At 48.2% G+C, this 115,343-nt stretch carries 93 protein-coding genes and 2 pseudogenes (2 of these 95 running past the window's edge); 20 read left to right on the top strand and 75 right to left on the bottom strand.

Annotated elements, in window-relative coordinates; all coding sequences use genetic code 11:
* Both DQG23_RS03975 and DQG23_RS03970 read right to left on the bottom strand, forming a co-directional pair.
* Positions 1 to 26, bottom strand: partial view of a response regulator gene (locus tag DQG23_RS03975; protein ID WP_113029471.1) — the beginning only. The gene continues 1,486 nt to the left of window position 1, outside the view; only the first 26 of its 1,512 coding nucleotides appear in the window; its start codon is at positions 24 to 26; its stop codon lies off the left edge, out of view.
* Positions 14 to 1,795 (bottom strand): sensor histidine kinase, encoded by a 1,782-nt coding sequence (locus DQG23_RS03970; protein ID WP_158560285.1) that lies wholly within the window; start codon positions 1,793 to 1,795, stop codon positions 14 to 16. Before DQG23_RS03970 ends, DQG23_RS03975 begins: the two co-directional genes overlap by 13 nt.
* 349 nt (positions 1,796 to 2,144) lie before the next feature.
* Between DQG23_RS03970 and DQG23_RS03965 the strand changes: the two genes are divergently transcribed.
* Positions 2,145 to 2,534: a YmaF family protein gene (locus DQG23_RS03965; protein WP_113029469.1), complete on the top strand. Its 390-nt coding sequence runs from the start codon at positions 2,145 to 2,147 to the stop codon at positions 2,532 to 2,534.
* A gap of 185 nt (positions 2,535 to 2,719) precedes the next feature.
* Here the strand turns inward: DQG23_RS03965 and DQG23_RS03960 are convergent, their stop codons facing one another.
* The 3 genes from DQG23_RS03960 to DQG23_RS03950 form a co-directional block, all read right to left on the bottom strand.
* Positions 2,720 to 3,751: a Cfr family 23S rRNA (adenine(2503)-C(8))-methyltransferase gene (locus DQG23_RS03960; protein WP_113029468.1), complete on the bottom strand. Its 1,032-nt coding sequence runs from the start codon at positions 3,749 to 3,751 to the stop codon at positions 2,720 to 2,722.
* 781 nt (positions 3,752 to 4,532) lie between these two features.
* Positions 4,533 to 4,862 (bottom strand): hypothetical protein, encoded by a 330-nt coding sequence (locus DQG23_RS03955; protein WP_113029467.1) that lies wholly within the window; start codon positions 4,860 to 4,862, stop codon positions 4,533 to 4,535.
* Positions 4,863 to 5,100: 238 nt separating this feature from the next.
* Positions 5,101 to 6,096 carry a phosphotransferase enzyme family protein gene (locus DQG23_RS03950; RefSeq protein WP_113029466.1) on the bottom strand — a complete coding sequence of 332 codons (996 nt, stop codon included), beginning with the start codon at positions 6,094 to 6,096 and terminating at the stop codon, positions 5,101 to 5,103.
* Positions 6,097 to 6,394: 298 nt separating this feature from the next.
* Between DQG23_RS03950 and DQG23_RS03945 the strand changes: the two genes are divergently transcribed.
* Both DQG23_RS03945 and DQG23_RS03940 read left to right on the top strand, forming a co-directional pair.
* The gene (locus DQG23_RS03945) at positions 6,395 to 7,018 is read left to right on the top strand and encodes a TetR/AcrR family transcriptional regulator (RefSeq protein WP_113029465.1); all 624 of its coding nucleotides are present in this window, start codon (positions 6,395 to 6,397) and stop codon (positions 7,016 to 7,018) included.
* 27 nt (positions 7,019 to 7,045) lie between these two features.
* A complete protein-coding gene (locus DQG23_RS03940; RefSeq protein WP_113029464.1) occupies positions 7,046 to 9,373 on the top strand; it encodes an MMPL family transporter in 2,328 nt (775 codons plus the stop codon).
* 210 nt (positions 9,374 to 9,583) lie between these two features.
* On the opposite strand, the gene DQG23_RS03935 is transcribed toward DQG23_RS03940, so the two are convergent.
* Both DQG23_RS03935 and DQG23_RS03930 read right to left on the bottom strand, forming a co-directional pair.
* The gene (locus DQG23_RS03935) at positions 9,584 to 10,180 is read right to left on the bottom strand and encodes a GNAT family N-acetyltransferase (RefSeq protein ID WP_113029463.1); all 597 of its coding nucleotides are present in this window, start codon (positions 10,178 to 10,180) and stop codon (positions 9,584 to 9,586) included.
* A gap of 370 nt (positions 10,181 to 10,550) precedes the next feature.
* A complete protein-coding gene (locus DQG23_RS03930; RefSeq protein ID WP_113029462.1) occupies positions 10,551 to 11,411 on the bottom strand; it encodes a sugar phosphate isomerase/epimerase family protein in 861 nt (286 codons plus the stop codon).
* Between the two features lie 161 nt (positions 11,412 to 11,572).
* Here DQG23_RS03930 and DQG23_RS03925 point away from each other — a divergent pair.
* The 3 genes and pseudogenes from DQG23_RS03925 to DQG23_RS03915 form a co-directional block, all read left to right on the top strand.
* Positions 11,573 to 11,713 (top strand): annotated as a pseudogene (locus tag DQG23_RS03925) (transposase); the annotation flags it as partial.
* 209 nt (positions 11,714 to 11,922) lie between these two features.
* Complete coding sequence (locus tag DQG23_RS03920) at positions 11,923 to 12,204, top strand: ArsR/SmtB family transcription factor (protein ID WP_113029460.1); 282 nt, start codon at positions 11,923 to 11,925, stop codon at positions 12,202 to 12,204.
* A gap of 69 nt (positions 12,205 to 12,273) precedes the next feature.
* Positions 12,274 to 13,476, top strand: a complete 1,203-nt coding sequence (locus tag DQG23_RS03915; RefSeq protein ID WP_113029459.1) for an MFS transporter — start codon at positions 12,274 to 12,276, stop codon at positions 13,474 to 13,476.
* Between the two features lie 248 nt (positions 13,477 to 13,724).
* Here DQG23_RS03915 and DQG23_RS03910 read toward each other — a convergent pair whose 3' ends face one another.
* On the bottom strand, positions 13,725 to 14,399 hold the full coding sequence (locus tag DQG23_RS03910) for an NAD(P)H-dependent oxidoreductase (protein WP_202865854.1): 675 nt from the start codon (positions 14,397 to 14,399) through the stop codon (positions 13,725 to 13,727).
* Here DQG23_RS03910 and pdxR (DQG23_RS03905) point away from each other — a divergent pair.
* The gene (gene pdxR / locus DQG23_RS03905) at positions 14,391 to 15,887 is read left to right on the top strand and encodes a MocR-like pyridoxine biosynthesis transcription factor PdxR (RefSeq protein ID WP_158560284.1); all 1,497 of its coding nucleotides are present in this window, start codon (positions 14,391 to 14,393) and stop codon (positions 15,885 to 15,887) included. The two genes, DQG23_RS03910 and pdxR (DQG23_RS03905), sit on opposite strands and share 9 nt — an antisense overlap.
* A gap of 279 nt (positions 15,888 to 16,166) precedes the next feature.
* On the opposite strand, the gene DQG23_RS03900 is transcribed toward pdxR (DQG23_RS03905), so the two are convergent.
* The 26 genes from DQG23_RS03900 to DQG23_RS03775 form a co-directional block, all read right to left on the bottom strand.
* Positions 16,167 to 18,122, bottom strand: coding sequence for a GTP-binding protein (locus tag DQG23_RS03900; protein ID WP_113029456.1), 1,956 nt, complete (start codon positions 18,120 to 18,122; stop codon positions 16,167 to 16,169).
* 132 nt (positions 18,123 to 18,254) lie between these two features.
* Positions 18,255 to 19,583 carry an SMI1/KNR4 family protein gene (locus DQG23_RS03895; protein ID WP_113029455.1) on the bottom strand — a complete coding sequence of 443 codons (1,329 nt, stop codon included), beginning with the start codon at positions 19,581 to 19,583 and terminating at the stop codon, positions 18,255 to 18,257.
* A gap of 18 nt (positions 19,584 to 19,601) precedes the next feature.
* Positions 19,602 to 20,144 (bottom strand): endonuclease V, encoded by a 543-nt coding sequence (locus DQG23_RS03890; protein WP_337589384.1) that lies wholly within the window; start codon positions 20,142 to 20,144, stop codon positions 19,602 to 19,604.
* A gap of 34 nt (positions 20,145 to 20,178) precedes the next feature.
* Positions 20,179 to 20,805 carry a hypothetical protein gene (locus tag DQG23_RS03885; protein ID WP_113029453.1) on the bottom strand — a complete coding sequence of 209 codons (627 nt, stop codon included), beginning with the start codon at positions 20,803 to 20,805 and terminating at the stop codon, positions 20,179 to 20,181.
* Between the two features lie 358 nt (positions 20,806 to 21,163).
* Complete coding sequence (locus tag DQG23_RS03880) at positions 21,164 to 22,252, bottom strand: ABC transporter substrate-binding protein (protein WP_113029452.1); 1,089 nt, start codon at positions 22,250 to 22,252, stop codon at positions 21,164 to 21,166.
* Between the two features lie 105 nt (positions 22,253 to 22,357).
* A complete protein-coding gene (locus tag DQG23_RS03875) occupies positions 22,358 to 23,962 on the bottom strand; it encodes an AraC family transcriptional regulator (protein WP_113029451.1) in 1,605 nt (534 codons plus the stop codon).
* A gap of 379 nt (positions 23,963 to 24,341) precedes the next feature.
* Positions 24,342 to 25,343 (bottom strand): ABC transporter substrate-binding protein, encoded by a 1,002-nt coding sequence (locus DQG23_RS03870; protein WP_113029450.1) that lies wholly within the window; start codon positions 25,341 to 25,343, stop codon positions 24,342 to 24,344.
* Positions 25,344 to 25,433: 90 nt separating this feature from the next.
* A complete protein-coding gene (locus DQG23_RS03865) occupies positions 25,434 to 26,738 on the bottom strand; it encodes an NtaA/DmoA family FMN-dependent monooxygenase (RefSeq protein ID WP_113029449.1) in 1,305 nt (434 codons plus the stop codon).
* Positions 26,739 to 26,990: 252 nt separating this feature from the next.
* Positions 26,991 to 27,803, bottom strand: coding sequence for a helix-turn-helix domain-containing protein (locus DQG23_RS03860; RefSeq protein ID WP_113029448.1), 813 nt, complete (start codon positions 27,801 to 27,803; stop codon positions 26,991 to 26,993).
* A gap of 293 nt (positions 27,804 to 28,096) precedes the next feature.
* Positions 28,097 to 29,305 carry an SGNH/GDSL hydrolase family protein gene (locus DQG23_RS03855; RefSeq protein ID WP_113029447.1) on the bottom strand — a complete coding sequence of 403 codons (1,209 nt, stop codon included), beginning with the start codon at positions 29,303 to 29,305 and terminating at the stop codon, positions 28,097 to 28,099.
* A gap of 17 nt (positions 29,306 to 29,322) precedes the next feature.
* A complete protein-coding gene (locus DQG23_RS03850; RefSeq protein WP_113029446.1) occupies positions 29,323 to 31,539 on the bottom strand; it encodes an FAD-dependent oxidoreductase in 2,217 nt (738 codons plus the stop codon).
* A 264-nt stretch (positions 31,540 to 31,803) separates the two neighbouring features.
* On the bottom strand, positions 31,804 to 33,426 hold the full coding sequence (locus DQG23_RS03845; protein ID WP_113029445.1) for a response regulator: 1,623 nt from the start codon (positions 33,424 to 33,426) through the stop codon (positions 31,804 to 31,806).
* Complete coding sequence (locus DQG23_RS03840; RefSeq protein ID WP_238177726.1) at positions 33,426 to 35,123, bottom strand: sensor histidine kinase; 1,698 nt, start codon at positions 35,121 to 35,123, stop codon at positions 33,426 to 33,428. The genes DQG23_RS03845 and DQG23_RS03840 overlap by 1 nt, the downstream gene beginning before the upstream one ends.
* A gap of 125 nt (positions 35,124 to 35,248) precedes the next feature.
* Positions 35,249 to 36,889 carry an extracellular solute-binding protein gene (locus DQG23_RS03835; protein WP_238177725.1) on the bottom strand — a complete coding sequence of 547 codons (1,641 nt, stop codon included), beginning with the start codon at positions 36,887 to 36,889 and terminating at the stop codon, positions 35,249 to 35,251.
* A 19-nt stretch (positions 36,890 to 36,908) separates the two neighbouring features.
* Positions 36,909 to 37,778: a carbohydrate ABC transporter permease gene (locus tag DQG23_RS03830; protein WP_113029442.1), complete on the bottom strand. Its 870-nt coding sequence runs from the start codon at positions 37,776 to 37,778 to the stop codon at positions 36,909 to 36,911.
* Between the two features lie 13 nt (positions 37,779 to 37,791).
* Entirely contained in the window at positions 37,792 to 38,739 is a 948-nt protein-coding gene (locus DQG23_RS03825; protein ID WP_113029441.1) for an ABC transporter permease, read from the bottom strand.
* Between the two features lie 270 nt (positions 38,740 to 39,009).
* Positions 39,010 to 41,265, bottom strand: a complete 2,256-nt coding sequence (locus DQG23_RS03820; protein WP_113029581.1) for an ATP-binding cassette domain-containing protein — start codon at positions 41,263 to 41,265, stop codon at positions 39,010 to 39,012.
* 306 nt (positions 41,266 to 41,571) lie between these two features.
* Complete coding sequence (locus tag DQG23_RS03815; protein ID WP_113029440.1) at positions 41,572 to 41,964, bottom strand: SRPBCC family protein; 393 nt, start codon at positions 41,962 to 41,964, stop codon at positions 41,572 to 41,574.
* Positions 41,961 to 42,296, bottom strand: coding sequence for an ArsR/SmtB family transcription factor (locus DQG23_RS03810; RefSeq protein WP_113029439.1), 336 nt, complete (start codon positions 42,294 to 42,296; stop codon positions 41,961 to 41,963). Before DQG23_RS03810 ends, DQG23_RS03815 begins: the two co-directional genes overlap by 4 nt.
* A 478-nt stretch (positions 42,297 to 42,774) precedes the next feature.
* Positions 42,775 to 43,650 (bottom strand): glycosyltransferase family 2 protein, encoded by an 876-nt coding sequence (locus tag DQG23_RS03805; protein ID WP_238177743.1) that lies wholly within the window; start codon positions 43,648 to 43,650, stop codon positions 42,775 to 42,777.
* 191 nt (positions 43,651 to 43,841) lie between these two features.
* A complete protein-coding gene (locus DQG23_RS03800) occupies positions 43,842 to 44,651 on the bottom strand; it encodes an NmrA family NAD(P)-binding protein (RefSeq protein ID WP_113029437.1) in 810 nt (269 codons plus the stop codon).
* 59 nt (positions 44,652 to 44,710) lie between these two features.
* Positions 44,711 to 45,163, bottom strand: coding sequence for a MarR family winged helix-turn-helix transcriptional regulator (locus tag DQG23_RS03795; RefSeq protein ID WP_113029436.1), 453 nt, complete (start codon positions 45,161 to 45,163; stop codon positions 44,711 to 44,713).
* A 158-nt stretch (positions 45,164 to 45,321) separates the two neighbouring features.
* Positions 45,322 to 45,768: a GNAT family N-acetyltransferase gene (locus DQG23_RS03790; RefSeq protein ID WP_113029435.1), complete on the bottom strand. Its 447-nt coding sequence runs from the start codon at positions 45,766 to 45,768 to the stop codon at positions 45,322 to 45,324.
* A gap of 173 nt (positions 45,769 to 45,941) precedes the next feature.
* Positions 45,942 to 46,364, bottom strand: a complete 423-nt coding sequence (locus tag DQG23_RS03785; protein WP_113029434.1) for a VOC family protein — start codon at positions 46,362 to 46,364, stop codon at positions 45,942 to 45,944.
* 249 nt (positions 46,365 to 46,613) lie between these two features.
* Entirely contained in the window at positions 46,614 to 47,597 is a 984-nt protein-coding gene (locus DQG23_RS03780; protein WP_158560283.1) for an alpha/beta hydrolase family protein, read from the bottom strand.
* Between the two features lie 191 nt (positions 47,598 to 47,788).
* Positions 47,789 to 49,069 (bottom strand): amidase, encoded by a 1,281-nt coding sequence (locus tag DQG23_RS03775; RefSeq protein ID WP_158560282.1) that lies wholly within the window; start codon positions 49,067 to 49,069, stop codon positions 47,789 to 47,791.
* A gap of 329 nt (positions 49,070 to 49,398) precedes the next feature.
* On the opposite strand from DQG23_RS03775, the gene pdxR (DQG23_RS03770) reads away from it, so the two are divergent.
* Positions 49,399 to 50,829, top strand: a complete 1,431-nt coding sequence (pdxR, locus tag DQG23_RS03770; protein ID WP_113029431.1) for a MocR-like pyridoxine biosynthesis transcription factor PdxR — start codon at positions 49,399 to 49,401, stop codon at positions 50,827 to 50,829.
* Positions 50,830 to 51,016: 187 nt separating this feature from the next.
* Here the strand turns inward: pdxR (DQG23_RS03770) and DQG23_RS03765 are convergent, their stop codons facing one another.
* From DQG23_RS03765 to DQG23_RS03615, 30 genes and pseudogenes are all read right to left on the bottom strand, one after another.
* Positions 51,017 to 52,246, bottom strand: coding sequence for a benzoate/H(+) symporter BenE family transporter (locus DQG23_RS03765; RefSeq protein WP_113029430.1), 1,230 nt, complete (start codon positions 52,244 to 52,246; stop codon positions 51,017 to 51,019).
* An 82-nt stretch (positions 52,247 to 52,328) separates the two neighbouring features.
* Positions 52,329 to 52,871, bottom strand: a complete 543-nt coding sequence (locus DQG23_RS03760; RefSeq protein WP_113029429.1) for a pyridoxamine 5'-phosphate oxidase family protein — start codon at positions 52,869 to 52,871, stop codon at positions 52,329 to 52,331.
* A gap of 271 nt (positions 52,872 to 53,142) precedes the next feature.
* Positions 53,143 to 54,297 carry an MFS transporter gene (locus tag DQG23_RS03755; RefSeq protein ID WP_113029428.1) on the bottom strand — a complete coding sequence of 385 codons (1,155 nt, stop codon included), beginning with the start codon at positions 54,295 to 54,297 and terminating at the stop codon, positions 53,143 to 53,145.
* Positions 54,298 to 54,585: 288 nt separating this feature from the next.
* The gene (locus tag DQG23_RS43685) at positions 54,586 to 54,906 is read right to left on the bottom strand and encodes a hypothetical protein (RefSeq protein ID WP_158560281.1); all 321 of its coding nucleotides are present in this window, start codon (positions 54,904 to 54,906) and stop codon (positions 54,586 to 54,588) included.
* Positions 54,907 to 55,415: 509 nt separating this feature from the next.
* Complete coding sequence (locus tag DQG23_RS03740) at positions 55,416 to 56,081, bottom strand: MBL fold metallo-hydrolase (RefSeq protein ID WP_113029425.1); 666 nt, start codon at positions 56,079 to 56,081, stop codon at positions 55,416 to 55,418.
* 188 nt (positions 56,082 to 56,269) lie between these two features.
* A pseudogene (locus tag DQG23_RS03735) lies at positions 56,270 to 57,030 on the bottom strand (SDR family NAD(P)-dependent oxidoreductase).
* A 23-nt stretch (positions 57,031 to 57,053) separates the two neighbouring features.
* On the bottom strand, positions 57,054 to 57,533 hold the full coding sequence (locus DQG23_RS03730; RefSeq protein ID WP_113029424.1) for a MarR family winged helix-turn-helix transcriptional regulator: 480 nt from the start codon (positions 57,531 to 57,533) through the stop codon (positions 57,054 to 57,056).
* 175 nt (positions 57,534 to 57,708) lie between these two features.
* Positions 57,709 to 61,014: an SGNH/GDSL hydrolase family protein gene (locus DQG23_RS03725; RefSeq protein WP_113029423.1), complete on the bottom strand. Its 3,306-nt coding sequence runs from the start codon at positions 61,012 to 61,014 to the stop codon at positions 57,709 to 57,711.
* A 119-nt stretch (positions 61,015 to 61,133) separates the two neighbouring features.
* A complete protein-coding gene (locus DQG23_RS03720) occupies positions 61,134 to 62,531 on the bottom strand; it encodes an arylsulfatase (protein WP_113029422.1) in 1,398 nt (465 codons plus the stop codon).
* A gap of 33 nt (positions 62,532 to 62,564) precedes the next feature.
* Positions 62,565 to 64,376, bottom strand: coding sequence for an alpha-glucuronidase family glycosyl hydrolase (locus tag DQG23_RS03715; protein WP_113029421.1), 1,812 nt, complete (start codon positions 64,374 to 64,376; stop codon positions 62,565 to 62,567).
* 36 nt (positions 64,377 to 64,412) lie between these two features.
* Complete coding sequence (locus DQG23_RS03710; RefSeq protein WP_158560280.1) at positions 64,413 to 67,478, bottom strand: immunoglobulin-like domain-containing protein; 3,066 nt, start codon at positions 67,476 to 67,478, stop codon at positions 64,413 to 64,415.
* A gap of 84 nt (positions 67,479 to 67,562) precedes the next feature.
* The gene (locus tag DQG23_RS03705; protein ID WP_113029419.1) at positions 67,563 to 68,300 is read right to left on the bottom strand and encodes a phytanoyl-CoA dioxygenase family protein; all 738 of its coding nucleotides are present in this window, start codon (positions 68,298 to 68,300) and stop codon (positions 67,563 to 67,565) included.
* Between the two features lie 25 nt (positions 68,301 to 68,325).
* Positions 68,326 to 70,314 carry a glycoside hydrolase family protein gene (locus DQG23_RS03700; RefSeq protein WP_113029418.1) on the bottom strand — a complete coding sequence of 663 codons (1,989 nt, stop codon included), beginning with the start codon at positions 70,312 to 70,314 and terminating at the stop codon, positions 68,326 to 68,328.
* Positions 70,311 to 71,891, bottom strand: coding sequence for an extracellular solute-binding protein (locus DQG23_RS03695; protein WP_113029417.1), 1,581 nt, complete (start codon positions 71,889 to 71,891; stop codon positions 70,311 to 70,313). Before DQG23_RS03695 ends, DQG23_RS03700 begins: the two co-directional genes overlap by 4 nt.
* Before the next feature lie 19 nt (positions 71,892 to 71,910).
* Positions 71,911 to 72,855, bottom strand: a complete 945-nt coding sequence (locus DQG23_RS03690; RefSeq protein ID WP_113029416.1) for a carbohydrate ABC transporter permease — start codon at positions 72,853 to 72,855, stop codon at positions 71,911 to 71,913.
* Positions 72,849 to 73,745, bottom strand: a complete 897-nt coding sequence (locus tag DQG23_RS03685) for an ABC transporter permease (protein ID WP_238177724.1) — start codon at positions 73,743 to 73,745, stop codon at positions 72,849 to 72,851. Before DQG23_RS03685 ends, DQG23_RS03690 begins: the two co-directional genes overlap by 7 nt.
* Before the next feature lie 151 nt (positions 73,746 to 73,896).
* The gene (locus DQG23_RS03680) at positions 73,897 to 75,513 is read right to left on the bottom strand and encodes a response regulator (protein WP_113029415.1); all 1,617 of its coding nucleotides are present in this window, start codon (positions 75,511 to 75,513) and stop codon (positions 73,897 to 73,899) included.
* On the bottom strand, positions 75,510 to 78,317 hold the full coding sequence (locus DQG23_RS03675) for a sensor histidine kinase (RefSeq protein WP_113029414.1): 2,808 nt from the start codon (positions 78,315 to 78,317) through the stop codon (positions 75,510 to 75,512). The genes DQG23_RS03680 and DQG23_RS03675 overlap by 4 nt, the downstream gene beginning before the upstream one ends.
* Before the next feature lie 148 nt (positions 78,318 to 78,465).
* Complete coding sequence (locus DQG23_RS03670; RefSeq protein WP_113029413.1) at positions 78,466 to 80,517, bottom strand: hypothetical protein; 2,052 nt, start codon at positions 80,515 to 80,517, stop codon at positions 78,466 to 78,468.
* An 86-nt stretch (positions 80,518 to 80,603) separates the two neighbouring features.
* Positions 80,604 to 83,708 (bottom strand): glycosyl hydrolase, encoded by a 3,105-nt coding sequence (locus DQG23_RS03665; protein ID WP_238177723.1) that lies wholly within the window; start codon positions 83,706 to 83,708, stop codon positions 80,604 to 80,606.
* Positions 83,709 to 84,023: 315 nt separating this feature from the next.
* Positions 84,024 to 84,446 carry a VOC family protein gene (locus DQG23_RS03660; protein ID WP_158560279.1) on the bottom strand — a complete coding sequence of 141 codons (423 nt, stop codon included), beginning with the start codon at positions 84,444 to 84,446 and terminating at the stop codon, positions 84,024 to 84,026.
* A gap of 121 nt (positions 84,447 to 84,567) precedes the next feature.
* Entirely contained in the window at positions 84,568 to 86,178 is a 1,611-nt protein-coding gene (locus DQG23_RS03655; RefSeq protein ID WP_113029411.1) for a P-loop domain-containing protein, read from the bottom strand.
* 724 nt (positions 86,179 to 86,902) lie between these two features.
* Positions 86,903 to 88,087 carry an aminotransferase class I/II-fold pyridoxal phosphate-dependent enzyme gene (locus DQG23_RS03650; RefSeq protein WP_113029410.1) on the bottom strand — a complete coding sequence of 395 codons (1,185 nt, stop codon included), beginning with the start codon at positions 88,085 to 88,087 and terminating at the stop codon, positions 86,903 to 86,905.
* Positions 88,080 to 89,018, bottom strand: coding sequence for a D-alanine--D-alanine ligase (locus DQG23_RS03645; RefSeq protein ID WP_113029409.1), 939 nt, complete (start codon positions 89,016 to 89,018; stop codon positions 88,080 to 88,082). The genes DQG23_RS03650 and DQG23_RS03645 overlap by 8 nt, the downstream gene beginning before the upstream one ends.
* A gap of 108 nt (positions 89,019 to 89,126) precedes the next feature.
* The gene (locus tag DQG23_RS03640; protein WP_113029408.1) at positions 89,127 to 90,611 is read right to left on the bottom strand and encodes an aminotransferase-like domain-containing protein; all 1,485 of its coding nucleotides are present in this window, start codon (positions 90,609 to 90,611) and stop codon (positions 89,127 to 89,129) included.
* 191 nt (positions 90,612 to 90,802) lie between these two features.
* Positions 90,803 to 91,780: a YpdA family putative bacillithiol disulfide reductase gene (locus tag DQG23_RS03635; protein WP_113029407.1), complete on the bottom strand. Its 978-nt coding sequence runs from the start codon at positions 91,778 to 91,780 to the stop codon at positions 90,803 to 90,805.
* 279 nt (positions 91,781 to 92,059) lie between these two features.
* Positions 92,060 to 92,776 (bottom strand): ATP-binding cassette domain-containing protein, encoded by a 717-nt coding sequence (locus DQG23_RS03630; protein WP_113029406.1) that lies wholly within the window; start codon positions 92,774 to 92,776, stop codon positions 92,060 to 92,062.
* Positions 92,777 to 92,804: 28 nt separating this feature from the next.
* Entirely contained in the window at positions 92,805 to 94,130 is a 1,326-nt protein-coding gene (locus DQG23_RS03625) for a hypothetical protein (RefSeq protein ID WP_113029405.1), read from the bottom strand.
* Positions 94,131 to 94,144: 14 nt separating this feature from the next.
* Positions 94,145 to 94,918: a hypothetical protein gene (locus DQG23_RS03620; protein ID WP_113029404.1), complete on the bottom strand. Its 774-nt coding sequence runs from the start codon at positions 94,916 to 94,918 to the stop codon at positions 94,145 to 94,147.
* 89 nt (positions 94,919 to 95,007) lie between these two features.
* Positions 95,008 to 95,379: a GntR family transcriptional regulator gene (locus tag DQG23_RS03615; RefSeq protein ID WP_113029403.1), complete on the bottom strand. Its 372-nt coding sequence runs from the start codon at positions 95,377 to 95,379 to the stop codon at positions 95,008 to 95,010.
* Positions 95,380 to 95,587: 208 nt separating this feature from the next.
* On the opposite strand from DQG23_RS03615, the gene DQG23_RS03610 reads away from it, so the two are divergent.
* From DQG23_RS03610 to DQG23_RS03595, 4 genes are read left to right on the top strand one after another with little or no spacing between them, the layout of a single operon-like run.
* Positions 95,588 to 96,157 carry a sigma-70 family RNA polymerase sigma factor gene (locus DQG23_RS03610; protein WP_113029402.1) on the top strand — a complete coding sequence of 190 codons (570 nt, stop codon included), beginning with the start codon at positions 95,588 to 95,590 and terminating at the stop codon, positions 96,155 to 96,157.
* Positions 96,114 to 97,286, top strand: coding sequence for a hypothetical protein (locus DQG23_RS03605; RefSeq protein WP_113029401.1), 1,173 nt, complete (start codon positions 96,114 to 96,116; stop codon positions 97,284 to 97,286). Before DQG23_RS03610 ends, DQG23_RS03605 begins: the two co-directional genes overlap by 44 nt.
* Positions 97,283 to 98,278, top strand: a complete 996-nt coding sequence (locus tag DQG23_RS03600) for an ABC transporter ATP-binding protein (RefSeq protein WP_113029400.1) — start codon at positions 97,283 to 97,285, stop codon at positions 98,276 to 98,278. Before DQG23_RS03605 ends, DQG23_RS03600 begins: the two co-directional genes overlap by 4 nt.
* Positions 98,275 to 99,120, top strand: a complete 846-nt coding sequence (locus DQG23_RS03595) for an ABC transporter permease (RefSeq protein WP_113029399.1) — start codon at positions 98,275 to 98,277, stop codon at positions 99,118 to 99,120. The genes DQG23_RS03600 and DQG23_RS03595 overlap by 4 nt, the downstream gene beginning before the upstream one ends.
* 93 nt (positions 99,121 to 99,213) lie before the next feature.
* Here DQG23_RS03595 and DQG23_RS03590 read toward each other — a convergent pair whose 3' ends face one another.
* The gene (locus DQG23_RS03590; protein ID WP_146762242.1) at positions 99,214 to 99,651 is read right to left on the bottom strand and encodes a VOC family protein; all 438 of its coding nucleotides are present in this window, start codon (positions 99,649 to 99,651) and stop codon (positions 99,214 to 99,216) included.
* 228 nt (positions 99,652 to 99,879) lie between these two features.
* Here DQG23_RS03590 and DQG23_RS03585 point away from each other — a divergent pair, with 228 nt between their 5' ends.
* The 6 genes from DQG23_RS03585 to DQG23_RS03560 all read left to right on the top strand — a co-directional run bounded on the left by DQG23_RS03585 (position 99,880) and on the right by DQG23_RS03560 (position 105,478).
* Entirely contained in the window at positions 99,880 to 101,403 is a 1,524-nt protein-coding gene (locus tag DQG23_RS03585) for an AraC family transcriptional regulator (RefSeq protein ID WP_113029397.1), read from the top strand.
* A gap of 120 nt (positions 101,404 to 101,523) precedes the next feature.
* Positions 101,524 to 101,799: a hypothetical protein gene (locus DQG23_RS03580; RefSeq protein ID WP_113029396.1), complete on the top strand. Its 276-nt coding sequence runs from the start codon at positions 101,524 to 101,526 to the stop codon at positions 101,797 to 101,799.
* Complete coding sequence (locus DQG23_RS03575; RefSeq protein WP_113029395.1) at positions 101,771 to 102,808, top strand: FecCD family ABC transporter permease; 1,038 nt, start codon at positions 101,771 to 101,773, stop codon at positions 102,806 to 102,808. The genes DQG23_RS03580 and DQG23_RS03575 overlap by 29 nt, the downstream gene beginning before the upstream one ends.
* Complete coding sequence (locus DQG23_RS03570) at positions 102,808 to 103,833, top strand: FecCD family ABC transporter permease (protein ID WP_113029394.1); 1,026 nt, start codon at positions 102,808 to 102,810, stop codon at positions 103,831 to 103,833. The genes DQG23_RS03575 and DQG23_RS03570 overlap by 1 nt, the downstream gene beginning before the upstream one ends.
* Positions 103,834 to 103,897: 64 nt before the next feature.
* Entirely contained in the window at positions 103,898 to 104,887 is a 990-nt protein-coding gene (locus tag DQG23_RS03565; protein ID WP_113029393.1) for an ABC transporter substrate-binding protein, read from the top strand.
* Positions 104,888 to 104,932: 45 nt separating this feature from the next.
* Entirely contained in the window at positions 104,933 to 105,478 is a 546-nt protein-coding gene (locus DQG23_RS03560) for a nitroreductase family protein (protein ID WP_113029392.1), read from the top strand.
* A gap of 142 nt (positions 105,479 to 105,620) precedes the next feature.
* On the opposite strand, the gene DQG23_RS03555 is transcribed toward DQG23_RS03560, so the two are convergent.
* The 6 genes from DQG23_RS03555 to DQG23_RS03525 form a co-directional block, all read right to left on the bottom strand.
* The gene (locus tag DQG23_RS03555) at positions 105,621 to 106,547 is read right to left on the bottom strand and encodes a dihydrodipicolinate synthase family protein (protein ID WP_113029391.1); all 927 of its coding nucleotides are present in this window, start codon (positions 106,545 to 106,547) and stop codon (positions 105,621 to 105,623) included.
* Between the two features lie 266 nt (positions 106,548 to 106,813).
* Positions 106,814 to 107,377 carry a GNAT family N-acetyltransferase gene (locus DQG23_RS03550; RefSeq protein ID WP_113029390.1) on the bottom strand — a complete coding sequence of 188 codons (564 nt, stop codon included), beginning with the start codon at positions 107,375 to 107,377 and terminating at the stop codon, positions 106,814 to 106,816.
* 31 nt (positions 107,378 to 107,408) lie between these two features.
* A complete protein-coding gene (gene pgsA, locus DQG23_RS03545; protein ID WP_113029389.1) occupies positions 107,409 to 107,996 on the bottom strand; it encodes a CDP-diacylglycerol--glycerol-3-phosphate 3-phosphatidyltransferase in 588 nt (195 codons plus the stop codon).
* A gap of 27 nt (positions 107,997 to 108,023) precedes the next feature.
* Positions 108,024 to 108,650 carry a GNAT family N-acetyltransferase gene (locus DQG23_RS03540; RefSeq protein WP_113029388.1) on the bottom strand — a complete coding sequence of 209 codons (627 nt, stop codon included), beginning with the start codon at positions 108,648 to 108,650 and terminating at the stop codon, positions 108,024 to 108,026.
* Positions 108,651 to 108,670: 20 nt separating this feature from the next.
* On the bottom strand, positions 108,671 to 109,159 hold the full coding sequence (locus tag DQG23_RS03535) for a GNAT family N-acetyltransferase (RefSeq protein ID WP_113029387.1): 489 nt from the start codon (positions 109,157 to 109,159) through the stop codon (positions 108,671 to 108,673).
* Positions 109,160 to 109,603: 444 nt separating this feature from the next.
* The gene (locus tag DQG23_RS03525; protein ID WP_113029386.1) at positions 109,604 to 110,482 is read right to left on the bottom strand and encodes an alpha/beta fold hydrolase; all 879 of its coding nucleotides are present in this window, start codon (positions 110,480 to 110,482) and stop codon (positions 109,604 to 109,606) included.
* 156 nt (positions 110,483 to 110,638) lie between these two features.
* Between DQG23_RS03525 and DQG23_RS03520 the strand changes: the two genes are divergently transcribed.
* Complete coding sequence (locus DQG23_RS03520; protein WP_113029385.1) at positions 110,639 to 111,355, top strand: MerR family DNA-binding transcriptional regulator; 717 nt, start codon at positions 110,639 to 110,641, stop codon at positions 111,353 to 111,355.
* A gap of 35 nt (positions 111,356 to 111,390) precedes the next feature.
* On the opposite strand, the gene DQG23_RS03515 is transcribed toward DQG23_RS03520, so the two are convergent.
* Together DQG23_RS03515 and DQG23_RS03510 are read right to left on the bottom strand one after the other, a co-directional pair.
* Positions 111,391 to 112,239: an isochorismatase family protein gene (locus DQG23_RS03515; RefSeq protein WP_113029384.1), complete on the bottom strand. Its 849-nt coding sequence runs from the start codon at positions 112,237 to 112,239 to the stop codon at positions 111,391 to 111,393.
* Positions 112,240 to 112,374: 135 nt separating this feature from the next.
* On the bottom strand, positions 112,375 to 112,767 hold the full coding sequence (locus DQG23_RS03510) for a VOC family protein (RefSeq protein ID WP_113029383.1): 393 nt from the start codon (positions 112,765 to 112,767) through the stop codon (positions 112,375 to 112,377).
* A gap of 217 nt (positions 112,768 to 112,984) precedes the next feature.
* Here DQG23_RS03510 and DQG23_RS03505 point away from each other — a divergent pair, with 217 nt between their 5' ends.
* Positions 112,985 to 113,989: an ABC transporter substrate-binding protein gene (locus DQG23_RS03505; protein ID WP_113029382.1), complete on the top strand. Its 1,005-nt coding sequence runs from the start codon at positions 112,985 to 112,987 to the stop codon at positions 113,987 to 113,989.
* A gap of 269 nt (positions 113,990 to 114,258) precedes the next feature.
* On the opposite strand, the gene DQG23_RS03500 is transcribed toward DQG23_RS03505, so the two are convergent.
* Both DQG23_RS03500 and DQG23_RS03495 read right to left on the bottom strand, forming a co-directional pair.
* The gene (locus tag DQG23_RS03500) at positions 114,259 to 114,471 is read right to left on the bottom strand and encodes a DUF3006 domain-containing protein (protein WP_113029381.1); all 213 of its coding nucleotides are present in this window, start codon (positions 114,469 to 114,471) and stop codon (positions 114,259 to 114,261) included.
* A gap of 22 nt (positions 114,472 to 114,493) precedes the next feature.
* A protein-coding gene (locus tag DQG23_RS03495; RefSeq protein WP_113029380.1) for a ComEC/Rec2 family competence protein crosses the window boundary here: on the bottom strand, positions 114,494 to 115,343 show its 3' portion. It continues 197 nt past the right edge of the window; only the last 850 of its 1,047 coding nucleotides appear in the window; its start codon lies beyond the right edge, outside the window; it ends in the stop codon at positions 114,494 to 114,496.

The raw sequence follows: 115,343 nt of genomic DNA, 5'->3' as shown, positions 1-115,343 counted from the left end.
TCTTCCACGATGATCAGCTTCCACATCGGCCTTCCTCTCCTTCCGATTTATAGGGTGTGGCCAACAGGATCGGAAAGGTGACACGAACGAGCGCCCCTTCCTTCTGTTCAACCAGCTCAAGCTCCGCTTCTTTTTTGAACAGCAGCTGCAGGCGTTCGCGGACGTTGGTCAAGCCGATCCCTTTGCGAATCCGTCTTTGCTTCTTCCGTTCCGCTTCTTTCACGCCTTGCCCGTTATCCTTGACTTCCATGACCAGCTTGTTTCCCTCTTGGTAAACGCTTACTTGAATGACGCCTTGCTTCTCCATCCGCGGGAACCCGTGCACAATGCAGTTGTCGACCAGAGGCTGCAGGCTTAGCTTAGGCACGAGAGCATAACGGAGATGTTCTTCGAACTTGTAAAACACGACGAACCGGTCGTCATAGCGGAACTTTTGAATCCTCACGTAAGCCTCTACCAAATCGATCTCGTCTTGCAAGCGGATGAGATCGGCCTCGTCGGTTAAACTCGATTCGAGCAGTTTGCCAAGCTGCTTGCATATATCGGCCGCCGTCGCGTCTTCCTTGTCGATGGCATGCCACTTAAGCGTATTCAGCGTATTAAGCAGGAAATGGGGATTCATCTGGCTGATCAGCATCTGGAAGCGAACGGATTCACGCTGCCTCTCCTCCCGTTTTAGCCGATCGACCATCAGGTGCATATCGGTCACCATGCGGTTGAACGAGCGAGCCAAGCCCGAAAGCTCACCGCGGTAGGCTTGCTCCGGAAGAAACGTTTTCATCTCCGCCCTCACCACGCCTTCCATCTTGTTTTTGAGCAGTTTGAGCGGCCGCGTAACGGAGGAGGAAATGAGCAAGGTCAACAGGATGAATACGGACGTCAAAATCAGGAAGGTAATAAATATCCGCTGCTCCAGCAGCTTCAAATCGCCAAAATAGATCCGAAGCGGAAAGGCGCTGACAATCTGCCAACGTTCCGGCAGCAGCCAAGTCGAGCCGTACAGCATCGTGTTCGACTCTTCCACCCAATAAGCGGGGTTGGAAGACGTTGGCGTAAATTTCTTCACGATGTCGTTCTTAATACCGCCGGTCGGCTCGGTTTGCACCAGTGATTTTCCGGATTCGTCCAGGATGTAATAGGTTTGCAGCACCGGGAAATTTTTGGCCGAATCTTTAAGCCAGGTCTCATAGTCAAAACTGATGCGCAGCACACCGATCAGAGCTTCCCCATCGCGAATCGTCCCGATAAAAGTAAGCAGCTTGCTGCTCCAAGTGACGCTGGCCGGCAAATCATTCGGCACGCCGGGAACCCACCGATAACTCTCGCCCTTCTCATTTAGAGCCGCAAGCGCTTTCGCATTCCAGCTCCGGTCCAAAGGTCCACCGCCCGCTTCTGCCGAACTCGCTTGGAAATCGTTCAAATCGGCTACGGAATAGTGCAAATATCGGCTTTGCGGCATCGCGCGGCTGCGGCTCCGGTCGATCACCTCTTGTATCGACTCGATCTGTTTATCGGTGTCGCGGCGGATATCTCGCAGGGCATCGACCAGCTCCCGGCTCCTTTCCAGCTCGATCCATTGCAGAAAAGCGATGTTTTTCATCTCGCTGAAGCCCGTTTTCATCAGGTCCAGCTGTTGGCCGCTTTGCTCTTGTATCTTGTCTACGATCAGCCGCTCCGTGGAGCGGTAGTAGTAAAGCTGCAGCAGCAGCAGAGGAATCAGCACGAAAAGGACGAAACTAAAGAAAAACCGGTTTTTGATTTTTTGCGGCAGCAGCTTGCCGATCCATACCCCCATGCCATTCCCTCCCGTTGTGTCGCCAAGACAGTCCAAGCCCATATTAGCATCATCTTAAAGGAACTTATTCGCCTTGCCTATGAGCAATATTATCGAAAATTGGAACAATATTGTCTTTGTAACTCAAGTCAAACGGATTGTTATCATAGTTTCTCGGTTAGTTCATATTCACATTGGGTCTAGAGAAACAGTTCAGGGACTAACCATATTTGAGCTTGAGCGGTCTAATCTTTCTGAACAGTAAAAAGAATGTTTCCCTCACTAAAAAAATAGGCAAAAGCCGTTTCGTGACAATCCAGATTCCACGTAGACTAAACCTAGATTATCTCCTTAGCGAAAGGAGCAGCATATGAAAATTCCTGTTACCGGATTTGTGCTGGAATCCGGAGATGAAGACGGCCATCATTCCCATCAGTTGTTTATCACATCGTGGAACGGCAAGCCGGTCCATGTTCATGCCTTTTCGGGGGTAACTTCAGTCAACGACGGTCATTCTCATGATTACTCAAGCTGGACGGCTCCCGCTCCAACCGGCGTTCCTCACGTACACGGGTATCGTGCCGTTACATCGATGGATCAGGGGCACACCCATCTTATTCAAGGAACGACCGGGCCTGTAATTGCCCTTCCCGGAGGCGGTCACTACCATATGTTTGAGGGATATACGACAATAAACGGCAGAAATCCTCATTCACACGCCTATAGGGGACAAACGAGCAACGAAGTAAGCCAGCGGTAAAAACAGAGTCCCCAAAAAGGACATAGGCAGCTTCGCCTATGTCCTTCTTCTGCGGCTTTTCAGCCATTATAAAAGTGACTATTTTCATTCGTTTTTGATGAGATCACAAACCTTTTTTTACGCCCCACTTAAAGTGCTAAATTAGCAAAAAAATAAGCTTCCAGTACCACTTTAGGTTGCATCCGTTATTCGGTACGGTACAGCTGGCCGCATGCCGCGTCTATGTCCGATCCGAATTGCGTTCGGATCGTGAAGTTGATCCCTTTGGACTTCAAGATCCGAACAAACGCTTCGATCCGATTCGGATCGGATGTCCGGTAGCTTTCCGGCGTTACTTCAGTCGAATTATACGGAATCAGGTTAACGTGATATAGATGTTCCCCGGGTCCCCTTCCCCGCAACAGCTTGGCTACCGCTTCCGCATGCGCCGCCGAGTCGTTGACCCCGCGAAGAAGAATATATGCGATATACACCTTTCTCCCTGTATGCCGGATATGGTGATCCAATGCATGGAGCACGTCGCGAATTGGAAACCGCTCGTTGATCGGCATCAGCTCGCTTCGCTGATCGTCGAACGGCGAATGCAGCGAGAAGGTTAGATTCACCTGCGGGAATTCCCTTGTCAGCCTCTCGATTCCCGGCAGCAGACCGATTGTGGAAATCGTAATTCGCCGATGTCCTAAACCGAAAAGAATGGGATCGGTCAATATCCTCAGCGCATCAAAAAGATACGGATTAGCAAACGCCTCCCCCATCCCCATAAAAGCGACGCTGTCCAAGGAATGGCCTCTCAAAAGGAAGTACAGTAGCTGGTCGGTAATTTCATCGGCGGTCAAATTCCGTTTCAAGCCGATCGTACCGGTGGCGCAAAATTTGCACCCGAACCCGCAGCCGCATTGTGTGGAAATGCAGTACGATTTCCATCCCCGTTCATATGTGAGCCGCACGGCTTCAACGCGCTCGCTGCCCGCGACGGCAAACAGCACCTTGTTGACCTGGCTCGACGAGAGTTCCTTGACTGGCATGATGCTGCAGACATGCGGGCCAAGCGTCCGAGACAACTCGTCACGCAAAAATTTGGGCAGCATAGTCATCCGCTCGTATTCATTGATCTTTTTCTTAAATATTGCATCCGTAATTTGCGCATATCGATAGGCAGGCTGTTTGATGTCGGACACCATTCGCCGAATCGTTTCATATTTCAAAGTTGGTTTCATATCTTCTCCTTACTGCCGGAGAAAACGCATAAAAGCAGCCGTTAGCCGGCGCCTTCACGCGTCATTAACCAACTGCAACAAGATGCGTTCGCAGTAGGATCGCTACGTGCATCTGTCGATAGATCGGTAAATCTCCGGCAACCGTTTCGTTTTTGTGTGAACCGCTTCAACCGACAAGAACCGGTTCACTCCATCATCTACAACCTCAATCATCATCGCGTTCATCCTCCTGGAAACGGTTGGTATGTTCGTTCACATTCTACATGTTTAATCCAAACTTGCAGCAGACGGTTTAAATAAAAAGAGCCGCAAGAAAGTTACCTTTCTTACAGCTCCAAAAAATATGGCAGGTCCACCCTCATGCAGAGAATGAATCATAATATATTTTTTGAGTGAAAAGAATAAGGTAACTTTCTTGCCGATAAAGAATAAAACAATAGCTGCTCTATTCTTTAACTGAGGGCAAGAATGATTACATTATTCTCTTCAACTCCTATCGTTAAGTGTCAGCGAAATTTTAACACAGCCCTTTATTCATTGCAATACCATTCAGTAAAGGTTAATGATGTTAACAACCCATAAGCGATAGTCTGGTTATCCCTTGCTGTCAGTCTATCGAGCCAGTTCTCCCTCCGTTTCAAATGCTAAAACAAATGTTCTACAACACTGCCATTATGTAGAAAAGTCTTCCGCTCGATGCTCGTTGCCCTGAAGATATGTACGAGATGGAGCAAAAGTTCCCATTGGCAGGGCATCGAAGATTATTCGAATTGCTTCAATTTCAGCTTCCGCTTACCGTCAATGCTCCAATGGCCAGCATGAATTCTTTGGTCCAGCGTTTATGTTCTAAATACGTTTGGTGATTCGAGGCATCGTAGGATTCCCGTAAATAACCCATATAAGGAAATGCGAAAAGCTTGGCGATCTCGTCCAGTACTTCCTCGGTTATATCCTCGTCTTCCAGCATAACGATCAGCATTTCCGCGGCGATACCGTTAAAATGGGAATAGAAGAACCGTTCTGCTTCAGGAGACTCAAGGCTGAATCGGACAAATCCCTCGCGTATCCTATCGTAAGCAGTTACAACGATGCCTTCTTCCCAGATCGGCACAATATCCGGATAAGGAATTGTTTCCCATGAATTGAAAATATAATAAGGTACGCGATAATCAGTTAATACAGGGTGAATGCCCCTCCTCCTTTATCAAAAATATGGATGACGGCATCTGGCAAATTTAATTGTCGTAACAGTTGTCCGGCGGTTTCCTTAGTGTAACGGTTCATCGTTCAGCAATCGCCCTTTCATTTTCATGACGCGTATTGTGAATACTTGTAATTTTTTGACTTCCCTAGTTAGCTAGGCCTACTTGATTGATTTTATAAAAAACCGTTCCGCCTTTAAGCAAAGATTTACAAAGTTCAATCAGACTCGGTATATGTTCACGTATCCACATGTGCTTTTCTTTTCTACTTACCAGAAATGCGTAATATTCGCTTATATTCAAAAACATCAAGTCCTCTAACTGGGCGATGTCTATTTTTCCGGAAATAATGGAACTGTAGCCGGATAGCAGATCATCCCGTAATTCTCTTTTAGTAAATAAGGCACCCATAGCGACATCCATTGCGTAATATCCAAATCCCGATAATCCAAAGTCTATGAATGATATTCCCCTTGATGTTCGAATTAAGTTGCTATAGTGAATGTCGGCATGAATGAATCCCCATGTCTCGAAACTTTTGCTCAACCCTTTCATTCGACCGGTTACCAGCGAAAATGCATGTTCAAGAATTTGAAATTCCTCGGCGGTGATAATACGCATTTTTTCGCCTGCTCGCAATTTGGTTAATATGTTGTCAACCCACTCAATCCCATATTCGGGTCTAATAAAACTTGAGCCATGTTTAAAATTCCGCGAAAACTGATGTAAATATGCAATAGACTTCCCCAAGGTACTAACCATTTCTTCACTGGTGAAATCACTCTTGGACATGGTTTCCCCGTAAATCCATTTCAAGACGGAACAATGCACTTCTTCGCTTTCAATGACAATGCTAGTTACTAGTTCACCGTTCATATTCGGAACAGGGATTTGAACAGGTAATTCGGAATGAGACGACCATGCTGACAAATATTCTAGTTCCGCTTGAATCGCCTCACGCCTGTTTTGTACACCCTGCATATTTATTGTTATTGGTTTGTGCATTCGCAACAAGTAAGTTACTTCAGATCCCTTTTCCGTTACCTTGTAAGTCATGTTTTCGTTATGACGAATAAATTCCACAATAGGGTCGATAAATGGATATTTCAGTATAACTTCCTTAAAACACTTCGTATAATCCATGGAATGGAATGTCACTCCTTAACATCATTAACTATCCACTCGTTCGTAGATCAGTCTTCTTAATACGAATAACCGGTCCCCATTAACAACCTAATATTACCACGAAAAAGTAAGACAGTAACTTAGTTTCAATAATTTTACTATTGATTGTTCTTTATGGATTTTCCTTTAACGAACGTTCACACATTGTCCAAAACAATGCCCAATGCGCAATATTGCTCATTGGGCAATTTGGTGCTACATTAAATTCATACATGATAAGAAATCCGGTCCGCCGGGCGGAGGTGAAGGATACAAAATGAACAAATCTAGCTTGCGCGAAATCAAAAAAGAAGCGACGGCGCACGCCTTGGCGGAAGCGGCCTTCCAACTGGCGCTGGAACGCGGAATGGACGGCTTCGTCGTGGAAGATGTCGTGCAGCGTGCCGGCTATTCCCGCCGCACGTTCGCCAACTACTTCTCCTGCAAGGAAGAAGCCGTAGCCACGGCGACAGTGCCGTATCACGATGTCGGCGAGTTTTACGAGCTTCTGAACCGGATGCCCGACTCCACTTCACCCATCGACGCGATGTACCAGTTCGTGAAAATGCAGCTGGCGGAAGAATCGCTCCGAAGAATGAAGCAGCTCTTTACACTATCCAAAAGCTACCCAGGCCTGGAGCCTTATACATTGACCGCAGTTCATCTCTTGCAGCGTGAAGCCCAGAATCTCTTGACTGAGTTGTTCCGGGAATCGCATTCTCGCGAATACACTTACCTGTTGGTCGGCTCGGTGTGCTCAATGATCGTGCCCCTGCTCGATGGATCGTTACTCGTTCGGCTCCCTGGAGAAGCGCCGGATGAAGAAACCGGAGCCCAATCGTTCGACGACTTTTTTGATACGGCGTTCGGCTACTTGCGGAACGGTTTTTTACTCGATTAATTACACTAAAGGAGAGACTGTAACAGCATGTCCAAACTACTGTATCGAATCGGCAAAGCCGCCTACGGCAAACCGTGGGCTTTCATCTCGGTCTGGATTCTGATTATCGGCATCGTTGTCGCCATGCTCGGCGTGAACGGCATGAGTGTAAGCTCCGAGATGAAGATCGAAGGCACGGAATCACAGAAGGTGCTCGACAAGCTGGAAAAGGAGCTGCCGGAAGCATCCGGCGGACAAGCTAGCGTACTCTTCACCGCACCTCAAGGCGAGCGTCTAGACACGCCGGAACGCATCGCTACGATCGCCGAGGCGGTTAACAAGGTTTACCAGCTTGACTATATCATTAATCCCGCGGAACTTGCTGCCGCCGCTGGAGCGGACCAGAGCAAGGAGCAAGCTGCGCAAGGAGGGCAGCAAGCCGGTGCAGCCCAAGGCGCAAATGCGAGTACGGCTAACGCCGGGAATCTGCCTCCTTACATGCCGCTGATGATCAACGGCATGCCTGTGACCGGCGTGCTGATTGCAACCGACGGCAGCATTGCGCTTTTTCAATTCCAATTTACCGTACAGCAAAACTCGCTGCCTCAGGGCGTGACGGATACGGTCGTGAAAGCCGTCACGGAAACGGTGAACGGCAGCGGCGTAACCGCGCTTCCAAGCGACTCGCTGAAAGCGATGGAAGTACCGATTGGCATCAACGAAGTGTTCGGGCTTCTCATCGCGGCCGTCGTCCTCATCATGACGCTTGGCTCTCTGGTCGCGGCAGGTTTGCCAATCATCACCGCATTGTTCGGCGTCGGGATCGGCGTCGGAGGCGCATTCGCTCTCTCCACTTTCGTGACGATGACATCGTTCACGCCTGTTCTGGCCTTGATGATCGGGCTGGCGGTTGGCATCGATTACGCGCTCTTTATCGTAAACCGGCAGCGCCGTCTAATTTTCGACCAGGGATTGACGGCGCGCGAAGCCGCGGGCCGGGCGGTAGGAACGGCGGGAAGCGCCGTATTTTTTGCCGGTCTGACGGTTATCATCGCCTTGTGCGGCTTGCTAGTCATCGGCATTTCTTTCTTGAGCATGATGGCACTGGTTGCCTCAGTCACTGTGCTTCTTAGCGTATTGATCGCTCTTACGCTTCTTCCGGCACTACTTGGACTGCTTGGCGAGCGCATCTGCTCCGTCAAGGCTCGCGAGAAGCTCCGCTCCAAAGCAGCAGCCAAAGAACATGGCATTGCGGACGCCTGGGTGAAAGGCATCGTAAAATTACGCTGGCCGGTCATTGTTGCGGTTATCGCCATTCTTGGCGTAGCGGCGATTCCGGCAGCCAAGATGGAAATGGGCATCCCTTCTGGCGCAAGCGCGAATTTGGATTCGTCCGCCCGTCAGAGCTACGATGCCATCTCCGCCGGTTTCGGGGAAGGCTTCAACGGCCCGCTGCTCATCGTAGCCGAGCCGAATGATTCCGCCGGGGTCATCGCGCCGGAGACGTTAGGCGGCATTGTACAGGAAATTCAAAAGAACGAGAACGTATCCGTCGTAACGCCTGTTGGTATGAACGCGAACGGCAACATCGCCATTCTTACCCTCATTCCGAAAACGGGCCCGACTGACGCCGCTACTAAGGATCTCGTCCACGAACTCCGCGCGAACGATTCGGCCATTGCTAAGAATTATGGCGTCACCCTTGGCGTAACGGGTTTCACCGCGATCAATATCGACATGTCCAGCAGACTTGCGGAGGTATTCCCGACCTACATCGGCGTCATCGTGGTGCTGTCGCTGATCATCCTGCTGCTCGTCTTTCGTTCCATTCTCGTTCCGATCAAAGCGACGGTCGGTTTCCTGCTTAGCGTACTCGCTACGTTCGGCATCACGACCGCCGTGTTTCAATGGGGGTGGGCGAGCAGCCTGTTCGGCGTAGATACCGGCGGACCGCTCATGAGCTTCATCCCGATCCTCGTTACTGGCATCCTGTACGGACTCGCAATGGACTACCAGGTTTTCCTCGTTTCGTCCATGCGGGAATCCTACGTACACGGGCATCGCGGCAGAAGCAGCGTCATTCATGGCTACGACCAAGCCAGCCGAGTTGTCGTCGCGGCCGCGGTTATTATGGTCGCCGTCTTCGCGGGTTTCGTCATGACCCACGACATCATGATCAAACAAATTGGCTTCGCACTGGCGTTGGGCATTCTTATCGACGCGTTTTTCGTCCGCATGGCGCTCGTACCGGCTGTCATGGCTCTCTTCGGCGACAAAGCCTGGTGGCTGCCGAAGTGGCTCGACCGCCTGCTGCCGAACCTCGACGTTGAAGGAGACAAATTGATTGCCGAACTGCAGGCCAAGGAAACAAAGTAAGGTGGAATGGTAGACGCCATCCTACAGCATAATAAAGATAAATACTTTCCTGGATTAGTTTTAAAACTTACTGACATTCTCTTAATGTCATTAACCACAAGGAAAATTTTATAGCAATATAGGGTTGTCTGCATCCGGACAACCCTTTCTTCTTATATAATCCACAAAAAAACCTCTTTCTTCGTCTTTACTAATGCGTACAAATGAAATTTATATATTTTCTTCAATATATCTAACATTTGAAACATCCCAATACTTTTTATAAACACGGTTTTTTTTCCCGTCAAAGTTTAGCTGGTACATTCGGAAAGTAACAAGAATATCTTTAGGCTGCCACTGTTCTTCATACGAATAACAGTAAGACATTCCAATGTTTATCATTACACCGCCGCTTCTCGGATTGTTTCTGTCATGCGTCGCAGTAATATACGGTATACCATCTTTTTTCAACTGTTCGACCACTGCTTTACTGGCTTCTGTAACTATCCCCTTATGCCAAAATTCCTTTCTCAAACCATAGCCAAAATCGTAATTGTCACCATCGCTAACATGGACATAGCCTATTGGGATATTATCGGATTTTAGACAAACAGCATATCTATATCCGTTCGGCTTTCTGTACGATTCGGCATATTTTTCTTTAAAAAATGCCGCTGTTTCTTCTAATGATTTCAAAGGATTCCACGGCAAATAGGTATTTACCTCAATGTCGTTGTAAATAGCAAACAAGGCTTCCATATCGTTTTCATTGAATTTACGGAGTATCAAACGTTTTGTTTCCAATGTGGGGGTATTTTCTAAATTCATATTTTTGTTGTTTCTCCTAATCTATTCGATAAGTTATTTTCGTTACCTTATGCATTCTCGGTTAGAATTCTATCGCTTTGCGGGTTTCCCCGTCATATACCGATAGACTGCCGCCGTGATAAAAATCGTGCTGTCCAGAGGAGGGCGCATTTTCAATATCGGCGGATTGTAGATCATTAAGACAGTTCGCCAAGTCGGAAACAGATTTGCTCATATCGAGCCACACTTTGTTTCGTATTGCCATTTTAGATGCATGTCAATCCTAACCATATAGCGGAACAAAACAAAACGTCGGCAGCCGTGGAGATCTTGGCTGCCGACGTTTGTTGAACTGATGTTGCCCCCGATCGAGACGAAGCCACCTGAGGGGTCACTGCAAATCGCTGAGCAGTCGTTTCAAATATGCCAGATCGGCTTGCGCGAACCATTCGCGATCGCCTTGCCGAGGCGCTTCGATACAGATCGGACCCTCGTATCCGGCTTGCTTCAGCAGCTTCAAATAATGACGGTGGTTAATTTCTCCGTCGGCCAGCCCGATCGCGCTGCGACTGCCGTCGCCCAGTCCGATCGAATTTTTCAGATGAACATAGTAAAGACGATCGCCAAGCAGGTCGATGCTCTCTTTCAAGTCCGGCACCTTTTTGAAATACACGGCATTGCCGAAATCCAGATTGGCGCCGACTGCCGGCTTATCGATCATATCGATCAACTTTTTCGTTGGCGCAGGCAAATCGTGAATATAGTTCATATGGGTTTCGAAGGCGAAGCGGAAGCCAAGCTCGGCAGCCAAGTCGCCCAGAACCTTAAAGCCTTCCACCGCATACAGCCATTGTTCGTCGGTCGCAGCCGCCGAACCGTGCTTATCGTATTCGCTGCCGCCGAACGATTTGTCGACTAAAAATCCGGCCATCGTGTTGTTGACCGTCAGCTTGAACCGCTCAGAGGCCAGGCGATAGAAATGGACGGTTTGGGCGATTTCCTTTTCTCTCGCCTGCGCGTCGGAAACGGTCAAGTTAGGTCCCGGCGAGCCGAAAATAACCTGTTTTAAGCCGGAACGGGACACCGCAGCGGCGATCTGGTCCAAATAAGCTTCTGGTTCTTCATTGATACCATTGCGCACTCTGCGGAATTCGATGCCGTCGTATCCCCACTCCACCGCTTTATGGCACATTTCGTCAATCGTTTGACCTTGCTCGCAATAGTTCACATGCATAATGATCGGTATCGTCATTGATTTCTATTTCCTTTCTGCAAATGGTGTAACGAGCCGCCCGGATATCGGTCACGAGGGACATGTCCAATCTGGTAATTCCAGTCTCCACCAAGTATAGTGCCCTACTGCTGTTATGACAAGTATATACGTAACATCGCATCTTATGAAATGAACAATGGCTTTACAAAGAACGCCATCTCGTGGAATGTTTATTCAACAAGCTCAAACATTATCGCAGGCTGGCTACTCGTTACGATAAGCTGACCTGTACATTTGCGGCCTTTTTATCACTGGCCTTTATTTTGTTATGGCTAGATTAGGTTTGAAGACACGCTCTAGCAAGAGTTCTTCCTATTGCTTACCCTGCTTAGTTATCTGCCCCCCTGCTTCTGCTGAGATAGTTGCTGCAACCGAGACATGAGTTAGCCCAAATGCAAATTCCATGTTTACTTTCGAGCATCGCTATGGTAAGGTATGTTTAATTTCGATACATATAGAAATAACAAAGACAGTAGAGGATGAGGTAGCTATGGTCGAAGATAATGCGGAAGTACGGCAAGCCGTTAAAGTTTACAAGGCGCTCGGGGAACCGACACGGCTCAAAATTGCTATGATGCTTACCGAAGAAAAAAATCTTTGCTGTTCCGACATCGGAAGCAAGCTGGAGTCTGTTGCCGGCTCGACGCTGTCTCATCATTTGAAGCAATTGACGGATTGCGGACTGCTGAATCTTCGCAAAGACGGAACCTACATTTACTACAGCGTAAATCGCGAGCTTGCTCAAAAGTACGCGCCGTATTTGCTGGAATAATTTTTTGTTTCTATTTCTATATTTCTAGAAATATAAAATCTTTGAGGTGGAGAGAGGAGCATTTCGAATATGTCAAATGCTTGGAAAATTTATATGCTGGCCGTCGTCAGTTTTTTGGTCGGAACGTCAGAGTTTATTATCGCCGGCATTTTGGATAAAGTTGCGGGTGACATCGGGGTAACCGTTTCTGCGGCAGGTCAGCTAATTACCGTCTTTTCGCTGGCTTATGCTTTTGGCACTCCAGTCCTTATGGCGATTACGTCCCGTCTGGAACGCCGGAAGCTGCTTATTTATTCGTTAGCCGTATTCGTGCTTGGGAATGCGGTCGCGGTTCTGCTGCCGGGTTTCGAGTTTCTGATCGCGTCACGGATCGTCCTCGCGCTTAGTACCGGTGTCTTTGTCGTGACGGCTCTGACCGTCGCATCCAAACTCGCGCCTCCCGACAAGAAAGGAAGCGCAATTGCCACACTCGTCATGGGCTTCAGCACCTCACTCATCGTCGGCGTCCCTCTTGGAAGGGTTATTGCCTCCGTTTATAATTGGAAGTTGATTTTCGGCGGCATCGGTGTACTCGCCCTGTTCGCCATCCTGGCGGTGTCACTTGTGATTCCGAAGACGGGCAGCGAAGAACCGGTTCCGCTTCGTAAGCAGCTGGCGTTGCTGAAGGAATCGAGGATCGTCGTGGCGCTTGCGATCACCTTCTTCTGGATCGCCGGTTATTCCATCGCGTACACGTATATTTCACCTTTTCTCCTTACCGTTACGGGCATGAGCGAAAAAGGCGTGAGTATCGGTCTGTTTGCATTCGGTATCGCCAGCTTGATCGGCTCCAAACTCGGCGGTTACGGCACGGATAAATGGGGCGTCCCCCGTACTTTGATCGGAGGCATGCTGATGCACGCCGCTGCCTTAGTCCTACTCTCGCTGGCGGCGCATTCTCCGGCGGCCGTATTCCCGATTCTTATGCTGTGGGCGTTCTCCGCCTGGTCATCGGGACCGACGCAGCAATATTACTTGCTGTCCCTCGCTCCGGAAGCTTCCGGCATTATGCTTAGCCTGAACACTTCCGTTCTGCAGCTTGCCATGGCCGCGGGGGCGGGCATCGGCGGCGTCGTTGCCGAGCAAGCGTCCCTTACGTCAATCAGCTGGATCGGGGCTGCGGGAGTCGCAATAGCCGCAGCTACTGCCGCCGTTTCTCTCGGCTTGACCCGCTCGCGTTCGCGCTCGCTGCGGAAGCCCCAAGAAAAAAGCTTGCGAAAAGCCGGAGCTTGACTGTCGGCAGGCATCTCGTTTTAGCCGTTCCCCATACGGACTGCACATTCCAAAATCTAGGTATGTTAAGAACTTCATCCCATTCTCGCCGCGGCATATTGGACTTATAAAACATCACTTGCTCCGCGGCGATGTTTTAACTGAAAAAACCTTAAATTTACTATGATCGTATAATATATAATAGAAACTCAAGAATGAAATAGGAAGAGAATGATAAAATAATAGCGGAAACGTTGTCCTTCCAGCCTTCATCTAAAGATGTACAGCGCCAAACGTTCCGCTTCCCACAGCCACTTTTCTCGCTGTGCATTCGTGCTCCCCGCGACGACGCGAAACACTTTGCGGCGAATCTCTTGAACCCCGCAGTATGCCAACACGCAGCTCCTCCATATCGTATCCAGCGGGTCTTTGAACGCGGATAGTTCACGCACCTCGGGCGTATTCGACGTGTTAACGACTAGCGCCGACCGGATATGGAGAAGCCCCTCGGGGATTCCGCTCCCATCGTCGCCGGTGTTGAACCGGTAAGCGACACCTTCGCATATTATTTTATCGATCCAGCCCTTGAGCATCGCCGGAGGCTGGCCCCACCAGTTCGGGTGGATGATAACCAGCCCTTCCGTGGCGGCAAGTTCGGCGCGATGCTGTCGTACAAGCGGGTCCAGCAAATCCCTTTCGTCTCCATACAGCACGGGATCGAACGTTTCTTCATAGAGGTCATGAAAACTGACGATATGTCCTTGAGCTTCCAGCCCTTCCCGGATACGCAGGGCGATTGCATGATTGAAGCTGTTCTTGTTCGGGTGAGCCAGTACGAGCATAATATTCACCGTTATACCCTCTTCCTTTTTCGTTTGAAAATGACTTGCAGCCGTTTGGCAATCCCCTATTTGATCACGATGCGAGGTGACGACGTGACGCATGAGCTTCTCCTGACTCTCGAATACGAATCGGCGGTTCCGTTATTCAGACAGCTGTACGAACGGCTAAGACATGCGATTATACATGGTTTGCTTAAGGAAGGGGAAGCACTCCCTCCTTCACGAACGCTTTGCGCCGCCCTCGGCATTTCGAGGACTGTCGTACTGGAGGCTTACGGCCAACTGCAGGCCGAAGGCTTCGTAGATGCTCGAAGAGGCTCGAGGACGTATGTTACTTATAAGCGCGACCAGGTCCGGCACGAGTCTGAACCGTTAACGCCTATGGGGCTCGAATGTAACGAACGCGTCGCTTCCCTGCTCGCTCAAGATGACGCTCCATTATGGATCGGAGAAAATCGCAAGAAGAAGGCGCCGCAGCTGGGCGTAATCGATTTCAAGCATGGCGTTCCCGCATATGACGCTTTTCCAATCAAGACCTGGAGCCGCTGCTTGGTTGCGGCTAGCGGCAGCGCCGGACCCGATATGCTGGGTTACGCCCCTGCGGAAGGCTCTCCGGCACTGAGGGCCGAAATCGCACGAATGCTGAGGCATTCTCGCTCGCTTCACGCGGAGCCGGAACAAATCGTCGTTACGACGGGCGCCACGCAGGCGCTCGATATCCTTTCGAGGGTATTGCTTGGCCCTGGCGCTCAGGTGTTTTTGGAAGATCCGTCCCATCCCGTTCTCCGAAAACTGTTCGCCTTCGCAATGGCCGACGTGGTTTCCGTCCCAGTCGATCGCGGAGGTCTGAGGGTCGACCGGATGGACGCTTACGCCGGCGGGAAGGACGCGGGGACAAAGCTCGTTTATGTAACGCCTTCCCATCAATTCCCGCTCGGCGTTACCATGTCCTTGGAGCGGCGGCTGCAGCTTTTGGATTGGGCCAACCGGCACGGCGCATTCATTGTGGAGGACGATTACGACAGCGAATTCCTCTACGAGGGGCACAAACTGTCGTCATTGGCCGGCTTGCTTCATAGCCGCAACGTTATCTACGTTGGCAGCTTCAGCAAAATATTGTATCCCGCCTTGCGGATTGGCTACGCGGTGCTTCAAGACGACAAGCTGAAGTCGGCGTTCCTCGCCGTCAAATGGATAAGCGACCGGCTGACGCCGACACTGGAGCAGGAGACACTCGCGCTCTTCATGCAAAGCGGCGGATACGCCAGACATATCAAAGCGATGAACGCCTTGTACGCCGAGCGTCGCGCTTGCCTGGTCGAATGTCTGCGTGCTTCATTCGGCAGCCGGATCGTACTTCACGGCTCGGAAGCTGGCCTGCATTTGACGGTCGAACTGGAAAGCGATATGAGCGAACGCGATATTGCCCGTCTTGCGCTCGCCGAAGGTGTCATCGTCTACCCTGCAGCGGATTACTTTATGCTGGAGAATCCGGTCAAGCCGTCATTCATACTAGGCTACGCGGCGTTAACACCATATCAGATCAGAAAGGGTGTTGCCGTTCTACACCGAATTGTAAACGGCCGGTAGCCGTATGTTTAGTTGGTGTCACCGATATGCCAGAGCCAACTAGGTGAGCATCAGGTCCGAAGATCGCGTCCCTTCTTCCCTTGCATTGTAGCCCTAGCTTGGGCAAGGTTGAATAACCAATTACTTGCGATTTTTACATACCGCTTTGGGAAACTTGGTATACAAAAGGGAAAACCGCAGGCGGAGACAGTCCCTGCGGTTTTCCCTTCAGTTAAAAGTGAAATAGTCTAAACAAAATGACCGGGTTCAGCAAACAAATTTGCATTCTAATCGGTCCGCTTAAAGAAGGTGCATCTTGGCTTCCGCCTCGTCCCAGGGCACGGAATAACCAGCTCCCTTGGCGCAGAAAATGGAGGAGGAGGTATAGAGAGGGTCCGATTCCTTCAAATAGCCGATTCGTTCGATCACTTCATCGGCATTATGACACCGGTCGTAGCCGCTGAACATACACCGGATGCTGCCTCGTCCATGTGTGAAGGAAGCGAGCTCGGAGCTGTAGTTCATAAAGGTCGACACGGGTACCCTTCCCGTAATGACCGCGTGGTTATCCTTCGTTTGCGGCGGCTCGAACGTACCTGTGGCACGCCGAATATCGGACATCACCCTCCCCATCTCGTTTATTCCCACCTTGATTTTGAAATCGTAGTAGGGTTCGAGCAGCAAGTTGTTCGCTTTCTCCAGCCCCTGACGCAGTGCGCGAAATGCGGCCTCGCGGAAGTCGCCTCCATGCGTATGTTCGTTATGCGCCCCGCCTCTCAGTAACGTGATCTTCATGTCCGTGACCGGCTTGCCTGATAACAGCCCGTGATGCTCCCGCTCATAGAGATGCGCCCGAATCAGATTTTGATAGTTATAACCTAGGTCATCCGGATGACATACGCTGGCGAATTGGATTCCGCTGCCCCGTTCCCCAGGTTCAAGCAGAAGGTGTACTTCCGCATAATGCCTGAGCGGTTCGAAGTGTCCATACCCCGTTACGGCGGACTGGATCGTTTCTTTATATAAAATTTCCGGCTTGCTGAAAGAGATATCGAAACCGAATCGCTCTTTCACTACATGTACAAGCACTTCCAACTGGATCAGGCCCATGACGCGAATGTGAATCTCCTGCAGGCTCTCTTCCCAAAAGACGTTTAACGTCGGGTCCTCCGCATTCAGCATCCGGAACTTTCCGAGCACTTGCTGCACATGAAGCGAATCGTCGAATTGAACTTTCGCTTGCAGTGTCGGTTCCGACTCGTAAGACAACTTATCTGCGTAAAGCCCCAAGCCTTGTCCGACCTCGGCAGAAGACAAACCCGCAACCGCAAACAAATCGCCGGCTGATACTTGCTCCACCGGCTGCGTTCTGAAGCCGTTAAACAATAAGATCCGCGTAATCTTCTCTTCGTATCGAATCCCGCCATTCTCATAGCCGAGCTGCTCACGGACCTTCAGACAACCGCTCAGCGCTTTGATGAACGTAAGCCTGACTCCGTTTGCATCGTGACGAATTTTATATATTCGGCCCCCAAAAGGAGCAGTCTCGTCATAAGTCATAGTTGTCAGCAGGTGCAGTTGATCCAAAAATTGTATAATGCCCGTATCCTGCAGCGCAGACCCGCAGGCGCACGGAAAAAGACGGCTCTCTCGCACCATTTCCATAAAGGCGTGCCGCCAGAAGCTTTGATCATCCTTTCCCTCCAGGAACGCTTCAAGCAAAGACTCGTCCCGCTCAGCCATTACCTCCCGCAACGCTTCACTGACAATGCCGTCAACAAAGCTTTCCGTGATGGAACAGACATCCCCGGTCAAATGCCGGCGTATGTCCGCTTCGGTTCGGACTGCATCGGCGCCGATCCGATCGGTCTTATTGATGAAGAAAAACGTCGGAACCCGATGTTTGCGCAGCAACTGCCAGACAGTCTCGGTATGGCCTTGAACACCTTCAACGGCGCTGACAATCACAATGGCGTAATCTAATACTTGAATCGCACGCTCCATCTCCGCTGAAAAATCAACGTGCCCGGGCGTATCAATCAAATAGAAAACGTCGCCTTTATAGTCCATAACCGCCTGATCGGCGAACACCGTTATGCCCCTTTCCCGCTCGATGTCGTGGCTGTCCAGGAAGGCATCTTTATGATCCACCCGCCCCCTCGAACGGATGCTGTTCGTATGGTATAGCAACTGTTCCGCAAATGTCGTCTTGCCCGCATCCACATGGGCCAACAAACCGATCGTTAGCCGCTTCATATTCCCACTTCCTCAGCTTGTCGTCTAAATTCTCTTCTTACATTAAAGCACAAGAGTCGGGAACATGAACTATCGACGATAAAATCTAGCTGCTTGTCCAGCGAATAAATATCATTGTAGTAAGAAAAGCCATTATTCTTTGTCAAAATAATCTTCCGGCAAATGTAATTCTTTCAAACAACCTATAAATTTATCCCTGAAATTTTCATTGTTTTTATAATCCGGCCATGCGGCTTTATAATAAGGCAATAACTTCTCATGAGGGATCAACCCCCAATATAAAATCGTGTTTTTCATCACAATTTCATCGCCGCCTAATAACATCCGTTCAATGATTTCCCAACTTTCCGATTTGTCATTGCAGTTGCGTGCGGCATAGATTGCGGCAGCTTGCATACTCGAGTCGGTGTGGCACAAAAAAGGCTCAAAGTTTTGGACGGTAATCGCGTCGGAGGATTCCAGCACATACCCCACATGACGTAGTGTTTCCGGGTCCCGTACCTTGTCAAGACTTTGCAAGATCGCTTTAATAAATTCCGTTAGATCATAAGATTTGCCGTACCAGTTCAGAATCATTAAAGCTTGTAAAAAATCCTCATTTCTATTTGAAAGAAGCAGCTCCATAAGATAGTCTCTTCCCGCATCAAATGAAGTCTTGCAAATTAGCTGAATGGCAGTAGTGCGATCGGATTGTCTTTGATCGGCAACGCTTTTTAAAAAATCAATGGCCGGCTGCGTGATTTTCTTAAACTTGAACATTCCGGCAAGCCCATCCGATTTGATTTTTTCGTTTGAGGCGTCTTGATAAACCTGTATCAACGCATTTTCATCGCCCGGCATTCTGCTGCCAAACCATGCGATATCATAATCCAGAATTATTTCGTCCAACCAGCGCTCATACCAGTCCAGAAAATTATCTTCATAAACAAAGAAAAAGGGATGATCCTGATAAAAATCTGAAGTGTACACGATTTTCCCCTTAAAATCCCCTTCAAGTACGAGATACATATCGTATTCGCACCCTTGTGTGCCGATACACAACATGCCGCCCAGCACCTTTTCACGGGTTGCGTCGTATTCCAGGTCGGAAATGTCCTCATCACTGATCAAGGGTTCGATAAGAGGGTTCCATTCCTCTTTTGACATTCCCGGGTACAGAACGCATTTTGTAGCGAGCGCATTCGTACCGGTATAGGAAGCCGCCTTTTCAAGCGGATAGATGCCGTAAAACGGACCGGCGCCTCCATTTCCGACTTTCGTTAAAAACTGGGCATATGGCTCCGGAAGCGTTACCTGATATTTTACTTGCCAGTCCGCAAGTTCTTTTGTTGTAAGCTTATCGTAAACCGTGTATTTATGTGAGGATGATCCAAACACCAAAAAAGCCGAATCTTTGCGCATTGCTTTTTCGAGTTTGTTATTTATTCGATCAAGCTGTGATTCTTTCTTCCAAAACATCATATTGAATCCCCCTTTCGCCTATAGCCGGGTTTCCTTCGTTTGCTTATCCAGCAATTTCAGCAAATGCGGAAATCGGAATTCTCCGTACATACTCTGTATGTGACCGGCTGCGACTGACAGCTCCATGCCGGCAGAGGTTATAAACAAAGGTTTGGTGCTTTTGCCTCGGTAAAGTTTTTTGACAAAAGCTTCGTTGTCGTGAAAGGAGCTTTTTGCAACACCGATCACCGGTATTTTCTCAGAAAATTCAGTGTAAACGTAATGTCCGAGCCCGGGCTTTTTCTCATTATCTAAGTACACATAACCGTCCACAACAATGGTATGTATTTGGTTTATATCGGTAGGTTTCAACAGTTCCCGTATGCACGGAAGCTCTCGTTTATAGAAAAAACCCGTTTCGTATTCGAGAGGGTTTTCCGTATAAGACGTAATGATTTCGAGTGGTTTCGAATCTCCCCAGCCTTGAAATATAACCCCCACCGATTTCGCTTTATCTTCCTCATAATACACATCGACAGCGATGATCATGGTTAGCGATTCCTTTCTTAAGGCGCAATCAATCTATAGATTGCCATTATATCACATAGTTTTTCCGTTAGTTGAACGAAGATCGATAAAGCAAACCTGAATTATTAATTGATGTGTACAGTTCATCAGGTAGTTTATTTTTTAATGATTGATCTATTAAGACGGCATGAAACTTTCTTAGGTTATCTTCGAATTTAAGATTTGTTAAGTTGTAATTTTCGTTTGGCCATGTTTCATTAACGTCAAAAAAAGCTTTGGTATCTTCCTCTATGGCTATACCACCGACGCTAAACTTTAATTCTCTATAAAGTGAGATCAATAAAGAGATAAATTCATCTAATTCATCATGTCTTACTCCTGGTTGATTCCATTCTGGGGCATCAGTTGTATCTCCGAAAAAACAAATAGAATAAGATAATAAGCCCGAACTAATTTTCTCGACCAAAAGTAGAGCTCTCCGTTTTCGGGTTGTGTGGACAGTTAGGTTTATTGTTATCTGATGTATCTTTACACTGTGAGGATCATCTTCGTCATAAAGATAACCCTCGTAAAATTGCTGAATATAATCTGAAGGGCAATGAAATTCTATTTTGACGTTACCTTCTTTCATCTTGGAGATAACTGTTTCAAGCTTGGTTGGTTCTTTAATTATGAAGCTAAGTTCTAAAAATGGGCCCCCTTGTAACCAACTCATCAGTAATCACCTCATAAATAGTTACTTCATAGGTATAATTCTTGTTAAAGTTTATTTTTTCCTCCAAGCCTCCACGACTAACACTCCCGTTACTTCAATGAAAAAGAGAGCCGTTACCGCGGCAATCTGCTCCTGTCTTCTCAAAATAGTTGTTGCTGCCGAGGTCATGACTTGTCCCCTCTGTCGCTTGCCACCATAAAAACAAAAAAGCCGCATGATATGCGACTTTTCATGAGATCTCGTTCTTGTCACTAAACGCTCCGCGGCATGATGAAGCCGCTACTCGTCAACCGATGTCGGCAATGGCCCCTTCGTGGAAAGCATCAGATTGCTTCGTATGTATGTAGTCGAATGCCCGTTATTGCTTGCCGGTGACGGCGGCCACCACATCGTCGATCGATTTGCCGTCGGCGATCGGACCTGACATCATCCAGTGTCTGGCCGAGACTTTGAATACGTGATTTTGCTTGACTGCCGGCATCGCCTTCCACACTTGCATTTTTTCTACCTCGATCGAAGCTGCGCTTAATTTAGCGAAATCCTGCGCGTTATCGATCGATCCCCCATAAATGGCGAACACATAATCGGCGGTAATCGAAGGAAGCTTCTCCAGCGACGTATTGATGCCCCAATCGTCGGACGATTCTTTCTGGAACGCAGCGATGCTGTTATCGGGCTTCAATCCCAACTCCTTGTAGACGAGTGGAGCGAAGCTGGGAAAGTACACCTGCAGGTCCTTGTCCGAAGGGCGCATGTATACCACCGTTTTATCCGGCCCTACAGCCGAAACGATAGCGCTCTTGGCCTTCGCGAGCTTGTCTTCATAAGCTCGAATCACTTCTTGCGCTTTGTCCTCCAGGCCGGTCGCTTTTCCGATATCTACGATGGAGGACTTCCAATCGTTCGGAGTGAAGGCGATTGTCGGAGCGATCTTGCTCAGCTCGGCGTACCCTTTCTCGTCGGTGGAATAGGCCTGAACAATGATGAGATCCGGCTGTGCGTCCAGGATTGCCTCTAGGTTCGGTTTGAAATCCGCGCTTCCCGAAAGCGGAATGTTTAACGCTTTAAGCCTGCTGTCTAAGAAGTAACCGTCGAAATCATAAGCGTACACCATCGGAACCCCTAAGGACAGCGTGATATCCTCTAAGCCAAAAACGGCGACACGTTTCGGATGCAGAGGCACTTCCGTCTTGCCAAAGGCGTGCTCGATCGTTCGTGTCTTCGGCTCCTTTGCCTCAAGCGCCGGTTTCGATGAACTCGACAGCCCGGTGCTTGGGGCTTCTCCCGCGCTTCCATTCTCGCTCACGTTCGTTTTGTTCCCGCATGCGCTGGCCAGTGCCATAAGGAGAAGCAGGATGATCATCGCGGCAAGCCCTTGTTTTTTCCCCTTCTTTTGCCCCTTTGGCGCGCTTCGGCTGACGAGAGCGGCTATCTCTGTTAGAAGCATAGTATTCCCTCCAAATATTATCGATATTGAGAATCATTCTCGTAACCTGATTATAATGATGATCCTCTTCTGTGGGAATAGGAAAAGGTGCTGACTTTATCCCTGTTACTGAGCACGAAATAACAAGTCAAGTTCTTGCAGCAAAAGCTCGTGCCGGTTAGCCGTATACTCCAGGATCGGTTCCCGGTGCCAAGAATCACCGGACATCAAATAGACGTTCCGGTTCCTAACGGCCTTCAAACCCTTCCAGCACTCCGACTGCTGCAGCCGCTCCCATTCTGCAAGAGATTGCCGTTCCCGCATAACGCTGACCATCAGCGCGTCTGCGTCGATCGCCGCCAACCGCTCGACCTTCGCGAATTCCGTATATTCGATCCGTTCGACACCTCGTGCGCATCGGACTCCCAAGTCGTCGTACAGCACCGTTCCTGCCCGTTTACCCCAGATCTGGATCCCGAGCGGCGAAATATTGAGAATGAGCAATCCTCCATGGCAAAACGATGCGGGAACGTTATGGCGCATCGCTTCAGCTTTGCTGTCGTAACGCGCGAGCCACTGCTCCCCTTCCTTCTCCCTGTCTAGAAACCGGGCCGTCTGCAGCAGATGAGACCGCCAGTCTTCCCGATGCCAATTCAGGAACAGGACAGGCGCAATCCCCCGCAGCTTCTCCTTTTCTTCCTCGGGAATCATCTCGCTCAGGGCGACGATTCGGTCCGGGCGTGCCCGTTGCAGCGCCTTCCGATTAAAGTCATAGTCATGGCTCAGCGGCACTTTGACATCGAAGCGGTACTTTCGGCGATAATCGTCCGACCAGGGCTGGTCGATCGGAGCGGCGTAAGGAATGATCTGCAGAGAAAGCAAGTGGCCGATGTTGGGCCAGCTGTACGCAGCCGTTCTGCACTTCCGGTTTGCGACATAGATTCGCGGAGGAAACCCGACCTGCTTCTTGAACTGGCTGCTGAAGTAAAGCGGATCCTTGTAACCGACTGCGTAAGCGGCGTCGCGTACGGACCCGCCGGCCTCCAGCAGCCGCTTAGCCTCATTCGTGCGGAGCTCCGCGAGACAGTCCATAGCACTTTGGCCGAATCTCTCTTTAAACGATCGCATGAAATAATATCTGCTCATGCCCGCCTCCTCGGCCAGGATCTCGACTGTGACAATTTCCCGATATCGAAGCTTCATATATTCGAACGCTTTCTCCAGCACATCTTCGCTGCGGCCTTGCTTCTTGAACAGCAAGTGCAGCAATTCCTGGAACCCGGCTTGGCTGGCAAAGCGGTCTGCCTCGTCGCCGGTTCGCCAATAATCGGCAATCTTCTCGCATAGCGATTGCACGGAAGCGGAAGCAACCGACCTTTCGTTCTCCATGAGCAGCTGCTCTGCCGGTACTCCGCTTCCATCAGAAGAGATAATGTCAAAATGAAATCGATAGAGCGGCTGGCCCCCTGTCGATTCGTAAACCGCCTCCACCCGCTGGCCTGGCAATGCGAACCGCACTGTATACGGCGCAAACGGATATGGGACGCCGTCAATGACGATGCTGCCGAGCGGCCTGGCCGATGCAAGGAGCACATAACCCGGAGTGGCCTCATAGATCAAACGGTAGGCTGCATTGTGCACATCCCGAAAGACGTCCATTAATCCGAACCAAGTGGTCCCCAACAATTGCCCTCCGACCGGAGCGTCCCCGTTTTCTTGAAGTCGGGTCATATTTTCGCATCCTCTTTTCCGATGTTCTTACTATGTTACTGATCTTCATCGTTAACTCGAGTATTCGTAACAGAGACTGGAACGCGGGATTTTAATAGCATTCCTGCCACCCGTCTCTCCGCGGGTTTCATGGATGGCCGACATCGTTAATTTCTCTAAAGATTATAACGCGATTGATAATCGTTATCAATTGATTCTTTTAAATGATGCGGTCGCTTGAATACCCTGCAGCAGCCTACATGGTATAACACCAAAAGGCTGCCAGTCTCGGCAGCCCTTTTGGTCTATTCGATTGACCTGCTATGTTCTTGTCACCCGACAGCAGCTTCGGGACAGCCGGACCAACTTGTCTATCATTTAAAGAGCAGCCTAGGCCTTATCACTTTGGCAATTTCATAAAATTGTCGGCGGCCAAGCGGATTGCCAGAACGCTGCCTGTATTCAGAGAATTATCAAAAAATAAAACATGATTGTTTTTCACGGCGTTTAGAGATTGCCACACGGCAAGAGCTTCCTTTTCCTTGACCGCTGACTTTGCAATATCCAGAGCATGCTGGATAATGATATAATCCGGATTCATTTCCGCCAAAGCTTCCAGGGATAATACGGCTCCGTCTTTCGGATATCCATTCGGCTTCATCAGACCAAAACCCGTAGTATCATTATAGTACGTCGTGTTTGCCGTCCCCTGAGCGGTAAAATTGGACTTGCTGTCAACCCTCAGTAAGGCAAAGCTTTTATTTTTTAGATCGCCCATTTGCGCTTTCGTTTTCTCGATCATACCCTTGGTTTCCTTGATAAGCCGCTCCGCCAATTCCTCTTTGCCGATAATCTGGGCGCAAATCATCGTTGCATTTTCCCATTTGTCGCTATAGTCGATTTGGATGACAGGAGCGATTTTGCTTAACTCCTCATACTGCGCGTCAACATGACCTTTAAAGGTTACAATCACATCCGGTTTGGAGGCGATAATCGCTTCCATATTCAAATCTCTGCCGCTGCCCAAATCTGCTATCTCGGCCTTTCCTCTATAAGGCTGTAAAGTAGCGAATTCCTTCATCGCATTTGCTGCGTTGCCCGAGGCAATCGGAGGCTTTTCCAAAGCGAAAAAGTAATCCAAATACAAGGGATGGAGCACCGCTATACGCTCAGGCCGTTCCTTAAGCTCGACTTTGTTACCGGTAGCGTCCGTAATCGTTCTCGGCCATGCGCCCTTCTCGGAAATGCCGGCTTCAGGCGTGCTCGAACCGGTTGGCTGCTCGCTTTTTTGCCCATTGGCGGCGTTTGTGGAGGGGTTTTCCTCTGCAGGCGTTCCGGTACATCCGGCCAACGCTCCTATCAGGATGATAAGCGCAGCAATTAAGCAAATCCATTTTTTCATTTTGCTTCCTCCAACATAGTCTTACATACAAATGGTACATCATCCTGCGTTCATTCATCCGAGTTCGCTTATGAAACGAATGGAAGAACGCTATATACGTAAATGCTCCTTCAAAGTCGAGCCTGCATATTCGCTTCTGAACAATCCGCGTTCCACAAGCTGCGGCATCAGCTTCTCGAAAAACAGCTCCATCGACTTTTCCGAGCCGCCCGGCAATGCAATAAATCCGTCAATCGCACCCGCTTCGAATCGCTGTATGATATCGTTCAACACATCCTCGACCGTTCCTACCGAAACCCAGTGTGCCGATCCGACAACCTCCGGCCTTGCCAAAACCTCTGCTACCGTAGGCTGACGGTTGATAATATATCTGCGCAGCAGCTCGGCATGCGTTCGGCTGCGGACCGGCTGATTCGGATCGGGAAGCATGTCGGCAGTCACTCGATCCTTCAGATCCAAATCGCTTAAATCAAGGCCAAGCACCGATTTCAGCGAGGCCAGTCTGCGCTCGGTACTGAAGTGCGCGTTCGTCGCATCGAATAATGCCTGCGCTTCCTCGCGATTGTCGGCCAGGAAAAAGTAGAGCCCCGGCAATACCTTGATCGAGTCCGGATGGCGGCCATGCTCCTCAGTCCTTCTTCTCAGATCGTGACGAAGCTCCACCCCCGACTCAAGATCCGGCATCGCTGCAAAAATGGCATCCGCTACCGATGAGGCAAAATCTCGTCCAATATCCGATGCGCCTGCTTGAAATAAAGGAATTGTACCCGATTGATGAGCCGGCATTGTGAGCGGGCCCTTGACGGTGAAAAACTCGCCTGAGTGATTGATCGAGGAAACTTGCTCCTGATCCGTAAATTTGCCCGTCTCGCGGTCAACCAGGATTGCTTCGCGCGGGAAGCTTGCCCATAGCTCTCGCACCACATTCGTAAACTCTCTAGCTTTCGTATACCTCACCTGTGGAGAAGGCATAGGCAAATCGCCGAAATTTTCCGCTCCTTCAATCGAAGTTACAATGTTCCAGCCGGCACGACCGTTGCTAAGCCAGTGCAAGGACTGAAGCTGCCTCGCAACCACATACGGCGGATTAAAGGTAGTGGAAACCGTCGTTACCAATCCGATCTGCTCTGTCTCGCGAGCAATCGCAGCAAACATGAGCGTTGGATCAGGACTGCCGTAATTTGCGGAATCGCCCAGCATTTGCGGACTAATGTAAAGATAATCCGCCCTGAACAGAAAATCGAGCTTTGCTTTCTCCGCCAGCTTGGCCAAATCGATGTAATAATCGATCGAATCCAGCTTCTCTACGCCGCTGTCAGTACGCCGCCAGCCATGTCCCTTCACCCATGTCGCCGATAATGAAAATCCAATACATAATTGTCTATTTGCTTTCAACTTGTCGCTACCTTCCTTTCCTGTACGATAATATAGTCACCCTCTTAGAAACCGCCAATCGGATGCATATTCATGAAGAACGACAAATGTTCATTATCAATTCCGATAATAACGATAATCATTCTCAGTAAGTAGTTTAGCAGAGACTCCTTTCCATGCAAATACATAAATAACGAATGTAACATGCACAATTATCAAATCCGTCTCCGTTTTCTACATTGCGCCGTTATGCTTTCAACGATGATGCATATTTCATTTATCGGCGTAAACGGAAGGTGACGCGCCGAATTTCTTTTTAAACGCTCTGCTGAAATACAAGGGATTGGGATAACCGACACTGACAGCGATATCGCGGATTGGGTATTTTCCGATCTTCAGCAATTCGCACGCTCTTTCCATCCGATATTGGATAACGAAGTCGATTGGACGAAAGCCTGTGTATTTGTAAAAATAGTAGGAGAAGCTTTTGGGATTCATCGTATGCGTCAGCGCTAACTCTTCAAGAGTCAACGGGTTCATGTAATTCCTTTTGATATATGCGATAGCCTCTTCGATCACTTCAATATTCGGCGAATTGTTTCTCTCTCGATTTTTGTGGCCTGCCAACACTTGATACATGATGCTCAAAAATAATTCCTTCACCCGAAGCTTCCCGATCCCTTCGGGCGTATGCGCATTCTGATGAAGCATACCCAGCAATTCTAAAACTTTTGGAACGGCTTCGGGTTCAAGCTTGAAATGCGAGTTGCATTCATGATTGTTGTCTTCAGCACATCTCTTATCCAAACTATAAAAAACGGAGTAATACTCCAGCTCGGTTTCACTTGTGACTCTCGCTTCCATTTGCATACCCGGAGCCGCATGGAATACTAATCCCGGGAGCAATTCGTAGATCGTGCCGTTTACCCCTATTCTGACAGACCCGCGAATGATAAAAAGAAAGCCGTACTTAACTGTTCGGAATTCATCCAGTACACTTTTCGGCTGAATGACCAGTCGGCAAACACTGTCAATATCATACGATTCATAAGCGAATTTCTCCGCTAATCGCTCCACATCAGTCATATTTCGCACCTGCTCTCTATCATTTACAATTCTATTATTAAATGATCAAATAATGGATTTCCCTTGCAAACGGCTCCCTCTCCACCACTATTATCACTGCGGTAAATGGCCGGACGTCAAGGCTTATTGTAACAAAACCAACTCGCTCTTATCAAAATCCGACACTTTGCATACATGGCCTTTCACGTCTCCTGCCAGTCTAAATCTTTATTTTATGTAAAAAAAACCTGCATCATATCTGACCCTAAACTGCAGTCAGATACGATGAAGGTCTTCCAAACCGATTTTATCGATTATAATGGCGGCTGCACCAATAACAACTTCCCAAGCTGGATCACCGTTTGATCGTACCAATCCGGATGCTGCTGAACATGCTCCCTGCTTCGTTCATTGCCGCATGCCTCAAACACGGCCGCTTTGTCTGTCTTCTCGGCATCGACTTCGAAGCGAACCGTATGCCTCCCATTCGGGAGCTCCGGCAAGAACACATACTGATTCCGATTATGATCGTTATGTGGTGTGAATCGATCGACAAGGAAGGGTTCCCCGCCATCCACCGTCACCTTCAGTCTGCCGGAATCCGGCCCCCCGATATCGAACAACCCGATGTGAGTGCCTTCGAACTGGACCGTGATAGCCTCTCCGGGATCGACTGCTCGCCATAAGCCGGGGAACAACCAATTATACTCGCGTACCAAAGCGAAATCATCGGGGGTCCTGTAAGACCATCCTGCCGAAAAACTGGCATGGTCATCCAGTGGCAGCATAGCTGCGTACTCCCAAGGATTGTCCGGGACCAAAGGGGCCTGAGGCAAGTTATGTTCCACCCTTCCCAAGTGATCTCGAAGTTCTCTAATTTTCTCAAATGACCGGGTGATCGTATCCGTGTAAATCCGGTGTCCTTCGGGAATTGTCGGATGGATCGAATCATGCGTAAAAACAACGGCTCCGGGAATGGACTGGTCTGCCCCTGAGGTAAAAATGAGCTTTCCCTCGGACACCAATTGACAGACCGCTACGCCCAGATGAATCGAAGGAATACCGTAATAATCGGCCACTTCCTCTTGCATGAGAGCCCCCTTCTGGTATTCCCCAGACTGAAATCCGACCACATCCCGCTCCTTCACCGTATAAACGAACAGGATATCGGTAAACCGGCTCCGCTTGCGGATTTGACGGACAATTCCTTCGATCCGCGCCTTGGACTCGGGAACTCCGCCATCGTTACCGACAAATTCAACAAACACCAGATCAGGCTGATGACGAAGCACATCCGTCTCCAAACGGGCGCAGCCCAAATCCGATCCTGTCCCAGAAATGCCGGCATTCACAGAGCGGATATCCGCCTTGGGATATTGCCCGCGAAGCCAATCCGCCGTCATGACCCTGTATCCTTCAGAACGCGTATTACTGCCGCCAAAATAGACGATTGTCACCGTTTCCCCATTTTCCAACTTTTGAATTACATTAGGCAGCCCTCTTCGAGGGAAAAATTCCTTCATCGCGACTTCACCTGTCCTCACTTATCGTTTTTAGGTGCAAACAATTTTACAGCAAACACTTCATGATAAGGCGAACCGTAAGTTGCGATAGAATGAATCCGGATTCGGGTTACACTTTTCGCATCCACCATATGTTTATTCAACGTGAGATAATTTCCGCGGATTATGATTTCCTTCTCCGTCCCGTCTTCTAAGGTCAAGGTCATATCATAATCTCGGATGAGAAGCTCGATAGGATCGTCGAAATGCTCCAAATCCAACTGCGAATTGAAAACAAGATGGATTTCGCCTACATTTTTGGGGCTTGCAAAACAGAATTCCAACCATTCCTGTCCTTCCGTACGGTCGGAAATCCAGCCGTTCGGCAGACCATAAGGTCTGGAGAAGCCGTTGACGACATTCTCGGGATTATACATATTCTGGGATGGCGACAGGTCCTTGAAGCAAATGCTCTTATTGAGTTTCTTCAGCTTGGACGGCACTTCCGGCCTATAATGGAAGCTGACCGCTCCTGTCATTTTCTCTTCATTGCCATATACGGCAAGGCTCGCCGTACCTTCCAGTACGATGTAAATTTTGTCGTCAGCCGGTTTCTTGCAGCCCAAGTCCAGCGTAATCCAGTCGTCATGACCGGCTGGAATAGCTAAGCGGTAGTCTTTCAACTCGATATCGGGAATGTAGTTTTCCTTCCGTTCCCCGCCAAACAGCTTCACATGCAGAGTTTCCGATTGCTCGGAACTATTCTTAATTTTGATCCGAACGCTTTCAGCCAAGGATGTCTGAATCGGCAAGACCAAACATAACCCTTTCTCCAAGGGAATCGCTTCGGTTGGATGAAGATTGTCATAGCTGCGCTGAGACGAGGCGCGAATCGTTAATCCGTCAGCGAAGTAAGGATCCAATTCCTCTTGAAGCCCTACAATCGTTTGCCCGTCTCGAAGCAGAAGCGCCTGCAGCTCCCCCATATGAGCTTCGACTATGGCTGCAGGGTCTACCTCATACTTCAAGCATAACGAAGCAGCCGTTCCAACCGCCTGTCCCATACAACCGCAGGTTGCCATTACCCTTGTCGATCCGAAAGCCACATGGGTAGCGCTTATATTGCGGCCGGCGAACATGAGATTAGGAATATTTCGAGAAAATAAACTGCGGAAAGGGATATTGTACAATCCAGGCACGAAATTCCATGCTGTAGCCGGTCCCTCATCGTAGATGCCCTTAGCAGCATGTAAATCCATATACCATCCCCCGACGGATACAGCATCCTCGAAATGCGGCTTTGCAGTAAGATCGTTCTGAGACAACATGTGCTCCCCGATAAACCGCCTCGACTCCCGTTTTCCCGGAATCGGGCATACATAATCCAAGATGAGATTGTCAACATCATCAAATTGGCCGCTATTTTTGATATAATCCCAAATCCCGTAAACCAATTTCCGCAGCTCCAATGCGATGTCTTCATTGTTTTTGATAACATCCATATGTCCGCCGTATTCCAGCCACCACAATCCGCCAAGCCCGTTGATTTTTCTTGGGATAGCCCGATGGTTCAAGCCTCTTCTGATACTATCGAAAAACGCTAACTTCGTAATATCATATGCAAAGCCAGGCCTCTTGTACGGAACGGAGTATCCTACGTCACGGGCTTGAAACAGGATCGTATCTCCCATTGTGTAATGGTCCGCCACTTCAGGAGCCAAGTTTTCCTTGTATTCATGCTTCGCTTCTCTCCCCCATCTGAAGTGAGCACCTGCCTGATATCCGACAACTCCGTCTCCGGAGCAATCGATGTAGGTTCGGCTTTCAAAACGAAATTTTCTTTCAGAAGCCAATTGAAGGCCTTCCACCCATTTAATTCTGCCGTTCTCCATGCCCGTTTCATGCACGCATGTATTCAGAAATAGAGAAATGTTAGGCTCATCATAGACCATATCCAACAAGACCGTATCCGAAAGCGATAGCATGAGCTTCTTGTTATATAACGGATTATAGTGGAAAATCTTCATCTTGAGTTCTTCAACTAACCCGCCCTCGCGCGCATAATAGGATGGACTATTTCCGAGATAAGCCGACCCGTTGATATGAACCCTGACCTCGCTGCTGGCATTTCCCCCAAGAACCGGTCGATCATTAATAAGTGATACTTGCAGTCCATGACGTGCGGCAGCAATGGCAGCGCATAGCCCGGCAATACCTCCGCCTACGACGGTTACATCCGCTTTAATAAGCTCCATTTGGATAACCTCCACGATAAGATACATCTATCATGGTAATCCTTTTGACCTCCGTTTTTTTACATGATTTCGCGAATAATTCATATATTTTTTTGCTAGGGCGTGTCTGAGAACTCCGAAGGGAGCAGATATCGCCGAATTTTCGTTCCATGCAAGGCGCGTTTGTGAAGGCGTACCGGGGGTACGTCAAGCAAACGGAACGAAGCAGGGGGCGAAAAGGCGGTGATAGATGCCCCTGTGTGGGTTTTCAGACACGCCCTACATTTATTTGGATTCATACCGCGTCATTTTTATCCGATATTGCTTAGGCGTATCACCCGTATATTCCTTGAACAATTTGCAGAAATACCCTTCATTTACAATCCCCACTTCCTCGCACAATTCCAATAAAGAATAATCCTGAACATGTAAGAGTTCGAGAGCCAATTGAATTTTTTTGCGATTGATGTAACTGATCACGCCTTCGTTCATTGTTTTTTTGAATAAGCTGCTAAAATACGATGGAGCTAAATTCACATCCTCGGCAATCGCCTCCAACGTTAAACGCTGTTTCAGGTTTTTCTCTATAAACCGTATGGCACTCATGATTTCTGCACGATGTAAAAGCTGGCCGGCATGTACATATTCGAAAGTGAAGTCGCCAATATAGGCAAGCTGCTCCCGAAATGTCATAAATTCTATGGGAAACTCCGCTACATCCGCGGTCAACGTGTTCCCCGATCTAAATTTCGCAATAATGTCTCTGTACAAGTCTCGAAGCATAGGTGCCATGATGGACTTATGGATTTTATGATCCGTAACAAATTGGTTTAAATCAGCAAATTGTTTCTCCAGCTCTTCCTTGGAAACCTTTCTTTGCACCCATGCAAGAAAATCACCCAGTTTCTGCTGAAAGTCGTCCTTTTTGTCATTATGGTAATGGAACCGGTGCGCGGGTGTTTTCACTACTTTTTCTGTATGATAATAGAAATCCTCACTAACATTTTTTGCTTCCGTGTAAGCTTGTTTGATGGATTCCCAGCCTCGGTGCGGACCTCCAAAGGCAACGGATACCCTTTGATTCAAATATTGATGCAAATGGGCGACGATCTGACTCCCCAATGTTTGGCAAACATATTCCGTATCCATCTCACTGCGATTATGCTCCCAGGAAAGAAAGCCAATAAACCGATTATCGGTTAGTTCCGCAGCTACCCCCCCGCCACAATTCATCACGGTTTCTTCGATTACATTCGTAATCGCATATTTCAAGATGCTTTGGTCAACCGCTGAATATTCATTTCGGAAACTTTCATACAGATTCATTTCAACGATGAAGCAGCAATAGTTGGCTTGAAAGAAATGGAACTGCATGCGATTGGCGAAATCCGATGCCCGATGAGAAGGGATTTCCCCTCTGATCAGCTCGTTAAAAAATTGCTTGCGGACTCTATATTTATTTTCAAGAACGGATACGTTTAAAGATTGAAATTCCTCTTCTTTTTTCTTAACCCCATCCAATATTCCGGCTGCCTTATCCAAAGCTCGATCCAAATCCGCTTCCCTGAGCGGAACCTTAACAATGTACTCCAATACGTTGGCATGAATAGCTCTCTGTGCGTACTCAAAAGACGAATAGGCGGTCAAAAGAATGTATTGGGTATGGGGAAGCTCCGGCTTTAACTGCTCAATCATGGAGATCCCATCAATTCGCGGCATAACGATATCGGATATCACGATATCCGGCTTAAGCTTCAAGATCTCCTCTATGCCCTTCAAACCATTATTCGCTTTTCCCACTAATTGAAATCGGCTTTCCCGATGGGAGAGCTCGCTAAAAAACAATTCCAATCTTTGAATGATTAGATCTTCATCGTCAACAATGAAGCAGGTGTAGTCTCTCACCATCATGCATCTCCTTTAAACAAACCTGCCGGGAATACGGCGCGGACACGGGTTATTTCCTTCGGTATGCTTATGATTTGGAGCCCGAACTGTTCCCCGTAGTGAAGTCTTATTCGACCATGAATATTATTTAAACCGATTCTTTTCCTTTTTACTTCCACATCACTCGGTTCTGAGATTAAAATATGCTTTATTCTATCAGCTGGGATTCCCTCGCCTTGATCAACTACTTCTATTATGATGATGCCGTCCTCCCTGTACGCATGAATAGTAATCGAACCTTCGATCTCCCCTCCGTTATAGCCATGGAAGATACTATTCTCCACAATGGGCTGCAGCAGCATTCGAAAAACCGGAAAATCCATTAACCCCTCTTCGATATTCTCAATCAAATGGAAGTTGCTGTTATAACGGATGTTCTGAATCGCGATATAGTCCGCTACATTTTGCAATTCCTGACGCAGTGAAACCTTCTCCGAAGCGTCGGCGATCCCGTATTCCAACAATGAAATGAGAGACCCGATTACTACATCTACTTTCTCGATTTGTCCGAGGCGTATGACATTGCTGATAGAACCAAGCGTGTTATACAGAAAATGAGGGTTTATTTGAGACTGCAGCACTTGGATTTCCAGCTTCCGCTCAAGTTCATGATGAAGCTCCGCTCGCCGAATCAGTTCCACAATTTGCTGCAGCATACGGTCGAAGGCTAGGGAAAGATCTCCGAATTCATCGTTTCGGTTAATCGTTATTGGAGTTGTCAGGTCGCCTTGCTCCACCCGCTTCATTTTTGTTTTGAGCGCATAGAGCGGATTCCTTATATATTTGGCAATAAAAAAGGAAATGAACAAACTTAAGAGAAAACCTGCGGCTAGAAGCCCGATATAATAGGTTTCCAATCTCGACAATGCAGCTTCCAAGCGTGATTCGTCGTTAATCGAGATGAGGAACCAACTGAATTTCTCCGTCGGTTTCTTCAGAATGGAGACCGGCATGCCATCCTTGGTGTGCAATTGAAGGCTTGTTCCCGCAGTATTAAGAATTTGTTCCGCCGACGTTTCCCCGATTGAAAAAGTATGATCTTGAATATTCAGCTGTCCTCTATTTTCCGAAAAGCCGGCAATGATTTTACCCGATGCGGTGATCAGAGCCAGATTCATTTGTTCTTTTTTATTAATCTTGAACAAGGTTTCTTCTATTGCATTTAGATCCAAATCTACCGCAATGGCCATAGGAAACGGAGCGCCGTTCAGATATCGAACCATCGTAACTGTCCAGCCGGAATACTTGGATTTATAAGGATCACTGACGAATGTAGTTCGTCTGTTCTTGTCGGCCGCATCAAACAATGGTTTTCTGTCAGATAAAGGTTCATCGAAAATTCGCGTAGTCGTACTTCCGCCCAGAATGGATAAATCGCTTTTGATCAGGTAAATGTTGCTGACGTAATTACTGTTGAGTTCATATAGCTCTCTTAATTGCTTTTTAATCACTTCCGTGTTGTCAATATTGGCTTTCACCGATGTTTCGACCGAGAACAAGATCGTCTGGAAGGAGGAAAAGTTAACCGTCAAATACTGGTCGACCTTATCAAGTATTTGGTTTGTGTAATAAATGCCATTGGTTCTTATTTCCTTTTGAACATAGCGATAGGACAACTGGCTTATCAAGATTATGCAGCTTAATACAAACGCAAACACGATGAAAAATAATTTTAAAGGCATACTGATTCTTCTTCGCATCGATCATCTTCCTTTTAAATCTGTATTAAACTAAGAATAGCATAAAAGAGAGGGGCTGCTAATCGCCACTCTCTTCGCTTATATTACTTGATTAAACCCGCTTCTTTAAATTGCTTGACTGCTGTATCCTTATATTTCTGCATGTCAAACTTGGTATCCAACGTTTTGAGGAAATTATCCCAGTTGGAAAGAGGGTCTTTGCCCGACATAAATTTGACTAAGCTTTCATTAATGAAACGTGTGCGGTCAGCTGCCAAGGTATCGCTAGGGTCTGCAGTCAATATATTTCCGGGCAATGTAAGCCCCACATATTTCTGATTGTTCGTGAAAGCTTCTGCCGTCTTAGGATTCTGGAAGCTGAAGTACTCGGCATCATCGCCACGGCGCGGCATTCTATAATGATCGACCCATAGGTACTTTTCTTTCATTTCCTTTGATAATTCGGATGTTTTATTTTTGACCTTTCCGTCCACCAGATCCCAATGAATCCCTTTAATTCCGTATGCAAAATTCGGATACGCTTCTTTGTCCGTAAAGAGATATTCCAGCATAGACAAGATTCGAATGATTTTGTCCTTGTCCGCTTTCTTGGATATGGCCCATGAATTGCCTTGGAACGATTTTCTCTCCACGATTTGATCGCCGTAAGGCCCTTTCATTGGAGGGATAACGATCCATTCCGGCACCTCTCCGCTGATTTCTTTCATTTTCTGCTGATAATCCGGCTCCAGCCTGCGGGCATCTCTTATCATGAAGCCAACTTTACCCTTAAATAACTTTTGGTCCAACAAATCGGGCGTAGTCATCGTCACCCAGTCCGGGTCTACAACTTTGGCTTCCATCATTTTATTGATGTAAGCGAGCGCCTCTTTCATTTTGGGATCGATAAATAGGAATACCGGTTTATTGTCTATCACATCAATGGCTGAGGGAGGATTGACGCCAAACATCCACATCAAGCTGTCGAAGCCGTAGGTTTGCAGATTGCCTTCTTTATTCATGCCGCCAATGAATCCGTACGTATCGTTTTTGCCGTTTCCGTCCGGGTCTTTCTCCGTAAAGGCTTTCATCACTTCAAACAGCTCATCAGGGGTTGTCGGCACTTTCATATTCAGCTTTTTCAGCCAATCGTTGCGGATGAAGAAGCTTCGACTGATACCATTTACATTATCATAGCCTGGAACTCCAATGGTTTTTCCTTGATAGGACATCGCTTCCCAGGAGTCTTTGCCGAATCGCTTCTGCAATTCAGGGAATTGATCCAGGTACGGAGTCAAATCCGCAAGAATGCCTTGGTCATAATATTGCGCGAGATCGGCCCGACTCTTCAAGAAAAGCAAATCTGGAATATCCCCGCCTGCAATAAGCGTATTTAATTTGGTTGTTGCTTGCCCGGCTTGAGGAATCATCATATCCAAGTCGATGTTCACCGCTTTTTCCAGCATTTGGCGTTGAACGTCTTCATCACGTGGAGGGATCGGAGCGGCGGCGTTGAAAGTACCTTGGTTAAACATTGAGATTTTCATTTTGGTAGCAAACTTGTTAGCGTCGGTTTGCGGGCTTGGGCTGCTCGAAGCTGCCGGCTTACCTGCTTCTTGTTCCCCGCATCCTGACAATAGCGTTCCCAGCCCTGCCATAACAGCCAGCATAGTCAATGAAATCTTAGTACGTTGCATATTGACCTCTCCTTTTGCTTGTATATTATCACGGTTTCCCCGTAACAACCTAGATAGAAATTGCCTTTTACCCTTTTATCGATCCCATGAGCACACCTTTAGTAAAATGTTTTTGCATAAATGGATAAACGATCAAAATCGGGATCGTAGTCACAACGACAGCAGCCATCTGCACAGCGAACTGGCTAACGGTTCCGGTATTGGCAATCGAATCAGCGCTTTGTGTTGCGACGTTAAGCAGAATGTTGCGCAAGATAACTTGAAGCGGCATTAAGTTCGAATCATTGATATAAACAATAGCATCGAAATAACTGTTCCAATGTCCCACAGCGTAAAATAAGGAAATCGTAGCAAGGACGGGCATGGACAGGGGTAAAATAATCTTCCATAACGACTGAAGTTCACTTGCGCCGTCTACTCTCGCAGATTCCTCGATTTCAGCAGGCAATTGCTCGAAAAAGCCTTTAATGATCACAAGATTAAATGCACTAATGAGATGCGGAATAATCAATACCCACGGACTGTTTAGCATTCCCAGAGAGCGGATTAACAAATAAGTCGGAATTAACCCTCCGCCAAACATCATGGTAAACACAATGAATAGTAAAAATGAACTGCGTCCCGGCAAATATTTTTTGGATAACGGGTACGCCGCAATTACCGTAAAAAACACATTTAACGCAGTGCCTATAATCGTTCGAAACAATGTAATTTTATACGCCTGCCCTATACCATGAGAAATGAATACTTCTTTATAGGCTGCAAAAGTAAAGGATTCCGGTATAATAACAATTCCTCTTCTTAGCACTTCCGACTCTGGCGTTACTGAAACAGCAACCACATATAAAAAGGGAAGTAAGCAAAGTAGTGATAGCAAAATAAGAATGGAATATACGACTGCTTGCCATACTTTTTCCCCGATAGTCAGATTAATCATCCCCGATACCACCTCACCAAATTTGCCCGTCGAATTTTTTGGCGAGCTTGTTCGCAGCCAAAACTAAAATAAATCCTATGACAGCTTTAAACAATCCCACAGCAGTAGCCAAGCCAATCTTAAGACGCTCCAGTCCTTCACGGTATACCCATGTGTCGATAATATCGATCTTCTCCTGGTTAAAACTGTTGGCAAACATGAATATTTGGTCAAAGCCAGCGTCCAGAATATGGCTTAGTTTAAGGATCAGCATCAGAATAATGACTCCTCGAATGCCGGGTAAGGTTATATGCCATAACTGTCTCCACTTGGAAGCGCCATCAATCCGAGCCGCTTCATATAAGCTTGGGTCGATACCTGCTAATGCGGCAAGATACAATATCGCTCCCCATCCAATATCCTTCCATATTTCGGATAAGATGATCAGCAGTCTTCCCCAAGCAGGTTCCGTAAGAAAGGAAATGGGTTGAACACCGTTTTCCTTCAAAATCATATTAAAAAGGCCGTCTCCCGGGGCTAATAATGCCACCATCAGTCCATATACAATGACCCATGACAGAAAATGGGGCAAATAAGTGATCGTTTGTACGATTTTCTTAAACCATTGGGTATACACTTCATTGAGCAGCAAAGCAAGTACGATGGGAGCGGAGAAACCGAACAATAGCTTATACAGCGATATGATAATCGTATTTCTCATGATGTCCCAGAAGTAAACGCCGTTAATAAAATCTTTAAAATTTTTCAATCCCACCCACGGACTATCCCATATCCCCAAAGCCAGGTTGTAGTTTTTAAAAGCAATAATGATTCCCGCCATAGGAATGTATTTGAATACGGCAAAGTAAACTAATGCCGGGATTAAAAGCGCATACATCACTTTATACTTTTGTATCGTTCGTATCCATGAACTCCGCTTTTGGGGGAGGGGAATGGCGTCCGCTGCCATTTTCGCTTGCATATCATCACCTCGTCTTTATTTATATTTGTATAATAGCATCCCCCCTATCGGGTAAATTTCTGTTATTTCAAGAATTTCTTATAAGATATTAAGGAATCACTACCGTTTCCTTGCCCTCTTCCTTCTACTCCTTTCTCTCTCCTCCATAAAAATAAAAATGCGTTCACAATTGAATGTGAACGCACTTTATTATCGCCTGATGACGGTGAATCGCGCTTTTTAACTCCCGTTACTTAAGCGAAAGGCCCCATACGAAAGCGGATTTGATCATTACCTCAAGTAACTTCCCGTGATCGACTTCTCCGCATGGATGATCTGCGAAGGCGTGCCCTCGAACACCACCTGGCCGCCTTTGCTGCCTCCATCCGGTCCCATATCGATGATCCAATCCGCATGACTGATCACTTCGAGGTTATGCTCGATAACGATCACCGTATTTCCGGCATCCACGAGGCGGTTCATGATCGCAAGAAGATGACCGATATCCGACATATGCAGGCCGGTCGTCGGCTCGTCCATCACGTAGATGCTGCCCTTCTTATGCAGCTCGCTTGCCAGCTTGATGCGCTGGCATTCCCCGCCCGAAAGCGTACTGAGCGGCTGACCGAGTGTAATATAGTTCAACCCCACATCGCTCATCGCTTGGAGCTTGCGGACAACCTCTTTTAACTCAAAAAAATCCAATGCCTGCTCTACAGTCATCTCCAGCACTTCTGCAATTGACTTGCCGTTCAGCTTGTAGGAGAGTACCTCTTCCTTGAAGCGTCTGCCTCCGCATACTTCGCACGGCAGCTTCACGCTGTCGAGGTATGCAAGGTCTGTATACACGACACCTAGTCCTTGACAGTTCTCGCAAGCCCCCTTGGAGTTGAAGCTGAACAAGCTTTGGTTAACCTTGTTCGCAGAAGCAAACGCCTTGCGCACATCATCCATAATGCCCGTATAGGTCGCTGGATTCGAACGTGTTGACACGCCTACCGCCGATTGGTCGATCACGATCGCATCCGAATGCTGGCTGAGGAATACATCGTTTATCAGCGTACTCTTACCCGAGCCGGCGACACCTGTAACTACTGTCAGCACTCCGGTTGGAATATCAACACTAACGTTCCGCAGGTTGTGCAGGGAGGCATCCTTGACGGAAAGCTTGCCGGATGGCTGTCTGCAATCTTGTTTCAGCTGGAGAGGCCGCTTCATATGGGTTCCTGTCAGCGTACTTGCCTCAAGCAGACCGTCGAAGCTTCCTTCGTATACGATGCTTCCCCCGCGGCTGCCGGCGTAAGGCCCTACGTCGACGATATGATCCGCCACTTTGATCACATCGGGATCATGCTCGACGACAATTACGGTATTTCCTTTGTCGCGCAGCTTCTGAAGCAATCCATTTAAACGGTGTACATCTCGGGGGTGCAAGCCGACGCTGGGCTCATCGAAGATGTACGTGACATCCACCAGACTGCCGCTCAGGTGCTTCACCATTTTGACGCGTTGCGATTCGCCGCCGGACAATGTATCCGTCTCACGGTCAAGCGTCAAGTAGTCAAGTCCGATATCCACCAGATGCTGCAACCGTTCTGTAAGCGCCTTGACGACAGGAGCGGCAACGGGATCGTCAATCTCCCGAATGACGCGGATGAGCTGCCCGACCTCCATGGAGGACATATCCGCAATGTTAAGTCCGTTGATCCTGCAGCTGAGTGCGGCCTGACTGAGTCTCGCACCGCGGCAGCTGGAGCAAGAGCCCTCGGTGATGAAAGGCGCGACAGCTTTTTGTGTGCGTTCGGACTTCGCCTTTACATCCTGCTTGATGTACTTATTTGTAAACTTCTCGATGATGCCTTCCACTGTAATATTCATAGCCTTACCGGCGAAATCCATCTCCACTTTCCTCGCCTTGGCGTACAGCAGCTGCTCAAGTTCCTCATCCGAATACTCGCTCAGCTTCTTGTCGAGATCGAAGGAGCCCGACTGTACGATCATGTTCCATTCCCAGCTGCTCACCGAATATTCCGGCAGCATAATTGCTCCTTCATTCAACGACTTTGACTTGTCCAGCGCCTTGCTCATGTCGACGCCCAGCCTACGACCGATCCCATTGCACTCGGGACACATGCCTTGCGGATCGTTAAACGAAAACATGTTCACATGTCCGACATAGGGCTGACCAACTCGGGAGAAAAGAAGACGGAGAATAGGAGAGATATCGGTAATCGTGCCCATCGTGGAATGAGAACCCCCGCCCAGCCTCTTCTGATCCACGGTAACAGCCATGCTCAGGTTCTCGATCCCGTCCGTATCCGGCTGTGGAATACGCGGCAGAAAGGTGCGGACGAACATACTGAAGTTTTCATTCAGCAGACGCTGGGATTCAGCGGCGATTGTATCGAAAACGATCGATGATTTGCCGGATCCGGATACCCCGGTGAAGATCGTGATCTTACGCTTGGGAATGCGCAAGGATACGTTTTTGAGATTGTTTTCCCTCGCACCCGAGATTACGATAAATTCCTGATTTGATTCGCTCACGCTTTTCATCCTTTCGAGAGTGTTAATTTCTTCTAATAATAACATTGTAATCTTTCATCGTGCATTACAAAATGGGTTAGTCAAAACTTTCACCCTGTATTGTTCTAACCGGGGAGGTGAAGCGATATTTTTCGAGCGATTTTACCCGATTCAGAGAGAACTTGTCAAAATGTTCGAATCAACATAAACCGGCTGCATGTAGGTTGCAGCCGGTTTATGTTGATTCGCGTCAAGCGGGGTTCAACTATTGTTCTCATTCGCTTAGCATTGGATAAGGAGATACTTAAGAACGAATGGCAGATTTGGTTACAACGCCTTTTCAAACTCGCCGAACCAATTGCTCCAGCCGTACCTGGCGCCTTCGAGTCCTTGAACATTCGAAAATCCGGTTTGTTCAAGATGAAGGTTAACCTTTCCGTCCCCTAAATCCTGCAGCGTCCAAGTGACCGTATGGCGCTCGTCTCCGGTAGCCCAAGAATAGGACAACCGGTTTGGTGCTTCCACGATCAGCACTTCGCCGTCAACGATTCCATCCCAATATTCGGACGGCTGATGGCGAAACTGGAAGCGATGTCCCACGACGGGCTTAAAATCATTTTCCGTGATCCATTTAGCTAACTTGCTCGAATCGGTTAATGCGAACCAAGCCTTCTCGATCGATGTCGTGTACTGAAAATCCAAGTCTAAGGATAAACTCATTCATCTTCCTCCTCTAATAGTTGGTTCAAGCGCAACATATTCGTACTCCAGTACTTGCTATAGAAAGCCACCCAATCTTGAATTTCTCTGAGTGGAGAGGCGTTTAGCTTAAATCGCGTCTCCCTGCCGACTTTTCGGTCATGTACCAGACCGGCCTCTTTAAGGATTGTCAAATGCTTGGACACTGCAGTTCGGCCCATTCGAAACTGTGCCGTTAACTCATGAAGCGGTATCTCTTCTGCCTCTGCCTCTGCCAGCAGTCGGATCAGTCGCCTCCTGGTCGGATCTGCAATCGCATCAAACACATCCCGTAACTCGTCGTTCTCGCTCACAACACCCTCTCCAAAATATGATTATTTGTAAGTAGAAGACTTGGTGAGTACGAAGGGATAGCCGTTACTTTCACTCCCTGCTTAAAGTATGCGGTGTTTCAACGGAAACTTATTCAGCTTTCAAATACCTAAGTTCTAATCGGACACCATTTAGTGACGTTTTTATTATAGGACACCTTTTGGTGTCGTGTCAACCATTAAAAGTCAAAAAGCTCAAGAGGTTGGACTCGGATAACCCGTAGACCAACCTCTTGAGCTTTCAACATGCTTCCTTGCAATTCACGGGATCGGCGGCAATATGGGCGTCGAGCTTGCCGAGTCGCTCTAAGGTGTGACCGTCGTAGTCGGCGGCGGCGCCGTAGTAGTTGTCGTAGTTGGCGGCGGCGGTGTCGTAGTTACAGGCGGTACCGGTGGTACAGGTCTAATTCCCATGATCGTTTCCCCCTAAACTATGGTTACTTAACATGAAAAAATCCATCTAGAACAGGACTCCGAACTCCTTCATATACCAATCATCATCGTAATGTCGACGCGCAAAATAATTTCGGCGTTGTTCCAACACACCGTTTTTCAGCACGAAAGCCTCAATTTTTTCCGGATCGGAATATTTGATCAGTTTTTTGCATTTGGCAATACGCTCTTCTTTGAAGTGACTATATGCCATGCGTAAAAAATTATAATCCACGTCCTCCCACGTCAAAGTGAACGGCGGATTATCCGAGCGGAAAACATGCAGAATCGTAACGTTCGGCACAAGCATACATTTATAGCCGAACAGCCATAATTTTAGGGACATTTCCTCATCTTCTCTGCCCCAAACCCTGAAGCCTCTGTCAAATCCTCCGACATCAAAAAAAACGTTCCTCGATATCGCGAAACATCCCCCTGCCAAGTGTGACGACAGAAATTGAGAAGATTGCCGGGAATTCCATCTGGGTTCCAATTTTTCAGTCCAATGATAACCGTAACCCGCATTTCCCGGATTGGCGGCATCGCCTATACCCGGATTAGCAGCATCGGCTTTCCCGATTCGAATCGGTTCAAGAAGGCGGTCAATCCATTGATCTTCGAAAAAAAGATGGGCATCGCAGAAAATCAAATATTCTCCTGTGGCCTGTTCGGCTCCGCAATTACGGGCCATAGCCACTCCGAGTCCCCCAGACGATCGGACAAGTTTGATTTGAGATCCGTACTCCGAAGTTTCGAGGAAATCACAGCAATGATCCGTTGAGCCGTCATCGACGATAATGATTTCGAGCGGACACTCCGTTTTAACCTGCAACGCCGATTGAACGGTTCGACATAGATGGGATCCTTCGTTCTTGACGGGAATAATCAACGATACCAAGGGCATGTTCCCACTACACATCTCATGCACCTCCTCCGAATGACGATTCCAAACCGTAATCTATGTCTATTCCATACAAAGCTTCAGCGGATTGGATTTTAGCCTCTTTTTCAATAAAATGGGTACCCTAAAGATTCGTCACCATGCACTGAATCCTTCTCCTTTCGTACGATTTTTATCTATCTGCAATTTGCAAGCTATACAAATAAGCTTCGCACCGCATCGTGAACCGTTCGGAGCGGCCGTCCGACAAGCCTTCTCAAATCGGGGGAAACGCTTTTCATATCCGAATAAGGCAAAAGCCCGAAAAGCTCGTTGAACGCAGCGGGATCCGAAATATGGACAACGCGGCGGCCGCTCGCTTCCGTAAGCGCATGTGCAAGATCGTCCATTTTCCATACTTTTGTGGCGGTCATTTCATAGGTTCGGTTTTCATGCCCAGCCTCCGTAAGAACGGTAACAGCCGCTTGAGCTAGATCTTCCCTGTCTGCCGTATTAAACGTCCATTCTCCCGGCGGACTTACCAGTTTTCCGCTTGAAACGGCCTCGCGGACACGCAGCATATGAATGATATCCATGTAAAAAGCGTTTCGCAAAATCGTATAAGGGATGCCGGATTCGCGGATTACCTGCTCGGTCTCAAGATGAAGCCGGTGCTCAGGCAGCCGACCTTTATCCGCATAAGCGATGCTTGTGTATGCGATATGCCCTACCCCAGCACGTTGTGCGGCATGAATGGCTGCAGTATGCTGCTTAAAACGTACGGTATCGTCGCGATGGGGAGAGGATATGAGCAGCAGCTTTGAAACGTCTTTAAAGCATCGCTCGAGTGAAGCATGCTCGTCATAATCGCAATATTTTACTGCAACTCCTTGCTCCGTCAGATGGACGGCCTTTTCCGGCCTGCGTACGCCGACGATGATGTCATTCGGATTTTCCCTGTAAAGCAGCTGCCGTAACACGATACTTCCCAGTTTTCCCGTTGCGCCGGTCAAAGCGATTTTCATAGTTCCAACCTCCGCTTAATTTAGTTAAATGTTTAACTATATAACCAAAAAGAAAAGGCTTATTCCGCCTCTCCGCTCAATTTGCTCATTAAGGACAGCAGATGCCGCATTTCCGTTTCGTCCAGCATACTCATATTCTTCGCGATCACTTCCCGGTTACCCGGCAGTTCGGCCCATAACAGGTTTTCTCCTTCGGGAGTCAGCGCGATGCTTCTTTTTCTCCCGTCTTCCGGGTGGCCGGTTATTTGAATATATCCTTGTTCCTCCAACGGGACGAGCAGGACGCTTATATTGGCTCTCGTCACACCGATCCGGTCGGCGAGTACGGAAGGCAATATCGAACCGCCCTCCTTGGCGATTTCAACCAGCAGACGAATGCGTGCTCCGTTCAAACCTTTGGACGACCAATATTTCTCCGAATGGCCGATCAACCGCGACGTCGCATCGACCATCGCAAAAAAAGTCTGCACTTCGAGCGGATGCTTCGACACGTACTCCCGAATCGATTTCATATATCCTTGACCTCAGATAGTTAAATGTTTAATCATATGATAAAATTACCGTAAAACAGTTCGGCTGTCAATTGCAGAAACAATAACGTTTTCAGGTTTGTTATACTTCGGTAAGCTCCTTAGTCGTCCATCCTTACCAATTAAATGATGATTATTTATTAATTGAACTTTTTTATAAAGTTTTTTTGATCCTTTGTAAACGTATAGCCGTGTCGTTCGTAGAACCTGTGTGCTTGTACTCGACTTGGATGGGATAAAAGTTTAATCCCCGAAAATCCGTTGTTCTGTCCCCACTGCTCTAGTCGTTTTATCAAAATGCTGCCTATACCTTGTTTTCTATACTTTTCTTTAACAACAAATCCTAAGATGTTTACTAAAGAGTCGGAAAAAAGCAACTCGTATGGGCTCCCATGAATATAGCCTATTACTTCGTTGTTCTCTTCATAAACAAAGATGATATCATTTGTTTTCTCTTTAATGAACGCAATCTTCGCTTTTACCTTTTCTTCAGAAAACGAAAACAAATTCGGGTTAAAGTCTTGATTTAACAGGTAAATAGCTTGATAATCGGTTACCTTAATTTCCCTAACATTTATGTCATTCATTTTTGTAACCCCCAATTCGAAATAGTATCGCGAGAACCTGAAAGTAACACCTTCATAACATGCAGTAAACCCAGCCTAGGTTATGGGCCGGGTTACGAACGAAACGCCATATTCATTGCTTCAACCCATACCGAATTTTGTGCAGGCATTACTGCATGTAGTTTATTTATACTTTAGCTTTCGATTTCCGTATAAATTTGAAAGGTGACGCCGAATTTGTCAGTTACATCACCAAAACCCGGGCTAAAAGCTTCTTCTCCAAACGGCATATTAACGTGACCGTTTTGCTGTAAGGCTTCAAAAAATCGTTTTGATTTTTCTACGCTGTTAGTTGAAATGCAAATTGTGACCTGTTTACCCTTTGGAATCGTCGAACCGCTTGGTGCATCCGATAACATGAGTTCCGACTCACCAACTCGCAACTTTGCGTGTGCCACAAGATTCTTTAGGTCATCATTGAACGTATCGGGCATTTCCGGCATCTCTCCGTAAGTAATGATAGAGAGAACTTCGGCATCAAGTGCATGTTCATAAAACTGAATCGCTTCCCTCGCGTTCCCTTCCATATTTAGATAAGGGGTAAGTTTTACTGTCATTTTTGGTCAACTCCTTTTTTTCTAGCGTAGCATATAATTACTGCTTGGATTTCTTTTCGATTGCTATCTTGAATGAGCTATTTCGTTGATAATGACATCCATAGCAATATCCCTCGTTTTCTTACTACCAGCAGTCTGCCCCATATCGGCACTTTCTCGATCTGATTGCAAATAGAGCTCGAATTCCCGTTCTTTCTAAATACAACAATTTACGCCTGATTTAACTAAATCCGCATAACTCTAACTCAGTTAGATGGGATCACCTTCACAATTAATAGGAACGACCGTTCCGCTTAACTGCAATGCTAATGTCTGCGGCAAGTGATCGCTTTGCAAGACCCTTTCCATGAACACCGTCATTGCTTCAACTGTAACGGTATGGACCTGGACAGCATGAAGATCACCGTAGTGGAGGGGCACATCGGAGAATGACATATGTTTCGCTCCGTTTATTCGATATAAGCTAGAATTCTTTAGGGCCTTGAACGCTTTACGCTGTCCCTCGAGATAGTCGAATGCGATTTTCTCATTTGTGATTGCAGCCAACGCTTCATAGGTCGAAGCTTCTTGCCGCAACACCAAAACCGGAACAGAGGACGTTACTCCATCCCAACGGATGAGATGAAAGCTAGGATCGAGGAGGATAGCGGCCTTAATGCGATTATCCAGCTTGGCTGCTTCGAGGACGGCAGCGCCGCCCAGCGAATGCCCGACTGCAGCAACGTTCCCCAGATCGAATAGTCCTGCCAACTCCGGATCGGATCGGTTTAGAGTATCAATATATTCCAGAACTACACTAATTAACTGAGAACGACTTTCCAGGAGGAGGTACCAGCCATTATAATCGGAACTCTTTAGTTCGGACATGTCTTTCCCTTGAATAATAAAGCTACCATCAGGATATACGGTAAACATAGATTCGTATGGGGCGCTAATAGTGACGATAATATATCCCTTCGGTACAAGATTCGAGATTATCCCAAGATACATATCGCGTTCTATACCAAAACCCGGTGACAAGAGAACGGTTGGCCATGCCCCTACTTTTGTAACTGCTGTACCACTTGTCATCAATTCATCGGTGACGTTCAGATTTTCGAGGTCGACACCCATTTCTCTTAAAAGAGATGCTGCTTCCGCCTGACAAGGTGCGTACAGGTCTAGCCCTCTAAGTGGGCTCCCACCGGTCGATGGGTAAAAAATGCTGATGGCAAGACGTGGGTTCTGTTCCAAAACGCGTATGGTTCTCCCGATCATCTTATCACTCCATTCGTGAATGCTTCAAACCCCATCTTTTTTTAACATTGCATTTATTTCAGTGCTATCCTGCCTCTTACTTTATTGAAACAAGCAGCCGATCATTCTTGCGGGCTGCCAGCATGTTCATATTTAGCTATCGTCCCCTTCGTAGCAAACGACTCTTTTTATTCAGAAGACAAACTACGTTTTATTGCTTTTGTCCAAAACAATAGCTCTTCATCATTCCCATGACTATCAATACATTGGAAACCTAGAGGCATCCCATCAATTTTTGTTAAGGGTATGCTGATCGTTGGGAGTCCTGCGTAAGTCCAGATTGCGGTCATCCCTGCCCAACCCGTTTTTTCGAAGCCTTTTGGTGCCACTCCTCCTTGAGCGGGCGAAACCCACAAATCAATACCATACTTCATTTTGGTTTGTTCCAAATCATTTCTTAATACCATTTGTCCAATGCGGTATTTTTCTAATTCCTCCAATAGCACGGTTTGACCCTTTATAATAGCATCTTTTACTGAAGAGCCATAAAGATGTTCATATTGTCGAAACCAGGTTTCATGAATCTGTGCCATTTCTCCATGAACCATTCTAATCATGGAGTCGCCGGCAATGAAGGCATCCTCCCACGGCATATCGACATGGCGAATGGAGTACCCGGCTTTCTCTAATAATTCGAGTTGATTTTTAAAAACTCGTCTAACATCCTCGGACATGAAATTCATAAACATGCCATTTGGAACACCAAGTATAGGCTTTTTTTCCGAAAAGAAAGGGCGCCAGTTAGGAATTAGATGAGAGCTTGCAAATTGCATACTTTCAATGTCCTGTGTGAAAAATCCGATTGTATCAAAAGAGGGCGCCATTAGTATAGCTCCATCTAATGTGACACGGTCATAGCTTGGTTTAAACCCAACCACACCGCAAAATGAGGCCGGAGCAATAACCGATCGAAGGGTCTGAGTGCCGACTGCTATCGGACAAATTCCAGCTGCAACCGAAGCGGCTGATCCCATGCTTGAGCCGCCAGGCGTATGTTCAATGTTATGTGGATTACGGGTAGGTGTTATGCTATGATAGGCAAATTCTTCTGTAACCGTTTTTCCTGCAATTAGCGCCCCCATTGATCGTATTTTTGATATAAAGGAGCCTTCTCTCGATGTCAAAGTAAGAGAAGGCAGTTTGGAACCTGCCTGCGTTTGAAAACCATTAACATGTATTAAATCCTTGATTGCAAAGGGAACGCCAAAAAAAGCCGGTCTCTCATATTGATTAGGGAACTTTTCTAATAAATCGTTAGCATCATTAAATAAGCGTTCTTTGAAATCCCGCTCGGGAATAAAAGCGTTTACATGCGGTTCGACTTCAGTGTATCGGCCATACAAATTTGCTAGTTTATCCGTTAACGAAACATTATTCATGTCCACTAAAGATGCCTGTTGAAGGAACACTGCCATCCCCTCCAATCTAAAGCCAGTTCAAGATCAGAAACAGAAATTTCCGTGTATTCAATACCTTCAATATAGTTCTCTTCCAAACGGATTCTCCTTTCAGATCCCATATTTTGGGCAAAGTAGGTTTACGCTCATTTTATCAAACGTTTGTTCCCGTGTAAATATTTACCTATTTTGCGAAACTATCGATTCATATCGGCAGCCTCTCTCTTGTTGTTAAAGGACGATTGTCATGTTAGGATATCAATCATTGGATTGCAATACATTTCAGTTCTCTTATATTTAATAAAGTCCATATATAAGATTGAAACACTGGAGGAGAACGAGTGCTTAAAATAAACCGAGATGACGAACGTCCTATCTGGCAGCAATTGCTGGATCAAGCGATCCATAATATAACAACCGGAAAATGGCCGCCAGGCGAATTGCTGCTCCCCTCCCGCGAACTCGCTCTGTTGATTGGCGTTTCCCGTTCAACCATACAGATTGTTTACGAGGAATTATTCAGCCGCGGTTACACCGTAACCTCTCGTCGCGGCGGGACAAGAGTCAGCGAATGGACATATGCTTCTCGTCCTACGGAGGAAGCTGCGACTCTAGGTCCCATTCCGCCCGATTTGCCTTTATTAAACGCTGCAGTCGGCCATTTGCACGGCTGGTTCGGAGACAAACGACATCGACATGTTGAGATCGATTTCAGTCCCCATGAACCCTATTTGGACGATCAATTTCAGAAAAATTGGAGGCATTCCTTTTTACAAGCCTCTTCAGAAACAGACCTGGACAATTGGGCTTACGGCGACGCCTATGGATTTTTGCCGTTACGGGAACAGATTCAACGTTATTTGTCGCTCGAACGGGGTGTTCATGTAAATATCGATCAAATCCTATTAACCTCAGGCGCACAACATAGCATCGATTTGATCGCTCAAGCCCTGTTACATGAAGGAGAAACGGTTTCGGTTGAAGATCCCGGCTTCCCTGCAGCCTGGATGGCGATGAAGTATCGGCGAATGCAAGTGGTATCCGTTCCGGTCGACGAGTATGGCCTATGTGTAGACCGCATTCACCCTCAATCCAAGCTTGTGTATGTTACTCCATCGCACCAGTGTGCTGTTGGCGTTATTATGTCGGAACCACGCAGGCAGCAATTGTTGCATATGGCAGCTCAACAGAGGTTCTGGATGGTTGAGGATGATTATGACAGCGAATTTCGTTATCGCGGCGACCCGCTTCCAACCTTATTCAGTCAGCGGCCTCAGAACACGCTGTATATGATGAGTTTTTCCAAAATGGTTGCTCCCGGTATTCGGATTTCGGCAATCATCGGTCCCAAAGATGCCATTCGTCAGCTTGCTCAAGTCCATGGATTCACCTATCGTCATCTTCCGATTATGGAGCAATTAACGCTTTCGCATTTTATAGAACGCGGTCATTTCATGCGCCATATGAGACGAGTTCGAAATGTATATCGGCGCAGGCACGAAGCCATGACGAAGGCCATTATCACGACAGGTCTGAGTGAACGCTTCACGCTGAGCGGCGTAGAAACAGGGCTGCATATGCTTCTAGAGGCCGATAAATCGTTTGACGAACAAGCAGGAACGAACTTAGCGCTCGAAAATGGAATCCGCGTTTATCCGCTCAGCAGGTATTGTTTGGAAAGCGATCGAAAAGGATGGGTACTGGGATTTGCAAAAGTAGATGAAGCTGCCATTGAAAAAGGCATTTATCGTTTGGCAGGGATGCTTAAATAATACAAGCACCCTGCCAGATTTTTTCTTTCAAGTCGATTTTTGCTGCCAGTCAGTTGCTTCTGCACATAACCTAGCATGTAGATCACACGGTCAATTTCATCGTTGAATGCAAATAAGCTAGGCATATTCGAATGACTGCTCCCCCCCGGCAAGACAGCAGTCCGTTCAGCATCCATATTCATACTTCTTATTGTTTTTGTTCGGATTGTTGTGTTCCGCTCGGCTTGTATGGCTTTATTTGAAATTTCCCATGAATCCATAGATGTGCTGCCAAACCCGCGACAAGCCCCCAAAATGCCCCGCCGACGCCAAGCAAAGTCACATTCGCGGCTGTTGCCAGAAACGTAATCAATGCGGTCTCACGTCCCTTGGGATCCGTTAAAGCGTTGGCAAGACTCCCGCCAATTGTACCAAGCAATGCCAATCCCGCTAACGTTGCGATAAAGGTAGCGGGAAGAATCAAAAACAGAGCAGCCAACGTCACGCCAAAAATGCCGACAACTATGTAGAAAATGCCACAGGCAATGCCTGCAAGATAACGTTTGGCCGAATCCTCATGCGCATCTTTTCCTGTGCAAATCGCTGCTGTAATGGCTGCCACATTAAAAGCGTGTGAGCCGAACGGTGCTGCAAGGAGCGATCCTAAACCCGTTATAAGCAAAATCGGATTCGCGCTCGTCTTAAATCCGTCATTCCGCAACACGAGCATGCCAGGCATATATTGTCCCGTCAAGGTAATAACAAACAGCGGCAATGCAACGCCCAGTATGGAATGCAGCGAAAACTTCGGAACGACAAATTCCGGGGATGCAATTGCCAATTGGATCGTGCTGAAATCCGCCTTCCCCATACCAATCAAATACATCAGTCCGATGAACATTATCCCTACTATCGCATATCGGGATGTAAACCTTCTTAGCACGACATAAGCGGCAAACAGAATCACGACCAGCAAGGGGTCAACTTTCGCGCCACCAAAAGCCGATATGCCAAACTGCAGTAAAATGCCTGCCAGCAGCCCGGAAGCGATACCTGGAGGAATAAGCCGGACGAAACGTTCAAACATTCCGGATAATCCTAAAACGATAAAGCCTGCAGCTGAAATCATGTAAGCACCGATTGCTTCCGGATAAGGAGTAACTGCCAATGCCGAAACAAGAAAAGCCACGCCAGGTGTTGACCATGCCGTAATAATCGGTTCCCGGTACCGATAGCTTAGCCAAATTCCGGTTATACCCACACCAATGGAAATCGACCAAATCCAAGACGCGGTCATTTCGGGGCTTAAACCCGCGACTTTTGCTGCCTGAAATACGAGAATAAAAGTTCCTCCGTAGTTAACAATGACAGATATTAATGCGGCTATGGCCGGCGATATCAAATCGCGGCCGCGCAGCGAAGCGGATGTTGTGTTCATTCGTGTTCTCCTGCCTCTTCAAGAAACGATTTTCAACTAAAATACAAATGCTGCCGCACAAGTAACGACAGCATTTGTATGACTAATGCGATACGTTTTTTCCTGGCTTGAACATTTTTACTTCTTCAATCGGATTTTCTTTCGCGCTGATATGATGGGGATCAATGCGGTAAACCTGAACCGGACCGCCGAAAACGGCCGATCGATATTTGTCGACATGCTGCTGGGGCAACGGCCGATTATAATAGCCTGGCACATACTTATCCATCATTTCTTGCAGCATGTGTGTAGCCTCATCCAAATCGACGATCGGCTGCGCCTTCCCAAAAATCATTACACTCATATACGCGGTATCCGTCTTGGCCGGCACCGGATCCGTAATCGTTCCATATTCTTCGCAAACCGTAAAACAAACCTCCGGATTCGCACTCATAACCTGATTTCGTCTCCCGCCGGTGGCGCCATGGAAATAAAGCTTACCGTTCGTCCAAACAAAATTGAGCGGAACGACATACGGCAAATGACCGTCGGACATGCCCAGATGTCCAATTCGAGCTTGCTGCAAAAATGTTTCAATCTTGTCCTTGTCCAACACTTCTCTTATCTTGTAACGTACCCCTTCCATAGTATCTCCTCCTATAGTTTTGAAGTATTATGCAAGTTTATCAGCCATTGGAATGATTATAAACGTCCAAAATTGCCGTAATTGGGCAATCCATATTTCTAACATAGCAAGGCTCCATTAAGATAGACTTTACATAGATGTAAGCGAACAGCTGTAAGGGAAACGGTTAGCTTTTTCTTGTACTATTCCAGAAAACCTTACAAATTCAAATAAAAAAAGCCGATCGACGTATTACATATCGATCGGCGATTTGATTGTATGGAATCGGATTTTATGATTTCTTTTCCTGTAAATAATCCTTATAAACCAATAAAGCAACAACAATAAAGCTTATACTAACAATCCTAAAGATTGAACCTACACTAATCCATTTCGCTAATATGCCTAGCGTAAATGCGCTTATTCCAACGCCGACATCGAAACTGGAGAAAAACGTTGCATTAGCGGCTCCGCTTTTTTCTTTACTCACCTTCTGCACAGCCCACGTTTGTAAAGACGGCATTACAGTGCCATATCCAGCGCCAAATAAAATCGCGGCAGTAATCAAATGAAAATCATTTGTTGCGTATGACAATACGATCATGGATAAAAACCCCAGCACAGCGGAGCTAATGATAATAGACCAAGGGCCTTTCCTGTCGTACCATTTCCCGGTAAATGGTCGAATTATCGTCGCCCCGGTTGCATTAATTAGGTAAAACAGAAAAATGTGAGACAACCCTTGTTGTTTACCGAATAAAACTAAAAAAGTAAGAATTGCCCCAAAAGCAAGTGTAGTGATCACCGCAAGCAATGCAGGAAACCATGCCTCTTTTTCAAAAATCATGCTGAAAAATCGGAACGGTTGTTTCTCACCTTTTTCAAATTCCGGTGCGGGTATGAATAAAAGCGTAATTACCGCCAATAAACTTATCATTGCAGATGACCCAATTAAAGCTTCAAAGGAATAAGAATCGTATATATATAACCCTAAGCTCGGGGCTATAATCGCTCCGACTGTTGTGGAAACGGAGAAATAACCCATGCCTTCCCCCAACCGCTTCTTAGGGATCAAATCAACCGCGATCGTACTGTTAGCCGTTGTAGAACCACCCCATGCAATGCCATGGAAGATTCGCAACAATAGAAACAGCCATACCACCTGGAGAAACGGATACAAGATTGTAAAAATCATTAAAGCTGCGCACGCGGCAACAGCCAGCGGTTTTCGCCGATTCCCTATTAAATAGTACCCGACAAAAGGCCTGATACATACAGCGCCGACCGTAAATAGCGATGTTACCAATCCTACTTGAACGGAAGATGCGTTAATCGTTAACAGATAAGCCGGCAATATGGGGAGCAGCATTTCAAACCCGATAAATACAAAAAAGTTGCTCACAAACAGCAGAACAAATGATGTCGTATATATATGTTTATTCTCCATCGTTACTTTCCTCGCTTCTAAATTAGATTGTTAATCTAGAAGCGAGGAAAACACGGAAACGTTTTTCAATTGTCTAAGCTTTTTAGACAATTGTTTCACCCTCTCTATTTGTCATTGATAAATTGAGTCTTCTACATAAAGACATTCAACTTATAACATGACATTTTAATTTATATTATTATCAATTGCAATGACAAGAAACTTTCATACAACAAAAAGACCGCGTTTTGAGCGGTCTTTAAAGAGACGATGTTCTTGTCGCTCGACAAAGGGCGACTTCAAGCCAGTTTACTGTGAAGCCATTTTATTAATTATCCAATCTAATAACATCTGACTTCCCTTTTGCATTGTAGCTGAGCCATTAATAATCATATCTGCATGCCACCGAGTGGGCTCAACATAAATATCATGTCGATACCTTACCAAATCAAGGTATTCACGTATTGCTTCTTCACTGGTATATCTTCCATCAGAGAACTTCCCTAGTCTTCTAACGAGTCTTTCATCTGCTTGGCAATCAATATATATTTTATAATCAATACTTTCTCTAAGTTGTGGGAAATGTCGGCAGCCTTTGAAGGTGTTTATTGATGTGCTCTTGTTAATCAACCATTTAGAGATTTACTTTCTTTTTATTAATTTATGAATGCTCGACGGCTGTAAGCCTGCTTGAATGAGCAATTTCATATTGAACCCTGATTTCCCATAACTTAAACGATACCAGTAGTAATTTATATATTCTATCACGGAAAAAACATAAATGAACATACTTACGATAAGGTCTCTTTTATTCTGTGCGAGCATGATCATTATTATGATTACGAACACAGCTAGAATAATATTCGTTCTTCTAAGCAAAATCAGGGTTTTCAGTATTAATAATGGTTTCTCTTTACCTGTTGAATATGATCTAAATACCCAATACAAGACACCTTGAACTAATAGAAACACTAGGAATGATAGCGCAAACAAGCTCGCAGTTCCTAAATCTAAATACATTTTATATACAACCAAAAAACATATGGCGGCTGCTAACTCACCCAATGCAAGATTCAATAGGTGTTTTCTTAGTTTTCTCATAAACCTCCGCTCCAAGGCACATCAACAGCATTTCATCTTTACAGCCCCTGGCTAAGTCTTAGTATCTGTTCATTAATATTTAATGTACTCAATCCCCCGTGATAACAAACAACGGATGCAATGTCGAAGTCTACATACTTTTTCAAAGAGAGCTGTGCTGCATGCATGTCCGGAGTCGTCGGGATATGAATTCCCTCGAGAACTCCATTTACACTGTACATCGAATCCCCGGCTATTAGAGTCTTACTTTCCCTTAAATAAAGGCTGATATGTCCGGGAGTGTGACCAGGCGTGTGAATGACGCGAATCCCGCCGCAAAACGGCAGCTCCTGACCGTCTATCAAAGTATCGTCCACTCTCCCCTTCGGGGGATTCTCGAGGTGACCGTCTTTTAAAAGTGGTATCTCCCCCTGAATATACGACTTGTCCAGCTCATGTGCATAAACGGTAACATGATTGCCGCAATCCTGCAAAATCTCAGGAAGACTGCCTATATGATCCATATCCTGATGCGTCAAAATCACAACTTTTAGTTTGTCTAGCGACACTCCCACCTTATCCATGGCAGCGCATAAATCTTCAAATTGTCCTGGGAATCCTGTGTCAATTAAAACAGCCATTTCTCCATCCCACAAAAGAATCGGATGAATATTATTCCCATGAAAATCTATATGAAGCATTTCTACTCCCTTTGCAATTTCCATAATATTAGACCTCCAAAATTTATTTTATACGTAAAAAAATATTATTATGTAAAGATGTTGTTGTCAACATCTATAAAATCCTTATGTTTATGAAGAAAAGGCCGCCGATCTACCGGCAGCCTGTGTAATGTCGCTATCGTTTTCGTTTGTTTTGTCGAAAAGAATGGCAATACTAAGATTTTCAATATCTAGCTTCTTGTCCTCGACGCATACGGATAAATCGGATCTCTTAATTCGAAGTCATACGTTTTTTCATTCACAATTCCAACAACTTTTTCACTGTCATAAAGCTCCAACATAAATCCATCCATTTCTTTTGCAGTATGATATTTCGGAACGACTCCTTTATAATGAAACTCCTCTAAGTCCAAAGCACGCTTAATAAATTCCGTCTCCGTTGAAGCGGGAGCCAGCACTTTTACTCGCATGACCGCTCCTTTGTCTTTCAATTCTTGTGCGAGACCTTCGCTAAAGGCACTTACATAGAACTTTGTCGCACAGTAGGTCACGGCATTGCCGACGATTTGGTATCCGCCGCCTGAAGAAATATTGATGATTTGCGATCCTTCAACATTTGCATAATCACGTACATAAAGCGTTGACAGAACGGTTAAAGCTTCGATATGCAAGTGAAGCATCGACTCCATTCTTTTCAAATTTTGTTCCCCAACGGAAGCAAAGCTTCCGATCCCAGCATTGTTGATCCAGGTCTCGATCTGATATTGCTGTAGACTTTCGTAGAATTCATAAACATTAGCAGAAACAGACAAGTCAACGGTTCGAATGACAACGTCCAGGTTCGGGTTCATGTTAGCCACTTCTGATTTCAGTTTTCCAGTGCCGCCGTTCTGCGAGCTGCTAGGATTAAGTTTTTACCGCAAGCCGCAAAAGCAAGAGCCGCCTCATAACCAATTCCCGAACTGGCTCCAGTAATAACCGTATATTTCATATACAATCCTCCTCAGCGCTTATTTATTTCTCAAAGCTTCGCAGATATAATTCCTGTTGTTTGAGCATATACTCCGAAGTTTTTCTCATCATCTCGGTAAAGAGCAGGCTTTCTTCCTCCCCAAGATGCTGAACGAGACCCACGAACATATTTAGACGGGCCTCATTAATTCCTTGTATATACTGGACACCTTTATCCGAAAGCCGGATTCTGACAACCCGCCGATCGGCAGGATCGGCATGACGCTCGACAAGCTCCTGTGCTTCCAAACTGTTTATATGCTGCGTTACCGTCGGCGATGTTACATTCAGCTTTCCGCTTATTTCTGAAACCATCAATCCTTGACTGTCATCTCTTACATTCATGCTGATGAAATAGAGAACCATGATCTCGCCTGGCTTTTGATTGTACAATGAGCGATTCTGCATCATATTTCCGCTTACTTGCGATTGGAAGTACGATTCCATTAACTGCGTCGCTATTTTCTTCTGCTTATCCACCATTTCATTCACTCCCTAAATACAAATATAGGTTAAGGTTGCCATGATGCGCCTGATCGAAGTTGAGAAAGATCGTCAATTCCTTAACGGATACAAGACAAGTACTTTATAAAAAAATGAAAAAGCCGCATTTTCTGCGACTTTTATTAGGAAAAACCGATGGTTTCAATACTTGAAGTTACGGCACCAATAATGTCGATAACGCTTGAGCGTAAGCCCGAACCAGAAAATCGTTCGGATGATTGACGTTATTGCCGGTCATATCCTGAAACCGTTTGCCGTTCAGCAGCGTCTGATGAATGCCTGTCATGTCCATTAGCACCGTTCCAGGTGCAATCAGTTGCTGAAGTACCGCTTTATAATCGGCTTGATTGCCGGCATACCCCGTTTCGGGATTGGCAAGCGTCGTTGCAACCAGGATGAATTCCGCATTTGCGTTTGAAGCGCGCACATCGTTTATGATCGCTTGGATATTGCTTTTGAACGCCGATGACGCTGTATTCGCACTCCCGTCGTTCATTCCGAAGGCGATAATCACGAGGTCGGGTGTTTCTTGGGAAACGAGCGTATGCACATTTTGGGCGCCCCAAGCGGAAGTTTGTCCGCCGACAGACGGATTGCGAAACGTCAAATTCGAGGCGAAATTGCTTTGAAGCTTAACCATCGCGAGCGTTCCCCAGTTTGGAAGACCGGGTGAAGCGCCGACAATACCGCTTGCATTAAGTCCGACGGAAATGCTGTCGCCGTATAGCGTAACTTTAATCGGTTGCCCGCCCATTAATTTGGCCGTAGTAACAGGTAAATTCATTCCTTGGTAGGCCGGTACAGGGCCCGACCATGAATTCGGCTCATGATGATAAGAGACGACGAGCTGACGATCGTGAAAATAATGCCCTTCGCAGCCAAGCACGCTTCCCCCGCCGGTTTTGATGACCGTAAAACAGCCTGCCGGCGCCGACGAAGGATACAAATCGGCTTTGTTCATATAAGGAGCTGCGGAACCGGCAGGCAGCTTAATTTTATTGGAGGCGCTGTCGTAAATCCAATCAACGCCTTGCACATACGTAGTAGTGAGCCGGGCATCCCGAACCGTAATGGAGCCGGCGTCCGACGGATGGAACAATAAAGGCGCTTCCGGCTGTTGGCCATATGAAGAGAGCATCAACACCGATTCATTCGTTATGGTTGTCCCCGTCCAAAACGGCGTCATCAGCTCATCGAAGTTAAAGGAAGGCGTGAGCTCGATCGTCGGGTCCCAAAACGTTTTGTCGAACGAAGGGTCGCCATTCGCATCCACTTTGAAGTAAACGGCATCGCCGGCCGTCACAGCCGTCGTAATATCATGCGATACACCTGATAAGTTTGTAATCGCCTGATCGCCCCATAGCTTCACGCCGTTCTTCCAAATACTCACAACCACTCCGTTGCCGTCAGCCGAATCGTATTTTCTGACAAGTCCGGTTAAACGAATCGTGCCGGAAGAAGGAGCAAGCCATTTCCGCTGCGTTTGTATGCCTATCGCCGGATGCTGCCAGTCTACCCCAATCAGAAGGTTATTCACGGAGCCGCTCCATACGCCTGAACTGCCATTCCAGCTCATATTCGTCTCGCTGCTGCCGTCGTTTTGCACATATCGCCAATTGTACATTCCCTGCCGCAGGCTAAAATCGGCACTCGCCGTGTAAACGTTTTGTTTGATTTCTTCGATTACGGGATTCCAAAAGGTTTTATCGTACGAGGAATCGCCGTTTGACTCCAAGACGAATGCAATGACATCTCCAGCATTGACGCTCGTTTGAAAATCGTGCTGCGTGCCGGATAACGTAGTAACCGTTTGGGACCATAGCTGTATCCCATTCTTCCATATGCTTGCGGTCACACCGTTACCGAATGTCGAATCAACCTTTTTAGGATTACCGGTTATTCGGATGTTGCCTGAAACGTCCGCCTTCCAATTGCGTTCCGTCTTGTATCCGTTCGCCGGATGCATCCAGTCTTCGCCGACATAGAGATTTGTGGCGCTGCCTTCCCATAACCGGAATGAATCGTTCCAGGTTAGCGCATTGAAAGCGGTTCCGTCATACTGCTGATAGAACCAGCCGTTCTTGCCCTGCGTGCCGCTGAAACCGGTAGATGCCGTATGCATGATATTGCCGTTAGAAAGCTTCTCTATATTATCGGAAATCGTATACCCTCCTGCCGGCCAACCATCAGTGTATTGAGGCGACTGCTCGAAAATCATGTTTAACGATTGATTGCGATTCGTTTTGATTATGGTATTTCCGGAAATGGTGCCGCCGTTCGTCAAATTGTATTGCTGCGTAATGAAAGCGGCATGCGGATTGCCGTCGGAACCGATGCCGTTATTACGGAAAACGTTATCGAACAGGCTTGTGTTAGAATTTTCAACGCCGCCGCTCCAAATCGGATTTCTGTAAATCATCACGGCCTCGTCCGCGTTATCGTGGATCAGGCTGTTTTTGACCGTTACATTTTTGTTCAATCCTTCAAAGTCGATTCCTACTCCGTCGACGCCGTTAGGTGCCTGCGTAAATCCTACTTCTACATTGTCGACCGTAAAGTTGTGTACGGCGTTGAATTGCAGGCCGGCCGTCCCCCAAGCCATTCCGTTCAGCCCGGAACGAAGGATGACGCTGTTGGTCATGCTGCCGATCGTAGTCCCCGGATAGTCGTAATTGATTCCCGTCAATTGGACGCCTTCTCGATAGGAATCGGCAGCGTTAAGCGAATCGATCGAAATATTGTCCGCATGCCTGATTTCAAGCGGGCCGTCCGTCCGTTCGATTGTTGTGTTTTTCACGGTTACGTTCTGCAGCCGTTCGCCCGCTTGCCTATAGGTGTAGATCCCAACCGAGTAAGGCATGATTTGCAGCTCGGCAGCACGATTATCCGCGGAAGGATATGGAGTCATCGGCCACTTGGTTATGTCATGAATATAGCAATCTTCAATCCACAGCCCGTCGCGGCTTCCGCTTACCGTATTCAGGTAGACGATGCCGCTTTTGGCGAAGCCGATCTCAAGGCCTGTTATTTTCCAGCCTGCAGCATCCTGAAGCTTGATCGCATAAATAATTCCGTTCGCCGCCACGTTCGCAGGGTCGGGAGCGGGAATGGCCGTTTGCGATACATAAGGCGTAATCTTCGGTTTATCCCCAGTGCCGTATGCGGACAACGTGATCCAGTTTGTGCTGGAACCGTTTCCATTCAAGCTCAGGCCTTCACCTGCCCACGTATCGCCCCTTTTGAGCAAAATCATATCGCCTGCGCTAAACGTCATCGAGGAAATTTTGTTCAGCGATTTCCATGCCGTTCCCGGACTTAAGCCGTCATTGGTATCATTTCCGATGCTGCTGCTGACATAGTACGTTTGAGGTGATGCATGAACGGCGGTCAGGCCGGCGAACGTAAGCACGCAGGTCATAGTCAGACAAAAGAATAAAACAAACGGTAACTTTCGAAACATTTACCATCTATCCTTTCACAGTGAGATGAGGAACCATTCTCATGCAATGCCTCGTGAATAACGACTTGCCGCGCCGTCTGCTCCCGCTGACGTTGATAGCAGCAGTATCTCCGCTTAACCTATTGGTTCCGCCCGATATACGCAGGATAAGGCATTCCGCTAATCAGCTTCTCGCCATCCGTGAAGCCTTCGGGTCGATGTTTAAGCTTTTCGATTAATATCTTTCTCCAGCCTGCTGCTGCATCTTTGTAATACTCGGAGTCGATTACATTCCGGCATTCTCGCGGGTCTTTGCGAAGATCGAAAAACTGCTCCTCCCCGCTCCATACAAACCAAATGTATTTCTCGTTCCCGTCCGTCAAAGTATGATGAGGTTGAAAATTTACGGTTCCCTCTCCATGCTCGATGTGGACGAAAGACCGCCAGGAAACATTCTCTTCACGCATTAACGGAAGCAGGCTTGATCCTTCGACCGTATCCGGAATCTCCACGCCCGCCAATTCCAATATCGTAGGCATGATATCCTCAAGTGAAACAGGCTTGCTGATGACCTTACCTCTCTTTATTCCGTAACGCTTCGGCATCGAAATAAGCAATGGAACCCGGACCGAAGGTTCGTACGGAACGCTTTTGCGAAAAAGGTAATGATCTCCCAACATTTCGCCATGATCGCTTGTAAAAATGACGATCGTGTTATCCGCTTCGACGTTTCTTAACAACCGTGACAATTGATCGTCGATGTGATTGATCAAGCCGAAATAAGCGGCCCTGCATGAAAGCAGCTCTTCACCCGATAGACTTATATCGGCCGAGTCAGGCGGATTTCCCTTACCTCCGGCTGCCGGGGCTTTCGCCCATTCGCCGATCACCGGATCCGGAACACCCGTTCGTATGTATCGTTCCATATAAAATGCCGGCGGAATTAACGGCGGATGCGGCGCAAGAAAGGAGACCGTCAAGAAATAGGGACACGAAGGATCGCGATTTTGGAGAAATCGCTGCGCCTCATTCACGGTCCAGTTCGTATAATGCAACGATTCGTCATGCGGCCATGGTCTGGCTGTCCGGTCGTTGTGCATAACGCCGCTAGCGTAATAGTGTCCGGAAGGCTCGCAGGTGATATGGGATAACCGACTGTTCAACCACTCGCAGTATTCCGGATAGGTAACGGTATGATCGTATCCGTATCTTTTTTTCTGAGGGTACTGGTGCATGTCTCTGCCAACCAAATACGTGTGATAACCAACGTTTTTTAGTACGCTAGGCAGGGCGATCGACGGCTCCCACTCCGCTTCCTGATAATAACCGGCGATGCCATGCGTTTCGGGGTATTGTCCCGATAATAAAGACCTTCTGGCCGGGATGCAGACCGGGCATGTCGAATAGCACTTGTCAAAACGCACGCCTTGTGCAGCGATGCTGTCCATATTTGGCGTTAACAGCACGGGATGTCCTTCTATGCTCAAACAATCGCCGCGCTGCTGGTCGGTCATAATGAGCAAAATATTCGGCCGCATGGTCACTCTCCTTTCTCATCGCCGTTAGCCGCATCAATTGTTGCCTCCGGCAGCCGCATTGTCCGTCTGACGATCCGCCGTCAGGTTGACGACATCGTCAAGTCCCAGGAAAATATTCAGCGCCGTATCGGATGGCGCATAGACCCAAGGCTCCAGCGATACGCCTCCTCGATGCAAATTCAGTTCATTTTGCACCATTTCATAGGCCCTGCGGAATTGCTCCCTGCTTTCGGTATTATCGCCATCCCGCTTCAACCGGTCGACGTTCGCCTGAATCCGGCAGCGGGCATCCAGCAGCTTCCAGCGCCAGCTCTGACGTGCCCATTCTTCCATTTGTCCGCCAATTTCTTCGGCTTGCGTTACCAATCGTTCGGCTGCCCCGCCAGTCTCCGCTCCTATGACGAGGTCCTCCAGCCTGTAAATAAATCGTTCGGCCTGCCGCTCCGTCCCGGCTCCAAAATAGTACCGGCAGTACTCCTGCACGATTCGTTCGATTTCTTCTTCGCCATACCACATGAATTGCGACCAAATCACTTTGTTCATATCTTCATAAATGCCTTCCGAATACGGAAATGCTCCCACGATACGATCGCGTAATTCGGCATATTCCGCTGCGAAACGGCGCGGTGCCGGGTTGCCTCCTTTCCCTCCCCACGGCACGCCGTCGAACATGCTGATTTCCGGAAATAATACGACAGGATGGCGACTCGGTATGACTCTGCCTTCCTGCTTCCATCTCTTCGCTTCGGCCGCTCCCGCCATGATGTAATTGAACCACGACTGCTCCCGTTCGCTATCTTCCTCCAAAAATTTGAAGAATGCAGTGTCCTCTCCGGTCTGATGCCCGTCAAACCACCAAGCGCTTACGTTGACCGTCATGCCGGGCAAGTGCCGTGCCCCTATCGACGCGATCTCCCGGTTCAGCTCCATGAAAGTTACAGGCCAAGGGGTACACTTCGGACAGTTGCAGCCTCCTTGATCGTATGGCCATAGCCATAAAGAGTCGATAGGCGGCATTGGGGCTAAAATGTGATCTTTATTGCTTAAAATCATGTCCCGGCCTGCGGCCTGCGACGGACATATATCCGTGTCATATCCGCCGAACTCGCGATCTCTCGCACGCAGGGGGTGGAAATCCGTTTCGTCGAAGCAGTTTTTGCTCAGCATCGAGCGTCCGGCTCCTACCTGTCCTTTAAATCCTTCGTTGGCGATTGCGATTCGGCCTACCCTCATGCCAACGTCACGTGCGAACGCTTCAAAACGCGCAAGACGCGATAGCATCGGCTGCCCTTCCTCCAGGGAGCTGTAATGAGATATATCGAACCAGACGAGCAATTCGTTGATCCCCCACAAGGCCAGTTCTTCCAAATATTCTCGAACGGCTTCCAACTCCGCTTGGCAATACCAGTTGCCGAAGTGTGTGGCGAAATAGATACCCCGTACGAATTTGTCCGGTCGGGATACGATATCGAGATACGGTACGTGTATCGATCCGGCAGAGAATGTTAGGAGTCGAAGCAGTTTGCCGATTCCGTAAAGAACACCGCGAGGAGTATGTGCGGCAACATAAACCGGCTTATCTGAGCCGCCTTTAATGATAAAGCCTTCCTCTCCTAAGTCGGCAGGCAGGCGCAGCTCCCCTTCCGCGCAAAGCTCTCCGATACGGGCGCAGCTTTCCGGAGTTCCTGCAATAATGCTAATGCTTCCGGCTGCAGCAATCTGTTCGCTCTCTTTATGGACTGAAACGTCAATTCCGGAACGATGCCGCGATCGTACGGCGAACATCTGCGCTGCTTTCCACTCCAGCTTCGCGGCTTCCGAGCCTATCACGATAGAATATGTCATGCTCTCCCAGCTTCTCCTCTTCTTCTCGCGCGATCTCTATAAGTCTAGTAAAGCTTGCGCATCGCGAATCAAGTAACCCGCTGCCTCTGTCTGAATATGCTTGCCGCTCTGCGCCTGCACTTCATTTAGGAACGCTTGCAAATTGCCATGCTCCAACTTTTTAGTCAAACTGTTGGCAATGCCGTGATTTCCAATCCAACCGTTCACCCGAAACGCTGCTACCAATGCTTTCAGCGAGCTCAAGTTTGCCGTCGTCTCGAAGGTTACGCTTGCAGTTCCCGTATTGCCGGCAAAGTCTTGTGCGATTACCGTCAAAGTATGAGAACCGAGCGGCAACGAATAGAGCTTAATATTCGTCCCGTGTTGAATGGGCGTACCATCCAGCGTAACTGTCGTTTTCGTAGGATCGACCCCGGATCCGGCATCGGAGACGTTGAATGCCGGAAGCAAGCTTTCCGCATCACTGTAGCTTCCGTTAACAGGCGCATCAATCGTAATGGAAGGCGCCGTCGTATCGCGAACATATACCGTTCGGGTAACCGTACGGGCAACCAGATGGTTGGAATCCGCCGAATTGTAAAATAGATTGTACGTCCCGATCTTATCCGCACGGACGGAACCGGTAACCTGTACTTGAGCCGTCAAATCGGCGCCGAATTGATCCTGAGCTTGATAACCGGGTTCAATAAATGGATCGTTCATCTCGACAACCAGCGGATTGTTTCCGGCCAAGGTTATGACCGGTCTTTTCGTCAAGCTGTGCGAATAGGTTACCGACGGGTCCCAAAGCGTCACATCGTACGATGTTTCCTCGTTGCAGTTTACAATGAAACGGATCAGGTCCCCTTTATTCACAACCGCTTCCAAATCATGAGAGGCTCCGGTAAAACTGGTTACCAGCTGCGTCCACAACAACTCGCCGTTTTTCAAAATGCTGATGTTGACGCCATCGCCTGATTCCGAATCGCGCTTTTTCGCCGTTCCCTTGATGGCAATCGTTCCGTTCTCGGGCGCTTCCCACGTTCGCACGGAGTCCATGTTATCGGAAGGATGCTGCCAGTTGTCCGCTACATACATGAGCGGTACAGTTCCCTCCCATAACCCGTAGTCCGCATTCCAAACCAGAGCGGAATAATCGGTACCGGAAGCTTGATCATAGCGCCATTGGTTGTTTCCTTGAACGTTTGAATAATCCGAAGATGCCTTATAAACGGGCAACTCCTCTTCCTCCTGACCGCTGTTGGAAGGAAATACGATTTCTTCAATAAACGGGCTCCAGTTCGTTCGCGTTTGTGAAGGACTGCCATTGGATTGAACGACAAAATAAATCCTGTCTCCGCTTGTTACATCAAGCTCAATATCATGTGCGAGTCCCATCACGCCGGTTATCGGATACGGCCCCCATATCGGGATGTCGTTTTTCAATACGCTCACTTTCACGCCATCCTCGAAGGTAGAAGCCGAATTTTTGGCTTTGCCGGTAATTCGAATTCGACCGTCCGAAGGTGAAATCCATTTACGTACGGAGTCGATACCGTTCGAAGCGCTTTGCCAATCTTCGCCAATCGATAATGCGTTCGTGATTCCTTGCCATGCCTCCTGAACGGCGTCCCACTGCATATCCGAGTACCCGCTGCCGTCAAATTGCTGATAGTACCACCCGTTCTCGCCTTGAAGGCCATTGAATTGCGTCGAAGCGTTATGGATAACATTTCCGTTCGGAAGCTTCACAACGTTACCGAAAATATTGTAGCTGCCAGACGGCCACAATTCAGTTGCTTTCGGATTACGTTCGAGTACCATGTTGAGCGGCTGCTCCGGATACGCTTTCACAATCGTATTGCCGGATATCGTCCCCCCGTTGTCCGCATTGTATTGATGAACAAGGAAGGCCGCATGCACGCCGTCATTTTTGATCCCGTTATTTTCAAAAAGATTGTCGATCAAGCTCGTATTCACGTTATCGATGCCGCCTGACCATATCGGATTCCGATAGTACATGACGGCTTCATCTTCGTTATCATGGATGTAGCTGTTCTTGACTGTGACATTTTTGTTCAGCCCTTCAAAATCGATACCGACTCCATCCGGTGAATTTGGCGAAACCGTATATCCGATCTCCACATGATCGGCAACAAAATCATGTACCGCGTTAAATTGCAGTCCTGCGGTTCCCCACGCCATCCCATGCAAACCGGAACGCAAGATGCGGCTGTTCGTCAACGAGCCTTCCGGCTGACCGGGACCGGGATAATCGTAGTTGATACCGGTCAACTGGATTCCTTCCCTGTAAGAATCCAAAGCGGTGATCGAATCGATCGTGACGCGGTCGGCATGCCTGATTTCCAGCGGTCCGTCCGTACGCTCGATCACGGTGTTCTTCACGGTAACGTTCTGCAGTCGTTCGCCCGATTGAAGAAACGTGTAAATCCCTACCGAATACGGCATAACCTGCAGCTCGGCATCCCTGTTTTCCGCGGCTGGATACGGCGACAACGGCCATTTGGTGATATCGTGAATGTAGCAATCTTCGACCCAAAGACCGTCACGCGTTCCCGGCGCATCGTTGATGTAAACAATTCCGCTCCTGGAATTGGCAATCTCGAGACCGGAAATTTTCCATCCGGCAGTACTGCTCAGTTTAATGGCGTATAGTAAGCCATTGTTAGCGGCGCTAGAAGGATCGGGAGCCGGAACAGCTTCCGGCGATAGGTATGGCGATATCATCGGACGATCTCCCGAACCGTAGGCCGATAACTTGATCCAGTCCGAGGACGTTCCGCTGCCATGAAGATACAGCGTTTCTCCCGTCCAAGTATCGCCTCTTTTGAGCAGAACGGAGTCCCCCGGATTGAACGAAACGGAGGATACTTTGGATAACGATTTCCAAGGTGCGGAAGAACTCAGACCGCTATTGACGTCGTTTCCTTCCGAGCTGCTTACATAGTAGATTTGCGGGGAGAGAGTTGCCGGGAACGGTTCTTCCCAGGCATTTTGCGGCTCCGCATAAACATTAGTCCCTAGCATCATTATCAATAGCAAGATAACTACATGCATCCTGTTTTTCCGAACGGCTGTGTTCGAAAACATCCATTTTCTCATACGATACACTCCCTTGGCATCGATTCGGTTCATAAAAGCGGGGAGAAACGAGCTTGGCGCCCTCCCCTCCCCTTTCAAAGAAAATCAATTTCGTTTCTCTATTGCAGGACAGGGCTCACGGAACAACTGATTTCCATCCTTCGACAATTGCGGATTCCCCCAGGCAGAGTAACACATGATGAATGATCTCCGGTGATGATCCGAATCATTGGATGCCGAACAGTGAAGCAGATTACAATCGAAGAAAAGCGCCGAGCCTGGCTTCATCTCGCAGTATACGGTCTCGAACCGTTTCTCCGCAGCGGCGATCCGTGCCGGATCGGTGGCGGTTTGACCGCCGACTTGTAAATGCGTAAGCCTTCCCATTTTATGAGAACCTTTGAGCACCCGAAGGCACCCGTTCAGCTTCGTTGCCGGGTCGATCGCCACAAATACGCTAATCATATGCGGGAAAAGAAAGCCTTGATCATACCAGTACCCGTAATCCTGATGCCATTCCCATGCCCCGCCTGTCCGAGCCTCTTTCATCATCACCTTGCCGTGGAAAAAGCTGACCTCTTCGCCGAGCAGCATCCGTACGTTATTGACGACGCGCGAGCTGGTGGAAGCGGCGGACCAGATATCGTCCGTGAGTTCTTCCCAATACGCCAGCTTGGCTTTCTTCCCCGACTCGTCGTTCACGCTCATCGCCGATGCAGCTGTGCGACCTCCGCCTTCGATGTCCGACACCATAGTCTCGATTTCCTTATCGGAAAACACATTTTCCACAAGAAGGAACCCGTCCCGCCGGTATTGCTCGATATCCTTATAAGTCAATAACATGTAAGCAGTCTCCTATTCTAGCCAGTTATCGATGTACCCGGTACGAGAATACGTCGCAGCTCATCTCGCCTTCCAACAATGTCATCGTCACGGCATGATTGCCATCCGCCAGTCCGTCCCGCCCGATTACGACACGCGAACCCGGTATCCCGCCATCCGGCAGCAGCACGATATCTTCCAGCCATTGTCCGTCCAGCAAAACGCTGATCTTGCCATAGCCTTTAACCGGCATCTTCACGCGGAACGCGTCTCCGCGAAAATTCCATTTCAGCATGGATACGGTTTCCTCTGCGAAGCCGGTGCGCTCCGTCGAGCGATAGCCAAACCCCTTGCTATATGACGAATCCATCTCAAAGTCCCATTTGTCCGGACATTGTGCCGCCCCTGCCAATCCTTCGCCAGGCAGCAGCTCAACCCAATGCTCCCGGCTTTCTCCTTCAATTTCGAAACGCGTGCATCGGACAAGCGCGCCATTGCCGGCGATGAGTCCGATACGTCCGGCAGCTGCACCCTGCATCACAGTCAGCATTTTTCCATTGATATCCAGTTGACAGCTCGATGCCTCCTGCCGGATAACGATCCGGTACGATTGGGGTTCGCGGAAGGGCGGGCGCCCAAATGAGTCGTCCGCTCCCGGCTCGGTTCCCGCTCCCGAAACCGTTGACCCCCAACAGGCGTCACGCTCGTCGTATTTCTCCGTATGTTCCAACACTTCCACCGATCCTTGAGCCGTCACCGCGATCAAGGCAAATTCGTCGCCTATCACGGAAAGTCCCAGGCCATCCGTGAACATGTTTGCGTGCGGCATCCCGTCCGCCCAGCGCGGCATCACCGTCGACCCTACTGGTCCGTTCCACCCCCACACGACGCTGAAAGCTTTCGTACTCGTCAGCTCAGCCGTCAGCCTGAACATCTCATAACCTTGCCGCACAAAGCTGACGGCAGCCGCATTGTTCCCCGAAAGCACGAAATTGTCGTCGTAAGGCTCGGACCACGGACGCGAAGCCAAGTTAATCGTCCCCTCGCCCCTCTCGTTCAAAGCGGGATACATCGCATGCAGCATGCCGTCTTCCATGACCTGGCCTGAATAGGTTTGTCCCCATATTCCGTAACGCTCAGACTGTCTCGCCTCCGAATGCCAGCAGGAGCCTTCCTGATCCAGCTGCCAGGCTTCGGCCGAATGCGCGCTTTCGAGCTCCGCCCGAAAAACGGCTTGATAGGTACGGTTACGTCCCACAGAAGTGGATGGCGCATAGACATATCCGTCATGCACATAAGCGGGATAAAACTCGATCGGCGCCGGAAGGTAGAACGGACTCTGCGGGTACAGCAAAAACGCAGGATTGCCGTAAGGTCCGTCCGGCTGTTCCGAGGTAAGCGCTACCAGCGACCAGGAGCCCCCTGTATTGCGGGGCATGCTCATCATCGCGAGGATCAGCCAGTCGTCTCGTCGCCTGATCAAGGTGCTTGCATACGTTCGTTTATACATGCCTAGTATCGGCTCGGTATCCGTCTCATTCTTGATCGGATGCGGGTGTTTCAGGAACGGTCCTTCCGGATGGTTGGAGTATGCATATGCGATTCCGCCCTGCGACTCTTTAAGCGACCCCCAACCGTATACCATGTGATAGATGCCATTCTCATAGACGACCGAAGCATCCAAAGTAGCCAGTGCCGCGTCCTCCGGGGTGTATCTTTCCGCGAGTCCCCTTCCGTCGAATACCGGTCCGAGGTTTCGCCAACTCTTTCCCTTATCGGTCGAACGTATAAGAGTGATCGTTCCGCAATGCCGGTACCCTTTGGCATACAAACTGACATACACGTACCAGTTGGCCGATACCGGATCCACGAACAGGAATCCGTTGACAGGCCAATCCCAAACGCCGATCCCTTCATGGACCGGATTACCTGCAAATCGCTCAAAAGTATCAAAGGAAGGATCGCCGATTAACGGATGTGCAAACCACATGGAACGAAACCGGCTTTTTGCTACATTCATGTCTACGAAAGTCATTTCATTTTGTCCATCGTTTCTTTAACTTGCTGCTGCGCTTTGGCATACCCCGCTGCGTTCAGCTCGGCGATCATCTTGTTCCAGCCGGCGTCCAGCGCAGTTTCGCCGCTCACGATCATGACCGTATACTTCTCCATAATATCGGTCATTTTCTTGCTGATTTCCCCAAACTCCACAGGGAAGTCCATGACGTTGGCAATATCGGACATGATCAAATTTTTGTTGATAAAGGCATCCTGTTTATCCGCAATTTCCCGGTTTTTGTTAAACGCATTGTTACTTAACGCTTCGATCTTGCTTCCGTTGAACCGGTACAAATTGCCGAAGTATTGGCCGAACTTATAAAGCCCCGACAATTCTCCGCCGATCGGAGCGAACGTATTTTGCGGTTCTTTGCCTCTGTTTTCCAGGTTCGCCACGATGTTTTCGCCATCTTTTTTGTAGTGAACGCCTTCAATACCGAAATAGGTCAGGTTTCTGCCTTCCGGACTATAGAGGTAATCCAGCATTTGGACAGCCCGCTCCTTGTCCTTCGTCTGCGACGAAATGCTCCATCCGCCCCAATGACCGCCGAAGGAAAATACGCCGCCTTTTCCGCCCGGTCCGTCCGGAGGCGTCAACGAATCTACTACGGCTTTGCCGTTTACATCGCCGATTTGCTTAATGACACCGTCCGCTTTCGCGCCGCTGTTCGTAATCATGACGCCCGCTTTGCCGGAATAGAACGCTTCCTCCTTCTGCGCATCATCGTTCAGATAGTATTCCTTCTGAATGTACCCCGCTTTATACTGCTCCTGCATCCAACCCAGAAATTGCTTATAGGCTTCAGTCGCATACCCAGCCTCATAAACGCCGTTCGCATTTTTATTCCATTCCGGTTTTACGCCGAATCCGGCAAAAATGATGTTGAACCAATCCCTGATTTTGGAGCCCGTCATGCCGACGGTATCCTTCTTATTGTTGCCGTCCGGATCCCCTTCCGTAAACGCTTTCAACATCGCCGTAAATTCCTCGATATTGGTAGGCTCCTTCAAGTTCAGCTTTTCGAGCCAATCCTTGCGGTAATAAATGGCGTGATTATTTGCTTGGGTAACGACTGGAACAAAATAATAATGGCCGTTGATTTTTAAATTTTTGTACAGATCGTTGTCCAGCAGTTTTTTCAAATTCGGCGCTTTATCCAAATATTTATCGAGCTCGAGCACGATGCCGTTTTCCGCCCAGTTTTTATATTCAGCCTGAGTTGTCAGGTAGAAGAACAAGTCCGGCGTTTCGCCCGTATTGATTTTGAGCGCCAGCTTCTCCATCCAGCCTTCCCAAGGAGCACCTTGTCTGTTTATCGATACATTGAATTTCTTCTCTATCTCTTTCAGTACGCTGTCATTCTGCTGCCCATCCCATACTTGAAAATCATGGGCGAACATGGTCAGCTTTTGTGGCGCCTTTGCGGTTTCGCTCGGTTCTTTCACCGAACCGCCAGGTTCCTTCACGGAGCCGTTTTCTTCCTTCGCGCAGCCGAGAATCAAGCTTGTCATCATGGTTGCGCTTATAACGGAAATGAATACTTTTTTCTTCATTTTTGATAACCCCCATTTGTTATTGTTTGATCGAACCGAGCAATACGCCTTTCACGAAATGCTTCTGCAGGAAAGGATATACGATGACGATCGGCAGTGTCGCTACGACTATGATGGCCATTTTGATACTGACGATGAGCTTGTTCGCATCCTTTGAAAAAACTCCGCTGCCGATCGTGTCCATGTTGCCCAATATGAGAAACTCGCGCAAAATGTTTTGAATCGGATACAAAGAAGCCTTGTCGATAAATATAACCGCCGTAAACCAGTCGTTCCATTTGCCGACGCCGTAAAACAAAGCAAGCGTTGAAATGATCGGCATGGATAACGGAATGAAAATCTTGAACAACACATACAGATGTCCCGCTCCGTCGATTCTTGCCGCTTCATCCAGGCTTGGAGGAATCTGCTTGAAAAAGTTGAGCATCAAGATGACGCTGAACCCTGCAAACGCTCCCGGAATAATAAAAACGAGTACATTGTTTATTAATCCGAGTTGTTTGATAAGCAAATAATGAGGAATTAGTCCGCCGCTGAAAAGCATGGTAACGACCATAAACACCATAATGACGTTACGGCCCTTCAACTCGTTACGTGAAAGCGGGAATGACATGATCGCCGTCAATAACAAGTGCAGCAGCGTTGAAGTAACGACAATGAACACGGTCAAAAGAAAGCTCTGATGGATTTTCGAATCACCAAGTATCGTTACATATGAAGAGAACGACAGATCGACCGGCAAAAGAATGAATTTATTGTTCAAATAAGATTCATAGCTTGTAACGGAAACGACGAACACATGCCAGAACGGAAGCAAAGTCAGCAAGGCGAAAAACGTCAGAAAGCCGTAGTTCAAAATTTGGAACAGCAGCTCTGCGGGATGTTTGCTTCGTAAGCGGGACAATTTCCTTATGGATCCGGAGGTAGTGGTATTAGTCTCCATCTTCTTGCCGGTTGCTACCATATCCCCGTTCCCCCCAGCATCTTCGCAACTTTATTCGCAATGACGATCAAGATTAAAGCGATAACGGACTTGAATAGTCCAAGCGCCGTTGCGAGACTGTATTTTCCCTCTAACAACCCGATGCGGTACACATAGGTATCGATAATATCGGCTGACGCATAAACAAGCGGATTATAGAGATTGAAAATTTGATCGAAGCCGGCGTTTAATATACCGCTTAGGCTTAAAATGAGCATGATGCTGATTGCTACCGTTATACCCGGCAAAGTAATGTAACGCAAACGGTGATAACGATTGGCACCGTCGATCATAGCCGCTTCATATTGCTCCGGATCGATGCCTGCAAGCGCCGCCAAATAAATGATCGTCCCCCAGCCGGCTTCCTTCAGGATGTCTGAGATCACAAGCATCGGAACGAAGTATGCATTGCTGGTCAGAAAAGGAATGGGCTCGTACCCGAAGCTTCCAACCACCTGATTTACGAATCCGTTATCCGTAGTAAGCAGCACCTTCAAAATTCCTGCGATAATGACCCAGGATATGAAGTGAGGCAAATAAATAACGGTTTGGATCGTTCGCTTAAACAATTTCAAGCGAACTTCGTTGAGCAGCAGCGCTAAAACGATCGGAACCGGGAAACCGAACAAAAGCCTTAGCAAGCTGATTTTCAACGTGTTCCATGTTACCGTCAGGAAATACGGATCCGAGAACAGCTTGTCGAAATGCTTCGTTCCAACCCACGGACTGTTCATGATTCCTTTAAGAATATTAAAATCCTTAAACGCTAGCACGATCCCGTACATCGGCGCATAGTTGAAGAGCAGCATGTACAAAATTCCCGGTAATAGCAATAAATAAAGCGTTTTATGTTTTGCTATGCTTCTCGACAACGACTATCCCCCCCTTTCAATAGTATTAGACTTTTTGTCTATAGAAAGAGTATAAGGAATGGTTGCGCCGAGAAATATGCAGCCGTTTTTTTATTTTGTGTCGTTTTTTTGGTACTTGCGAAATGGGGGTAAATAGGGGCGCCGCCCGCCCTTATTTACCCCTTTGTTTGAAATCCTTTGGCGTGATGCCCACTACTTTTTTGAACATCTTACAAAAATGTCTGTAATCGTTGTAACCGACGAACTGCGCAACCTCATATACTTTCTGTTCGTCTTTCTTCAGAAGATTCTTGGCCGTATCCATCCGGACATGCGTCAGGTAAGTCGTGAATGTAACGCCGGTCTCCTGCTTAAATAACCAACTGAAATACGAGGCATTGACAAACAAATGATTGGCCAGCGCCGTCAATGTCAGATCGTTCCTGTAATGTTCGGCGACATACTTCTTGGCCCGCAAGACCAAATTGCGGCCAGCCGTACGATCGCTTCGTTCGATCTCCGTTTTTATTTCATTCAGTCTTCGTTTGACATAGCCGATGATGTGCGTTAGATCGGTCAATTCACTTATGGACCGCTCGTCGTTCATTTGTAGATCCAAATCATGTCCTTGTTCCGCCATATACCCCAGAACGGAATATAATGTTTGAGACAAGACGGTTCGTACGCTGCCGTAATCCGCCGCCCCCTGCTCGATGATTTCCGCAACCATTTCCGTGCATATCGTACCCAAATCCCCTTCACCCAACGAGATATAGGTCGAAAGCTTCTTCTCAGCCTGTTTCACTTTCTGAAATTCCTGTGGGGTTATCGTGCGTAATAAGGGGATGTCACCATGGCGATGAAGAGACCCTGGACCGCTATAAAATCGGTAGGACAGCGCGCCGGAAGCTTGCTCATAGGAAGCGCTGACGGATACAGCTTCCTTGACCGCTCCGCCGATCCCTGCCGAGAATGACGCGCCTTCCCATGCGCTTGAGCAGTTTTCTAGAATGGATGTTATCCGTGCAGGCAATCTATCGTCGTTTGAACCCGGCGATAACAGTAGAAGCACCAATCTCCCATAATCGTCGAAGCCGCATAAGACCGAATCTTTACAGCCTTCCTGCCTGAAGCTGTCCATCGCTAGCTTTTTCATCTCCGCATATCCGAACTGTTTGAATCGATTGATAAATCCCATATCCCGGCTGCCCAAATTATCGACGTCCAGCACGGCGCAAACATAGGATTCTGCAACAGGGACAGGGGGTTCCGACATCGGCGGCATTTCCATTCCCGGCTCTTCCGCATGCCTTGGCAATACGCTCCGCCCATGAATCCAATGATTCAACTGCTTCTCCTGCAGAAGCGAGCGGCTCTCTTCCGCTTGTTGAATTAGATCTCTCGTAAGTCTTGCATGCTCGAGCACCTCTCTCAATCGCAGGAATACTTCGGCAAGCTTATCCCGCTTCACGGGTTTGAGAATATATTGAAAGACGCCGTTCTCGAGCGACTGCCTGGCATACTCGAACTCGCTGAAGCCGGTAAGGATCACGATCTTTATTTCGGGCTTCAGTCGCTTTACATGCCGGCTCAACTCCAGACCGTCCATTACGGGCATGCGCACATCGGTCAACACGACATCGACATCATGTTTCTCGATATACTCAAGCGCCTTTTTTCCGTTGACCGCCTCACCGCACACTTGAAATCCCCATGCTTCCCACTGGACATTGTTCACCAGACCCTTACGGATAATGTCCTCGTCCTCAACGATAAAAAGCTTGTTCATGCCGTTTCCCCCTCGCTTGCATTTTTACGCACAACGGGCAGCGTGACGCTGACAATCGTACCCTCGTTGACTTTACTATTGATGTGCAAGCCGAACTCTTCCCCGAACAGCAGCTTGATCCGTTCGTTCACATTGAGCAGTCCGATGCTGCGGGAAGGCTCGCGGTACCAGTTTTTGAAACGTTCCATCAGCTCGGTTAACCGTTCGTCCTCGATACCGAGTCCGTCATCGATGATTTGTAAGATCAGCCTATCCTCTTTGATGAAGCTCTTGATTCGAATCGTCCCCGCCCCTTCCATCAGCTCGATCCCGTGGTAGATAGCGTTTTCGATCAGCGGCTGCAGCACCAGTTTCATGGTGAGATAAAGCCTCGCTTCCAATTGGATATCCCAAATGACATTCAGCTTGTCGTTGTAACGGATTTTCTGAATCGTAATGTAAGCCTCTGCATGCATCAGCTCTTCATCCAGTCCAACGATATTTTCCCCCCGGTTAATCCCGATACGAAAAAGATCGGCCAGGGATGTCATCATCGTGACTGCTTTGTCGTTCTCATTTTGGATCACGAGCCAGTTAATCGATTCGAACGTATTGTACAGAAAGTGCGGATTAATTTGCATTTGCAGCGCATTCAATTCCGCCGATCTTTTCTTCGTTTCCAGCTCCTGCTCGCGAAGCTTCGACTTTGTTATTTCCTCGATCAATTGCTGAAGCCGGTCAAGCATGGCATTAAAGCTGCGGCCGAGCAATTCGATTTCATCCCCGCTTCGTTCTTGAAACCGCACATGAAGATCTCCGTCCTTGACCTTCTTCATGGCTTGAATAAGCGCGTGTATCGGGCGCACATACAGCACCGACCGGCGAATGCAAATAATGACGATGACCAGGAGCATAATCGACAATACGAACAAATTATACGTAATGAGATCTTTCTTGGAGCTCATTAACTTGCCGGCAGGGATAATCGCTTGCAGGCTCCAGTCGTTATAACCGAGTTCCTTGACGGCTGTAAGCATGTTATCCGACATCGAAACCGCCGGTATTTCGTTCCTCGTTTTGCCGATAAACTGCTTATCGTTTGACGAAACGATCTGGCCTTTGCGGTTTTCGATGAATACCTCGCTGCCTTCGCTGAATCGGATGTCTTTCAGGATTTGACTAAGCAGCGACTCGTTCAAAACGATTTTCAAATAACCGATCGGCAAGGCAAATCCTTCCGAAAATAAAATATTGCCTTTAATTTCATGGACTAGCGAGAAGACCTGGTTCTGAAACGCATCGGAATACGTATCCTCCCACATGATGCTTCCTTCGATGCTCTTGGGAGGAATAATCGCGTTATCGCTTGGCCGCTCAGAATGAAGCTGTGATGAAGTGTACATAAGCTGGCCGTTGTGCGAATAAATCTCTACGTTGTTTAAACCTGTATGGTAGATCGTTTTGCTCATAATTTCATTCGTGATGCGCGATTGCCTTTTCTCGAATTCTTCCAAACTCTCAGAAGGAGGTGTTACAAATAATTGCTGAACATTCTCGCTTGTAATCAAATATTTCACATTTCGGATATGACGGTTCATCAGCATGTCGATGCGGGAAGCGGCTAGTGCAAGCGGCTGACGAAACGACTGCTCCAGCCTATTTTCCACGATAACCACCGTTTTATGATACAAAAGTATGCTTAGAACTAGCATAGGTATGATGACAATACAGATATAGTACAGGAACAGCTTATAGCCGAATTTTAAGGAATGGATGAATTGAAACGGTGATCCGGCTCTTTGATCGTAAGGGATCGTTCGGAGGAGCGGGTCATCCGTTCCTTTCAGGTGAACGGCATTTTTCAAATGCCGGATTCGCCGGGTCAAGCCTCTGGACGCAGTCATGGCCGCGATCATGCATACGATTATGATGACAACGATGCTAAGCGTAACGAACGTGCGGATTTCGCCAAGCGGCTTCACGATTTCCCGCTCCGAGATGACGTTGATTAGAAACCAATCCATAACGCTGGATTTCAAGTAAACATAACGGCGGCTCCCTGCTCGCTCGCTTCCCTCCGGTTTGTCGATGCTTGAAGCCTTCCTGGAAAAAAGGGCGCTTTCGTCGATTTGGGGCATCCCCCTCCAGACAAGACGGTCCATTCCGTCCAGCGCATATACATTACCGTAATTCGAGTTCTGCATGATCGAGGCGGTCGACAAGAAGCTTATTACGATCACTTCGTTGCCGGGGTAGGAAGAAATTTTTTTGATTAGAAAAATGACGTTCGCTTTATCTATCCATTCGTATTTAAAACTAGGCGCCGAAGCGGTCAGCTGCAATTCTTCCGCCCTGACCAGCGCATACTGATCGTTCTTCAAGGTGCGAATTTTCTCTTGATACACGGGCAGCTCGATGAAGTTCTCGTACGTATAGTTATCCATCCTGGAGCCTGACGAGAAATTTTGGTTCCGGGACAAAATCGAAAATCCCAAAATCGCGTCATTGTTGGACATCGCGGTTTTCAACAGCTTGTCCATTTCCAAAAGGTCCAAATAACGTTGAAACGATTGTTTGGGGTTGCTGTCAAACACTTGCATCAATGCCTCGTTGTTTTGCAAAATTTCAGTGGACTGATTGACGTCCTCGACAATGGTGAGCAAGCTGCGGTCGATTTGCTTCAGTTCATTGACCAAATCTTTCTCCGTCTCATGAATCATCGTACGTGACGCAATGCTGTAGGCTATCGTCCCGATCAGCACCGAAAGGCTCACTACCATCAGCAGCGAGGAAAACAACAGCTTTTTAAATATCGAATTCCCCACCTAAACTTCACCGCCCGTCTCTCAAGAAATCGTTTACAAAGAAGTATAACACCAGTTCCGATGAGCGGAAAGCGAATGATAAAACCCACGCGTCAGGTTATGTTCCCCTGAAGGTGGGTTCAACAAATGAGGGAAATGCAATCGTCCGTTAGCGGTAAATGCGGAACGTTTCGTACGATAACGGTTTAGGTACGCTCGCGTCTGTCAAAGTAATGCGCTGCCCGCCGCTCTCGTGTACGGTTATCGTACAAGCGGCAGCCGTCCACTCCCCGCTTCGTTCCAGTCTTTCGATTGACCGTATGCTCCGCTCGCCCGGCAGCCATAAAGTAACCGTGTCATAACTTTCCATGGCAAAATGACATAATCCCAACATGGCTTCGACCCCATCTTCGTCGCTCGCTTCCCACCAGATCGGGTACATCTCCAGCACATTTTCGACCATCGCAGGACAATCGCCATGTGTTAGAAATGCGATTGCCTGCTGCATCAGCCATTGCCGGCCTCTTTCTTTCATCGGTAATCCCGTATGCGTCATGACCGCCACACGGTACGGATTTTCCGCAACCGCTACGCCGCATGATAGCGCCACGCCTTCCGTATCGTACAGGCAGGACCACATTTCCGCCCCTTCCAGAGCTTGAACGGTATACTCGGTTTGGTAAGTGACATGCCAACGCGCCGCCAGATTTTTCCCGCGCAGCCACTCGGGAGCCCCATCAGTCAAAATGCGCTCCGTCTGTACCTTTGACTTGAAAGGCTCCTTTGTGACTTGAATCGGACAATCGAGAAGCAGTCCCAATTCTTGCAGACGAACATATGTTTCAGGGGAAAGGATGGCTCCCCGTTCAAGCATTTTCCTGAGCTCCCCTTCGCTGAACAGCTCGGGAACATGGCCGGTCAAAATAACCGGCGAGGCGTCGGTAGGAGCCTGCGGGATGCCGAGTCTCGCCAGATTGAGATTCCACTGCGGGATGAACGACTCGGATCCGAGCTCACCGATCTCCGCCAGGTTAGGAGGAAACGATAGCGAGGCGCCGCGTCGGCGTTTGCCTGATGCGGTTAGCGCGACTTGACGCAGGTAAGGCTTAACCGCCGGCAGCATCTTTGCAACATTGCCGGATATGTCGTGCATACCGAGAAAACTGTCATGGATACTAAGCGTCAGCAGTCCGTTCGTGGAAATGGTGTTCAAGTACATTTCGAGCGCGAGCGCCTGAGCCGATTTCAACCCGGGCACAAACGGATAGTTTTCAATTTCGCAGCATAGACGAACAGGTTCCGTCAGCATGGAAGGAATCGGGTCGGCAACCTGAATCACCTTATCCAGCAAGTCAAGCGGACGCTCATCGCGGTAAAATCCGCCGCCTGTTCGCAGCCACGGAGTGCGACCTTCCACGTAGAGCGCATGGAGCTCCTCGTTCAGCTTCCTGCCGCTGAAATAGTTGTAGTAAACCGGCGGAATCATCATCCCGAGTGCAATATCCGGATTGGCGGCTGTAACGGCGTCCCGTAAAAGCTTCGCCAATCGGACAAGGGACTCGCCTTGCACTTCGAACCATTGGCGGCGTAATTCACGCTGCGGTTCACGATGATCGAGCAGCAGCCTAATCAGCTCCCCGCGTTCATAGCTTCGGCCGACTTTGTGCGCAAACTGTTTCAGATGCAGAGGGCAGAAGCATTGCAGCGTTTCCGCGCCCTCTCGTCCGTAAAGCCGGAAGTCGTCGTCAATCCATAGCGACTCGATGTCCAATCCCTCGGCGTAAAGGCTGAATGATTGAACCATATATTGCTGGAATACCGGATCGAGCGGACAGGCACAGCCTTGCACAGCATGGCCGAAACCGTCCACAACGGGTTGAAAATGTTCCATCCCTGCAGCCGGCTTCGCCGCACCGTGACCAAGCGTTACGAAATAATTAAGCATCGGTATCATCCCGCGGCGGCGAACCTCGGCAAAGCGCTCCGCAAGCAACGCCACCCGCTGCGGCAGTTCTTCAAGGGGCGGATGCGGGGGCATTTCGCCGTGCGCGTTGAACGCCATAATCGCATCGGCACCTGTCTTTTCAGCGAAATCGAGCGCTTCCTTCCAAAGCGTTTCATTTTCCAGAAGCGTCCAGCCGGGACGATAAATATATTGGACAAGTTCTTTTTGAAGCCTGTCATTTTGCTCTTTGATAGGCCGGTCATTTCTTGCGGTCATGCTAATCCGTCCTCCTATGTGCCTGATACAGGCGTAATGGAATGTATAACCATTCATCCGGTTCCCGGTTTAAGAGAATACGATGCTTATCCGTTACGGACATATAAGCCGACAGGACGCATCAAACCATACGGTTTTACAAAATACCCCGGATCGTCACGGCTTCCTTCCCGCTGAAAGAACGTCCAGTCCACCCATGGATTGTGCGTGCCGATCTGATGGAAGGGGCCAAGCAGATTTCGGAGACTGCCGGCCAGCTCGATCTCGATCCCGTTCATTCCCGGCTGCAAATATTCGGTAACGTCGAGGCCGTCTGCCGAACGCCACGGTATATGTCCTGCGCATTGGCCATTGATTCTTACTTCTGCAGTAACGGCTTCCCAATGCCCTAGCTCCAGCACGATCCGGCAGCCTTTTGTCAGCTCAACCCAATCAGCGCTGTATACAAAGTCGTACCGATATATCATATTGCCGGGATAGTGCAAGTACCCTTGCAGCGTCCAATCGCCGACCGACAATTGCTCCGGTTCACGGAGGATACGCCTGTCCCGGTTGACTGCAAAATCACCGATTACATACACGTTCTCCATCTCGTCCCGATTCCGGTAAGGTCCGAGCAGCGATAATTCGTTCCTTCCTTTCTTCAACTGCGGAAGCGGAATTCGAGGCCATTTCCGGTCTATGAACCAACCTTCCGGACGGATTGCCACTAGATCGCCATTCAAACGGATATGTGAAGGTCGCCAGCCGTCAAGCACAATCCATACGTCTCCATCCGTCAGTTCATCGACCTCAAACGAGAATACCCATTCGACGGGAATTCCGTCATGCGGATGTGCAATGTCAGCCCAGCGGTACCTTTGGGTTTGACCGTTATAATGGCTGTCCCGCATTCCAAAACGTTCGCGGATGTTCTTCTGAGCTTGCCAAACCTGCAGCTGCCCGCTCGGCGCTTCCTCTCCGACCCGATAGGAGCAGAAATCCAACAGGATCGCATTTGGCATCGTCCGTGCAAATCCGCTTAAGGTCGGTAACGTAACGAGCGCCATTTGCTGCTCATGCGGCAGCCGATGGGCAAATCTCGCTTCAGTCAACATCGGAGCAGCCTCCCGGCGGACGATGTAAAGCCGTGAAGCGGCCGGCCCGAACGAGGCCAAGAAACGGGTGCTGCCGTCCTTTCGATTCACCCCGATCCGCATATGACTGCCGGTTAACGGATCCCATTCCTCCACGTCGCCGTCAATCTGCAGGACGATTTCGGCTTCGCAGCCGCGGGTTCGATCATGATTGACTACGAACAAGGCATGGCAATCTTTATGCTCCTTAAGCAGATACAATAACTCAGGTATTTCAAAACCATGCGGTCCGCGCAGCGATACACGACGCTGCCGGATCGTTTCCAAAGCCGTGACGCAATCGCGAGTCGTCCCTACGGCATGAAAATTTTCATGCTCCAATAACAAGCGCAGCTTATCCGATCGAACGCCGTTTACCCGCAATGGAAGGGGCTCTACCGCGATCACCGTACCTCCGGCGTACACGAAATCGATCAATAATGACAGCGTAGAATCAAGCAAATTGGACAGCATCGGCAGCACGATTGTCCGGTAGCCCGCATGCTTGACAAACAGCTGATTTTCCCGGATGAATGCGTCATCCGCCATAATGAGCTCGTCGCCGAAGTCAAAATCTAGATGCTGGCTTAATAGCGCTTTCATGAAGGCGATGAAATCCGCCTCATATTCGTTCGCCTTTTGCAAACTGGGATCCATCCATTCCATAAAGCGGTATGGATCCGATCCGATCGTCGTCCATAAACTCGTTGTCGGGTGAATAACCAAAATGTCGCGAACGGCAGCTCCTCCGCTTAACACGGAAGAAAGGCGTGCAAAATAATCCTCCGTGACCTGATTGTATTTCCACCACGGCGACGAGTCATTGAAGTTCGGGGGAAAATCGCGTTTTCTGCAGCCCGTCAAACTATATAGGGACAAGTGCTGACAGCGCAGCGTAACGCCCATAACAAACTGCCAGTCCCCAATCCGTTTCTGCCCTTCGAACGTAAAATCCCAGCCGCAGCAGCCGTACATTTCCGATAGTACATGCTCCCTGCGGTACTGATTGGCCACGCTGGTGCACTGCTTAACCGTAAGCCACTCTTCCGTCTTCTCGTCCAGCAAATCGATCCCGGGAATATGCTGGTATCGATAATGCGGCATTACGGCGCCATTCATTCGAATAGCAATTCCTAAATTATGCTCAGCCAAATAATGGCCTGTGAACGCGAGACCGTTATTCCCGCACCATTCCCCGATTTGACGCGAGTAGGCTTCGCTGAACCTTTCGGCAATCGTTCGCCAATAATCATGCCTGATCTTTGCCGCAGGTTCATCGTAAAAAAACAAGTAAGGCAGCGAGTCCGCGATATCGTAGCCTCTCTTCTCGCGAAACAGCTCGGCGAATCCGTCCGTCCACGGCAGCCAAGTCCTGCCTTCGGGGTATACCGAATGAAAGTCCGCAATGCTTGGCTCATCCGTAAAAATACCCGGAATAACGCCTCCGAAATGTTCTCCGAATCGGTTTCTGTACGGTTCATAGGTCGAATCGATAAAAGCGGCCACCGCAGCCGGATTCAAATTATCGACGGGCGCTTCTCCGTTAAACCACTCGCATCCGCCCGACACCAAGCACCTGAAAATAAGGAATGTTCCCTCCGCTTCCATCGATAACTTGGAACGGATCCGAGCGGCTTGTTTAAGCTTGTCACCTTCTATGACGGCGGAGAAGACCGCAAGAACATCGTCGTCCTGCGGTGGAGCTCCTTGAATGATTTCCAGCGTGACAGCCTTCGCGCGAAAAGGATCGCCTCCCTGCCGGCAAACCAGGCCGCCTGCACCGCCCGACGGAAATCGGTCTTCATCGTATAACCATGCATGCATCCCCATATTTTTAGCCGCTTCAACAACCGCTGCAGCGCAGGACATCCATTCCTCGCCCATATACTCGGTTTCAAGTCCTTCCCGGGAGTGCATGAAAAATCCGCCCATACCATGGCTTTTCATTTCTTGCGCCTGTCTGACCAACTCGCCGGCTTCAAGCTTATCGTTCCAAGCCCAGAATGGGATCGACCGGAAGTCATTCGTAGGATTCTGAAACCCGGTACGCATCTTATTCCATTTTCTGTATGTCACTTTCTTTGCTCCTCACCCATCTTTGGTTTAGGTTTATAGGTCGAGTATAAGGAAAGCTCGCACTTAGAAATATGCAGCCGTTTTTTTATTTTGTGTCTTTATTTTGGATAGTTGCGATCCTATTAAAATCTGAAATGGTTTTAACGCAAAAAAGTCGCTAACTAAGCGACTTTTTGCGGAGCCTCAATTGGATAACTTCCAGCCCCCCGGTTTGCTGCTGCAAATGCCAAAGCCGGGCGTACAAGCCTCGCTGTGCCAGCAAATCCGAATGGATTCCTTGCTCGATCAGACAACCTTTGTCTAACACGACGATGTTTATAAGTCCTTCAATAAATCTTTACTTGGGTCACAATGAAACCCTGTCCATGCCAGTAACCGGTTCCGATACGGATCGCTAAAAATAAACGACCGGCCTAATGCCGCTCCCTCCTCTCCAACGATCTCTCCCGCCTCAACACCGGAACTCGTAAGAAAGCGATGGAATTCTTCGATATCGTTGACGAGCAAGCGCAGTAAATAATGCGGATTTTCTTTGTAGCTCGGACCTGCAAAAAACACGCCGTCGTCAGGTATAAACAATAAGATTTTTTGATTTTTGCCAAGTCGCATGTCGGCATAACCATACAAGGGTTGGATTAATTCACACCCTAGATAGTGTTGATACCAGCTGATTGCTTCTTGAAGATGATCGACAGGAATACCAAGCGTCAATTCGTCTATAAACTTTGTTTGCTCCAACCTATACACCCTTTCTTATTTTCAATCGACTTACAGTTATTTTGATGCCGCATGATCCGCAAACCTGACTTGCTGAAGAAAAATGTCAGCAGAAAATAAAGTCCTAGATCGCCGGTGCCATTCAAATAAAATTCAAATGTTTCATTCGGTTTATGACAGATATTACTTCATTAATTCTTGGTAATTCAAGCCATCTTTCGATACCAGGAAAAAAGGTAGAAAATACAATATCCACTCCTTCTCTTTCCATATCTTCGAGAGCTTTTTTGATCTTTTCATGAAGAATAATGAGGTGATCCTGATTACTTATAGCGATTTTTCGAATTAAAAAGGCAATAGCTGCAAGCTGGGCGTGTGATGTGATATTGTAAAGCCCTCTGATATCAATTTGTTCATCACCTATCATCATGTATCCCATGGTTGAAACCATCAGCTTTTCTCTACCACTGCCCTGTGGATAGCTCGAAAAGTGTTCGGTGGTTATTTTTCGTTCTATCTCCCATTTTGTAAGGGGGATACGTTCGCGCGGTTTGTCGTGTTCACATAATTTTTTTGCTTCCTGGGTTACGTTTTTTGGCACAAAATTGTCCATCAGGATGATTTGATCGGCAACGGATAAAAATTCACCGCTACCTCCAATAACAAGAACGGAAGATACTCCGACAGCCTCATAAAGCTCCCTGACACGTTCCGTAAAAGGTGTAATGGGTTCATGCTTGATTAATGAACGCATTTTGATGTCTTGAATCATAAAATTCGTCGCACTTCTGTCTTCATCAATAAGAAGAAGCTTACACCCGACGTTGATTGCCTCCATAATATTTGCGGCTTGAGATGTGGAACCTGAGGCGTAGTCAGTCGAAAACTGTTCAGCCGAACTATTGGGTATCCATTTTATGAAAGGCGTAATGTTGATATTTTTTATGGAACGGCCTTCCTCTGCAGATATTTCCATTGCACTTTGATCGGTTATCACAAATTCTCGTCCGTCGCCTACGCTGTGATTGTAAATCCCCGAATTTAGTGCATCCAGCAATGTGCTTTTACCCGAATAACCACCGCCGGTGATGACAGTCACACCATGTTTTATTCCCATTCCTCGCAAACCGCAAATTTCAACTTCAACATCTTCCGGGGATGTAAAAGGCAAGGCACCCTCAAGTGGCCCGCTGTTGTCTTTATTTCTTGGCAAAATGCTGCCATTCGCAATAAACGCACAATAATCACTGGATTTCAGCCATTCGCGAATTTTATTTTGTTTTTTTACCAATTCATAGGCAGCATTTAATTTGATGAGATCATACTTGGCAATAAACCTCTCCACTTCTTTTGGAAGCATTTTGCAGAGCATGCGCATAGCTTTATCATTATTCCTGAACGGAAGTTGGACTGTAATCATTAAGCATAGATACCATTTTTCCGAGATGACTTCGACAAAGGATGCATTACGTTGCAACACCACATTGGTTGGACGAAAACAATAATAAGCACCATTTTCTTTATCAGGACGTGACCGGTTATAAATCAAATCATTTAATGCCCCAATATGATTAACCCATTCTCTTAATGCAAAATCGGAGAGAACAACTTGATCCCTATTTTCATCTAAGCCGAGACGGTCAAAAGGTATTTTTATGGTGATACATGGTTTATCCAGTGTGAGTTTATGTGTCCGTTCAATGTAATAGGCAACATCATTATTCCAATAGGTTGGATCAGGTTCATAAATCATACTGTAAGTTGACTGTCCGGATTGTAATGAGCGAAAATATTGAGCGAGTCTTTTAATGAAGCATCATCCTTTCATATTTGGAAAGCGGTGAATAACGGGAAACGATGCCGAAGTTGAAACGATATCTCAAGAAGGAGGCCCCTTATCCTTTGGAACAAGGTAATGACGAAACGGATCGACCAAGTTCAATACATATTCCCCCTAATAGAATTCAGTTCAATTTGTAAGACAAACGATTAAATCCTAACCAATTTCAAATTAAAACCACAATTGTTGTCTTGACCAACCCTTTGTCCTAAAAAAATAACAGCCACTCCGTAAGTGGCTGTTTTAGACCGGCAAGAAAGCTTAAACGTTCCTTCTGCCTAAATATAAAAGCCCTGAGAGTGAATCCTATCCTCAGGGCCTAATGTATTTCGCCAAAAAACTAAACAGCATCATGAGGATAAGACGTATATTTTTTTGTCTTCATTGTCCTCACCTCGTTACGCTTTATTTTTATAGCAACACAATCATAACATTAAGATCCTACACAAAATAGGGAAAGATTAATTATAATCTAGTCAACTAACGTCTCATTAGCTTAAAGAAGCTGCAAGCATCATCTCCCGGCAGCCCCATGTTGTATTGTAATATGCTAACGTTCTCCGTTTAATAATATTTCAATTAACTGGTTTGGATTATTAACATTGATATAGCCGTCCATTTTTTTGGTTTTCTTCCATTAAACCGGCTGCATCACTTTCATAAACCTTCCCATCCGCTCAAGCGCTTTCTCCAAATCGACAAGCGAGGTTGCATAGGAGCAGCGAATAAAGCCCTCTCCGCCTGATCCGAATACATGTCCCGGTACGACCGCCACCTTCGCTTCCTCCAGCAGAAGAAGAGCAAACTGCTTAGACGACATTCCGGTAGAAGCAATGGACGGGAAGGCATAAAAAGCTCCTTCAGGCTCGTGACAGGCCAGCCCGATTGCATTCAAGCCGGCCACAAACAGCTTGCGGCGTTCATTATAGCTCGCCATCATCTCATCCTTGGCAGCCAAACCAAAACGCAAGGATTCAAGCGCGGCAATCTGTGCAATGGTGGGAGCGCACATGGCCGTGTACTGGTGAATTTTCAGCATACCGGCAATAAGCTCATTCGGACCGCACGCATAACCCACCCGCCAGCCTGTCATAGCAAACGCTTTGGAAAAACCGCTGATGACAATCGTACGCTCCTTCATGCCCGGCAAGGAGGCGATACTGACATGCTTTCTCCCGTAGGTTAGCTCGGCGTACACTTCATCCGAAATGACAACCAGATTATGATTAATGATAAGTTCAGCAATCGGCAGCCAATCCTGCTCCGTCATTACGGTTCCGGTCGGATTACACGGATAGTTGATCATTAAAACCTTTGAATGCTGTGTAATCGCTGCCTGCAGCGCTTGAGGGGTCAGCTTGAACTGCTCCTCCGCCGCAGCCGGCACCTCCACAATTTTACCGCCGTGCAGATGGGTAATCGGTTCATAGGCAATATAGCTTGGCGCCGGTATCAGCACCTCGTCACCCGGATCGATCACTGCCCGCAGCGCCAGGTCGACGGCTTCGCTGCTCCCCACCGTCACGATTATTTCCTGTTCGGGGTCATAGGAAAGCGAGAAGCTTCGGGAGAAATATGCGGAGAGTTCCTCGCGCAGCTCCATCAAGCCGGCATTCGAAGTATATTTCGTACGCCCTTCACGCAACGCCTGCATGCAAGCTTCACGTATGTTTTCAGGTGTAACGAAATCGGGCTCGCCGACCCCGAGGGCGATCGTATCTCCGCCTGCTGCATTCAGATCAAAAAAAGCGCGGATCCCCGATGGCCGAATATCCCTTACACGCGAAGATAAAAACGTTCCTCTACGCTCTTCACTAAACATATTGCGCCGTCCCCCATTCCTGTTTCCGCTCTTGAAGCGAGCTTGCAATTATACGGTCCAGCAGCCGTGTAAAGGTTATACCCGCAGCTGCCGCACTCTTCGGAAGCAGGCTGTTGGCGGTCATTCCCGGTAAGGTGTTCACTTCCAGCACGTATGGCATATCCTGACACAAAATCATATCGACCCTGGCATAAACCTTGCATTGCAGCAGCCGGTAACTGGCCAGTGCCGCCTCGCGCACACGCCGATCCATATTGGGAGGAAGCTCGATCACCTTCTCTTCGGCGGCGCCGGCTTCATATTTCGCTTTGTAGTCAAACCACTCCGAATGTGCGGAACGAATGCCGATAATCGGCAACACCTCGCCATCCACTATCGAGCAGGTGAGCTCCGTCCCTTTCATATAAGGCTCAATCAAAATTGCTTGATCTAAGCTGCAAGCCCCCTGAACAGCCGACAGCAGCTCCTTCTCATTCTTTACAAGCTGGATGCCGATGCTTGATCCTCCCGTATTCGGCTTTACAATAACCGGATAACCCAGCCGCTCCACCGCCTGCGGATCATAATCGTCCATCCCTTGCCAGAAAAGGCCTGCAGGCGTGCGCACACCGGCTGAATTCAACAGCATCTTGGACAGCTGCTTATTCATGCATAAGCTGCTTGCCAGGACACCGCTGCCTGTGTAAGGAATGCCCAGCGTCTCCAAAGCTCCTTGCACCGTTCCGTCCTCGCCGTACCGGCCATGCAGTGCCAGCAGTGCGACATCGATACTTGCCTGCCGGACCTGCGCGAAGAAATCCGCTCGCTGCCCAATCACGATTGGAACCGTTTCATAACGGCCGCGATCCAAATGATTGATCATCTCTTGACCTGTTTGCAGAGAAACCTCACGCTCGGAAGAAAAACCGCCCATTATAACGCCAATTTTCATTAAAACACCTCATTTTTCTTATACTCGTTGCGATCGCTGTAACCAGAGGGTAAAACGATTGCCGGCTCTATTCCAGAACGATTCCGTCCCTGTGGCATTTATTAATCGTTATGCCTTAAGAAAGCCGCTCGCCTGTTTGCCGATTATTTGAATGCCCCGCTCGATGTTTTCATCCGTTACTCGTGAAAAACCAAGCCGCAAAGTATTCGTCCCTTCGCCTTCATAAATATAAAACTTGTCTCCGGGTGTAAAAATAACGCCCTGTTCTGTGCAAGCTTCCAACAGCTGGCGTGTATTTACGCCTGTCGGGAAGGTGAGGAACAAATGCAAGCCCCCGTCGCCGGATAGGTGCACCCCGGGAAGATGCGTTTCGCAGCATGCTTTTGTCAGCTCATATTTGCGCTTATACTCGGCTCGTGCTTTTTTTACATATTTATCGAAATTTCCGTTAAGCAAATACTGGTATAAAATGGATTGATCGATGGTTGATGTATGAATGGTCCGTGCACGCTTCATGCTTTCAAGATTGTCGATCAGCGCCCGGTCTCCAAGCACCCAGCCTACTCGCAAGCCTGGGAACAGAACTTTGGAGAAGCTGCCGATATAGATGACTCCGTTTCCTTGTCCGGCTGTTGCGATCAAGGGCGCAACATGCGCTCCCGAGTAGCGCAGCTCCTCATTGAATCCATCCTCGATCACCGGAATCTGGTAGCGCGTCATTAATTTCATAACGGCGCTGCGCTTTTCCGGCGACATGACGATACCTGTCGGATTGTGATAGGAAGGCGTCAAATAAGCCAAATCGAAACTTTTGGTCCGCAATACTGCCTCCAGCCGCTCCACATCGATACCGTCACGCTCCATCGGAATGCCGGTTATTTCAAATCCTTGCAGCTTCAAATTGATGATCGCTGTATGATGGGTCGGATTTTCACAAATTGCCGCACCGCAGCGTGCAGAAGGACGCAATGCAGACAGCACAATGTCAAAACCTTCTGTAAACCCGCTTGTTATCAGCATATCCTTGCCGGTTATATCGACGCCCTTATTCTCCATATAATGCATCAGGTAATCGATCAGCGGTTTATAGCCCTTCGCATAGCCGTAATTGAGGAGCACCTGCCCTTCGATTGCCATCCGGTCCATAAAAGCTCGCTTTACATCGCCCAAATCAAACAGATGTTCATCCGGAGCGATGCTTGTGAACGAGATGGTTCCTTTAGGGGCACGAATGCCCTTCTTCATCATATCCAGCTCTAAAGCCGATACGGCATAATCGTTCATTCTTGCCTTCCAGTCGATTTGCCAGGCGGCAGAGCCTTCAGCTCCACCGTTATTTACAGCCGACCGGCCCGCCAAGGCGGCCACAAAGCTGCCCTTGCCGGGAATCGCATACGTAAATCCGTCATCCTCCAAGCCTGAATAAGCTGCAATGACTGTATTTCGGCTCACCTTAAGCAGGTTGCTCATTTCTCGTGTGGAGGGCAGCTTCTGATCCGCTTGAAGCGCCCCTTTTATAATTAAACGATTGACGTATTCTTTCACTTGTATCGCGACCGGACGGTCACCGACGAGCTTGAAATCCTGGAACATCCCTCATCGCCTCCATCTATAATGATGGCATAGATGACGTGTAAAATAAAAGAACCACCGCACTGGATTTTTCATCCTTCGGTGGTTCTTCCTCTTCAACATTCCTCAGACTGGAATTAGACGCAATGATTGAAACTTTAGGCGCTTCTGACCGGAAAAACATGCCCAGGTCCCATCCTCTATCCCTAGTTCTAGCTCCCATTCATCTGTTTCGCAATATGATTCGCGATTTTCGGACCGTGGAGACGTCCATCGTCAATAAATACTTTATTGGTTATTCCGCCTGTAATTACGCCGGCAACATAAATATCCGGCCCATTGGTTTCATACGTTTCAGGGTCAAAATCCGGAATTTGCGTTTCATGATCCAGTCTGATCCCTAGATTGCTTAACATAGAAAGATCAGGCTGATAGCCAATTAAGGAAAATACAAAATCATTTTGTATCTTGACCGGCCCATTCAAACTTTGAATAAGAACATGGTCCTCTTCAATACAAGTGATTGTCGACTCCGGATAAAAGCTGATTTTACCCTTTTCGATCAGATTCCGAATATCATGCAGCAAGGTCGGCTTAATCCCTTGATAAACCGTTGCGCCGCGATGAACCAACGATACTTCGGCTCCGTTTCGGTAGAGGTCGATTACCGCTTCAATGGCGGAATTTTTCCCTCCGGCTACAAGCACCCGTCTTCCCGAATAAGAGTGACCTTCCGTATAATAGTGCATGACTTTGGACATCCTCTCTCCGGGAACATCCAATAATCGAGGATGATCATATATTCCCGTAGCAAGGACAATTCTGCGGGCTTCGAAACCTTCTTCTTTGGAAAGGTGATTTTGCGTTCGAACGAGGAAACCGCCCAATGTACGCTCTATGTTGATAACATGTTGAAACGTCAGTATATTCATTTGCTGCCTCGAAACGACCGAACGATAGTATCGCAGCACTTCTTGCCGAGTGGGACGATCCTCTTCAGATAAAAAGGGTATATTTCCGATTTCCAGCCTGTCGCTCGTACTGTAAAACCGCATATTTACAGGAAAGGAAAGAATCGAGTTTACAATGGCTCGTTTCTCGAGAATCAAATAGTCAATCTCCAATTCTTGCAAAGCCGCCCCAACCGAAAGCCCGCATGGACCTCCTCCTACTACAATAACTTCTCTCATCCGGTTCCACTGCTCCTCTGTTATTTGTAACGCCCTGTTTCTCAGACTGCATTCATCCGCATACGCTCGCCTAATCCGAAAGCAAGTAAATAGAGGTTATGAAAAACGCGCCATCAACGCTCGTATAGTGAAGCAATTCATCAAGTTTGTTGTCGTTGCGATCACTTCGTCAATATGCATGATTGCTCCTCCTTCAACACAAATTGTAGCACATTTCCACCCTGTCGTAACACATCTTGTGATATCCCGTTATTGTGCGGGATTGATTGTTCATCCCCGTTATTCGAAAACATCCCGATACTTGTCGGCCTTGTAACCGGAAGCTTCGGCCATCATCTCCGCCAATGTCCGGCCCTGCTCCCTCATCTCGTCAATATAGAAATCGGCTGCGACTCTGCCTTTTTTCATAATAATGGCTCGGTCAATGACATGCTCGACATCGTCGATCAAATGCGTAGCAAACAACACCGTTTCATCGCCCCTTAAACCTGACAGCATTAGCTTGAAGAAATCGCGCCGCGTAAACATGTCTTTGCCGATCAGGGGTTCGTCCATCAGCAGGTAGTCCGCCTTTTTTGCCAGACCTGCACAGATTTCGAGCTTCGCTTTTTGCCCTTTGGAAAATGTTTTGATCGCATCCTCCGGCTCGAGCTCATAAAACTTGAGCAGCTTGTCGTAAAGCTCCCGATCGAACCGCGTAAAAAATCCCGCCAAAAATTGTGCGTACTCGTCAGGCGTCAAGTCGGGGAAAAAACTGCCCTCCTCGGTAATAAACGCCATTCGATCATAAAGCTCCGACGCCGGTTTCCCCTCTATCGTTATGCTGCCGTTCTGCACTTCCCCGATCCCCATAATCGATTTAAGAAGCGTGGTTTTGCCGCTGCCGTTTTCCCCGAGTATGCCGACAATTTCACCTTTTTGAATGGTCATGTCGCGTACATATACGTAGGCGTCGCTTCCGGCATAGCGTTTTTCCATATATTTCAGTTCAATCACCGACAGGCCTCCTTACTTGCTTCAATAACTATTCCACCTTCAATTGATCAAAAAATCTGTACTCCTTCTGATCGTAACTGAATCCGCCTCGCGCAGGTGCCAAATTCATGGCTCTAATGATATCGTCATTCAAATCGGTTTTAAGCTCTCCTTTATAAATCAGCTCCGAGCCTTCGAACGCATAAATGAGAAACCGCTTGGGCCGCAAAATATCGTATGCATAACGTTCTTGATCGTCTCGTTCCCTTAAAGTCTTAAGCACGTAAAGCTTACCGTCGCGATATCCCATACTCATCATGCCGCTGAAATTGTCCTCGTCGCCGTCTTCGATCGTCCATTGCAGCTTGTTGACCATACGGACGCCATCGGAGAAGTCAAAACTTACCAACATTCGTTTGAGCTCTCCCGGCTCCGAAGGGCTTGCATTGAAGCTTAAGTTCAATATATTTCGCTCGGGGTCGACGAAAGCCGTATAAGTTTCATGATAAACTTCGAGATTCTTCGCCTCCGCTTGTTCAGTCTGTTGATCGCCGGTACGGCCAACCAAGCGAAATTCCGGTATGACCGCTTCTCCAAGCTGTTCTCCGCTTTCGCTGTCGAATCCGCGTATTTTCAGGCGATTATCCTCGGCAATCAGCACGGCGAGCTTGCTTCCCACCGCTTCCATCCCAAGAATCTCCAATCCGGAGCCTTGCCCGCTCTGATTGGCTTCAAGACCGATCTCGGCAATTTTGCGAGGTACAGGCTTTTCCTCCGTCGGCACTCGTCCCCATTCGTAAAAATTCAGCTCATAGATGCCGCTTGCACCTTGGAAATCGGCGGATACAGGCACCGTAAAAAAGACGCGGTCGCCGACTTTGGCAAGCCCATACTCCAGCGGATTGGTATATCGAGAGGAATTATCCTGCCGCGCAGAATCGGAATAAAAGATGCCCGGTGTGACATTCGCCACGCCTGCAGGAATCGGAATCCCGTTTACTATTTCGCGTGATGTAATTTCGAATGCAAGGCTGCCGTGAACCTCATACTCCGTCTCGCCCATTTGCTTGGGAGCACCGGGACTATACCTGTTTGCCCGAGCATACTCCGGCTGCTTGAACAGCTCCGTACGGGTCCTGACTTCTCCCTGCTCGATCCGGAAGCGGGTTCGATGATAACCGTCTTTTAATTCCCCGCTGAATGTAATATCCCGGATCGTCTCGCGGCTGCCTTGCAAATCCTGTATATAAAAAGTCCCGTCGTCTCTCATCTTGAACGTGTCAAACGCTATGGCGGATATAATCCCGATAGCCGCCAGCAGCGCAGGAATCACGGCATGTTTTTTCCATTTTTTCATTATGCTCCGTTTTTCCACACCGATCCCCCCTGTCAAGCTATTGCGCCTCTTTTCATCAGCCGGATGCCATGCCATACGAAAAAACCGCTCAGAACCAGAAGCATTGCGCTGCTTGGGTACAAGCCGCTAGGAGGGCTGAAATAGATCGTCTCGCTCATGCGGTAGCCAAGCACCTTGATCATGATGAAAAACGCAGCGATAATGATGCTGATTCCCCAGTATTTTTTGCTCCGCTCGCACAGTACGCCGTAATACAGAGCGGTCGCGAGGGCGACTAGTATGCACAAAGAAGACAAGATCCGGCTAACATTCAACGGAAGCAGGATGCGAAAAAAGTCCGAACGTATAACCGCCAAAAACAATCCGTTGCGCATCGATAGCTGCCCCTCGCTGTAAGCGTCCAATCTTGCGGCAAAAAGCCCGTACCCAAGCCGAATGCTGATAAACTGCGCTGCAATTAGCATGAGCAGACAGCTTATAAAAACGCCAAGCTTGCTGGCATATACCGTTTCGCGCTTGACCGGCAGCGTAAGGTAAGTATAAACGCTCTTGCTGCCCCAATATTGCGCATAGAACGTTTTCAGGAAAAATCCGCACGCCGCCGCAAAAAAGACAAGAAATACGGCGACGCAGCCCGACGAAACGTACAAATCTTCGAAGCGTTCGTAAGGCCACTCCCCACTGGAATACTTCGTCGCCGAATAAAGCAGCCCTAGCTGTGAAACGACGGCCCCTAGACAGATCAGCGCAATCGCTCTATGCCATGCTTTGAATTCATTTTGCACCAAGCGGTAAAAACCTTTCATTGCGACACCTCTTTTGTATTATGGCATTAGTACAATACAGGCAAATTTTTTCGCCGCTCAGTCCCAGGATACCGGCGGCAATTTATTTGTTATTCCCAAAGCTCGCTGACGAGTTCGACCACTCTTTTGAAAGATAAATTGATTTCCTTGGCGGAATGTATGAATTCCTTGACTAACTCCTCGGTAAGCTCAGCTTCAATACGATTGAATACTGCTTCATCCACATAAATGACGCTTCCCTGCGTTCCGCTCGTCCGGACGAAGCCTTCATCTTCCATCAGCTTGAACGCTTTCTGTACCGTATTCGGATTAATGTTCAGCTGTGCGGCGATCTCCCGCCTGGAAGGCAAACGGTCTCCCGATATCGCTTTTTTCAATAAAATTTGCCTCTTCACGTATAAGGCTGCCTGCACATAAACGGGCTCTTTGTTATTCAGCTTCAACTCATAAAAATTCAGCACACCGGACTCACCCGCCTTATCACTTGATTGTATTATGGTACTAATACAAAGAAATTGTCAATACCTTCCGCAAAACAAGGGGATAATAGAATAAAGGATTTGATGGGACGGGATTGAAATTTTAACGTACACGAACCGTTTGTATGTTCAACTGATACAAAACCGATCCGGCATCCGTCTTATTAACGAAAGGGGGGACGGCGGCAACATGGAAGAAAGCGCACAGGTACCCGAGTTGTTCCAGCGCTTGTTCCGGGAGCATTATCCGGAGGTGGCGCGGAAGCTTTATTCGTTGACCGGCGATTATGCGGCGGCCGAGGATTTGGCCCAAGAGGTTTTCCTGCGGCTGTATCGGAGCCCTCCGGACCGGCTGGAGGCCGTCGGCGCTTGGCTGCACCGGGTTCTGACCCGGGTGGGCTACGATTATTTGAGACATCGGTCGTCGGGCAAAGCATTGTTGGAAAAGGAAACCGCCCGCGTGGCGGCTTGGTCGGAAGGCGCCGCCCCATCGGGAGAGGCGGAGGTTATCCGCGAATGGGAAATCGACATCGTCCGCCGGGTGCTCCAGAAGCTCTCGGACCGGGACCGGAACGCCCTTCTGCTTCGGGAGGAAGGGTACAGCTACGAGGAGATTGCCCGTCGGCTGGAAATTAACCCGAAGATTGTCGGCACGCTGTTGGCCCGGGCGGAGGAACGGATGAAGAAGAAATACGGGCAGGAGGAGGAACTGCACGATGGAGGACGGAAAGAAACGGACCGGCAAGGAGCCGGTTTTTGATACGGATCGGGCATGGGACAGGTTCGCAAAGTCGGCGTCCCGGGAGCCGGTTCCGGCGTTTTGGAAGCAGGCGGAGGAAGGTCGGCGTTCGGACGAAACAAAAATCGAGGCACGAATGGATGGAAATCAAGATAATCACTTGAAGGATGGTGCAATTGATATGAAGAAGACGGGAGCATTCCGGGTGGAACAAGGATCCTCGGTCAGCGGGAACACGGGGACCATAAACGCGACAAAGGCTAACGAGGCGAACGGCACTTGGCGGACGGAGAGACCTGCCAAACGCAGGCTTCGGAGGCTGGCTGCTGGAGCCGCCGCAGCGATAATGGTCATCGGCATGATGGCAACCCCTCTTGGGGACCGGGCGCTTGCCGCCATGCAGCAAACCTTCCGTATCCAGCATATGGTCGGTGTCGGAATCTCAGCGGATGACATGACGGCCATCTCCGACCTGCTGGAAAAGGGCTCGCCTGATGGAGACAGGAGCTTCAACCTGGCCCAATACGGCAGCTTGACCCAAACAGGCGGAGGCGAGACCCGTACGATTGCCTGGGAGGAAGCGAATAAACGGATGGGCGCACCGCTGCTGCAGCCGGACGACTCGACCGACCCCATATTCCAGCCGGCGTCGGCACTGACCTTTCATCTAAATGTGGAGTCAGTCAATCGACTGCTCACCCGTTTGGGCAGCAGCACGACCCTTCCTACCGAAGCGGACGGCAAAGCCATCAGACTGCACATCCCGGACAGCTTCTCAACCGAGGGTACCTTGACGGGTAAGCCGGTGCGGCTTCTCCAATTCGGCAAGCCGGAGCTGACGGTGGAAGGCGGCATCGATGCGGCAACCGTTCGAGAGGCGGTTCTGGGGCTGCCCGTGCTGCCGGACAGCTTGCGGACTAAGCTAGCAGCAATCGGCGATTGGCAGAGCACCCTGCCGGTTCCGGCTCGAGACGGCGTGATCACCAGCCTTCGGCTGGGCGGACATGATGCGGTTATGAGCGTGGACGGAATGAAACGTTATATCTTCTGGCTCGACGGCGAGCGGCTGGGCTTACTAAGCGGCGATACGAAGGATTTTCCTACGGAGTCCGCCTTTCTGCGGGCTGCTGAGGAGCTTGTCCAACCATGATGATGATTGATGCGACGGATTTGACCAAGACTTACAACGGCCGCGGAGGCTGCCGCGGCATCACCCTGCAGGTGCCGGAAGGCTGTATCTTCGGCCTGTTGGGACCGAACGGGGCCGGCAAAAGCACTTTCGTCAAAATGCTTGCAGGTCTCCACCGCCCCGATTCCGGGCGGGCCACCGTGCTGGGGCAGCCGTTAGGACGGCCGGAGGCACGGCGCAAGCTCGGGTATTTACCCGAGCTGTTCCGCTTTCAGGATTGGCTGACCCCGGCGGAGGTGCTCCGCTTCCATGGTCAGCTGGGCGGCTTGCGCCCCCAGGAAACGCGTACGACCGCCTTCCGCAGCCGGGTTCGTGACGCCCTTGAGCTTGTCGGCCTGTCTGAAGCTGCGGACCGCCGGGTAGGCGGCTTCTCCAAGGGGATGCAACAACGCCTCGGCTTGGCTGCCGCCCTGCTCCTAGATCCCGAGCTGGTGATCCTGGACGAACCCTCTTCGGCCCTCGACCCGGTCGGTCGCTATGAGATTCGCAGCCTGTTGAAACAGCTCCGCGGCAAAGGCGTGACGATATTTCTCAACACCCACCTGTTGGAGGATGTGGAGGAACTGTGCGATGAAGCCGCCTTCCTGTACGGAGGCGAGCTTTTGGCGTCGGGTCCGCTGCACAAGCTGCTCAGCGGCACCGGCGATAATGTAGGCGGCGATGCCAATTGGCGCTTCCGGCTGGGCGGCTGGCTCCCCGAGACGTGGGAGGAGCTGAACGACGCCGTCGGCGGCGCCCTCTCCTCCCTGCTGCGTCTGGTTGAAGCCGATGAGAGCGGGAACGCCCTTCTTACCGCCCGCGTAACCGATCGGGAACAGGCCGGATACTTGTGCGCTCTGTTCATCCGGAGCGGTCTGACGCTCTATGAATCCGGCCCCGAGCAGAACAGCCTGGAGGCCTGGTTCCTCCGGATGGCCCAGTCCCAATCGCGCCAAGGAGGTGTTCCGCAATGACCATGTACATCGCCGCCACCTTCAAGGAGCTGACCCGCAAGCGGGTATTCCTGGTCACGCTAATCGTGACCTTCGTGTTTCTGATCTTGTTCGTATTCGGGATCCGAGAATTGGCCGGAATGGAAGGACAGAACCAGGTCTCACCGGCCCAACGAATGTTGAACAGTATGGTGCTGATCGTGTTGGGGCTTTTTTTCGCACAATTCCTTTCGGCCTTCTTCGTACTTTTCTCGGCTATGGGAACCGTCACGGGCGAGCAGGAGAACGGTCTGCTGCTGGCCGTCGCCGCCCGCCCCATCTCCCGCTGGAAGCTCTATTTGGCCAAGTGGCTTGGTCACGCCGTTTGGATCATCGTGTATAGTACAATTCTTTTCGTTTCCGTGGTCTGGACCATTTACAGCCAGGCAGACTTCCCCGTGCGGGCGGATGAGCTGCTTCGGGGCTTCGGGCTGTTCCTCTGGATGCCGCTCCTTCTCCTTACGCTAACCATGCTGGGTTCCGTCTATTTGCCGATGCTGGGGAACGGGATCTGCACCGCCTTGTTGTACGGGTTTTCCCTCTTCAGCGGACTGGTCGAAGGGATAACGGTTTATCAAAGCAGCCATCCCGCATTGGAAAAAATCTTGCTTCTGACCGGGCTGCTCCTGCCCACGGACTCGGTCTACCGAAGAAGCCTTTACGAACTTATGGGCGGAGCGGATTTGGCCGGATTGGCGTTGTCCGACATGGGGCCTTTTTCTATGGCGAGCGTTCCTTCCAATGCTTTCCTCTTGTATACGGTGGGGTATTCGGCGCTTCTGCTCTTTCTGGGCTGCCGGGCGTTCAGCAGGAAGGATTTGTAGAGCATGTCCATACTGTGCACGCTGTACTGGATAAGCTGGGCTCATACCTTGACATCCTCAAGAAAGCGGACTCAGACGGCGAGGCGAGGATTCTCATGCAGCAATCATGCGATATCGCCTGAAGTGATTATCGCTGAATCTAAAAACAGCGGCAGCCCGGGACGAGAAAGTCCTGAACTGCCGCTGCGCTTTTTCACTAGAGTAATGCGGATTCCTTTTGATATCGCCTGTGAACCAAAAACTGTTTTCATCGTCCTCTTCTCCAAAAAGTCCTATTTCTTGTCCATTATCGAGTTTAAGGCTTGCAATTCCCATCTTCCAAACAAGTTCAAATCCCAACACATTCACATACCATTCGATAGCCTTTTCATATTCTTCGGTATTCCCTGATTTCGTAACTGGAATGCCTACTACAAATTTTTTCACAATATTAGCCATTTCATTGCCTCCATTATTGATCGATTCCGACACTTCCGTACAAACACACCAAGCATCAGCAATAGATTTAATTGGTTCCGGATTATGCAGCATAATCCCGTTTCCTGCCCGACACACGAATCATTCCTCCACTAGGATTAATGAACGATAGTGTAAGAATAATGAAACTATCAATTGAAATAAGTTTAGCGCACAACCACATCCATGTAAATAATTACCTTTTGACATTATTGCCGGTTGCGGCCTTTTCGCTTATGGACTAGAATTAGTTGAGAATGATTATCATTATTCAACTATTCCAATACGGGAGCGGATGCTTACATGCGTAGTATCACTGAAAATGCGAACGTGTTTGACATAATGAGCCTGGAGCTGCTTACACTCTCTGGAGAATGGCGGTATGACGGGAACAATGCAAAAAACGAACATTTGATCCTTTTTGTAACGGAGGGCAAAGGAATTATGCAATCTCCTTCTTACAGCGGCGTTTGGGGCGAAGGAAATCTGTTTGTATTCCCGTCCCCGGCAGAAGCTTTGACAGTAACCTCCCTTACAGAGCCTTCCGGCATGTATATGCTGCGTTTTGCCTCCGCCAATGTTAGACGGACCGAAGGGGGCTGGCTTGCGAAGGATGTCCCTCCGCCGGTTAAAGGAAAGCTCGCCGTTCAACCGCTTTCGGTTGTGCGCCAACGGTTTGAGGAACTAAACGATTGCTGGAGCAATACGGAGGAGAACGAGATTTCCCTCCAGTTATGCTGGTTGAAGCTGCTCACTACCATTCTTAAAGGAACCGGTGAAAAGGAGCCCTGCTTGAAGGATGTTGTTCACGGCATTCTGAATCATCTGGACGAGCATTTTGACGAAGATATCCAAATCGAGGAAATTGCGCGGTTTTCGGGGGTTTCCCCCTCTTTATTCTATCAGCATTTTAAAGAGCATACATCTTTAAGCCCGCGACAGTACGTTACCAAAAAAAGAATGGAGCAAGCGCGGCGGCGGCTGGTAGAGGACGAAACGAGCATTCGCGACGTTGCTGTCGAAATCGGCTACAACGACGTCTACTACTTCAACCGCATGTTCAAAAAAACAGTCGGGATCCCTCCCTTCCGCTACCAAAAATCGTTTCGGCGCAAAATAGCGGTGCTGAGTCCGGCCTTATTCGGCGATTTGCTTGCCCTCGGCATGTCCAGGCAGTGGCTCATTCCTTGCTGGAATCCCGGCGAACAGAAGCCGAACTACCGGCAAACCGATGCCGACGGCTTCGAGCTTGGAAGATTGCGAAGAATCGGACCGGAGATGATTATCGGTACGGATCTGCACGGCCCTCTACTCGAAAAGCTGAACGCCATTGCGCCTACCCGTCTCATCACCTTCAAGCCCGCATCCTGGCGCGGCCATTTACTCGAGCTTGGCATCGTTCTTGACGTCAAGGAAGTTGCGGAGCAATGGCTCCATTATTACGACCTGAAGGCTGCGGCGGCCGGCGAGCGGATCGGTCAGCGGCTGCAGCAGCAAACCATTCTGGCAGCCAAGGTGCACGAACGGGGAATTCGCGTATTCGGCCGCAACCGCCGTAAGCTCGGAAGCTTGCTGTACGGAGACCTGCAATTGAACGCGCCGGAAAGCGCGCTCGGCTTCGATATTGCCGATATCGACGATTTGGAGCAGCTGAACGACTTTAAAGCGGATCATCTTCTGCTGGTGCATGAACCCGGCCAACGCCCTATCCGGAGCAGCGCGCTGAAAGGCACCGTGCATCGGGCCGGTATTTTTCCTTGGCTGCATTATTCCGCATTCGGTCAAGAGCAGGCGATCGACAACGCGCTCGTTCTGTTTTCCAGTTAGTCGTACAGGAATGTACATCTAAAAAATCAGGATCCGCCATTTTCAATTCCGGCAATTTCAGTACAATACTAATTGAGAATGAGTATCAATAACGAGAGCAATAAGGAGGTTCGCAAAAGGATGAAAGCAGCAGAAACTTTTCCTGCGGCATACACAATTCGGAATAGGAGAGGGGTCAAGCAGTTTAAGTCGGATGCCGTTCCGGAAGAACTTATCGGGGAACTGCTCATGCCTGGCGAGAAGCTCGTCGGCATGCTTCAAATCGGCTACCCGGAGGCTATGCCCGATCATGAAGAGAGGCGCATCGCGGCGGACCAAAAATGGACAGTCGTTCGCTCGGCGTCCTTGACGAAGGATGATTTTTCCGATGGCACAATCGGCCGTTCAGCCCAATAGCCCTCCTCTTCGAACCCGGCCATGGGCGGCTAGCGTTATCATAATGGCGGGCCTCGCTGCAATCGTATTCGGCATCGGTGCTTCCATCGTGACGGGGGTTGCGGACATTTCGCTCCGTACGGTTTGGTCATCCATCTTCGCCTATGATACCGGGAACGATCATCATGTCATTATCCGGCAGCTTCGGATGCCGAGAGCGCTAGCCGGAGCGTTGGTGGGAGCCGCCTTCGCAGTTGCAGGAGCCATCATGCAGGGCATGACCCGGAACCCGATCGCCGACACCGGTCTTCTCGGCATTAATGCGGGAGCCGGCTTCGTGCTAGTGCTTGTATTTGCTTTCGTCCCTTGGCTGCCCTTCGGATATCTGATCCTGTTCTCCTTTCTGGGAGCCGGATTGGGAGCTTTGCTCGTTTACGGCATTGCGTTCATGTCCAAAGGAGGACTCAGCCCGCTCAAGCTGACATTGGCCGGCGCCGTCGTCGGGTCGTTGATTACGGGAGTCAGCCAGGCGCTGTCGCTGCTTTTTCAGATCAACTACGATTTGGCGTCCTGGTCTGCAGGCGGCATTTCGACTGCGGAATGGTTTCAGGTTTCGGTCATGCTCCCGTGGATAGTCGGAGGCTTGATAGCCGCCATGATTATATCGCGCTCCATCACGGTATTAAGTCTCGGAGAGGATGTCGCTACAGGACTGGGGCAGCGGACCGGACTCGTCAAAGGAATCGGCACGACGATCGTCATGATCCTTGCCGGCGCCTCGGTTTCGACCGTAGGCGGCGTCGGATTCATCGGCCTGGTCGTACCGCATATGGTTCGTTTCCTCGTAGGCGTCGACTATCGCTGGATCATTCCGTGCTCCGCCGTATTGGGCGCCGTCCTCGTGCTGCTTGCGGATATCGGCGCGAAGCTGCTTGCGACGCCTTACGAAACGCCTTTGGGCGCAGTAATCGCCGTTATCGGCGTCCCTTTCTTCCTGTACCTAGCTCGCAAGGAACGGAGGGAACTGTAATGCAGCCGGACATTTTCAACAATAAGCGTACCAAGCGCAGTATCAAAATCATATGTTTATTCGCCATTCTGCTTGTTGCCGGCTTCATCATCAGCCTGAATGTCGGCCGCTACAGCATCGCTCCAGGCGATGTGCTGCAAACCTTACTTGGTGAAGGGACTAAGAAACAAAATATCGTTTTATTCGATCTGCGGCTCCCCCGCATGATTATCGCCGTCCTTATGGGTGCCGGACTTGCGGTATCCGGGGCCATTCTGCAAGGAATTTCCCGCAATGGGTTATCGGATCCCGGCATTCTCGGCATCAATTCCGGAGCGGGCTTGGCGGTTCTTTTATTCGTATCCTTTTACCCGTCGAACAGTCTCGCACCCCCGTTCATGATGCCGGTATTGGCCTTGCTCGGGGCCGGACTGACGGCAGCTTTCATTTACTTGCTTTCCTACAAAAGAGGAGTCGGCATATCGCCGACGCGTCTGCTGCTTACCGGTATTGCCGTAGGAGCCGGGCTAAGCGCCGTCAGCATTATTTTGACGCTGCAGCTGAATCCCCGCAATCTGGAATTTGTCGTGACTTGGCAAATGGGCTCGTTATGGGGCTCCAATTGGAAATTCGTCCTTGCCCTGCTTCCCTGGATCGTCATTCTTCTTCCTTTTGCATACTGGAAATCGAAGGAGCTGAACATGCTCAGCATGAGCGAACAGATGGCTGGCGGCCTCGGCGTATCCATACATAAGGAACGACTTGTGCTGATGGCTTCGGCTGTCGGACTAGCCGCTTCAAGTGTTGCCGTCGGCGGAGGCGTCGGCTTTGTAGGGCTGCTCGGCCCGCACATCGCAAGGCGGCTGGTCGGTCCCCAGCATCAATACATGCTGCCGATTACGGCAGGAATCGGAGCTCTGCTTGTACTGGCGGGTGATACGATCGGAAGAAGCTTTATGGCGAATACGGAAATACCTGCAGGCGTCGTCATTTCCCTACTGGGCGGTCCGTATTTCGTTTATTTGCTTATGCGCTCAAGGACATAAACGGTAGAAGTGTTGACAGCTAATTAAACAATATCTGCAAGAAAGTTTGAAGGGAGAGTTAACTATGATGCTGACAAGAAAAAAATGGATAACAGCAATGTTTGTCACTTTGACAGGCGCCTTGGTTATCGCAGGATGCGGAAACGATACGCCAAGCGAGGGGAACGGGAATGCGGCGGCTTCCCCTGCCGGGCAATCCGGAGAACAAAAAGCGAGCTTTCCGCGCACCATTCAGCACGTCAAAGGAGAACTTAAGCTGGATAAAGCTCCGCAAAAAATCGCAAGCGTCGACATCATGGCGACGGATTATCTGCTCGCTCTCGACGTAGCGCCGATCGTGTCGGAAGGCTTCAGCACCAAGGACCGTTCACCGATCTTCGGCAAGTATGCCCAAGGGAAGGAAGTCGTCGACCTCGGCGGCAAAACGAATTTGGAGACGCTGCTGGAAAAAGAGCCGGATCTCATCGTCATCAGCAGCACGAGCAACAAGATCGACCGTTTTGACGAATTCAACAAAATGGCGGACACCGTAGTCATCGACTACACGCTCGACGCCCCATCCAGGCTCAGAAAATTTGCCGAGCTCGTAGGCAAAGAAGAAAAAGCCGATCAGGTGATCGCCGACTTCAACAAACTGAAGGAAGAGGCGAAAACGGCTGCAGCCAAACACAAAGATGAGACAGTGCTGTTTCTGATCTCGAACGGTAAAGATTTCACGGTCATCCACCCTGCCAACTTTCCGATTTATTTCGACGAAGTGGGACTGAAGCCTGTCAGCGGATTGCCCAAAGAAGGTTCGATCGGCGGGCGCATCGGCATCGAAGCGTTGAGCGAATTTGCTCCGGACCATATTTTTATCGCCGAGAACCGCAGACAAATGAAACCTGAGGAGCCGCAGGGGCTGATCAACATTTGGACGGACAACCCGGTTTGGAAAAACCTAAAAGCGGTTAAGAACAACCGAGTCTACTCCGTCGATACACTTGTCGGAGACACCTTCTTCCTCGGACAAATCGCAGGTTTGGAAGCGATCAAGGAGCATCTCGGCAAATAAAGAACTTACAACTAACAATAGCCATGAATTGGAGGAATTTCTGCTATGAATACCAATCATTTATTCGTCGCCGAAGCGATCAGAAATCGGAGAACGGTCAAGCGGTTCAAGCTGGAGCCTGTTCCGGAATCGCTCATTCTCGAGCTGCTTGATATAGCCGTCTGGGCACCCAATCACAAGCTTCGGGAGCCATGGCGCTTCGCTTTGTTCGTAGAGGAAGGCAAGCAAGTCGTCGTCGACGCCATTATTGCAAATGCAATGAAAAAGAGGGATCCTGAGCAGCTGATGAAAATCCCGGCTTTCCTGACCGTTATGATTGAAGAGGATTCCCGGCAAAAAGAGCTGGAGGAAGATATGCTTGCCGCCGGAACTTTGATTCAAAACTTTCAGTTGGCGGCATGGGAGCGAGGCATTGGCGTCACCTGGCTGACCGAGCCTTTCACGTATCAGCCTGGATTTCGAGCGGATGTCGGCGTGAAACCGACCGAAAAGCTGATTGGGCTGCTGCAAATCGGCTATCCTGAAACTGTGCCTCCCGCTCAGCCAAGGACAGCAGCCAAACATAAATTGACGATAGTCCGATCGTCGTAAGAATCCGCAACCTAATAAACGAAGCCCCGGCGTTATCGTTCGGGGCTTCGTTACAAAAAAAACGCGCAGGTCACGGTTTTTCATGAATGTATAATCATATATCCGTCTCATGTTCCTCAGTAGGCCAATCAAGCTTCTCCCCTCAACCCGAATTCGGGGCCAGCCAAGCAGGGAAACGCTCCCTCAAGAAATCGCGGTATTGACGATATTGCTCGTCCGTGCTCGAATCGTAAGGCGCCAGCATGCGCAGTGGAAACGCGGGATTCGTCAATTTGTACAGCAGCTTATCGTAAGCGCCGTCCATATAAGCCGCACCGACGATGGTTAGAATCCCTTCCCGGATGCCGGATAACTCCTGCTGATACATGGCTAGGCGTTCCAGGTCATTAGTGGCCGCCGCCTCGAACATCCGCCACGTTCGTTCCATATGACCAAGTCCCAGCGACACCACCATGCTGCATTCACCGCCTAGCAAATGAGCGTACCCAAAACCGAGCTCCCCGCAAAAAAATTGCAAAGGCGAGTCGTTCATCGCGATTTGGTAAGCGGTCGGCATATCCAACGCCGTATATTTGACAGCTGCCAAGTTAGGAATTTCCGCTGCTAGCGTCGCGTATTCCTTAACCGAAACGACTTTTTTGCTGCGTCCGTTGTTGTAGTGTATGAATCGGCAGTCAGGGAAAGCTCCGCATATCTCGTGGAAAAACCGGAGCATCTCACTCTCCGTCAACGCCCCCCATGAGGGGAATGAAATTTGGAAATCGCGAATACCCAGCGCATACGCCTTCTTCGCCCTCTGCAGCATCGTTTGAAAGGACAGGCTGATGAGTCCGACGATCGGTTGCATGTCCGTCCCCTGCGAGCTAGAAGCAAAGACGCGAACAATATGTTCAAATTGCTCGTCCGATACAGCGTAGCCCTCGCCTGCGGTCCCGAATAAGTAAATATGACGCAGCCCCATCTGCTGCAAGTCGGTAACCTGCTGCCGGAACATCTCTTCCATAAATTCGAAGGACTCGTTCCAAGGAAGGCACGCTGTAGCCATAATCGTCTTGGGATAACGTTTCATCTCTCGAACCCTACTTTCAGTATATGTATTCAGCCATTTACAAGCCGGAAAGAAAGGTTTTTAACTGGTTGAGGTGCTGTGCATCATGCGGAATAAAACCTTTTAAATAGTGATAAACCGTAAACTTGTTCCCGTCTCCGTCTATATGCTCTTTTAGGAATTCTTCTTCGGGTATGAGACGCAATTGATGAATAAGTTCGCTTCGGTAATGAATCGTCCTATCAATAATCTCTTGCTTTCCTTTTGTCTTTGCGTATCAGAATTCACTATAGATTACAATTCCTAAATCTAAAGATTAACTTATATCCATCAAATGTTGTTCCAAACTCTTCTTTGTAACTACCACTTGTATATTTTGATACTGTTTTACGCCAAAATCTCTGTCCAATCATATTTCGTTCTGCCGGATTGGTAAATAGCTCCCAATTCCCTTTGAACATATCGAATATTTGGATAGCGGAATACTCTGCAATACCTTTCCCCCTAAATGGCTGCAGAAGAAAAAAATCATTTACGAAATAGTCAGTTCCTTTTGAACAATGTGGCGGAGATGCAATAAGCGCAAATCCAGCTGGAATATCATCAACCCTTATTAGGAAGGGATAGAGACAATTCGGTTTTTCCCACCAAATGTTTTGCACGTCGTATTGATCGCTAAGCGTTCTATAATCATTACTATCTTCAAAAATTCCATGTACATTAGGAATATGCCCCTGAGTTAGCCCATAATGTCCCGACAAATCGTGTAAATAAAGCGGGTACATGTTTTTAATAATATATGCTTCGCCTTGCTCAGCTAACTTTATATTGATATTCGTTAATTCTGACATCATACTTCCCCCGTTCCATAATCACTTGGACTTATAGTTCCAATTGTAGCGCACGATAATTGTTTTTCATGTATTTGTATCCAGAACATGTTGTTAAAGCGACAGCTAAAATCATGATAGTCAGATCTATTGGGAAATTTGTAAGGTACGAAAATGGGAAATTGCCTAATAACACTGCGGTGATTGCCGCCACCTGGAGCACCAACTTTACTTTCCCATGTTTATCAGCCGCAAGTGCTACTCCCTTCGCCGCAGCAAGAATTCGAATCCCAGACACCATTATTTCTCTACCAATGATTAAAACCGCTATCCACGAAGGGATCATGTGTTGCTGAACCATCATAATTAAAGCTGCCGAAACTAAAAGCTTATCCGCGAGGGGATCTAAAAGTTTTCCGAAATTGGTTATCTGGTTGTTTTTACGTGCTATATAACCATCTAGCTTGTCTGTCGCCGACGCAATAACAAATATTGCAATTGCCCCATAAAAACCATACTGATTTATGTAATGTAGAAATTCTAACTGCTCCACCATCCAGGACAGATATTGTTGAAACGCAAGCATAAAAAGCGGTATCATGCAAATTCTTGCAACTGTGATTTTATTTGCGAGGTTCATGTAATCACCCACCACTTTGTTTTTACTTTATACATTAAGCTCCCGATCGTTTCCATGGCAACCTCGACTTTGAATATTGTGCCAACTATTTTTACTAAGCCTATAGTAGCTGTATTTACGATTGTTAATTTCGATAGGATTTTGAAATTCAAATCCACATTTTTGAATGACTTTAATGGACGGAACGTTACGTATTTGTGCAATGGCAATGAGTTCCTCGGTAATAGTGTTTTCAAACAAATAGTTAATTAACCCTTTTGCGGCTTGTGTCGTGTATCCTTTGTTTCTGTGATCTTTTGAAATCCCATAATAAATCTCTCTTTTTGGTGGATGCACTTTGTCCATAATTCCTGTACCGCAAACACCAATAAACTTACCGGTTTCTTTGCTGATTATTCCCAACCGCAATCGAAGTTGTTCAATAGCTCCATCTTTTCCTACAGCATTTAAAAACCGTTTATTTTCCGGTATTTCATAATTGTTAATCCAGTCTTCTCGTTGTTCCTTAGAAACGTTCCAATCCATCAAAAATTCATAAAAATGAGGTTGCCAAGTTATGTTATGCAGTTCGTCTAAATCCTCAATCCTATACTCACGTAAAATTAAATCTTCACATTCAATCATAAATACTTCGTTCGAGTCGCCCTTTTTCATAACTACTCTCCCTTTTCGCATTACATATCTCTCGTACTAAATACCTGAACATATTTTTTAAGATCATGTCTAAATAATTCTGTATAATTTCCTGAAGTATATTTTGAAATCACATCGCGCCAAAATAAAATTGCAGGCTCATTTGTATTCATTTGTGCAATTTTCCAGTTTGCCTTATACAAATCAAATGCCTGTATTGCGGCTTGTCTCCCAATTCCATGTCTCCGGTACTTCCTAAGCACCATAAAATCATAAATGACATGTGTTGGATCTGGATCAACATCATGATTTTCAAATAAAATGACAAGGAACCCAACAATTTTATCATCATGATAAATAAACAATGGATTCCAACGAGGATCTTGCCAATATTGTTCCAAATTGACTTCATATAAACCGAAATTATTTAGGTCTTCTTCTGTAAATTGACTAAAATCATGATGATATAATTGATATAGGTTTTGAAGTACTTCCTTCCTATCTTCCAATACAGGAATGAGTTTAATCATACTTAATTCTCCCTCCTCGTTCACCTAGTTGCTCTTAGAGAGATGGACAACATATTCATCCTTGGTTAGTCCAAACAAGATCGAATCATGATATCGTCCATTCGTGTAGAAAACCTGACGACGAACCCCTTCTTGAACGCAGCCTACTTTTCTTAACATGGCAGCTGAAGCTTCGTTTCCTTCAAGTACGTAATCATTATATCTCTCATATTTGCCTCCGATCATTTATTGTGTTGATAACAATTATAACCATTAGATCTAATCAATGGTTGGCATATTTTGTTATAACTAAACTGTCCGTTTGCAGCGATCGATTAGGCACAGGTTCATCAAAAAGAATTAGTGGATTGATCCCAGAAATAGAAAAAGCGATAACCCAGGACGACTACAATCCTAGATTGTCGCAGTTTTATAGTACTAACTTGACCTCTAAGCAAAATCAGTCTATTTTTCTAATCCCAAGTGTCGTATGAACCATGGCTTAATCAGCGGTAAAACCGCAGCCGGCTGCATGGCTTTCGTATGATCCATGTCATCTCCCATAAGGATTTCGACATCCCACCCTAAACCCGCTAGAAAACCCGAATTTTTCTTCAATAACCCGACCATGTCTACAGTAACATTACCAAATTTTTCACCGTACACGATTGTATCTTTTTCGCCGGCAAAAGCCAGCTTCGGAAAATTCAGCATGTGTTGAATATTACGATCATCAAAATCGGCAAGACTCTGATACATCGTAACAAATTGCTGCGTAACACGGGGATCAATGGTAACCGTCATGTTTTCCCAATCGATTTCTTTAGAATTTCCGTCTTCTTCGGGTTGTTTGCTTCCATCACGCTGAGTACCGACAGCTTGCATATGTGTTTTGTCGGTGACAATCATCATTTCTTGATAAGGTCCTTCATAAGGCGGAAATCCGCCCAAAACTAAGCTTTCCAGCCGATTCGTTCTTATGGCCAATTGTAATCCCACCAAAGCAAGCCAAGAATAGCCGTAATAACTAAAAGTCTTCACATTCATTTCGTCGGCAATATGAAGAAAGTCGTTTACAATATATTCGGGGGTGAGGTTTTCCGGGTTCGGATGCTGAAATACATGCCCTTCATAATCGAAATATAGAATCTCGAACGAATCGGCAAGCCCTTCTACAAAATGTTTCCCCAACTCGGGATCTACACCCCACAGTCTCAAGCTTTCCGCTTCCTGATTGTACACGGATTTTTTAGCAATCGGTAACATGATGGTTTGACGGCCGGGAGCTCCCGTTAAACCAACTTCTATTTCCGATTGGCCGGTTAGCCGGATCATCTTTTTCAAATGCGTTCACTCCTTCAATGGTTTATATAATGATCATAGTACATTCATGCAATCTTTCGTTCCAGCCTTCGTCCGCCTTGATTTTTCAACCAAAATTCTATTCAATATTGTTGTAGCACTTGAAGATTTTGCTTGAAGATATGGAGATAAAAAATAATGAACATGATCTATACGCCTAAACAAATTGCTAAGGAACTGAATGTGAGTACGACTACTTTGAGGAGATACGAAGATCAAGGCTTGATTCCGGATGTGCCGAGGACGCCTAGCAACCGCAGATGCTACACATCCCTCCATTTGCAAGCCTTTGTTACCATTCGGGCATTATTGCGAGGATTTGAAATTCCGGTTGTGTATGACATGATGAGGAAGATTAAGAATCATAATATCGAACAATCGCTCTGGCTTTTGAATCAGCAGCTGCATGATACGCAAGTGGAAAAACATAGAGTTGAAGAAGTCTTGAGTATGCTTCGAAATGCTGATTTTTCGAAATACAGGAGTTTGAAGGTAACCGATTCGATGACAATTGGAGAAGTTGCACGAATGGCCGGTGTCAATACTTCAGCCATTCGTCATTGGGAACAAGAAGGATTGATTACTTCGGGAAGAAACGAAGATAACGGATACAGAGTTTTTTCTCAAACCGAATTAAGAAAAATAATTCTTATAAGCAGCTTAAGAAAAACCGTTTATTTTATTGAGAATATGAAACATCTTTTAAATGACTTGGAAACACAGCACTTCGAACAAGTGGAACGCTCATTTCAGCTGGCCCTGCAACAATTAAACAGTCAGCTGATGAAGCAGTTTTCGGGAATAGCCGAGCTGATGAAATATATTGAATTCTACAAAGAAGGGGCCGGATCATAGAATAACACCCCTTCATTGACACCTTATCTTTCATTCTATTTGAATGATTGAACAAGAACGGAAGAAAGAATGGAATATCCCCATAACTTCTCAATTTGTTCGATAGCCACCTTTGTTCGCCACAACCCATTAACAGTTTCCGCCGATTCATAAGTTGTCGTGCAATCTCGAACGATATTTGTCATGTATCCCTTGTCATGCATATTACGAATTCCATAAGTGCTATTCAAAATGCACTCATCCGTCTCAAAGCCCATGTAAAAAAGCACTCGAATACCACTGCTGCGTAGAAGACGGTCAAATTGTTCTTTTGAGTAAACAAGCAGATCGGCTCCTTTGGGCTCGACCTCTCGGGGGATTTTGATTTGGTCATAGACTTGACCCTGTATATTCATCCAAGAAACATTAAACACATCATTTGTGTGTCTAGATTTCCAAGTTCTCTGCCATTCGATTTCAGGTAAGTCTGCTGCCTCTTCACCTGCCGTATTTAGTTCCTGCAGTTCATCTAAATGATTCCGTTCTTCCTCTGTCGTTGAATCGTACCACTGGGGGTATCGGCTCAAAAACGCAGAATGGTTGCAATGGAAAATCTGAACGCCCTGTTTCCTCAAGGAACATACGGTCGGAGCGATGTTGTTTGTGATAATCTCTTTCTTCCTTAATGCATGAGAGGCACCTCTTTCCGTACTTAACTCCCATCCTAATAAGTCAACGACTGGTCCGTCACTCCACCCAAAATTCCACAAATCCACGAGAGCAATTCCAATTTCTTCACTCCTAAAAGTAAATGTGGACGACGAACGTACAAAGTTTGATTCTGTAAACGCCAAGCCGGCACATGGCGATCTGGGGGTATAATCTAACTCCATTGTTACAACCAATGTGAAACACCTCCAATAAAAAAGCCGCGATTTACGCGGCACTTAATCGGTAAACAAACTTGTCGTCCGATAGCTTTAAGATTACCTACTCACGAATCAGCACCATCAATCGAAGAAAGTTCGCTCTTCTTGGCTCTACTCTACGAACGTTGAAGTGCCATGTACCACTAGCATATTTCCGCTTGGATCGTAGAAGTCAAAATCCATTGTGAGAATCTCTCCTTGGACTACCCCTCTGTTTTCTCTGATTTCGCCAATCTTCACGCCTTTGCTCTGCAAATCGGAAAGCAGCTTCCGAATATCCGATGCTTCAAAGCCGATAACCACAGACATCGTTCCCTGGTGCAATTCCGTTTCACACAGAAAAATGGACGGACCTGAGGGGAGCGCAAGAATGGTCATTTTATTATCCGGCCGTTTCCAATGTACCTCGAATCCCAGATTACCTATGTACCATTCCGCAGATTCCTCAAGATTTTTAACTGGAACTTGTAGATAGGAGACACTTTCAAGAATTCTCTCTGCCAATGTTCATCATTCCCTTTTAAGTTTTTATACGAATAATACTTAATTTACCTTATTCTAGATTTCCATTCAATAACAAAACAAGAACGATTTACCCTTCTTTCCCTTATGTGCGATCATTCGTGTAACGAAGTTGAAAACTTCAGATTGACAGCATTACATGATAATGATAATCTTTATCAGTGTTATATAACCTTTTACTTAGTTGGAGGAACACGAAGTGAAAAAAACCTATCTCGTTTACATGTGGTTACTGATGCTCACCTTAATGCTTGCGGCATGCGGGAACGGCAGCAATGACGCGGGGCAGTCCGCGAATAACGGAACCGGCAAGCCCTCGGCTTCTCCGGCATCGACGGCAGGCGCGACTGCCGACAACGGTGCATCCGCTACACGGAAATATAAGCATGCCAATGGCGAGACGGAAATTCCGGCGCGCCCGGAACGGGTCGTTACGCTGCAGTATGCCAGTCAAATGCTTTCCGTCGGCTTGAAGCCGATCGGCGCCGCAAGTCACCTGCTGGAGACGACGGATCCGTCGTTTCAAGGAATTGAAGACGTCGGTACGCCGGAGGCCATCAATATCGAGAAAATATTGTCACTGAAGCCGGACCTGATCATCGGAGCCGATTTGGACAAAAACTTGTACGAGAAGCTGAGCAAAATCGCGCCTACCGTCGATGTGCCGTGGATGGATTACGATATTTTCGGGCATGTGAAGAAGATGGGAGACATTTTGAACCGACAGAAGGAAGCCGAAGCTTGGCAAACGCAATTCGACGAGAAGCTCAAGCAGGCTAAGGACAAAATCAAGGGCAAGATTCCAGCCGACAAAACGTTCGTCATCTATCGCATCGATCCGAAGCAATTGTACGTTTATGGCGTTCGCAACATCGGCTTCACGCTCTACAAAGCGCTAGATTTGCCGCGTCCGGCTATCGTGCAGAAGGAAATCGACAAAGACCCGAACCTTTGGGGTATCGAGATTTCGCAGGAGCTGCTCCCGAATTATTCAGCTGACTATGTATTCGTAACGCTGCTTCCGGGCGAGGATGGCAAAAAACGTTTTGACGAAATTAAGTCCAGCGCTATCTGGAAGAACCTCCCTGCCGTGAAAAACAATCATGTTTACGAAATCGATATGGATACGTGGTTAGGCTACACGCCGCACGACATTGAAGTGCAATTAACAGAAGCCGTAAAATTGCTGACGGAAAATAAGTAATAAGCTGAACTGTAATTGTTGGCGAATCCCGATATCGATGCTGACAGAACATGAGCAGCGTATGACCTGCTAATCGCTCACCGTCTACACCAAATATGGCAGCCGAGCGCCGGACAACGTTATAGAAAAAGCCCGACCACGATGGTTACCACGATGGCCGGGCTTTTTCGGCTATGATACGCCAAGTAAAGGCGTTTTCCTTAAATCTCACTGAGATAACGAATATAGGCGGCCTCCGTTGCAGCCCCCATCATGTTCGATCTGACTTCTCAATCGTTCCACACATCGTCCATCAGCTTCTTCATATATCGGACTCGTTCCTTCGTCGCCTCGCTATCTACCATCCATGTCCCTTCCCGAAGTACGACGCAGTCGCCGACTTCCGCATCGAACTGAACCGCACTGCGTTCCACATCAAACGTCTTGCCATCGATTTCAATAATCACATAGCTGCCTTCAAATCCTTCCACAATTCCTCTCATAAGCGGCTCACCTCTATCGTTCCTATTGCGCTTTTCCCTTCGAAAATTCCCACGGATCTAGCTTGACGTCCAGCTTCTTGCCGTTCGATACGAATACAATATTACCCGACGTATCGTTTCTGAACACCGCAATGTTCTTGTTCGTCAGCTTTGCAAGAATTTCCGGTGTCGGGTGTCCATAATTATTTTTGCCCGATTGGATGACTGCATACCTCGGGTTGACACGCTCAAGGAAAGGATCGCTCGTCGAAGAATTGGAGCCATGATGCCCAATGAGCAGTACATCGGCTTTCAGCATGGTGCTGCTGGACACGAGATCTTCTTCACTTTTCGTTTCCGCGTCCCCTGTCAGCAAAAACGACGTTTCCCCATACGCCACGCGAATAACCGCGCTCATCTCGTTCGTGTCTTTGTAGTCGCCGATCGGAGCAACCAACTGAACGTTCGTGCCTTGATCCCACTCCAGGGTCACATCCGCCTTGGCGGTGTTGACCTTGATTTCTTTATTTTTCGCGGCTTGTAAGACGTCTTCGAACGTTTTCGTATTGGATTGGACCTTCGGCATATAAAATTGCCCGACGTCAAAATGATCGATAACCGCATCCAAACCGCCGATATGATCGGCATCCGGATGTGTGCCGACCAAAATGTCAATCTTCTTGATGCCTGCCCGCTGTAAATAAGCGACAATCATCTCTTCTTTATCATTGTTGCCCGCGTCGATCAGCATCGTTTTTCCCGACGGACCAACAAGAAGCTGTGACGCTCCCTGCCCGACGTTGATGTAGTGCACGACCATTTCCCCTTCGGCACGAACATAAGGGGAACTCATCGTCGCAGCCGTAATCGGCTTGCTGTCTCCGTTCAACGGA

This window comes from Paenibacillus contaminans (assembly GCF_003285015.1).
Taxonomy (GTDB): domain Bacteria; phylum Bacillota; class Bacilli; order Paenibacillales; family NBRC-103111; genus Paenibacillus_V; species Paenibacillus_V contaminans.
This window is presented reverse-complemented; position numbering and strand designations above follow the sequence as displayed.

Coding starts and splice junctions, on each gene's coding strand:
- DQG23_RS03970 (WP_158560285.1), bottom strand. CDS start 1,795: ATGGGGGTATGGATCGGCAAGCTGCTGCCGCAAAAAATCAAAAACCGG.
- DQG23_RS03965 (WP_113029469.1), top strand. CDS start 2,145: ATGAAAATTCCTGTTACCGGATTTGTGCTGGAATCCGGAGATGAAGAC.
- DQG23_RS03960 (WP_113029468.1), bottom strand. CDS start 3,751: ATGAAACCAACTTTGAAATATGAAACGATTCGGCGAATGGTGTCCGAC.
- DQG23_RS03950 (WP_113029466.1), bottom strand. CDS start 6,096: ATGGATTATACGAAGTGTTTTAAGGAAGTTATACTGAAATATCCATTT.
- DQG23_RS03945 (WP_113029465.1), top strand. CDS start 6,395: ATGAACAAATCTAGCTTGCGCGAAATCAAAAAAGAAGCGACGGCGCAC.
- DQG23_RS03940 (WP_113029464.1), top strand. CDS start 7,046: ATGTCCAAACTACTGTATCGAATCGGCAAAGCCGCCTACGGCAAACCG.
- DQG23_RS03935 (WP_113029463.1), bottom strand. CDS start 10,180: ATGAATTTAGAAAATACCCCCACATTGGAAACAAAACGTTTGATACTC.
- DQG23_RS03930 (WP_113029462.1), bottom strand. CDS start 11,411: ATGACGATACCGATCATTATGCATGTGAACTATTGCGAGCAAGGTCAA.
- DQG23_RS03920 (WP_113029460.1), top strand. CDS start 11,923: ATGGTCGAAGATAATGCGGAAGTACGGCAAGCCGTTAAAGTTTACAAG.
- DQG23_RS03915 (WP_113029459.1), top strand. CDS start 12,274: ATGTCAAATGCTTGGAAAATTTATATGCTGGCCGTCGTCAGTTTTTTG.
- DQG23_RS03910 (WP_202865854.1), bottom strand. CDS start 14,399: ATGCGTCACGTCGTCACCTCGCATCGTGATCAAATAGGGGATTGCCAA.
- DQG23_RS03900 (WP_113029456.1), bottom strand. CDS start 18,122: ATGAAGCGGCTAACGATCGGTTTGTTGGCCCATGTGGATGCGGGCAAG.
- DQG23_RS03895 (WP_113029455.1), bottom strand. CDS start 19,583: ATGATGTTTTGGAAGAAAGAATCACAGCTTGATCGAATAAATAACAAA.
- DQG23_RS03885 (WP_113029453.1), bottom strand. CDS start 20,805: ATGAGTTGGTTACAAGGGGGCCCATTTTTAGAACTTAGCTTCATAATT.
- DQG23_RS03880 (WP_113029452.1), bottom strand. CDS start 22,252: ATGCTTCTAACAGAGATAGCCGCTCTCGTCAGCCGAAGCGCGCCAAAG.
- DQG23_RS03875 (WP_113029451.1), bottom strand. CDS start 23,962: ATGACCCGACTTCAAGAAAACGGGGACGCTCCGGTCGGAGGGCAATTG.
- DQG23_RS03870 (WP_113029450.1), bottom strand. CDS start 25,343: ATGAAAAAATGGATTTGCTTAATTGCTGCGCTTATCATCCTGATAGGA.
- DQG23_RS03860 (WP_113029448.1), bottom strand. CDS start 27,803: ATGACTGATGTGGAGCGATTAGCGGAGAAATTCGCTTATGAATCGTAT.
- DQG23_RS03855 (WP_113029447.1), bottom strand. CDS start 29,305: ATGAAGGAATTTTTCCCTCGAAGAGGGCTGCCTAATGTAATTCAAAAG.
- DQG23_RS03850 (WP_113029446.1), bottom strand. CDS start 31,539: ATGGAGCTTATTAAAGCGGATGTAACCGTCGTAGGCGGAGGTATTGCC.
- DQG23_RS03845 (WP_113029445.1), bottom strand. CDS start 33,426: ATGGTGAGAGACTACACCTGCTTCATTGTTGACGATGAAGATCTAATC.
- DQG23_RS03830 (WP_113029442.1), bottom strand. CDS start 37,778: ATGATTAATCTGACTATCGGGGAAAAAGTATGGCAAGCAGTCGTATAT.
- DQG23_RS03825 (WP_113029441.1), bottom strand. CDS start 38,739: ATGCAAGCGAAAATGGCAGCGGACGCCATTCCCCTCCCCCAAAAGCGG.
- DQG23_RS03815 (WP_113029440.1), bottom strand. CDS start 41,964: ATGAGTTTATCCTTAGACTTGGATTTTCAGTACACGACATCGATCGAG.
- DQG23_RS03805 (WP_238177743.1), bottom strand. CDS start 43,650: ATGCCCTTGGTATCGTTGATTATTCCCGTCAAGAACGAAGGATCCCAT.
- DQG23_RS03800 (WP_113029437.1), bottom strand. CDS start 44,651: ATGAAAATCGCTTTGACCGGCGCAACGGGAAAACTGGGAAGTATCGTG.
- DQG23_RS03795 (WP_113029436.1), bottom strand. CDS start 45,163: ATGAAATCGATTCGGGAGTACGTGTCGAAGCATCCGCTCGAAGTGCAG.
- DQG23_RS03790 (WP_113029435.1), bottom strand. CDS start 45,768: ATGAATGACATAAATGTTAGGGAAATTAAGGTAACCGATTATCAAGCT.
- DQG23_RS03785 (WP_113029434.1), bottom strand. CDS start 46,364: ATGACAGTAAAACTTACCCCTTATCTAAATATGGAAGGGAACGCGAGG.
- DQG23_RS03765 (WP_113029430.1), bottom strand. CDS start 52,246: ATGAACACAACATCCGCTTCGCTGCGCGGCCGCGATTTGATATCGCCG.
- DQG23_RS03760 (WP_113029429.1), bottom strand. CDS start 52,871: ATGGAAGGGGTACGTTACAAGATAAGAGAAGTGTTGGACAAGGACAAG.
- DQG23_RS03755 (WP_113029428.1), bottom strand. CDS start 54,297: ATGGAGAATAAACATATATATACGACATCATTTGTTCTGCTGTTTGTG.
- DQG23_RS03740 (WP_113029425.1), bottom strand. CDS start 56,081: ATGGAAATTGCAAAGGGAGTAGAAATGCTTCATATAGATTTTCATGGG.
- DQG23_RS03730 (WP_113029424.1), bottom strand. CDS start 57,533: ATGGTGGATAAGCAGAAGAAAATAGCGACGCAGTTAATGGAATCGTAC.
- DQG23_RS03725 (WP_113029423.1), bottom strand. CDS start 61,014: ATGTTTCGAAAGTTACCGTTTGTTTTATTCTTTTGTCTGACTATGACC.
- DQG23_RS03720 (WP_113029422.1), bottom strand. CDS start 62,531: ATGCGGCCGAATATTTTGCTCATTATGACCGACCAGCAGCGCGGCGAT.
- DQG23_RS03715 (WP_113029421.1), bottom strand. CDS start 64,376: ATGACATATTCTATCGTGATAGGCTCGGAAGCCGCGAAGCTGGAGTGG.
- DQG23_RS03710 (WP_158560280.1), bottom strand. CDS start 67,478: ATGAGAAAATGGATGTTTTCGAACACAGCCGTTCGGAAAAACAGGATG.
- DQG23_RS03705 (WP_113029419.1), bottom strand. CDS start 68,300: ATGTTATTGACTTATAAGGATATCGAGCAATACCGGCGGGACGGGTTC.
- DQG23_RS03700 (WP_113029418.1), bottom strand. CDS start 70,314: ATGACTTTCGTAGACATGAATGTAGCAAAAAGCCGGTTTCGTTCCATG.
- DQG23_RS03695 (WP_113029417.1), bottom strand. CDS start 71,891: ATGAAGAAAAAAGTATTCATTTCCGTTATAAGCGCAACCATGATGACA.
- DQG23_RS03690 (WP_113029416.1), bottom strand. CDS start 72,855: ATGGTAGCAACCGGCAAGAAGATGGAGACTAATACCACTACCTCCGGA.
- DQG23_RS03680 (WP_113029415.1), bottom strand. CDS start 75,513: ATGAACAAGCTTTTTATCGTTGAGGACGAGGACATTATCCGTAAGGGT.
- DQG23_RS03670 (WP_113029413.1), bottom strand. CDS start 80,517: ATGACCGCAAGAAATGACCGGCCTATCAAAGAGCAAAATGACAGGCTT.
- DQG23_RS03655 (WP_113029411.1), bottom strand. CDS start 86,178: ATGATTTATGAACCTGATCCAACCTATTGGAATAATGATGTTGCCTAT.
- DQG23_RS03650 (WP_113029410.1), bottom strand. CDS start 88,087: ATGTTTAGTGAAGAGCGTAGAGGAACGTTTTTATCTTCGCGTGTAAGG.
- DQG23_RS03645 (WP_113029409.1), bottom strand. CDS start 89,018: ATGAAAATTGGCGTTATAATGGGCGGTTTTTCTTCCGAGCGTGAGGTT.
- DQG23_RS03640 (WP_113029408.1), bottom strand. CDS start 90,611: ATGTTCCAGGATTTCAAGCTCGTCGGTGACCGTCCGGTCGCGATACAA.
- DQG23_RS03635 (WP_113029407.1), bottom strand. CDS start 91,780: ATGAGAGAAGTTATTGTAGTAGGAGGAGGTCCATGCGGGCTTTCGGTT.
- DQG23_RS03620 (WP_113029404.1), bottom strand. CDS start 94,918: ATGAAAGGTTTTTACCGCTTGGTGCAAAATGAATTCAAAGCATGGCAT.
- DQG23_RS03610 (WP_113029402.1), top strand. CDS start 95,588: ATGGAAGAAAGCGCACAGGTACCCGAGTTGTTCCAGCGCTTGTTCCGG.
- DQG23_RS03605 (WP_113029401.1), top strand. CDS start 96,114: ATGGAGGACGGAAAGAAACGGACCGGCAAGGAGCCGGTTTTTGATACG.
- DQG23_RS03600 (WP_113029400.1), top strand. CDS start 97,283: ATGATGATGATTGATGCGACGGATTTGACCAAGACTTACAACGGCCGC.
- DQG23_RS03595 (WP_113029399.1), top strand. CDS start 98,275: ATGACCATGTACATCGCCGCCACCTTCAAGGAGCTGACCCGCAAGCGG.
- DQG23_RS03590 (WP_146762242.1), bottom strand. CDS start 99,651: ATGCTGCATAATCCGGAACCAATTAAATCTATTGCTGATGCTTGGTGT.
- DQG23_RS03585 (WP_113029397.1), top strand. CDS start 99,880: ATGCGTAGTATCACTGAAAATGCGAACGTGTTTGACATAATGAGCCTG.
- DQG23_RS03580 (WP_113029396.1), top strand. CDS start 101,524: ATGAAAGCAGCAGAAACTTTTCCTGCGGCATACACAATTCGGAATAGG.
- DQG23_RS03575 (WP_113029395.1), top strand. CDS start 101,771: ATGGCACAATCGGCCGTTCAGCCCAATAGCCCTCCTCTTCGAACCCGG.
- DQG23_RS03570 (WP_113029394.1), top strand. CDS start 102,808: ATGCAGCCGGACATTTTCAACAATAAGCGTACCAAGCGCAGTATCAAA.
- DQG23_RS03565 (WP_113029393.1), top strand. CDS start 103,898: ATGATGCTGACAAGAAAAAAATGGATAACAGCAATGTTTGTCACTTTG.
- DQG23_RS03560 (WP_113029392.1), top strand. CDS start 104,933: ATGAATACCAATCATTTATTCGTCGCCGAAGCGATCAGAAATCGGAGA.
- DQG23_RS03555 (WP_113029391.1), bottom strand. CDS start 106,547: ATGAAACGTTATCCCAAGACGATTATGGCTACAGCGTGCCTTCCTTGG.
- DQG23_RS03550 (WP_113029390.1), bottom strand. CDS start 107,377: ATGTCAGAATTAACGAATATCAATATAAAGTTAGCTGAGCAAGGCGAA.
- pgsA (WP_113029389.1), bottom strand. CDS start 107,996: ATGAACCTCGCAAATAAAATCACAGTTGCAAGAATTTGCATGATACCG.
- DQG23_RS03540 (WP_113029388.1), bottom strand. CDS start 108,650: ATGAAAAAGGGCGACTCGAACGAAGTATTTATGATTGAATGTGAAGAT.
- DQG23_RS03535 (WP_113029387.1), bottom strand. CDS start 109,159: ATGATTAAACTCATTCCTGTATTGGAAGATAGGAAGGAAGTACTTCAA.
- DQG23_RS03520 (WP_113029385.1), top strand. CDS start 110,639: ATGAACATGATCTATACGCCTAAACAAATTGCTAAGGAACTGAATGTG.
- DQG23_RS03500 (WP_113029381.1), bottom strand. CDS start 114,471: ATGAGAGGAATTGTGGAAGGATTTGAAGGCAGCTATGTGATTATTGAA.